At 71.7% G+C, this 114,114-nt stretch carries 99 protein-coding genes and 1 riboswitch (1 of these 100 running past the window's edge); of the genes, 39 read left to right on the forward strand and 60 right to left on the reverse strand.

Annotated elements, in window-relative coordinates; translation table 11 throughout:
• Nucleotides 1–143: 143 nt before the first annotated feature.
• A complete protein-coding gene (locus AMK26_RS15685; protein ID WP_073755237.1) occupies nucleotides 144–347 on the forward strand; it encodes a hypothetical protein in 204 nt (67 codons plus the stop codon).
• A gap of 284 nt (nucleotides 348–631) precedes the next feature.
• Here the strand turns inward: AMK26_RS15685 and AMK26_RS15690 are convergent, their stop codons facing one another.
• From AMK26_RS15690 to AMK26_RS15705, 4 genes are all read right to left on the reverse strand, one after another.
• Nucleotides 632–1,102, reverse strand: coding sequence for a DUF6099 family protein (locus AMK26_RS15690; protein ID WP_073755238.1), 471 nt, complete (start codon nucleotides 1,100–1,102; stop codon nucleotides 632–634).
• Nucleotides 1,103–1,227: 125 nt separating this feature from the next.
• Complete coding sequence (locus AMK26_RS15695; protein ID WP_073755239.1) at nucleotides 1,228–1,608, reverse strand: nucleotide pyrophosphohydrolase; 381 nt, start codon at nucleotides 1,606–1,608, stop codon at nucleotides 1,228–1,230.
• A complete protein-coding gene (locus AMK26_RS15700) occupies nucleotides 1,605–2,771 on the reverse strand; it encodes an AAA family ATPase (protein ID WP_073755240.1) in 1,167 nt (388 codons plus the stop codon). The genes AMK26_RS15695 and AMK26_RS15700 overlap by 4 nt, the downstream gene beginning before the upstream one ends.
• 73 nt (nucleotides 2,772–2,844) lie before the next feature.
• On the reverse strand, nucleotides 2,845–3,243 hold the full coding sequence (locus tag AMK26_RS15705) for a cell division protein SepF (RefSeq protein ID WP_073755241.1): 399 nt from the start codon (nucleotides 3,241–3,243) through the stop codon (nucleotides 2,845–2,847).
• A 250-nt stretch (nucleotides 3,244–3,493) separates the two neighbouring features.
• Between AMK26_RS15705 and AMK26_RS15710 the strand changes: the two genes are divergently transcribed.
• The 6 genes from AMK26_RS15710 (at nucleotide 3,494) to AMK26_RS15735 (ending at nucleotide 9,338) form a co-directional block, all read left to right on the forward strand.
• The gene (locus AMK26_RS15710; protein ID WP_073755242.1) at nucleotides 3,494–4,762 is read left to right on the forward strand and encodes an ABC transporter substrate-binding protein; all 1,269 of its coding nucleotides are present in this window, start codon (nucleotides 3,494–3,496) and stop codon (nucleotides 4,760–4,762) included.
• A 113-nt stretch (nucleotides 4,763–4,875) separates the two neighbouring features.
• Nucleotides 4,876–5,922, forward strand: a complete 1,047-nt coding sequence (locus AMK26_RS15715; RefSeq protein WP_079277604.1) for a carbohydrate ABC transporter permease — start codon at nucleotides 4,876–4,878, stop codon at nucleotides 5,920–5,922.
• A complete protein-coding gene (locus AMK26_RS15720; protein WP_073755244.1) occupies nucleotides 5,922–6,725 on the forward strand; it encodes a carbohydrate ABC transporter permease in 804 nt (267 codons plus the stop codon). The genes AMK26_RS15715 and AMK26_RS15720 overlap by 1 nt, the downstream gene beginning before the upstream one ends.
• On the forward strand, nucleotides 6,722–7,429 hold the full coding sequence (locus AMK26_RS36180; RefSeq protein ID WP_073755245.1) for an amidohydrolase family protein: 708 nt from the start codon (nucleotides 6,722–6,724) through the stop codon (nucleotides 7,427–7,429). Before AMK26_RS15720 ends, AMK26_RS36180 begins: the two co-directional genes overlap by 4 nt.
• Nucleotides 7,426–8,202, forward strand: a complete 777-nt coding sequence (locus AMK26_RS15730; protein WP_198944075.1) for an amidohydrolase family protein — start codon at nucleotides 7,426–7,428, stop codon at nucleotides 8,200–8,202. Before AMK26_RS36180 ends, AMK26_RS15730 begins: the two co-directional genes overlap by 4 nt.
• Complete coding sequence (locus AMK26_RS15735) at nucleotides 8,199–9,338, forward strand: DegT/DnrJ/EryC1/StrS family aminotransferase (protein ID WP_073755246.1); 1,140 nt, start codon at nucleotides 8,199–8,201, stop codon at nucleotides 9,336–9,338. The genes AMK26_RS15730 and AMK26_RS15735 overlap by 4 nt, the downstream gene beginning before the upstream one ends.
• Here AMK26_RS15735 and AMK26_RS15740 read toward each other — a convergent pair.
• A complete protein-coding gene (locus tag AMK26_RS15740; RefSeq protein WP_073755247.1) occupies nucleotides 9,328–10,296 on the reverse strand; it encodes an LLM class flavin-dependent oxidoreductase in 969 nt (322 codons plus the stop codon). The genes AMK26_RS15735 and AMK26_RS15740 overlap by 11 nt on opposite strands.
• A gap of 94 nt (nucleotides 10,297–10,390) precedes the next feature.
• Here AMK26_RS15740 and AMK26_RS15745 point away from each other — a divergent pair, with 94 nt between their 5' ends.
• A complete protein-coding gene (locus AMK26_RS15745) occupies nucleotides 10,391–11,362 on the forward strand; it encodes a dihydrodipicolinate synthase family protein (RefSeq protein WP_073755248.1) in 972 nt (323 codons plus the stop codon).
• Nucleotides 11,363–11,973: 611 nt separating this feature from the next.
• Here the strand turns inward: AMK26_RS15745 and AMK26_RS15750 are convergent.
• Genes AMK26_RS15750 through AMK26_RS15765 form a run of 4 tightly spaced genes read right to left on the reverse strand, consistent with a single transcriptional unit; the run spans nucleotide 11,974 to nucleotide 16,730 of the window.
• Nucleotides 11,974–14,058 (reverse strand): PQQ-binding-like beta-propeller repeat protein, encoded by a 2,085-nt coding sequence (locus AMK26_RS15750; RefSeq protein WP_073755249.1) that lies wholly within the window; start codon nucleotides 14,056–14,058, stop codon nucleotides 11,974–11,976.
• Nucleotides 14,059–14,092: 34 nt separating this feature from the next.
• Nucleotides 14,093–14,851: an amidohydrolase family protein gene (locus AMK26_RS15755; protein ID WP_073755250.1), complete on the reverse strand. Its 759-nt coding sequence runs from the start codon at nucleotides 14,849–14,851 to the stop codon at nucleotides 14,093–14,095.
• Entirely contained in the window at nucleotides 14,851–15,609 is a 759-nt protein-coding gene (locus AMK26_RS15760; RefSeq protein ID WP_073755251.1) for a hypothetical protein, read from the reverse strand. The genes AMK26_RS15755 and AMK26_RS15760 overlap by 1 nt, the downstream gene beginning before the upstream one ends.
• Complete coding sequence (locus tag AMK26_RS15765) at nucleotides 15,606–16,730, reverse strand: DegT/DnrJ/EryC1/StrS family aminotransferase (RefSeq protein ID WP_241837911.1); 1,125 nt, start codon at nucleotides 16,728–16,730, stop codon at nucleotides 15,606–15,608. Before AMK26_RS15765 ends, AMK26_RS15760 begins: the two co-directional genes overlap by 4 nt.
• A 141-nt stretch (nucleotides 16,731–16,871) precedes the next feature.
• On the opposite strand from AMK26_RS15765, the gene AMK26_RS37720 reads away from it, so the two are divergent.
• The 4 genes from AMK26_RS37720 (at nucleotide 16,872) to AMK26_RS15785 (ending at nucleotide 23,681) form a co-directional block, all read left to right on the forward strand.
• Nucleotides 16,872–18,485: a hypothetical protein gene (locus tag AMK26_RS37720; RefSeq protein WP_241837912.1), complete on the forward strand. Its 1,614-nt coding sequence runs from the start codon at nucleotides 16,872–16,874 to the stop codon at nucleotides 18,483–18,485.
• Nucleotides 18,486–18,580: 95 nt separating this feature from the next.
• Nucleotides 18,581–19,666 (forward strand): mandelate racemase/muconate lactonizing enzyme family protein, encoded by a 1,086-nt coding sequence (locus tag AMK26_RS15775; protein WP_073755253.1) that lies wholly within the window; start codon nucleotides 18,581–18,583, stop codon nucleotides 19,664–19,666.
• 64 nt (nucleotides 19,667–19,730) lie between these two features.
• Nucleotides 19,731–19,954: riboswitch (cobalamin riboswitch) on the forward strand.
• Nucleotides 19,955–20,086: 132 nt separating this feature from the next.
• Nucleotides 20,087–22,399, forward strand: a complete 2,313-nt coding sequence (gene metE, locus AMK26_RS15780; protein ID WP_073755254.1) for a 5-methyltetrahydropteroyltriglutamate--homocysteine S-methyltransferase — start codon at nucleotides 20,087–20,089, stop codon at nucleotides 22,397–22,399.
• 67 nt (nucleotides 22,400–22,466) lie between these two features.
• Nucleotides 22,467–23,681, forward strand: a complete 1,215-nt coding sequence (locus AMK26_RS15785; RefSeq protein ID WP_073755255.1) for a heparan-alpha-glucosaminide N-acetyltransferase domain-containing protein — start codon at nucleotides 22,467–22,469, stop codon at nucleotides 23,679–23,681.
• A gap of 10 nt (nucleotides 23,682–23,691) precedes the next feature.
• Here the strand turns inward: AMK26_RS15785 and AMK26_RS36990 are convergent, their stop codons facing one another.
• A complete protein-coding gene (locus tag AMK26_RS36990) occupies nucleotides 23,692–23,856 on the reverse strand; it encodes a hypothetical protein (RefSeq protein WP_158071120.1) in 165 nt (54 codons plus the stop codon).
• Nucleotides 23,857–24,243: 387 nt separating this feature from the next.
• Here AMK26_RS36990 and AMK26_RS15790 point away from each other — a divergent pair, with 387 nt between their 5' ends.
• Complete coding sequence (locus AMK26_RS15790) at nucleotides 24,244–25,563, forward strand: hypothetical protein (RefSeq protein WP_241837913.1); 1,320 nt, start codon at nucleotides 24,244–24,246, stop codon at nucleotides 25,561–25,563.
• A 67-nt stretch (nucleotides 25,564–25,630) separates the two neighbouring features.
• Here AMK26_RS15790 and AMK26_RS37725 read toward each other — a convergent pair whose 3' ends face one another.
• Complete coding sequence (locus AMK26_RS37725) at nucleotides 25,631–26,305, reverse strand: hypothetical protein (RefSeq protein WP_158071121.1); 675 nt, start codon at nucleotides 26,303–26,305, stop codon at nucleotides 25,631–25,633.
• Between the two features lie 308 nt (nucleotides 26,306–26,613).
• Nucleotides 26,614–27,102 (reverse strand): ATP-binding protein, encoded by a 489-nt coding sequence (locus AMK26_RS15805; protein ID WP_073755259.1) that lies wholly within the window; start codon nucleotides 27,100–27,102, stop codon nucleotides 26,614–26,616.
• Nucleotides 27,103–27,212: 110 nt separating this feature from the next.
• Between AMK26_RS15805 and AMK26_RS15810 the strand changes: the two genes are divergently transcribed.
• Nucleotides 27,213–28,070, forward strand: a complete 858-nt coding sequence (locus AMK26_RS15810; protein ID WP_073755533.1) for a helix-turn-helix domain-containing protein — start codon at nucleotides 27,213–27,215, stop codon at nucleotides 28,068–28,070.
• A complete protein-coding gene (locus tag AMK26_RS15815; protein ID WP_073755260.1) occupies nucleotides 28,067–28,279 on the forward strand; it encodes a DUF397 domain-containing protein in 213 nt (70 codons plus the stop codon). The genes AMK26_RS15810 and AMK26_RS15815 overlap by 4 nt, the downstream gene beginning before the upstream one ends.
• Before the next feature lie 51 nt (nucleotides 28,280–28,330).
• On the opposite strand, the gene AMK26_RS15820 is transcribed toward AMK26_RS15815, so the two are convergent.
• From AMK26_RS15820 to AMK26_RS15840, 5 genes are all read right to left on the reverse strand, one after another.
• On the reverse strand, nucleotides 28,331–31,525 hold the full coding sequence (locus AMK26_RS15820) for a type I restriction endonuclease subunit R (protein WP_073755261.1): 3,195 nt from the start codon (nucleotides 31,523–31,525) through the stop codon (nucleotides 28,331–28,333).
• Nucleotides 31,522–32,787 carry a restriction endonuclease subunit S gene (locus AMK26_RS15825; protein WP_143608535.1) on the reverse strand — a complete coding sequence of 422 codons (1,266 nt, stop codon included), beginning with the start codon at nucleotides 32,785–32,787 and terminating at the stop codon, nucleotides 31,522–31,524. The genes AMK26_RS15820 and AMK26_RS15825 overlap by 4 nt, the downstream gene beginning before the upstream one ends.
• Nucleotides 32,784–34,775, reverse strand: a complete 1,992-nt coding sequence (locus AMK26_RS15830; RefSeq protein WP_073755263.1) for a type I restriction-modification system subunit M — start codon at nucleotides 34,773–34,775, stop codon at nucleotides 32,784–32,786. The genes AMK26_RS15825 and AMK26_RS15830 overlap by 4 nt, the downstream gene beginning before the upstream one ends.
• Before the next feature lie 88 nt (nucleotides 34,776–34,863).
• The gene (locus AMK26_RS15835; RefSeq protein WP_241837914.1) at nucleotides 34,864–37,038 is read right to left on the reverse strand and encodes an N-6 DNA methylase; all 2,175 of its coding nucleotides are present in this window, start codon (nucleotides 37,036–37,038) and stop codon (nucleotides 34,864–34,866) included.
• An 86-nt stretch (nucleotides 37,039–37,124) separates the two neighbouring features.
• A complete protein-coding gene (locus tag AMK26_RS15840) occupies nucleotides 37,125–37,859 on the reverse strand; it encodes a TioE family transcriptional regulator (RefSeq protein ID WP_073755264.1) in 735 nt (244 codons plus the stop codon).
• 58 nt (nucleotides 37,860–37,917) lie between these two features.
• Between AMK26_RS15840 and AMK26_RS15845 the strand changes: the two genes are divergently transcribed.
• On the forward strand, nucleotides 37,918–39,120 hold the full coding sequence (locus AMK26_RS15845; protein ID WP_073755265.1) for an erythromycin esterase family protein: 1,203 nt from the start codon (nucleotides 37,918–37,920) through the stop codon (nucleotides 39,118–39,120).
• A gap of 32 nt (nucleotides 39,121–39,152) precedes the next feature.
• Here the strand turns inward: AMK26_RS15845 and AMK26_RS15850 are convergent, their stop codons facing one another.
• The 16 genes from AMK26_RS15850 to AMK26_RS15925 all read right to left on the reverse strand — a co-directional run bounded on the left by AMK26_RS15850 (nucleotide 39,153) and on the right by AMK26_RS15925 (nucleotide 57,274).
• Entirely contained in the window at nucleotides 39,153–40,097 is a 945-nt protein-coding gene (locus tag AMK26_RS15850) for a diiron oxygenase (RefSeq protein WP_073755266.1), read from the reverse strand.
• Nucleotides 40,084–41,820 (reverse strand): carbamoyltransferase N-terminal domain-containing protein, encoded by a 1,737-nt coding sequence (locus AMK26_RS15855; RefSeq protein WP_073755267.1) that lies wholly within the window; start codon nucleotides 41,818–41,820, stop codon nucleotides 40,084–40,086. Before AMK26_RS15855 ends, AMK26_RS15850 begins: the two co-directional genes overlap by 14 nt.
• A 15-nt stretch (nucleotides 41,821–41,835) precedes the next feature.
• Entirely contained in the window at nucleotides 41,836–43,107 is a 1,272-nt protein-coding gene (locus tag AMK26_RS15860) for a GNAT family N-acetyltransferase (protein ID WP_073755268.1), read from the reverse strand.
• Nucleotides 43,104–44,411 carry an MFS transporter gene (locus tag AMK26_RS15865; RefSeq protein ID WP_073755269.1) on the reverse strand — a complete coding sequence of 436 codons (1,308 nt, stop codon included), beginning with the start codon at nucleotides 44,409–44,411 and terminating at the stop codon, nucleotides 43,104–43,106. The genes AMK26_RS15860 and AMK26_RS15865 overlap by 4 nt, the downstream gene beginning before the upstream one ends.
• A 6-nt stretch (nucleotides 44,412–44,417) precedes the next feature.
• Complete coding sequence (locus tag AMK26_RS15870) at nucleotides 44,418–45,779, reverse strand: ATP-grasp domain-containing protein (RefSeq protein WP_073755270.1); 1,362 nt, start codon at nucleotides 45,777–45,779, stop codon at nucleotides 44,418–44,420.
• The gene (locus AMK26_RS15875) at nucleotides 45,772–46,740 is read right to left on the reverse strand and encodes a hypothetical protein (protein WP_073755271.1); all 969 of its coding nucleotides are present in this window, start codon (nucleotides 46,738–46,740) and stop codon (nucleotides 45,772–45,774) included. Before AMK26_RS15875 ends, AMK26_RS15870 begins: the two co-directional genes overlap by 8 nt.
• A gap of 66 nt (nucleotides 46,741–46,806) precedes the next feature.
• Nucleotides 46,807–47,370 (reverse strand): YbaK/EbsC family protein, encoded by a 564-nt coding sequence (locus tag AMK26_RS15880; protein WP_073755272.1) that lies wholly within the window; start codon nucleotides 47,368–47,370, stop codon nucleotides 46,807–46,809.
• On the reverse strand, nucleotides 47,370–48,596 hold the full coding sequence (locus AMK26_RS15885; RefSeq protein ID WP_241837915.1) for an APC family permease: 1,227 nt from the start codon (nucleotides 48,594–48,596) through the stop codon (nucleotides 47,370–47,372). Before AMK26_RS15885 ends, AMK26_RS15880 begins: the two co-directional genes overlap by 1 nt.
• A gap of 223 nt (nucleotides 48,597–48,819) precedes the next feature.
• Complete coding sequence (metK, locus tag AMK26_RS15890) at nucleotides 48,820–50,028, reverse strand: methionine adenosyltransferase (protein WP_073755274.1); 1,209 nt, start codon at nucleotides 50,026–50,028, stop codon at nucleotides 48,820–48,822.
• Nucleotides 50,029–50,118: 90 nt separating this feature from the next.
• Nucleotides 50,119–50,898, reverse strand: a complete 780-nt coding sequence (locus tag AMK26_RS15895; RefSeq protein WP_079277608.1) for a class I SAM-dependent methyltransferase — start codon at nucleotides 50,896–50,898, stop codon at nucleotides 50,119–50,121.
• A 325-nt stretch (nucleotides 50,899–51,223) separates the two neighbouring features.
• A complete protein-coding gene (locus AMK26_RS15900) occupies nucleotides 51,224–52,666 on the reverse strand; it encodes an MFS transporter (protein ID WP_073755276.1) in 1,443 nt (480 codons plus the stop codon).
• Nucleotides 52,663–53,376 carry an HAD family hydrolase gene (locus AMK26_RS15905; RefSeq protein ID WP_073755277.1) on the reverse strand — a complete coding sequence of 238 codons (714 nt, stop codon included), beginning with the start codon at nucleotides 53,374–53,376 and terminating at the stop codon, nucleotides 52,663–52,665. Before AMK26_RS15905 ends, AMK26_RS15900 begins: the two co-directional genes overlap by 4 nt.
• Nucleotides 53,373–53,864, reverse strand: a complete 492-nt coding sequence (locus AMK26_RS15910; protein ID WP_073755278.1) for an NUDIX domain-containing protein — start codon at nucleotides 53,862–53,864, stop codon at nucleotides 53,373–53,375. Before AMK26_RS15910 ends, AMK26_RS15905 begins: the two co-directional genes overlap by 4 nt.
• Complete coding sequence (locus AMK26_RS15915) at nucleotides 53,861–55,126, reverse strand: FAD-dependent oxidoreductase (protein ID WP_073755279.1); 1,266 nt, start codon at nucleotides 55,124–55,126, stop codon at nucleotides 53,861–53,863. The genes AMK26_RS15910 and AMK26_RS15915 overlap by 4 nt, the downstream gene beginning before the upstream one ends.
• A 75-nt stretch (nucleotides 55,127–55,201) precedes the next feature.
• Nucleotides 55,202–55,765, reverse strand: coding sequence for a hypoxanthine phosphoribosyltransferase (gene hpt / locus AMK26_RS15920; RefSeq protein WP_073755280.1), 564 nt, complete (start codon nucleotides 55,763–55,765; stop codon nucleotides 55,202–55,204).
• Between the two features lie 204 nt (nucleotides 55,766–55,969).
• Nucleotides 55,970–57,274 carry an ATP-grasp domain-containing protein gene (locus AMK26_RS15925; RefSeq protein WP_073755281.1) on the reverse strand — a complete coding sequence of 435 codons (1,305 nt, stop codon included), beginning with the start codon at nucleotides 57,272–57,274 and terminating at the stop codon, nucleotides 55,970–55,972.
• Nucleotides 57,275–57,350: 76 nt separating this feature from the next.
• On the opposite strand from AMK26_RS15925, the gene AMK26_RS15930 reads away from it, so the two are divergent.
• Both AMK26_RS15930 and AMK26_RS15935 read left to right on the forward strand, forming a co-directional pair.
• Entirely contained in the window at nucleotides 57,351–58,511 is a 1,161-nt protein-coding gene (locus AMK26_RS15930; RefSeq protein WP_073755282.1) for a GNAT family N-acetyltransferase, read from the forward strand.
• A gap of 49 nt (nucleotides 58,512–58,560) precedes the next feature.
• Nucleotides 58,561–59,790: an MFS transporter gene (locus AMK26_RS15935; protein ID WP_073755283.1), complete on the forward strand. Its 1,230-nt coding sequence runs from the start codon at nucleotides 58,561–58,563 to the stop codon at nucleotides 59,788–59,790.
• Nucleotides 59,791–59,867: 77 nt separating this feature from the next.
• On the opposite strand, the gene AMK26_RS15940 is transcribed toward AMK26_RS15935, so the two are convergent.
• Nucleotides 59,868–61,088 (reverse strand): cytochrome P450 family protein, encoded by a 1,221-nt coding sequence (locus AMK26_RS15940; protein WP_241837916.1) that lies wholly within the window; start codon nucleotides 61,086–61,088, stop codon nucleotides 59,868–59,870.
• Between the two features lie 324 nt (nucleotides 61,089–61,412).
• Here AMK26_RS15940 and AMK26_RS15945 point away from each other — a divergent pair, with 324 nt between their 5' ends.
• From AMK26_RS15945 to AMK26_RS15960, 4 genes are read left to right on the forward strand one after another with little or no spacing between them, the layout of a single operon-like run.
• Nucleotides 61,413–62,456, forward strand: a complete 1,044-nt coding sequence (locus tag AMK26_RS15945; RefSeq protein WP_158071122.1) for a radical SAM protein — start codon at nucleotides 61,413–61,415, stop codon at nucleotides 62,454–62,456.
• A gap of 22 nt (nucleotides 62,457–62,478) precedes the next feature.
• Nucleotides 62,479–62,943 carry a methylaspartate mutase subunit S gene (gene glmS, locus AMK26_RS15950; RefSeq protein WP_073755536.1) on the forward strand — a complete coding sequence of 155 codons (465 nt, stop codon included), beginning with the start codon at nucleotides 62,479–62,481 and terminating at the stop codon, nucleotides 62,941–62,943.
• A complete protein-coding gene (locus tag AMK26_RS15955; RefSeq protein ID WP_073755285.1) occupies nucleotides 62,897–64,303 on the forward strand; it encodes a hypothetical protein in 1,407 nt (468 codons plus the stop codon). Before glmS ends, AMK26_RS15955 begins: the two co-directional genes overlap by 47 nt.
• On the forward strand, nucleotides 64,300–65,535 hold the full coding sequence (locus tag AMK26_RS15960; protein ID WP_073755286.1) for a glutamate mutase L: 1,236 nt from the start codon (nucleotides 64,300–64,302) through the stop codon (nucleotides 65,533–65,535). The genes AMK26_RS15955 and AMK26_RS15960 overlap by 4 nt, the downstream gene beginning before the upstream one ends.
• Before the next feature lie 163 nt (nucleotides 65,536–65,698).
• Here the strand turns inward: AMK26_RS15960 and AMK26_RS15965 are convergent, their stop codons facing one another.
• Nucleotides 65,699–67,282 (reverse strand): AMP-binding protein, encoded by a 1,584-nt coding sequence (locus AMK26_RS15965; RefSeq protein ID WP_073755537.1) that lies wholly within the window; start codon nucleotides 67,280–67,282, stop codon nucleotides 65,699–65,701.
• A gap of 199 nt (nucleotides 67,283–67,481) precedes the next feature.
• Between AMK26_RS15965 and AMK26_RS15970 the strand changes: the two genes are divergently transcribed.
• Entirely contained in the window at nucleotides 67,482–68,285 is an 804-nt protein-coding gene (locus AMK26_RS15970) for a formylglycine-generating enzyme family protein (protein WP_073755287.1), read from the forward strand.
• The gene (locus AMK26_RS15975; protein ID WP_073755288.1) at nucleotides 68,282–69,019 is read left to right on the forward strand and encodes a formylglycine-generating enzyme family protein; all 738 of its coding nucleotides are present in this window, start codon (nucleotides 68,282–68,284) and stop codon (nucleotides 69,017–69,019) included. Before AMK26_RS15970 ends, AMK26_RS15975 begins: the two co-directional genes overlap by 4 nt.
• A gap of 357 nt (nucleotides 69,020–69,376) precedes the next feature.
• Here the strand turns inward: AMK26_RS15975 and AMK26_RS36195 are convergent, their stop codons facing one another.
• The 6 genes from AMK26_RS36195 to AMK26_RS36995 all read right to left on the reverse strand — a co-directional run bounded on the left by AMK26_RS36195 (nucleotide 69,377) and on the right by AMK26_RS36995 (nucleotide 74,566).
• Entirely contained in the window at nucleotides 69,377–70,321 is a 945-nt protein-coding gene (locus AMK26_RS36195) for a hypothetical protein (RefSeq protein WP_073755289.1), read from the reverse strand.
• A 126-nt stretch (nucleotides 70,322–70,447) separates the two neighbouring features.
• Nucleotides 70,448–71,416, reverse strand: coding sequence for an LLM class flavin-dependent oxidoreductase (locus tag AMK26_RS15985; protein WP_073755290.1), 969 nt, complete (start codon nucleotides 71,414–71,416; stop codon nucleotides 70,448–70,450).
• Between the two features lie 32 nt (nucleotides 71,417–71,448).
• On the reverse strand, nucleotides 71,449–72,828 hold the full coding sequence (locus AMK26_RS15990; RefSeq protein ID WP_079277613.1) for a cytochrome P450: 1,380 nt from the start codon (nucleotides 72,826–72,828) through the stop codon (nucleotides 71,449–71,451).
• Nucleotides 72,829–72,836: 8 nt separating this feature from the next.
• On the reverse strand, nucleotides 72,837–73,982 hold the full coding sequence (locus AMK26_RS15995) for a serine hydrolase domain-containing protein (protein ID WP_073755291.1): 1,146 nt from the start codon (nucleotides 73,980–73,982) through the stop codon (nucleotides 72,837–72,839).
• Nucleotides 73,979–74,233: a hypothetical protein gene (locus AMK26_RS16000; RefSeq protein ID WP_143608537.1), complete on the reverse strand. Its 255-nt coding sequence runs from the start codon at nucleotides 74,231–74,233 to the stop codon at nucleotides 73,979–73,981. The genes AMK26_RS15995 and AMK26_RS16000 overlap by 4 nt, the downstream gene beginning before the upstream one ends.
• A 60-nt stretch (nucleotides 74,234–74,293) precedes the next feature.
• Complete coding sequence (locus AMK26_RS36995) at nucleotides 74,294–74,566, reverse strand: phosphopantetheine-binding protein (protein WP_073755293.1); 273 nt, start codon at nucleotides 74,564–74,566, stop codon at nucleotides 74,294–74,296.
• 248 nt (nucleotides 74,567–74,814) lie between these two features.
• Between AMK26_RS36995 and AMK26_RS16010 the strand changes: the two genes are divergently transcribed.
• Entirely contained in the window at nucleotides 74,815–76,026 is a 1,212-nt protein-coding gene (locus AMK26_RS16010; RefSeq protein WP_073755294.1) for a hypothetical protein, read from the forward strand.
• Nucleotides 76,027–76,086: 60 nt separating this feature from the next.
• Nucleotides 76,087–77,226, forward strand: a complete 1,140-nt coding sequence (locus tag AMK26_RS16015; protein WP_073755295.1) for an alpha/beta hydrolase family protein — start codon at nucleotides 76,087–76,089, stop codon at nucleotides 77,224–77,226.
• Nucleotides 77,227–77,289: 63 nt separating this feature from the next.
• Here the strand turns inward: AMK26_RS16015 and AMK26_RS16020 are convergent, their stop codons facing one another.
• The 5 genes from AMK26_RS16020 to AMK26_RS16040 form a co-directional block, all read right to left on the reverse strand.
• Complete coding sequence (locus AMK26_RS16020) at nucleotides 77,290–78,111, reverse strand: SAM-dependent methyltransferase (RefSeq protein ID WP_073755296.1); 822 nt, start codon at nucleotides 78,109–78,111, stop codon at nucleotides 77,290–77,292.
• Between the two features lie 4 nt (nucleotides 78,112–78,115).
• Nucleotides 78,116–79,111: an NAD-dependent epimerase/dehydratase family protein gene (locus AMK26_RS16025; protein ID WP_073755297.1), complete on the reverse strand. Its 996-nt coding sequence runs from the start codon at nucleotides 79,109–79,111 to the stop codon at nucleotides 78,116–78,118.
• A gap of 58 nt (nucleotides 79,112–79,169) precedes the next feature.
• On the reverse strand, nucleotides 79,170–79,979 hold the full coding sequence (locus tag AMK26_RS16030; RefSeq protein WP_073755298.1) for a class I SAM-dependent methyltransferase: 810 nt from the start codon (nucleotides 79,977–79,979) through the stop codon (nucleotides 79,170–79,172).
• Between the two features lie 114 nt (nucleotides 79,980–80,093).
• A complete protein-coding gene (locus tag AMK26_RS16035) occupies nucleotides 80,094–80,984 on the reverse strand; it encodes an SAM-dependent methyltransferase (protein ID WP_073755299.1) in 891 nt (296 codons plus the stop codon).
• Between the two features lie 55 nt (nucleotides 80,985–81,039).
• Entirely contained in the window at nucleotides 81,040–82,254 is a 1,215-nt protein-coding gene (locus tag AMK26_RS16040; protein ID WP_158071123.1) for a cytochrome P450, read from the reverse strand.
• 90 nt (nucleotides 82,255–82,344) lie between these two features.
• On the opposite strand from AMK26_RS16040, the gene AMK26_RS16045 reads away from it, so the two are divergent.
• Complete coding sequence (locus AMK26_RS16045; RefSeq protein WP_073755301.1) at nucleotides 82,345–82,938, forward strand: TetR/AcrR family transcriptional regulator; 594 nt, start codon at nucleotides 82,345–82,347, stop codon at nucleotides 82,936–82,938.
• 47 nt (nucleotides 82,939–82,985) lie between these two features.
• On the opposite strand, the gene AMK26_RS16050 is transcribed toward AMK26_RS16045, so the two are convergent.
• The 6 genes from AMK26_RS16050 to AMK26_RS16075 form a co-directional block, all read right to left on the reverse strand.
• Nucleotides 82,986–84,500, reverse strand: coding sequence for a tryptophan halogenase family protein (locus AMK26_RS16050; RefSeq protein WP_073755302.1), 1,515 nt, complete (start codon nucleotides 84,498–84,500; stop codon nucleotides 82,986–82,988).
• A gap of 11 nt (nucleotides 84,501–84,511) precedes the next feature.
• Nucleotides 84,512–85,336 (reverse strand): tryptophan 2,3-dioxygenase family protein, encoded by an 825-nt coding sequence (locus tag AMK26_RS16055; RefSeq protein WP_274536117.1) that lies wholly within the window; start codon nucleotides 85,334–85,336, stop codon nucleotides 84,512–84,514.
• A complete protein-coding gene (locus AMK26_RS37735) occupies nucleotides 85,260–86,108 on the reverse strand; it encodes an alpha/beta fold hydrolase (protein ID WP_073755304.1) in 849 nt (282 codons plus the stop codon). Before AMK26_RS37735 ends, AMK26_RS16055 begins: the two co-directional genes overlap by 77 nt.
• A gap of 32 nt (nucleotides 86,109–86,140) precedes the next feature.
• Nucleotides 86,141–87,352 carry a cytochrome P450 gene (locus tag AMK26_RS16065; protein WP_073755305.1) on the reverse strand — a complete coding sequence of 404 codons (1,212 nt, stop codon included), beginning with the start codon at nucleotides 87,350–87,352 and terminating at the stop codon, nucleotides 86,141–86,143.
• Between the two features lie 111 nt (nucleotides 87,353–87,463).
• Nucleotides 87,464–87,739, reverse strand: coding sequence for an acyl carrier protein (locus AMK26_RS16070; RefSeq protein WP_073755306.1), 276 nt, complete (start codon nucleotides 87,737–87,739; stop codon nucleotides 87,464–87,466).
• On the reverse strand, nucleotides 87,726–89,225 hold the full coding sequence (locus tag AMK26_RS16075; RefSeq protein WP_073755307.1) for a class I adenylate-forming enzyme family protein: 1,500 nt from the start codon (nucleotides 89,223–89,225) through the stop codon (nucleotides 87,726–87,728). Before AMK26_RS16075 ends, AMK26_RS16070 begins: the two co-directional genes overlap by 14 nt.
• 507 nt (nucleotides 89,226–89,732) lie before the next feature.
• Between AMK26_RS16075 and AMK26_RS16080 the strand changes: the two genes are divergently transcribed.
• Genes AMK26_RS16080 through AMK26_RS16110 form a run of 7 tightly spaced genes read left to right on the forward strand, consistent with a single transcriptional unit; the run spans nucleotide 89,733 to nucleotide 97,891 of the window.
• Nucleotides 89,733–90,923 (forward strand): cytochrome P450, encoded by a 1,191-nt coding sequence (locus AMK26_RS16080; protein WP_079277617.1) that lies wholly within the window; start codon nucleotides 89,733–89,735, stop codon nucleotides 90,921–90,923.
• Nucleotides 90,924–90,968: 45 nt separating this feature from the next.
• Nucleotides 90,969–91,820, forward strand: coding sequence for a fumarylacetoacetate hydrolase family protein (locus AMK26_RS16085; RefSeq protein ID WP_073755308.1), 852 nt, complete (start codon nucleotides 90,969–90,971; stop codon nucleotides 91,818–91,820).
• 30 nt (nucleotides 91,821–91,850) lie between these two features.
• Nucleotides 91,851–92,855, forward strand: a complete 1,005-nt coding sequence (locus AMK26_RS16090; RefSeq protein ID WP_073755309.1) for a polyprenyl synthetase family protein — start codon at nucleotides 91,851–91,853, stop codon at nucleotides 92,853–92,855.
• A 1-nt stretch (nucleotide 92,856) separates the two neighbouring features.
• Nucleotides 92,857–93,876 (forward strand): UbiA family prenyltransferase, encoded by a 1,020-nt coding sequence (locus AMK26_RS16095; protein ID WP_073755310.1) that lies wholly within the window; start codon nucleotides 92,857–92,859, stop codon nucleotides 93,874–93,876.
• A gap of 19 nt (nucleotides 93,877–93,895) precedes the next feature.
• Nucleotides 93,896–95,710, forward strand: coding sequence for a prenyltransferase/squalene oxidase repeat-containing protein (locus AMK26_RS16100; RefSeq protein ID WP_073755311.1), 1,815 nt, complete (start codon nucleotides 93,896–93,898; stop codon nucleotides 95,708–95,710).
• On the forward strand, nucleotides 95,707–96,999 hold the full coding sequence (locus AMK26_RS16105; RefSeq protein ID WP_079277619.1) for an FAD-dependent oxidoreductase: 1,293 nt from the start codon (nucleotides 95,707–95,709) through the stop codon (nucleotides 96,997–96,999). The genes AMK26_RS16100 and AMK26_RS16105 overlap by 4 nt, the downstream gene beginning before the upstream one ends.
• Nucleotides 97,000–97,024: 25 nt before the next feature.
• Complete coding sequence (locus tag AMK26_RS16110) at nucleotides 97,025–97,891, forward strand: TauD/TfdA dioxygenase family protein (RefSeq protein ID WP_073755312.1); 867 nt, start codon at nucleotides 97,025–97,027, stop codon at nucleotides 97,889–97,891.
• Between the two features lie 70 nt (nucleotides 97,892–97,961).
• Here AMK26_RS16110 and AMK26_RS16115 read toward each other — a convergent pair whose 3' ends face one another.
• From AMK26_RS16115 to AMK26_RS16130, 4 genes are all read right to left on the reverse strand, one after another.
• The gene (locus AMK26_RS16115) at nucleotides 97,962–98,180 is read right to left on the reverse strand and encodes a helix-turn-helix domain-containing protein (RefSeq protein ID WP_073755313.1); all 219 of its coding nucleotides are present in this window, start codon (nucleotides 98,178–98,180) and stop codon (nucleotides 97,962–97,964) included.
• Nucleotides 98,181–98,270: 90 nt separating this feature from the next.
• Nucleotides 98,271–99,566, reverse strand: coding sequence for a cation:proton antiporter (locus AMK26_RS16120; protein ID WP_073755314.1), 1,296 nt, complete (start codon nucleotides 99,564–99,566; stop codon nucleotides 98,271–98,273).
• Nucleotides 99,567–100,079: 513 nt separating this feature from the next.
• Nucleotides 100,080–101,456 carry a vanadium-dependent haloperoxidase gene (locus AMK26_RS16125; protein ID WP_241837918.1) on the reverse strand — a complete coding sequence of 459 codons (1,377 nt, stop codon included), beginning with the start codon at nucleotides 101,454–101,456 and terminating at the stop codon, nucleotides 100,080–100,082.
• A gap of 324 nt (nucleotides 101,457–101,780) precedes the next feature.
• On the reverse strand, nucleotides 101,781–103,271 hold the full coding sequence (locus tag AMK26_RS16130; RefSeq protein WP_073755316.1) for a SulP family inorganic anion transporter: 1,491 nt from the start codon (nucleotides 103,269–103,271) through the stop codon (nucleotides 101,781–101,783).
• 421 nt (nucleotides 103,272–103,692) lie between these two features.
• Here AMK26_RS16130 and AMK26_RS16135 point away from each other — a divergent pair, with 421 nt between their 5' ends.
• Nucleotides 103,693–104,103 carry a MerR family transcriptional regulator gene (locus AMK26_RS16135; RefSeq protein ID WP_198944077.1) on the forward strand — a complete coding sequence of 137 codons (411 nt, stop codon included), beginning with the start codon at nucleotides 103,693–103,695 and terminating at the stop codon, nucleotides 104,101–104,103.
• 77 nt (nucleotides 104,104–104,180) lie between these two features.
• Here the strand turns inward: AMK26_RS16135 and AMK26_RS16140 are convergent, their stop codons facing one another.
• The gene (locus AMK26_RS16140; protein ID WP_073755317.1) at nucleotides 104,181–104,852 is read right to left on the reverse strand and encodes a CDP-alcohol phosphatidyltransferase family protein; all 672 of its coding nucleotides are present in this window, start codon (nucleotides 104,850–104,852) and stop codon (nucleotides 104,181–104,183) included.
• Nucleotides 104,853–104,998: 146 nt separating this feature from the next.
• Between AMK26_RS16140 and AMK26_RS16145 the strand changes: the two genes are divergently transcribed.
• Nucleotides 104,999–105,574, forward strand: a complete 576-nt coding sequence (locus AMK26_RS16145) for an SRPBCC family protein (RefSeq protein WP_073755318.1) — start codon at nucleotides 104,999–105,001, stop codon at nucleotides 105,572–105,574.
• Between the two features lie 129 nt (nucleotides 105,575–105,703).
• On the opposite strand, the gene AMK26_RS16150 is transcribed toward AMK26_RS16145, so the two are convergent.
• A complete protein-coding gene (locus AMK26_RS16150) occupies nucleotides 105,704–107,077 on the reverse strand; it encodes a dihydrolipoyl dehydrogenase family protein (RefSeq protein ID WP_073755319.1) in 1,374 nt (457 codons plus the stop codon).
• A gap of 394 nt (nucleotides 107,078–107,471) precedes the next feature.
• Between AMK26_RS16150 and AMK26_RS16155 the strand changes: the two genes are divergently transcribed.
• The 3 genes from AMK26_RS16155 (at nucleotide 107,472) to AMK26_RS16165 (ending at nucleotide 110,444) form a co-directional block, all read left to right on the forward strand.
• Entirely contained in the window at nucleotides 107,472–109,046 is a 1,575-nt protein-coding gene (locus AMK26_RS16155; RefSeq protein ID WP_073755320.1) for a radical SAM protein, read from the forward strand.
• A complete protein-coding gene (locus AMK26_RS16160) occupies nucleotides 109,043–109,906 on the forward strand; it encodes a class I SAM-dependent methyltransferase (protein ID WP_073755321.1) in 864 nt (287 codons plus the stop codon). Before AMK26_RS16155 ends, AMK26_RS16160 begins: the two co-directional genes overlap by 4 nt.
• Before the next feature lie 277 nt (nucleotides 109,907–110,183).
• Nucleotides 110,184–110,444 carry a helix-turn-helix domain-containing protein gene (locus AMK26_RS16165; protein ID WP_241837919.1) on the forward strand — a complete coding sequence of 87 codons (261 nt, stop codon included), beginning with the start codon at nucleotides 110,184–110,186 and terminating at the stop codon, nucleotides 110,442–110,444.
• Nucleotides 110,445–110,540: 96 nt separating this feature from the next.
• Here the strand turns inward: AMK26_RS16165 and AMK26_RS16170 are convergent, their stop codons facing one another.
• Nucleotides 110,541–112,295 carry a glycoside hydrolase family 3 protein gene (locus AMK26_RS16170; protein WP_073755322.1) on the reverse strand — a complete coding sequence of 585 codons (1,755 nt, stop codon included), beginning with the start codon at nucleotides 112,293–112,295 and terminating at the stop codon, nucleotides 110,541–110,543.
• On the reverse strand, nucleotides 112,292–114,114 hold the 3' portion of the coding sequence (locus AMK26_RS16175) for a glycoside hydrolase family 78 protein (protein ID WP_073755323.1). The gene runs 484 nt beyond the window's last position; the window shows 1,823 of its 2,307 coding nt (coding positions 485–2,307); its start codon lies off the right edge, out of view; the stop codon is at nucleotides 112,292–112,294. The genes AMK26_RS16170 and AMK26_RS16175 overlap by 4 nt, the downstream gene beginning before the upstream one ends.

The raw sequence follows: 114,114 nt of genomic DNA on the forward strand, positions 1-114,114 counted from the left end.
CCGCCAGTGACCCGCGGCCCGTACGCGTCGTTGGCTCGGGCGGAGCCGGACCGCCCGGCCCGCGCGCCGGCGGCGGATGTCGGCGCGTCGTTCTCTCTTGCCGCCCTCCTTCGTCGGGGAGGGCCTGGGCCGAGGAGGCCGCCATGTCCCAGGAAGCCGTGCCCGAGCGGACCGCGCCGGAGCACCCCAAGGGCCTGCTGCAGCAGATGGAGGAGTTGATGGCGGCGCTGACCGCCGACCTGTCCCAGCTCGACGCCGACCTGCAGTCCTCGGCCGACCGCCTCCCCTCCCCCGACTGCTCTTCCGGGACGCCCCCGACCCCGGACACCGGCCCCACCAACCTCTGACCTGTACCGGGGCCCCTGTCTGCCGCCGGGCCACCCCCGGCGGCGGTCCCACGGCCCGGGCGGCTCGGCGCCCGAGGGCCCGCACCGGCGCCGGCCCGGCGCCTACACCATTCCGCACCAGCCCGCGTACGAGGACACCCGCCCGGCACCATCGCGCTCAGCAACCCGCCCCGCACCGCCGTCGGCTGGGCGCCGAGACCCTGGGGCTCGGCGGCCGCGCCTGGCACGGGGCGCAGCGCAACAGGCCCTGGCGCGACCGTCGGCGGGCGTGGCCGGGCCGGGGGTCAGGAGGAGCCCGCCGCCGAGTCGGCGGGGTCGGGGGGTCTGGCGCGCTCGCGGACGGCGAGGCGGCGGAGCATGACGCGCACCCGGTCGCCGGCCTCGTCCGCCGCGTCGATCGCCTCGATGCACTGCCAGTACAGCCCCTCCTCGTCCGTGGCGCACGCGACACCGACGAGCGCGATGCCCACCTCGCCGAGCAGCGCGCCCAGGCCCAGTAACGCGCCCCGTACATTCGCTATCTCCGTGAGCCGCAGTGCCCGCGCGGGGTGGTCCGGCCCCGATCCGCCGCGGCTGCCGATCTCGCTGAGGCCTCGCGCCTCGCCCCTCAGCTCCGGCGGGCCGGACAGCGCCAGGTGGTTGCCGATCGCCTGCGCGAGCATTTGTGCCTGCCAGGCCTCCGCCACGATGTCCAGCGCCACCCGGCTGTCCGCCAGGGCGCGCCGGCCGGTCAGGATGAGCCGCTCCGCATCCATGTACGCCGCCCCCGTTCGTACGACTGTCCGCCCATCTGTTCACTACCCAGAGTGAAGCTGGATGGACCCAAAAGCCAGGGGAATTCGGAAATCTGTGGACAGGAAGCTCAGTGTGAATAAGTTGATCACTCCGTAGAGTGACGATCGGGCTGTCGCGTCGCCCGTGCGGCGCGCCCCGGCGGCCGTCCGGCGGGGAACCGCACCTCGTTCCGGTCGATCTTCGCGGAGAGCGCGGCCAGCGGATCGACGCCCAGCACACCGCAGAACTGGAGCAGGTAGGCGAGGACGTCGGCCACCTCGTCCGCCACTCGGTGCGCCGTCTCCGGATCGTCCATCACCCGGTCGGCTTCCTCGGGTGTCAACCACTGGAAGATCTCCAGCAGTTCGGCGGCCTCGACGCTCAGCGCCGCCGCGAGGTTCTTCGGCGTGTGGTACGGCTGCCACTCCCGCGAGGCCGCGAACTCGGCCAGCCTGCGCTGCAATCCCTGCAGATCCAGTTCTGTCACGGATTCAGGTCTACCACCGTCACTCCGGCCCGCCCCCGCGCGGCCCTCGCCCCCGCCTCGCCGACCGTCCCGACCAGCCGGATGTGTCCATCCGCGCAGATCTGCGCCGCCAGCGCCGCGAGTTCGCGGGTCTGGCGCCGGTCCAGGCCACGGTCGAGGCCGTCGGCGAGCACGGTGAGCGTCTGCATCGCGTGGGGCACCTCGGCGGCCGGGTCCATGGCCAGCACGCCCGGCCCGGTGAGGAGCACCAGCGCGAGCGCGAGGTAGCGCAGTTCGCCCTCGCCGAGCCGCCCGACCGGCATACCACCGTCCGCGCCGCGGCCCAGCACCGCACGTACCGTTCCGTCGGCGAGCTCCTCGACGTCCAGGTCGCGCACCGGGCCGGCGCAGCCCGCCCGGGCGACCGCCGCCAGCCGTGCGTGCCTGCGCGGGCAGGCGGTACGGGTGCGGTGGAGGACCTCGGCGAGGTTGTCGCAGCCGCGCCGCAGCCGCCCCTCGCCCGCCGCCACGGGCTGCCGCATCCGCTGCGGCTGCGGGTCGCACGGGAAGACCGAGCGGAGTGCCACGACGACCTGCTCGGCGGCGGCCAGCACGCGCCGCTGCCCCTCGGTCTTGCCCGCCACCCGCAGCGGAAGCAGCGCCGTTCCGAGCCGGTCGCCGGGGAGCGGGGCACGTGTGACCGGCACCGAGCCGGCGGTGTGCCACTCGGCCTGCACGGTGCGCCGGCCCGGGTCGCGGAGCGCCGTCGTGAGCAGCGTCCGCCCGTCACCGCCCGTCAGCCGCTCCCCCACGACCCGCAGTTCCGGCTCGGCCTGGACCGCCAGGTCGAGACGCACGGGCCCGGCCGGGCCGTCGACGGTGCAGCCGATCCGGAAACCCCGCCGCCCCTCCGCGTCCGGCTCCGCGCGTTCGGGCACGCATCCGACGGGGTCCGGGAAGGCGGCGGCGAGCGTGGCGCCCCCGCCGAGCAGGGCGAGCGCTTCGTACGCCTGTAACGCGCTCGATTTGCCGGTGCCGCTCGCCCCCGCGAAGAGCGTCACCGGCGCGAGCCGGAAGGCGGCACCGCGGTGCGATTTGAAGGCGGACAGCCGCAGTTCCGTGACGGCGGGGCGGGCGGGCGCGGCGGAGGACGGCAAGGAGGGGGCGGGGCGGGTTGCGTGCATGCTCGGACCGTATGAGGACGCGTCATGCTGAACCGTTCCGCCCGAACAGCCTTCCTACGAACGAGGGAACCGCCTAGGAATGCGGAACCGCCGCGGCGGCGACGCCCTCGACCTCGGTACCCGCCGGCGCCAGCAGGAAGACGTTCCGGTCGACGCGGTGCATCCCGCTTCCGAGCCCGAAGACCACGCCGCTGCTGAAGTCCAGGATCCGCTTGGCGACGTCCGAGTCGGCCGCGGTCAGGTCCAGCAGGACGGGGATCTGCGCGATGAGGTATTCGGCGACCTCACGCGCGTCCGCGAAGACCTGCACCCGAAGGACGACCATGCGGCGCTGCTCGGCGGCCTCGTAGTCCTGCGGGATCGTGCTGTGGTCGACCCTCGAAGGCCACTCGTTGCGCCCCCGCAGCGGAACGACCTGCGCCAGGCCCTCCCACTGTTCGTCGGTGACGTCGTACCTCTCGTACCTACTCATCCTCCTATCCTCACCCCCCTCACCCGTTCGGCCCAACTGCGACACCCGTGTCCGGCGGACGTACCGTCCACGGGCCGGAAAGTGACGTGTCATCCGAAAGAGTGGGGGGCTTGCTCCAGGGCCATCGCGGTGGCCTGCCGGGTGGCCTCGTACGGCGCGGCCGCGCAGCATTGACAGTGCAAAACAGCCCAGCTACTTTCGGCCCAGGCCGAAACTGTCCAGGTTTTGACAGGCCTTCCGGAGGCCCAGCATGAAGACAGGGTTCAAGCGCGCCACCGTTCCTCTCGCACTTCTCACCTTGACCGCGCTCACCGCGGCCGGTTGCAACGGCGGTGACAGCGGCTCGGGGTCGAACAAGGTCACCGTCTGGATGTACCCGGTGATCATGGATCCGAAGGCCAACGCCGCGTACTGGGACGGCATCGAAAAGGGCTTCGAAGCCGCCCAGAAGGACCTCGACCTCACCATCGAGCAACTGCCCTGGGAGAACCGGGACCAGAAGCTCGCCACCGCCTTCGGCAGCGGCAAGGGCCCCGATGTGGTGCTGCTCGGCCCCGACCAGATCCCCCAGTACCAGGCGAACGGCGCCCTACAGCCCGTGGACCGGGCGATCGAGAAGTCCCGTGACGCCTTCCGGCCGACCGCCCTGGAGGCCATGACGCAGGACGGCAAGGTCTACGCGGCACCGATCTACCACACCGTCACCAGCACGCTCTACAACAAGAAACTGCTGGACAAGGCGGGAATAAAGGAACCACCCGCGACCTGGGACGCCCTGAAGGCCGCCGCGCCGAAGCTGAAGCAGGCGGCCGGGGTCGCCACCCTCGACTACTCCGCGAGCAATGAGGCCTCGCTCAACATGAGCTTCTACCCGCTGCTGTGGCAGGCGGGCGGCAAGGTGTTCGACGAGAGCGGCAAGAAGACGGCCTTCAACAGCCCCGAGGGCGTCGAGGCGCTCACCTTCCTCGTCGGCCTCTACAAGAGCGGCGCCGTGCCCCGGTCCGCGCTGACCAACGCCAACCTCTTCACCGACCATGCCCTGGGCAAGGAACAGGTGGCGATGGGCTACACCAACACGCCGTCCGACGCCGCGCTCGCCGTGAAGACCTGGGGGAAGGGGAACGTGATCGTCGGTCCCGCCCTCGCCGGGCCGAAGAAGCAGGTGTGCTTCGGCATGCCGGGCGGCCTCGGCATCAACGCCAGGACAAAGAACCTGGCCGGCGCGGAGAAGTTCATCGCCTATATGACCGAGCCCGCGCAGATCGCGTCCATGGGCAAGGCCGGCGGGTTCTTCTCCCCGCGCACGGACGTCACCGTCCCCAACGACAGCCCCTTCGCCAAGGAGTACGAAGCGGCCCTCGCGCACACGTTCCCCGGCGAGCCGCACCCCGCCGCCCGCCAGCTGATGGCACTCATCACGCCGGAGATCCAGGCGGCGCTGACCGGCAAGAAGACACCTGAGCAGGCGCTGGCCGCGGCTGCCGAGGAAGGCGACGACCTGCTGGCGCGGCAGCGTTGAGCAAAGTCGAGCCCCGCGAGGCGTCCCCCGACGAGCCTGAGGCCAACGGTCCGGGGCCCACGACCGGGCCCGGACCCGGCACAGCCACGGACCCCGCCGGACGGCACTCCTCCATGGGCGACGCGCCCCGAGACGCCACGCCCGGGGACGGCACGCCCCTGGACGGCACGCCCCGGGACGGCACGCCCCGGGACGGCACGCCCCTGGGCGGCGCCCCCGGGGGCGGGCCGCCGGGCAGAAAGGGCGGCACGCCCGCCGGGACGGCGGCGGGGCGCACAGCTCGGCGGCGGAGTCCCGTGCGGCGGCGGGAGGCGCTGGTGGGGCTGGCGTTCGTGGCGCCGATGCTCGTGCTGTTCCTCGTCTTCCGCTTCGGGCCCACCCTCGGTGCCGCGTTCCTGTCGCTCACCGACTACCGGCTCAGCGGCGAGTGGGACTTCATCGGCGCCGCCAACTACACCCGGCTCCTCCAGGACGACCTGTTCTGGGAGAGCCTCGGCGTCACCGCCGTCTACACCGCCCTGTACGTGCCCATGACCGTGCTGCTCGCGCTGGGAACCGCCGTCCTGCTGCACCGCACACTCTGGCTGCGCGGCTTCTTCCGTGGCCTGTTCTTCCTTCCGTACGTGACGAGCATCGTGCTCGCCGCCGTCATCTGGAAGTGGATCTACGAGGTGGAGGACGGGCTGCTCAACACGGCCCTCGGAGCCCTAGGCACCGGCCCCGTCGACTTCCTCGGCGACGAGTCCCTCGTCCTGCCCTCCATCGCCGCCGCCTCCGCCTGGAAGGGCTTCGGCTACTCGATGCTGATCCTCCTCGCCGGGCTCCAGTCCATCCCGCGCGAGGTCGCCGAAGCGGCCACCATCGACGGCGCGAGCGCCTGGCAGCGCTTCCGCTGGGTGACGCTGCCGCTCCTCCGGCCGGTGCTGTTCTTCGTCCTCGTCATCGAGGCCATCCAGGCCTTCCAGGTCTTCGACGCGATGTACGTGATGACCGCCGGCGGCCCCGTCCGGGCCAGCTACTCGCTCGTGTACTTCCTCTACGACTCGGGCTTCAAGTTCTTCGACTTCGGCTACGCGAGCGCGGTGGGACTGGTCCTCTTCCTCGTCGTCCTCGTCTTCTCGCTCATTCAGCGCCGGCTCATCGGAAGGGAGGAGGACTGATGGCGCGGCTGAGGCTGCCGGTCCTGCTGGTCCTGGTCGCGTTCGTGACCGTCACCCCCTTCGTCATCATGGTGCTGGTGGCGTTCGCGCCACCCGGCGGCCGCACCCTGCCGGGCGCCTTCGACCTCACCCGCGCGACTCTGCGGAACTTCACCGAGGTCCTCCAGAGCGCCGACATCACCCGTTGGGCCCTCAACTCGCTCATCTACTCCCTCGTGTCGGTGCTGCTCATCCTGCTGTTCGCCTCGATGGCCGGGTACGCGTTCGCCAAGAAGCGCTTCCCCGGGCGGGAGATCCTGTTCTGGTCGTTCCTGGCGACCCTGATGGTGCCGTTCCAGGCGACGCTCATCCCGTACTACATCCTCGTCTCCGAGATGGGCGGCGTGGACACGTACTGGGGCCTGATCGTGCCGACCCTGGCCAACTCGCAGGCGGTCTTCCTGATGCGGCAGTTCATCGTGCAGCTGCCCGACGAGCTGTTCGAGGCGGCGAAGATCGACGGGGCCTCGGAGTGGCGGGTCTTCACGACCGTCGTCCTGCCGCTGATCCGGCCGGTCCTCGCCACCCTCGGCGTGTTCGTCTTCCTCTGGCACTGGAACGACTTCCTGTGGCCGCTCGTCATCGGCCAGTCGGAGGCCATGCGGACGCTCACCGTCGGCCTCGCCACCCTGGAGGGCGAGAACGTCACGATCAACCAGATCATGGCCGGCGCCACCATCACCGTCATCCCCTGCCTGCTGGTCTTCGGCCTGCTCCAGCGGTACCTGACCGACTCCATCGCCACCAGCGGCCTCAAATCATGACCCCGGTCGTCGACATCAACCGCGCCCTCGGCCCCCTCCCCCACGACGACGTACCCAGCAGGGACGAGACCGGTCTCGTCGCCGAGCTGGAGCGGCTGCGCATCGACACGGCGTACGTCATCCACTCGTACGCCGTCCATGGCGACCCCCGCGACGGCAACGAGCGGCTAACCCTCATCGGCGACCGTCGGCTGTGCCCCGTACCGGTCCTCGTACCGGGGCCGCTCGGCACCGGCCCGTGGACGGGCGGCACGCCCCTGGTGCGCCTGAGCCCCCGGCAGCACGGGTGGTCCCTCACCGGCCCGCACGCGCGCGTGCTGGTCGCCGAGCTGGCGGAGAGCGGCACGACCGTGCTGCTCTCCCGGGACGAGGTGACGGCCGGTGAGGTGCACCGGCTGGCCGCCGCCACGCCCGCACCGCGCGTCGTCCTGACCGGTACGGGCTACCGGGCGCTGCGCGAGCTCGCCGAGCTGCTGGAGGCCCACCCGTCGTTGTACGTCGACACGTCCACGCTCTGCGGCCACCGCCAGGTCGAGTGGATCGCCGAACGGTACGGCGCCCACCGGGTGCTGTTCGGCACGGGCGCGCCGGTCACGGACGACGCCGGGCCGCGCTACCTGCTGGACACCCTGGACCTGCCGGAAGCGGACGCGGCGCTCATCGCGGGCGGCAACGCGCTCAGGCTCATGGGGCGTGAGCCATGACCACGGCCGGGCGCACGGCCATGGACGTCATCGACGCGCACGGGCACATCGGGCGGTGGCCGGCGTTCGCCATTCCGGACGGTTCGGCGGAGAGTCTGGTCGCCATGATGGACCGGTGCGGTGTCGCCACCGCGTGCGTCTCGCACCTGCTGGCGGTGGGCTCCGACGCCCGCGCCGGGAACGCCCTGCTGGTCGAGGCCCTCCAGGCGCACCCGGGCCGGCTGCTCGGCTGGGCCGTGTACCAGCCGCACGACCCACAAGCGCCCGAGCGGCTGCGCGACCTGCTGGACGTGCCGGGCGTCATCGGCGTCAAGCTCCACCCCGAGGTGCACGAGACGGCGCTCGACGACCGCGCGTACACGCCCGCGTTCGAGGCGGCCGCCGAGCGGAGACGGCTCGTGCTGGCGCACAGCCAGCACGGCAGCGCCTGGGCCGACACGCGCCACTTCGCGGCCGTCTCGCCCCGCCATCCCGGCGTACCGCTGCTGATGGGCCACGCGGGGCTGTTCCCGCAGGGCTTCCGCCCCGCCGTGGAGGCCGCGGCGCGCTGCCCCGACCTGGTGCTGGAGACCTGCGGGTCCCGGATGACGGCACGTCACCTCACCCGGATGGTCGCCGAGGCCGGGGCCGGCCGGGTGGCGTTCGGGTCGGACGCCGTCTTCCTGGACCTGCGGACCGGACTGGGCCGGGTACTGCTCGCCGACCTGGCGGAGGCGGACCGGGAGCAGGTTCTGCACGGCACCATGGACCGGCTCCTCAAGGGCGTCGCATGACGCCGCGATGGCCCGCATGGCCGCCGCCCCCGACCGACGAGCAGCGCCGGGCCCTGCTGCGGGTGCTGGACAGCGGCCGGTGGGGGGCCACGAGCGGCACCGCGACCGGGAAGTCCGCGACGGAGGAGTTCGCGGCGGCGTTCGCGCGGCAGGTCGCCGGGACCGCCCACGGGGTGTGCACGGTCAACGGCACGGTGGCCCTATTCCTGGCGCTGCGCGCGCTGGGCGTCGGCCCCGGGGACGAGGTGATCGTGCCCGCGTACACGTTCGTGGCGAGCGCGACGGCCGTGGTGCTGGCCGGGGCCGTCCCGGTCGCCGCCGACGTCACCGAGGACACCCTGCACCTCGATCCGGTTGCCGTACGGGCGCTCATCGGGCCGCGTACGAAGGCGGTCATGGCGGTGCATCTGGCGGGCGCACCCGCCGACACGGAGGCGCTGCGCGCCCTGGGCCTCCCCGTGGTGGAGGACGCGGCCCAGGCGCACGGGGCCGCGCGGCACGGCCGGCCGGCGGGCTCGCTCGGCGACGTGGCGTGCTTCAGCTTCCAGTCGAGCAAGGCGATGACGGCCGGGGAGGGCGGCATCGTGGTGACCAGTAACCGGGCACTGTACGAGCGCGTGTGGGCGCTGCACAACGTGGGCCGGCGGCCGGACGGCGGCTGGTACGACCACCCGGAGGTGGGCTGGAACCTCCGGATGACCGAGTTCCAGGCGGCGCTCCTGCACCCGCAGCTCCCTCTGCTGGACGGCTGGATCGACCGTCGTACGCGCGGTGCCGCCGCGCTCGCCGAGGCCCTCGGCGACGTACCGGGCCTGGACCTCCTCCCGGCGCCGTCCGGCACCACGCGTCACACCTGGCACCTGGCGATGCTGCGGTACGACTCCGGGGCGTTCGGCGGCCGGCCCAAGGCGGAGTTCCTCGCCGCGATGGCCGCCGAAGGGGTGCCGCTGGACGCCGGTTACCGGTCGCTGAGCCGGCTGCCGTACGTCACCTCGCCGGTGCCCTGCCCGGTCGCGGAGGCGGCGGAGGAGAGCGTGGTGTGGGTGCGGCAGCCGATGCTCATGGCGGAGGCGGAGGCGGTGACGTACATCGGGCACGCGGCCCGGGCGGTGCGGCGCCGCCGGTTCAGGAGGTGAGCGCGCCGAACGCTTCGATCGCCCGCAGAGCGTCCGCCTGCGGCATGCCGGGCGGCTGGACGCGCAGGACGATCCCGTCGGCGCCCATCTCCTCGTACCGGCCGATCCGTTCCGCGCACTCGGCGGTCGAACCGATGACCGAGCGGGCGGCGATGTCCTCCCACGGCTGGGCGTAGCGGGCGGCGTCGGCGGAGGTGCGCTTCCAGTCGCCGTACGCGTCGTACAGCCCCCGCAGCGGGCCCTCCAGGGCGGTGCGGGCCTCGGCGCTCGTGCGTGAGGCGTACCCCTCGCGGCAGACGATGACCTCGGCGCCCAGTGAGCGGGGGCCGCGCGGGAAGGAACGGTAGAGGGCGATCTTCTTGGGCAGTTCCTCGTCGGTCTCGTTGAAGGACGTCGTCCAGCCGTCGCACATCCAGGCGGTGCGCTCCAGGGCGGCGGACACGCGTCCGCCGTTCCAGATGCGGGGCCTGGGGGTCTGGACGGGCCGGGGCGACAGGAAGGCGTCCTCGACGGCGTACCTGCGGCCCTGGTGGGTGACCTTGTCCTCGGTCCACAGCCGGGTGAGCAGCTCCAGGCACTCCTCGAAACGCGACACGCGCTCCTGGGGCCGGGTGCCGTACAGCGCGAACTCCTCCGGGCGGTAGCCCAGCACGAAACCGGCGGTGAGCCGGCCGCCGGAGAGGACGTCGATGTGGGCGAGCGTCTCCGCCAGCATCACCGGATGGTGCACGGGCGCGATGAGCCCGGCGGTGGCCAGGCCGATCCGGTCGGTGTGCGCGGCGAGGTACGCCAGGGAGGTGACGGCCTCGTGGTAACCGGGCCGGTGCAGGTGCCTTTCACCGAGCACGGCCCAGGCGAAGCCGGCCTGTTCGGCGAGGCGTACCTGCTCGACGGCGTCGGCGAGGCGCGGCCGGTCGGCCCGGTCGGCGTAGAGGTTGACGTACAGGCCGAGTCGCATGGGAGCGCCGCCCCTTCCGTTACGGACTTCCTTTACGGTCCGGACCGTAAAGGCTAGCGTGTCGACGACGACCGCGACAGACGGGAGCGCACCCATGTCGGCTGCTGATGACCTGGTACCGCGGTTGCGCGGGACCGTCCTGCCGGCGGTCGCAACCCCGATGGACGCGGCCGGGGTTGTGGACTTCGTGGCGCTGCGCGGGTACGCGGAAAGGATCGCCCTGGAGCGGATCGGCGGGGTCGCGGTGTGGGCCCATACGGGGCGCGGGCTGTACCTGTCGGAGGACGACCGGCGGCGGGTCCTCGCCGTGTGGCGGGCGGCCGTCCGGGGGCCGGTGGTGGCGGGGGTGGGCGTGCCGCGTGCGGCCGGGGCGGTGAATCCCGGCGCCGCGGTGGACGCGACGGTGGGGATGGCGGTGGCGGCCGCGGAGGGCGGCGCGGACGCGGTGATGGTGTATCCGCTGGCGCAGTTGGACGGGGACGACGACGCGGCGGTGGCGCTGCACGAACGGGTGGCGTCGGAGAGCGGGCTGCCGGTGGTCGGGTTCTTCCTGCACGGGGAGGCGGGGGGTTATCCGTACCCGCCGGGGCTGGTGAGCCGGCTGCTGGAGTTGCCGTCGGCCGTGGGCATCAAGCTGGCCACGCTGGACCGGGCGATGGCCTGTCAGGACGCGATCGCCGCCGCGCGGCGGAGCGGCCGCCTTGTCATCACCGGTGAGGACCGGATGTTCGGACCGTCCCTGATGTGGGGCGCGGACACGGCGCTGGTGGGCATCGCGGCGGCCCGTGTGCCGTTGACGGTGGCCGTCCTGGAGGCCTGGCGCGAGGGTGACCACGGGCGGTTCGTACGGGCCTCGGCGCGGCTGGACCGGTTCGCGGAGGCGACGTTCCTCGCGCCCATCGAGGGCTACGTGCAGCGGATGCTGTGGGCGGCGGTGTGGGAGGGCCTGATCCCGGAGGAGGCCGCGCACGACCCGTACGGGCCGGTTCTGCCGGCGTCGGAGCGGCGGGCGGTCGTCGACTGCCTGGAAGCGCTCGCGAAGGAGGCCGCGCCCGAGTCGGCCTAGGCCCCGCCCGAGGGGGCCCGCCCTGCCGGGGGCCCGGCCGGCGGAGGGGGCCCGCCCGCGTGGGCGGCCTCGCCCGGTGGGCGGGGGGCGTGGCCCCTCCGGGCTCACCCTCCTCGAGGCCGGCGGCCTTGGGTACGCCGGAAAGGGAGCCCCTCTGACGCCGCCAACCTCTGCGGGGGCGACCCTGCACGGCCCCGCCCCGGTCGTACGCCGTCTGCGGCCCGGTGAGGCGAGGGAGCCGGGTGGCCGAGGCCGCGTGCACACGAGATCGGGCGCGCTGGCTCCGACCACGGCGAGAAGGGGCCGTGCAGGGTCGCCCCCGCAGCGGTTGGCGGCGAGAAACGGTCACAAAGTCCGGGAGGGCACCCCGCCGACCGCGAGGAGGTGAGCCCGGAGGGGCCCCGACCTTGGCACACCGGCCGCAACCGACCCCGCCGCGCCGCACCGGCCGCCGCAGCCGACTCCGCCCACGCGCCGCACGACACCCCGCCCCGGCCCACCGGCCGCAACCGATCCCGCGCGCCGCACGGCACCCCGCCCCGACCCGGGCCCACCGGGGGAGGCGAGGCTCCAGCGGGGTGCCCGGGCGGAGGCCCACGGCCGAACCGGGGTCAGTTGGCCAGGAGGCCCTTCAGGATGGCCTCGTACTGGGCGGTGATCTCCGACGGGGTGCCCGAGGGGCACAGGGGGTCCAGGCGGAGGCGGGCCAAGGCGCGGGTGGAGACGCCCCAGGCGTGCCAGGTGGCGCGTTCCCAGGCCAGTTGCGGAGGGTTGTACCAGCCGTCGCCCAGGCCGCCGAGGACGAGTTCGGCTTCGCCGTCCGCGCCTTCGAGCGGGCCGAGGCGGTAGACGGAGCCGCCGAAGACCGAGGCGTACACCTGCCCGAAGTGGACGCTGAGCTCGCCGTAGCTGGGGAGCTTGCCGGTCCTGAGGACGGTCCGGCTCTCGATGTCCATGGCGAACCAGTTGCCCGACTGCCGCTTGTAGACGCCGTAGAGGATGCCGTTGTGGACCTCGATGTGCTGGAGGCTGGCGTTGCCCGGGACGGGGGTGGCCTCCCACAGCACGGTGCGGCGGCGCAGGTCGTAGGCGACGACGGTGGCGTTGGGCCGGGTGGGGGTGATGCTGCCACCGCCCCAGGTGTCCCCGGCGAGGTACGCGGTGCGGTGGCCGATGCGGTCGTCGAGGGCGACGGACATCACGCTCTGGTCGGTGATGACGTCCTTGTGGACGGTGAGCCTGCCGCGGGAGCGTTCCACCAGGGTGAGGGCTCCCTTGAGGCCGCCTGCCGGGGGCGCGCTCGCGACCAGCAGGAGGTCCTGTTCGGGGACGTACGCCATGTCGGTGGGGCGCTGCTGGTCGTTCTCGATGAAGCCCATCGAGCGGATCCTGCCGCGGCGGGGGTCGATCTCCAGGAACTCGGTGCTCGGGTACATCGCCGCGTACACCTTGCCCCCGATGGCGCGGAGCTGTTTGGGCTCGCCGGGGATCCTGATGCGTGAGGAGGTGCCGTGCGTGGGCCGGTGGGTCGTCAGGGAGTAGTGCCCGCCGACGTGGACGGTGCCGCCGGACTCGTACGCGATGGACTGGACGGGGTCGGGGCCGGACAGGCCGATGTCGATCAGTTCGACGAGTTCCGCCTTGGCGGTGGGCAGGTCGAGCCACCACAGCCGGCCGCTGCCCACGGCGCCGAGCATGGTGCGGTCGCTGAGGGGGATGAGGGCGCGGTGTTCGTCGCCGGTGGCGGGGGCGGCGACCTTGACGAGGGTGTCGCCCTCGCGCCGGTAGACGGTGCCGCTCGGGCGGCCGACGCAGTAGAGGGTGCCGTCGGACGTGACCGTCATGGCGTCGGCGATGCGCTCCGGGGCGGGGATGGGGATCACATGGGCGTCGCTGCCGTCGGGCGCCAGGTCGATGATGGACTTGCCGAAGGAGCCGAAGACCCGGCCGCCACGGGCGAGGAGGGCGGAAGCGCCGCCGTACGGGGTGGGGGTGATGTTCCGTTTGACGCCGGTGGTGCGGTGGTACGCGACGATGAACCCGCGCGGCAGGGTGCCGGCGTAGACGTACGTGTCGTCGGCGGCGATGGCGCGGACGTACTGTTCGCCGGCCATGGCGGCGCCGAGGTTGCGCAGGGTGCCGGTCTGGGGCTTGTACTCCCAGACTTCGCCGCGCGGGCTGGTGCCCGCGTACACCGTGCCGTCGGGGGCGGTGGTGAGGCACCAGACGAAGCCGCCGGCGGGTCCGATGGTGCCGATGCGGGTGGCGGTGCCGGTGGTGGGGTCGATGCGGTGGATGTCGGGGAACGGGTAGGTGCCGATGTACACCTGGCCGCCGGAGACGGTGGCGGCCCAGCCGCCGTCGCCTCTGTCCAGCCGGAAGGTTCTGGTGAGCTTTCTCGTCGTCAGGTCGATCTCGCCGACGAGAGTGGGGTTCTGGCCCCGGGCGACGAGGTAGGCGTGGTTGCCGAGGACGGTGGTGCCGACGATCGCCGCCGTCAGGGACGCGACGCCGTACGTGGAGACCGGGGCGCCGGAGCAGCGGTGCCCGGCGGTCGTGCTCTCGGTGTCCGTCGGTGTGGTGGTGGCCGCTGGTGTCGTCGTGGCGGCGTACGCCGCGCTGGGGGTGATGGTCTGTCCCGCCACTGCCGCCAGGGTGACCCCGGCTCCGGCGTTGAGCAGTCGCCTGCGTTCCATGCGTCCCTCTCCTGTTCCGGTGGTTCGGATCGCCTCACACGACCGGTGGCAGTGCTGTGCCGACCTTCAGGCCGAACAGCTCCGCCGCGTTGCGCCACAGCACTCGCTCCAGCTCTTCCTCCGTGAACCGCGCGTCCCGGATCACGCCCAGGGACACGCAGGGGTCGATCAGTGTCGCGTCGGTGCCGAACAGCATCTGTTCGATCGGGACTCCGGCCTCGCGGGCGTACGCGATACGGCCCGCGTCCGTGGCCGTACGGCAGTGCTCCAGGTAGAGGCGGTCGCAGGCGGCCGCGGCGTGGGCCGCCTCGCGCCAGGCGTCGCCGCCCGCGTGGCCCATGATCACGCGCAGCCCGGGCCGGGCCTCGACGAGTTCGGGGAGGAGGGTGACCTCACGGCCCCAGGTGTGCAGGAGGAGCGGTACGCCGGCCTCGGCGACCACGTCGAAGGCCTCGGCCATCTCGCGGCAGCCGGGCAGCCGCCCCGGGTAGTGGGTGTGGATCTTCGCGCCGACGAACCGGCCGGTGTCGAGGCAGCGGCGGAGGTCGGTGGCGCTGTCCTCGATGCGGTTGGGGTTGACGACGGCGTACCCGTACAGCCGTGGCCGGGTCTCCAGGGCTTCGCGGAGGGCGGCGTTGCCCGCAACCGCGTCGTACACGACGGCTTCGGAGGCCGAGACGATCTGGAGGTCGATGCCGTAGCGGTCCATCTGGGCGAGGTTGGTGTCGGCGTCGCCGGTCGTCAGGTGGAACTGCCAGCGGCCCACGTGGGCGTGCACATCGATGATCGGCATCAGGCGAGCAGCTCCTCGACGTTCTTGGTGGCGATGGCGGCGCGGTCGTCGGGCGAGATGTCGGCGTACCGCAGCTTCAGCGTCTGCGGCGAGATGTCCATGAAGGGGGTGCGGGAGCCGAAGACGAGGTGGCGCGGGCCGACGGCGTCGATGGCCCGTTCGATGGAGTCGGGGCCGGACAGCATGCGGGTGGTGGCCTTGAAGCCGGGTTCGTCGCGGGCCATGAGGAGGAAGTCGGCCAGCAGGTAGGCGTGCAGGTCGAGGAAGACGACGTCGGCGCCGCGGTCCATCAGGGGCGGTCCGAAGCGGCGCGGGTCGCCGTCGTGGAGGAGCACCATGCCGCGGTCAATGGCCAGCTTCACCACGCGCCGGTAGCCGGGGAAGCCGGGCTCGGCGGCCTGTTCGAGGGTGAAGAGGCGCAGGAAGCGGACCTCGGCGGCGGCCAGTTCGTCGAGGCGGTCCTCGGCGGTCAGCGCGTCGCGTACGTCGACGGTGCCGACGGGGAGGAGTTCGGGGCAGTGGGCGAGGTCGCGGAGGGTCTCGGCGTTGCCGGCCTCGTCGTCGAAGAGCGGGCCCCGGGTGGACAGGGCGAGGGCGCCCGCGACGGGGGAACCGGCCAGGTGGGCGCGGACCTCGGCGAGGCCGGTGTCGCGGTGGTGGCGGGGCCAGGGCCCGTACAGCACGTCGACGTCCCAGCCGATGTGCTCCTCGGGTGACGGCCTGAGCCATTCGTACGTCCGTTGCGGTGACTCGCTCATGATGCGGCGACCTTCCCCAGCGCCTGCGCGATCCGGTCCACGTCGTCCTCGCTGTAGGCCTCGTTCCACGGCAGAACCAGCAACGTACGGTCGATGAGCCGCTCGGCGCGAGGACACAGGCCCGGCGGATACCCGGACAGTGCCGGATTGGCGTACAGCGGCCGCTCCAGATAGCCGGGGAGGGCGGGGATGCCCAGCTCGTCCAGTGCCCGGGCCCAGCGCGTGTTGTCGTCGACGAGGAGTGGGACGACCCACCAGGCGTGGCCTGTCCTCCGTTGAGGGACCGTCACCCCGGGCAGGGCGGCGACGGCCTCGATCAGGCGCCGGGCGCTCGCGCGGCGGCGGGCGACGACGCCGGCGACGCGGGTGAGCTGGACACGGGCGACGGCGGCGACGAGTTCGGTCATCCGGTAGTTCAGGCCCATGGTGCGGTGGATGCGGCCCTCGGCGCGGTCCCAGCCCTTGTCCATGAACAGCCGCATCCGGGTGGCGAGGGCGGGGTCGTCGGTGATGGCGAGGCCGCCGTCGCCGGCGGTGATGTGCTTGTACTGCTGGAGGCTGAAGCAGGCGATGTCTCCGAGCGTGCCGAGCAGCCGGCCGTCGTCGTCCTCGCCGAGCCAGGCCTGGGCGCAGTCCTCGATGAGCAGCAGCCCGTGCCGGTCGCAGATCTCCTTGAGCCGTACGGTGTCGGCGGCGCCGCCGAAGAGGTGAACGGCGATGACGGCCTTGGTGCGCGGGGTGAGCGCCGCCTCGACGGCGTCGGGGTCGAGGTTCCCGTCGTCCTCCGTCACGTCGGCGAAGACGGCCCGCCCGCCCTGGGCGAGGACCGGGGCGACCGTGCCGAAGTCGGAGATCGGTGTGGTGACGACCTCGTCGCCGGGGCCGACTCCGGCGGCGGCGACGGCCAGGTGCAGGGCCGCGGTGCCGGAACTGCACGACACGGCCTCGGCGCGTCCGTACAGCCGGGCCATCTCGGTCTCCAGCGCCCGGGCCTCCTGGCCGAACGCCCCGCACAGGACGGCCGAGTCGAGGACCCGGAGCACCGCTGCGCGTTCCTCCTCGCCGAACGTCCTTCCCCGGGGGTCCAGAACTGTGGGCAGCGGCATTTCCCGTTGCGGCATCGGGGGATTATCCTCTCGGCAGCACACGATTATGGCCTGGGCCGAAAGTAGAACCCCTGCCGACGGCCGTCAATCAGGCGTAACGCAGGCTTCGCAAGAATCGCCCTCGACGCGAAACGTCCAGCAGAACGGAGACCGGCCATGCCGCTCACTGTCGGCGTGATAGGTCCCGAGGACCTGGTCCAGAAGGTGGTCGCGGTCGGAGGGCGCGCGCCCGGGTCCGCCCGGTTGCTGCCGCTGCCGTACCGTCACGAGGACGAGACGACCGCGGTGGTGACGGGCGCACGGTCGAGGGCGGACGCGCTGCTGTTCACCGGGGTCGTGCCGCACGCGCTGGCCGACGCGGCGGGGGTGCTGGACCGGCCTGCGATGTACGTGCCGTACAACGGCGCCACGCTGCTGCGGGCGCTCGTCGAACTGCTGCGGCTCGGGCACGACGTGTCGCGGGTGTCGATCGACACCCTGCGCCGCGACGATGTGCTGGAGACGATGACGGAGGCCAAGCTGCCCACCGACCGGGTGCGGGTGCTGCCGTACCGGCCGGGTCTGACCTCGGAGGACGTCGTCGACTTCCACCTGGACGCCCGGGACACGAAGAAGACCCGGGTGGCCATCACCTGTCTCGGCTCGGCGTTCCATGTGCTGGAGCAGCACACGCACGCCGTACGCCTGGCCCCGTCCCGGCACTCGATACTGGCGACCCTTCAGGCGCTCGTCCTGGCCACGGCCGGGCAGCACAGCGGGGACGCGCAGGTGGTGCTGGGCATCGTCGACCTGCCGGGTGCGGGCCCGGACGCGCGGCTGCCGGAGGACATACGGGTGCTCGGCGGCAGTCTGGCCGAGCTGCCGGACGGGCGGCGGCTGGTGGTGACGACGCGCGGGGTGCTGGAGACGGTGACGGAGCGGTTCACTCGTCTCCCGTTCCTCGACGGCCTGGCGGCCCGGCACGGCACCGCGCACGTGGGCTTCGGTGTGGGCCGTACGGCGGCGGAGGCGGAGGCGCTGGCCCGACGGGCCGTCAACCGGGCACGGTGGGTGGGCATGGCGGCGGGTGCGGCGGCTGGTGTGGTGTCGATGGCGGACGACGTCGACATCGTCATCGCGGCGGGGGCGGTGGATGCGGCGGGGGCGGCGGGTGTCGCGGTGGGCTCGGTGGGCTCGGTGGGTGCGGCCGGGGCGGTGGGTGCGGCCGGGGCGGTAGGTGCGGCCGGGTCGGTCAGCTCGGCGGGTGGGTCCGGGGCGGCGGACTCGGTCAGCTCGGCAGGCTCGGCGGGGCCGGTCGGTTCGGCGGGCGCGGCAGTGGCGGGCGGCGCGACGGGCGCGTTGGACTCGGCCGGTTCAGCCGGTTCGCCGAACTCCCTCGGCTCACCCGGCGCGGGCGGATCCGCCGGCACCCCGGGCGCGCCAGGCCCACGTGGCTCAAGCGGCCCCGCGGGCTCACCGGGCTCCCCGGACTCACCAAGCTCACCCGTGAGCGCACCGCAGACGCACGCCGGGCCGTCGGAGGGGCCCGCGCTGCTGGCCCGGCGGGTCGGGCTGCACCCGCAGACGCTGGACCGGCTCCGGGAGCTGACCGCGGCGGACGGGGGCGCGGGGGTCACCGCCCATCGGGTCGCCGAGCACCTGTCCGTACAGCAGCGCACGGCCCGCCGGATCCTCAAGCGGCTGGAGCGGGCCGGCATAGCCGTACCCACCGGCAGTCGTCAGGAAGGGCAGACCGGCCGTCCCCCGATCGTCTACCAGGTCCGTCTGTAGCCCGTGGCTCGCGGATTGCGGCCCGGGCCGAAACCCCCCACATCGCAGGCCGCCGCGGTGGGAACGCCGTACGGCGGAGACGAAGGAGCTCGCGCGTGAAAATCGCCTCGTTCCACACCCGTGTCGTCCGTGCCCGCTATCGCCGCCCGTTCGCCATCAGCAGCGGCAGCAGCACCGATCTTGTCAGTCTCGTCGTGGAGGTCCGGACGGCCGACGGGGCGTCGGGTTTCGGCGAGGCGTCGCCGATGACCGCGTACACCGGCGAGACGCTCGCGGGGCTCAGCGCGGCGGTGACCGACCATGTCGCGCCCGCGCTCGTCGGCCGTGACCCGCGCGACCTGGCGGGCGCGCATGCCGCGATGGACGCCGCCATCCGGGGTCAGCACCTGGCCAAGGCGGCGCTGGACCTGGCGCTGCACGACCTCGCGGCGCGTGCCGCCGGGTGGCCGGCGCACCTGCTGCTGGGCGGCGGGCGGGTGGGCGAACCGGTGCCGACGACGTGGGTCGTGGGGCTGGGTACGGTCGACGAGATGGTGGAGGAGGCGGCCCGGTACGCGGCGGCCGGGTTCGGGCACATCAAGCTCAAGGGCGGGGACGATCCGGCGCTCGACGTGGAGCTGGTGGCCGCCGTGCGCAAGGCGGTGCCGGAGTCGGTGGAGCTGTCGCTGGACGCCAACGAGGGGTACGCGCCGGGCGAGGCGGCCCGCACGGTGGCCCGGCTCGCGGACGCCGGGCTGGACCTGGTGGAGCAGCCGCTGCCGCGCTGGGACGTGGACGGGCTCGCGGCGCTGCGTGCGCGGGGCGGGGTGCGGGTGATGGCGGACGAGTCGGTGCAGTCGGCGCACGACGCGCTGGAGGTGGTGCGCCGGGGCGCCGCCGACGTACTGAACATCAAGATCCTGAAGGTCGGCGGGCTGTACCGGGCGCGGCAGATCGCGGCGCTGGCCGAGACGGCGGGGCTCGCGGTGAAGGTCGGCACGATGCCGGAGCTGGGCGTGGCGACTCTGGCGGCGGCGCATCTGTCGGCGGCGCTGCCGCACGCCACGGTTCCGCCGGACCTGGTCGGCCCGCTGCTGGTGGATGAGGAGCCGCTGGCGCCGGCGGCGTTCGCGGGGACGCCGGGGTCGGGGCTGGTGGAGCTGCCGGTGACGCCGGGGCTGGGGCATGGCCTGGGCGGCTGACGAACGGTCCGCTCCACGGCGCGGGGTTGGCGTGATTCGTGCGCTGTGGAGCGCGGGCAGCGCTTAGGGTGAGGGGTGCAGCTGGTTCGCCCTGTCAGCCGGACAGGCGCGTCGCAAGAGGGAATCCGGTGCGAATCCGGAACTGCCCCGCAGCGGTGAGCGGGAACGACCGCCGTCATCAGCACTGGGTCCACCACACGGGTCCGGGAAGCGACGGCCAGTAGGTGCCTCCTCGACACACGAGGCGTGCTCGCGAGTCCGAAGACCTGCCACTGCCCGTGCGTGAGACACGCGTACGGAGATCTCGGTGACCTCGTGGGCGGGTCGGCGGTGGCAGCGGGCCGAGGCGTGCCCGCCGTTCCTTCGCGTGTCCGCGACCGGTCTCCGGGTCGCCCCACACGACTCGCGAAGGAGAGTGCCGTGACCGCCACCGTGTACGGATACCCGCGCCAGGGCCCGAACCGGGAACTGAAGAAGGCCGTCGAAGGCTATTGGAAGGGCCGTATTCCGGCCGATGAGCTGCGGGCCACGGCGGCCGGGCTGCGCCGGGCCACTTGGCGGCGGCTCGCCGACGCCGGGGTCCGTGAGGTGCCGACCGGCGATTTCTCGTACTACGACCATGTCCTGGACACCAGCGTGATGGTGGGCGCCGTTCCCGCGCGTCACCGGGAGGCGGTGGCCGCCGACGCGCTGGACGGGTACTTCGCCATGGCCAGGGGCACCGAGGACGTGGCGCCGCTGGAGATGACCAAGTGGTTCGACACCAACTACCACTATCTGGTGCCCGAACTCGGTCCGGACACCGTGTTCGCCGCCGACTCGGCCAAGCAGGTCGCCGAGCTGACGGAGGCGCTGGCCCTCGGGCACACCGCCCGGCCGGTCCTCGTGGGGCCCGTCACGTACCTGCTGCTCGCCAAGCCCGCCCCGGACGCGCCGGCCGGCTTCGTACCCCTCACGCTGCTTGACCGGCTGCTGCCCGTGTACGCCGAGGTGCTGGCCGATCTGCGGGCCGCCGGTGCCGGGTGGGTGCAGCTCGACGAGCCGGCCCTCGTACAGGACCGCACCGCGGCGGAACTGAACGCCGCCGCCCGGGCCTACCGTGACCTCGGTGCCCTCACCGACCGGCCGCGGCTGCTGGTCGCGACGTACTTCGACCGGCTCGGCGAGGCGCTCCCGGTGCTGGCGAAGGCGCCCGTGGACGGGCTGGCACTGGACTTCACCGGCCCGGCTGCCGCGAACCTGGAGGATCTGGCCGCCGTCGGTGGCCTGCCGGGCAAGCGGCTCGTCGCGGGCGTCGTCGACGGCCGCAACGTCTGGATCAACGACCTGGAACGGTCCCTCGCCACCCTGGGAACGCTGCTCGGTCTCGCCGGGCGGGTCGACGTGGCCGCCTCCTGCTCCCTGCTGCACGTCCCGCTGGACGTGGCGGCCGAGCGTGACCTGGATCCGCAGGTCACCCGCTGGCTGGCGTTCGCCCGCCAGAAGACCGACGAGATCGTCACCCTGGCCCGCGGGCTGGCCGAGGGTCCCGACACCATCGCCGCCCAACTGGCCGCCAACCGCGCCGTCCTGGGCGCCCGCGCCGGCTCGGCGCTGACCCGTGACCCCGCCGTACGGGCCCGTACCGCGGCCGTCACCGCCGCCGGGACGCGCCGCTCGCAGCCGTACGCCCGGCGTGCCGCAGCGCAGGCCGCGCACCTCCGCCTGCCGCTGCTGCCCACGACGACCATCGGTTCGTTCCCGCAGACCACTCAGTTGCGGACCGCCCGCGCCGATCTGCGGGCGGGGCGCATCGGCCCGGCCGCGTACGAGGAGCGCGTCGAGAAGGAGATCCGGGAGGTTGTCTCCTTCCAGGAGAAGGCCGGCATCGACGTCCTGGTGCACGGCGAGCCCGAACGCGACGACATGGTCCAGTACTTCGCCGAACGGCTCACCGGGTTCCTCGCCACCCGGCACGGCTGGGTCCAGTCGTACGGCACCCGCTACGTGCGCCCGCCGATCCTCGCCGGTGACGTCTCGCGCCCCGAGCCGATGACCGTGCGCTGGACGCGGTACGCCCAGTCCCTGACCGACCGGCCGGTCAAGGGCATGCTCACCGGTCCGGTCACCATGCTGGCCTGGTCCTTCGTCCGCGACGACCAGCCACCGGCCGAGACCGCCCGCCAGGTCGCGCTCGCCCTGCGCGACGAGGTGAACGACCTGGAGGCGGCGGGTGTTTCGGTCATCCAGGTCGACGAGCCCGCCCTCCGCGAGACGCTGCCGCTCCGTGCCGGCGGCCGTCCCGCCTACCTGGCGTGGGCGACCGAGGCGTTCCGGCTCGCCACCGGCGGCGTGCGTCCGGACACCCAGATCCATACGCACATGTGCTACGCCGAGTTCGGTGACGTGCTCGCCGCGATCGACGACCTCGACGCCGACGTGATCAGTCTGGAGGCGGCCCGCTCCCACATGCGGGTGGCGGCGGAGCTGCGCGCGGCGGGGTATCCGCGCGAGATCGGGCCGGGGGTGTACGACATCCACTCGCCCCGCGTCCCGGGCACCGACGAGCTGGTCGCCCTGCTGCGGGAGGGTCTGCGGGCGGTTCCGGCGGAGCGGCTGTGGGTGAATCCCGACTGCGGCCTGAAGACCCGTGGGTGGCCGGAGACGCGCGCGTCGCTGGAGAACCTGGTCGCGGCGGCGCGCTCGCTGCGCGCGGAGCTGGGCGGCACCCCCGGCGGCACCCCCGGCCGATGACGTCGCCACCCATGCGTATACAAATAAACCGAGAATAGGACGAAGAGCGCGGGGGCGGATCAGCACGGTGACACAGACATCCACGGCAAGCACGGCCACCACGACAGCGCCGCCCACCGGGCGACTGGTCAGCGTGGACGTGGCCCGCGCCATCGCCGTGTTCGCCATGTTCGCCGCACACATCGGCCCGCCCGCGAAGCCCGAAGGCGCGGGTCATCTGCTGGTGGCCTTCGACGGGCGCGCCCCCGCCGTCTTCACCCTCATCGCGGGACTGTCCCTGACGCTCTCCCGTGGCGGCACCCGGCCCCGGCCGACGCCGGCCGGGGTGCTGCGCTCCACGCTCGTCCGGTGTGCCGTGCTCGCGGCGCTCGGGCTCGCGCTGACGGAGCTGCGGTCGGGGATCGCCGTGATCCTCACGTTCTTCGCGCTGTACTTCCTGGCCGCCGAGCCGCTCGCCCGGCTCGGCACCCGCGCCCTCACCGCGGTCGCGGCGGTGTCGGTGGTCCTCGGCCCCGTGCTGTCGTACGTCCTCGGGCCGTACTTCGGCTACCGCGTCATCGGCCGCGGGCGCTACCCGGGCTTCGAGGCCGTCACCAGCTGGTCCGGGTTCACCGACGCGCTGGACACGCTGCTGCTGTCGGGCGCGTACCCGTGGCTGACGTACTTCCCGTACGTCGTCGTCGGCATGACCCTGGGGCGGATCGCCGACCTGCGCCGGCCGGGTGCCGGCCGCCGTCTCATCGGCTGGGGGGCGCTCGTCACGCTTGCCGGGCACGGCCTGTCCGCGCTGGCACTGGGGCCGGGCGGCGGGCGCGAGGCGCTGCTGCGGGCGATCGCCGAGAGCCACGCGTACGCGGTGAACGCCCCCGACCCGGTGCAGGCCGTGCTCGCCCGGCAGGCGGGCGCGATCCCCAGCACGTCGTGGGCCTGGCTGCTGGTCGACGGGCCCTACAGCCAGACGCCGTTCGAGACCGTCGCCAACATCGGGGTGAGCCTGCTCCTCCTCGGCCTCGTGGTCGCCGCCTGCCGCAGCAGGGCACTGGAGACGCTGCTGCGCCCGCTGGCCGTGGTGGGCACGATGGGCCTGTCGGTGTACGCGGTCCACGTCGTCGCGCGCGCCGAACTGCACCCGCACCACGGCTGGCCGGCGCTCGGCGCGTTCTGCGGGGTCTCACTCGTGGCGTGCGCCGTCTGGGCGTCCGTCTTCCACCGGACGCCGCTCCGGCGCGGTCCGCTCGAGTGGGCCCTGCATGCGCTCATGCCGAAGGCCAGGACCACCTGACGGCCGCCGTTCAGGCCCGGCGGCGCGTGTCAACGCGGGGGGCCGCCGGGGCCGCGCGTTCGGCACGGCGGCCGACCGCGGCCAGCAGGTCGCGGCGGATCAGACCGCTGAAGGGCTCGATGAAGAGCCAGTAGGGCGTGAACCGGCGGGCCGCGCCCGGGTCCGTGGCGTACACGCGGGTCTCGGTGCGCAGCCGCGCTCCGGCGCCGTCGGGTTCGGCCCACAGGCCGAACGCCCCTCCAGCACGATGAAGCCCATCCGCTTCATGCCCTCGATCGCGTCGGCGTCGCCCGCGAACGGCTCCGGGGCGCTGTGGCCGCGCCGCCGGAACGGGAGCGTGCGCAGCGTCATCAGTGCGCGCATCACTCTCATCTCATGGAATGTCACCTCTTTGAGCGCCCTGGCCACTTCCGGCACGGGTGCCGCGAAGCGCGCGGGTTCGCGGAATCTGGCAGGAGTCTGACGGGAACCCGTCCCCTCGCCTGTGTTTCCGGCGTAGAACGAGTGGGTTCCGGCAGTTGGTCGATGAGGCCTGTCAGTAGTCGCCCGTACGCTCAGGCCCGTGAACATTGACGATCTTGAATGGCAATCACGGACACTCGGCGGAATATCTCCTCGTCTGGTCACCATGCTCGTGGAGCGGGGTGAGGTGGAGCTGCTGGTTCAGGCCGCATCGGAGCGGGGGGAGTGGTTCTGCGCCCAGGCGGCGGCTCGCGAGCTGTCCCGGGCGGGCGAGGTCGAGCGGGCCCTGGGCGTGCTGGAGCCGTTCATCGAGGCTGGGTGGAACCGGGCGCGCTGGGAGAAGGCCGAGGTCCTGCTCGAGGCGGAAAGGGTGCAGCAGGCACTGGACGCCGTCCGTCCAGACAAGGAAGGCCTTGCCTCGGAGTGGGTGTGCCACGACTTCGCAGAACTGCTGGCGAAAGCGGGCAGGCTGAACGAGGCGATCACCGTACTCACGCCGCATCTGGACAGGGAGTGGATTCTGTCCACCCTCGTCGAACTGGCAGAGGGCCAGGGCCGTGATGAACAGGTCCTGGAGCTGATCGCCCCGCACGCTGAGCGGGCCCGCAGCGCCCGCGGCGAGGAGCGCTGGGGCTTTCATCCCAGCAACGCGCAAGATCTCCAAGCCCAGGTCCTGGAGCGTGCGGGCCGGGTCGATGAAGCCGTACGGATGCTTGGGGCAGACATCGCAGCCGGGCATTTCTTGGTCCAGAACACACTGATCGCCTACGCCGAGCTCCTGCGGCGCCACGGGCGCCTGGAGGAACTGCGCGTACTGGGCACCGGCGAGCGTGCGGGTGAGACGCTCGCGTACTACGCGCGGGCGCTCGAAGACAACGGACAGGCAGGTGAGGCCGAGGCTGTGCTGCGGCGTTTCATCGCAGCCGCCGAGTATCCGGACCGGTTCCGCTGGCCTCTGATCGAACTGCTGGGCCGCCAAGGTCGGATCGAGGAAGCCATCGAGGTGGGTCGCCCGACGTTCGATTACCACGATGCCTGCCTTTTCGAGGGCGTCATTCTCCTGCTGCATGAGGCAGGCCGACTGGACGATGCTCTGGCGCTCCTCGACGAGCGCAGTGCTGAGTTCGTCGAGGAGCACTCGTCCTGGTTCATCTCGAACCGGATCTGGCTGCTGGGCGAGGCCGGCCGGCACGAGGAGGCCCTCGCCTACGCGGGGACGCTGCCACGGGACGTGTACGGCCTGACGGTCAGCAAGGCGTGGATCCTCGATGAGATGGGGCGCGTTGAGGAGGCCCTTGCCCTGCTACGAGCGGACACCGAAGTGCGGCCGTCGGAAGTGGCCGAGCTGCTCATCCGGCATGGCCGCGCCGCTGAAGCCATCGCCGGAATGCCCTCCCTCGCCGAACAGCATGCGGCGTGATGCGGCCGCGCAGGCCGACCAGGGCCCCAACGATCCTCCCTTCTAGCGGGGCGGACTCTGCTGAGCGTCACCGGGGCAGCTTCGCCGTGCGCTCGGGATGGGCCGCGGTGACATAGTGCATGGCGGTCTTTTCCGTGATCCCGAAGAGCCTCATCAGCCGGAGGGGGTCCGCTGTTTCTGCTGCTTCGTTGAGAATGCGGTCCTGGCGCAGGCGGACCAGGGTGAGGCCTGGCGGCACGTCGGCACGGAGCAGGGTCTTACCGACGGCGGGGTGGTCGGGGTCGAGCGCCGATCTCTGGCTGACGAGCAGGCGGGGGTTGGTCGAGGCGGGCCAGCGGCAGTGTCTGTAGTCAAGCCAGTCGGCGGCGATCTGGTGGGTGAGTTCCTCCAGGTAGAGGGTGTGCCGTCGGAGGCCGCGGCGGATGATGAGGGTGCCGCGTGCGAGGTCCAGGTCGCAGGTCGCAGGTCGCAGGTCGCAGGTCAGGATCGTGCGTCGTTCGTGGACGGGCACGGCGTGGACAGCGGCCAGGACGAGGACCAGACGCCCGAGCGGGGTCTTCGTCTGCCGGAACGCGTTGGCCAGCAGGTCGCTGGGGACCGGTTTGGGGATTCCTGTCGGGCTGCCGACGCGAAGGTGCTGGGCGGGGTCGCGGAAGACCACCCGTTCCCGTTTCAGCGTCCTGAACAGGCTGCGCAGGGCGAGGGAGAGCTGCCTGCGGGCACGTCCGGAATGGCCGTCCACGGCCGCGTCGACGTGACCGCCGCCGGCCTCATCGCCCGAGCGACCGACCCCGGGGCGGGTTGAGGAGGGGCGGGGCGCACGCCCTCGCTCGCGCGTTTCCAGGAAGCCGATCCGTCCAGGTCGAGCCGGATCAGCTTCACGGCGACGGGCCGGTCCAGCACGGCGTCATAGCCGCGCCACACGTCCCCCATGCCGCCGTGGCTGGGCCTCTCCAGGAGTTCGTGACGTCCGGCGATCACCTGCTGCGGCACCCTGCCCCCGTCGCGTCCGTGCGCCGGCGCGCGTGTGAAGTGGGCCGGATCCGGCGGTCACCGCCGGGGATCGGCCACGGTGGCGCGGGCGGGCGTGTCGTACTCCGCCCACACGGTCTTCCCGGGCGCGCCACTGCTGCGGGGATACCAGCCCCACCGTTCGGCGAGGCATTCCACCAGGAGCAGCCCGCGCCCGCCGGTGCGGTCGGGCCCGGGAACGCCGCCCGGGGGCGCCGGGAGCCGCTCGCCGCGGGTGTCGGTGACCTCGATGCGTACGGTCGCCTCGTGGGCGGTCAGCCGCAGCAGGAAGTCCCGCCCGGGAACGCGCCCATGACGTACGGCGTTCGCGGCGAGCTCGGCCACGAGCAGGGTGAGCGTGTCGTGGACGTCGGTGTCGTACGGGATGCCCCAGGCGTCCAGCCGCTCGGCGGAGAGCCTGCGCGCCAGGCGGGCTCCGCGAGGCGTGGAGCTGAACCTCATCTCGAAATGGTGGGTGGGGTGGCTGAGTTGGCTGGTCCGGGTGGTGCTCACGGGGTTCCTCGTCATGACTCCACGGTGGGCCGTGGGTGGCGTAGCGTGACCATGGGTGACGCGCCGTCGCGGTGTTCCTGTACGCGGCGACGGGCGCGCTGTACGTGGCGGGAAAGGCGGCGGCGATGCGGGACCAGGACGAGCGGGACGAGCGGGAACCCGAGGGCCGGCGCCCGGAGGACGAGCCCAGCTCGGGTGTGGTGACGGCGTTCGGGCGCCAGCTGAAGTTGTTGCGGCTGCGGGCGGGGCTGGACCGGCACGAGTTCGGGAGGCTGGTGGGGTACGCGGCCCAGTCGGTCGCCTCGTTCGAGCAGGGGCGGCGCATTCCGCCACCGCGGTTCATCGACCGGGCGGATGAGGTGCTGGACGCGGGGGGTGTGCTGGTCGCGATGAAGGAGGAGGTTGCGCGGGCGCGTTATCCCGCGTTCTTCCGGGACGCTGCGCGGCTGGAGGCGACAGCACAGGCCCTGTGCGTGTACGCGGCACTTGCCATCCCCGGCCTCCTCCAGACGGAGGACTACGCACGGGCGGTCTTCCGGATGCAACGGCCCCTGCTCGACGATGCCGTGATCGAGCAGCGCCTGGAGTCGCGGCTGGCCCGGCAGGAGATCTTCGAGCGGCGCCCGGCACCACTTCTGAGCTTCATCATCGAGGAGGTGGTTCTGCGCAAACCGATCGGTGGCACAGCCGTGCTGCGGGGCCAGTTGGAACACGTGCTCCTGGTCGGACAGCACCGGAACGTCGAGATCCAGGTGATGCCGACGGACCGGGAGGACCACGCCGCGCTGGACGGGCCCTTCAACCTGATCGACGCCGCGACCGGGCAGCGGATCGCCTACACCGAGGTCCAGAACGACAGTCGCCTGCACACCGAGGTGACAAAGATCCGTGAGCTGGAATCCCGCTATGGCATCCTGCGCTCACAGGCCCTCACTCCGAGCGAGTCGCTGGCCTTCGTAGAGAAACTGCTGGGAGAGGGATGAGCGTGCAGCACCGCGTACCCATAGTGCCGGAATCGGCATGGTTCAAGAGCAGCTACAGCGGCGGGGGCGGCGGCGAGTGCGTCGAGGTGGCCGCCGCACCCGGCACCGTGCACGTCCGGGACTCCAAGCGGCTCGGCGGGCCCGTGGTCACCGTTGGGCGCGAGGCGTGGGCCGGGTTCGTCGGCCTGGCCTCCGGGTCGCAGGCGTAAGGAACGAGGCCCCGTTCGTGTGGCACGGACGGGGCCCCGCCGGGCAGGGCCTCAGCCCTGGTCGTCCACGTTCGCCTCGCGGCGGATCATCCGCCACGCGGCGCGGCGTGCGCTGCGGTCCAGGCTGGACTTGAAGCTCCGGTCGGCGCCGAAGTACTGGCGGCCCATGCCGGCGATGGTGTCGATGTGGTCGGCCATCTTGTCGGCGAAGACCTTGTCGAAGACCTTGCCGAAGTTGTCCTCGTCGTTGACCAGGGCCGCGGCCTGTACCTTCGCGTCGGCCTTGGCCTCGTTGAACGGCTTGGCGAGGTCCTCCTCGGTGAATTCCGTGCCGAACTTGGCGTTGAAGTCCTCGATCAGCTTCGACAGGAGGGACTTCTCCGGCTCCTTCGCGCCGCCCTTGCCTTCGCCGAACCCCCGCATCACCGCCGGGCCCCCGGCCGTCAGCGAGACGTCGTGCTCGCCGGTCTTCTCGACCCGCAGGTGGCTGAGGTCCACGTCACCTATGTCGACGCCTCCGTCGGCGCGGCCCCTGAGCCGGGTGAGGAGGTAGCGGCCGTACAGGTGGAGCCGTTCCAGTTCGGCGTCGCGGTAGGGGACGATCTGGGCGAGGAAGCCGTACTTGCGTACGTAGTCGTGCAGGTCGGCCCGGAAGTCCTCGGCCGTCTGGACGTCGTCCTCGTCGTCGTCGTCGTTGTCGCGCAGCGCTTCGTACCGGGTGACGGCCGGGGAGAGGAGCCGGTACAGCTCGGCGTGCAGCTTCTCCCAGGTGGCCGGCGATCCGGCGGCCTTCTCCTTCGCCGCGAAGAAGGCGGCGGCGAACTCGTCCATCTCCGATTCCGAGATGATCGGGGCGGACATGACGCGGCTCTGCGCGGTGTAGAGGAGGTTGGGGTCCGAGGGGAGGGTCATCGCCTCCTCGAAGTACGGGCGGAAGGCCTCCTTGATGTCCTCGGCCTCGTTGGCGAAGTCGAGGACGGCGAGGTCGGCCTGCGTCTTGCGCTCGGCGGTACGGTTCAGCCGGGAGAGGGTCTGGACGGCGGAGATGCCGGTCAGCTTCTTGTTGACGTACATCGTCGTCAGCAACGGCTGGTCGAACCCGGTCTGGTACTTCTCGGCGACGACCAGGATCCTGTACTCCTGCCGGCCCTTCGCCCCGGCCTTCACGGCCTTGTCGTCGGCGCGGGTGTAGCCGAACGCCTTCGGGAGCGCGCTCTCGGCGAGCCCGCCGTTCTCCTTCGGCTCGGTGGTCTCCTCGCCGTCGATGGTGAGCGAGCCGGAGAAGGCGATCAGGACGCCCAGGTCGGGGTAGGTGGTGTCGTAGTCCCGGTCCTTGATGTAGCTCTTGATGGCCCGCGCCATCTGGACGGCGGACTGGCGGGAGCCCGTCACGACCATCGCCTTGGCGCGCCCGCCGAGCCGGCCGCGGGTGTGGCTCACGAAGTGCTCGACCACGACCTGGGCGTGCTGGGAGACGGTCGAGTCGTGGGTGAGCGCGTACCGGGCGAGGAGGGAGTTCGCCTTGGAGGCGTCGACTTCCTTCTCGTCGGGGTTCTGGTTCACCAGCTTCCAGTACGTGTTGTACGTGGCGTAGTTGCGCAGCGGGTCGAGGATGAAGCCCTCCTCGATGGCCTGGCGCATGGAGTACGTGTGGAAGGGGCGGTAGGTGGTCCTGCCGTCGATCTGCTCGGGTGTGCCGAAGAGTTCGAGGGTCTTGGCCTTGGGGGTCGCGGTGAAGGCGAAGTAGGAGAGGTTGGCCGCCTTGGACCGGTCTTCCGCCTTCTTCATGAGCTGCTCGGTGACGGTGAGCGTGGTCGCGCCGGGGTCGTCCGAATCCGGGTCCAGACCGAGGTCGCGCAGGGCCGCGCGTACGGCGGTGGCGGCGTCGCCGGACTGGGAGGAGTGCGCCTCGTCGAGGATGATCGCGAAGGTCGTGCCCTTGATCTCGGTCGGGTGGCGCTGGATGTGGTCGAGCAGCGCCGGGAACGAGTGCAGGGTGACGGTGACAATCTTGCCGGTGTCGCGGGACAGGGCGCGGGCGAGCTGCTCGCTCTTGGCGCCGCTCTTCTCGTCGATCTTGACGACCAGGCCGTCGGTCTGCGAGAAGCCGCCGACGGTCTCGCGGAGCTGGGCGTCCAGGTTCCGGCGGTCGGTGATGACGATGACCTTGTCGAAGACGGGTTCGCCGGGCTTGATGCGGCCGGCGGTCAGGGCCTCGGCGTCGAGGGTGCGGGGGTCGGTGTCCGCGTGCAGGTCGGAGAGGCGGTGGGCCAGCCAGCCGATGGTGTTCGACTTGCCGGAGCCGGCCGAGGCCATGACCAGGTAGTCCTGCCCCGCGCCATGGGTGGCGGCGTGGGCGGTGAGCTTCTTGACCACGTCCCACTGGTGGAAGCGCGGGAAGATGGTGGTGCGGGTGGTGCGGGTGGTGCCGCCGGGGGCCTTCGTCTTCTCCTGGTGGACGAAACGCTGGAGGAGGTCGAGCCAGTTGTCCCGCGCCCAGACCTGCTCCCAGAGGTAGGACGTCGCGTACGTGCCGTAGGCGGGGGGAGCGGGGTTCCCGGCGCCGCCGGGGCGGCCGGGGCCTTCGGAGCCGGTGTTGAAGGGGAGGAAGCGGGTGTTCTTCCCCTTGAGCCGGGTGGCGACGAAGACGAGGTCCGGGTCGACGGCGAAGTTCGCGATGACGCGGCGGGCGAAGATCAGCTCGGTGGGGTCGCGGTCGGTGCGGTACTGCTCCTTGGCGTGCTCGACGCCCTGGCCGGTGAGCGGGTTCTTCAGCTCGGCGGTGGCGACGGGGATGCCGTTGAGGAACAGGGTGAGGTCGAGTTCGTTGCCCCAGTCGGCCTGCTTGGTGGCGTAGCGCAGTTCGCGTACGACGGTGAGGCGGTTGGCGCGGTAGCCGTCGAGGACGGAGGCGTCGACGACGAGGTTCGGCTTGAAGTGGGCGACGCGGATGCGGACACCGCGGTCCTTGACGCCGTTGCGGAGGACATGGAGCAGGCCGTCGTCGCTGATCGCCTTGTCCAGGCGCCGGGCGAAGCCCCGCTGGGCCTCGTTGGCGTCACCGTAGACGGTGCGCAGCTCGTGCCACTCGTCGGGCTGGGTCTCCCTGATGAACGTGAACAGCTCGCCGGTGTCCAGGCCGAGGTCGGCCGTGTAGTCCTCGGGGCGCGCCTCCCGCCACCCCCGCTCCGTCATGGCGGCGACGATGGCGGAGCCGAACGCGGACTCGTCGTGGACGGGGCTCATACGGTGACTCCGTCCGTCACGTTGCGGCCGCCGGCGGTGGAGACGTCGAACCGGCCGGTTACGGCGGCGGTGATGAGGGCTTGGCGGCGCTCGGTGATCAGGTCCAGCTGCCTACGGCACCTGTCGGTCACCGCGCGGGTCGCTGAACGCGCTTCCGTGAGGATGGCGATCGTCCTTCGTTGCCGGGCCAACGACGGCACAGGCAGCGGGATATCGCGTACGACCTCAAGGTTGATCCGTGCTCGGGTGGAGCCCCTGGCGAGGAGGGTGACTTGGTCCGCGACGGGCGGCGAGCTGAGTGCCCATGCGGCATAGTCGTGCAGCAGTCGCGTCCGGTCCAGCCGGAGGCGGAAACAGTCGGCCTTGACCATGGCGGGCCCCATTCCCTCGGGCACGACGCACGCACGACCGAGTGGGTGGTTCTGGTCCCCCAGGCCTGCCACGATCAGATCACCGGCACGGGCGGTGTGCCGCGTGAGCTGGGCGAAGTACTCCATGGGGATGTACGCGGCATCCCGGTCACGGAACTCGGCGCGCCCCACGTTCCCGAGCCGGATGACTCGGGCTCCGTGGTCGGCATAGTGGCTGCTGGTCAGAGAACTGCCGAAGGGGCCGTCCGTGATCGCGGTGATGAATCGGCGCAGCGGCACCCAGGACGCTTCGCCACCGTCCTCGTCGACGGCAGCGGACCAGGCGCTGGAAAGCCGCTCCTCCAACAGGGCCACCTGCTTCTCACGGCTTGCCCGCAACGCATCGAGGCGGCCCGTCTCCACGTCGAGGAAGTCGGCGATGCGGCGCTGCGTACGGAGGTCGGGAGCTTCGAAGGCCATATTCGCGTAGCGTTCAGCATTGAAGTTCTGAATCGTCGACGCAACCGATTCGGCTCGGATCTTGTGCTGAAATGCCGCGCTGCGAGCCACGTACCCGAGAAACCTGGGCTCCACGTCGGGGCGCGGACGGAACCGCACCAGATAACCGGCGAACGTCGCCCCCGCGTCAGCTTCACCCACCAGGTACGACTGGCCCGGCGGGGTGCCGCTACGGGACAGGAGCAGGTCTCCCGGCCGCAGCGCGAATCGCCCTTCGACCGGCCCCGCCACATGAACGCCCTCCTCCGGGGGCGTCAGCGTCCCGTTGCTGATATCCGTTGTGCGCAGGAGGCGCGTACCGGAACCGACATAGTTCTCCGCCGAGATGTTGAGTCCGTACTGACCGGCATCGACACACATGTGCTTCAGGCGGACCGGCTTCCATGGAGTCACTGCGTCACCTCGCCCAGCAGCGCCTGGATCTCCGTCTCCAGGGTCTTCAGCTCCAGGTCGATCTCCGCCAGCGGCCGTGGCGGCTCGTACACGTAGAAGTGCCGGGTGAACGGGATCTCGTACCCGATCTTCGTCTTGCCGTGGTCGATCCAGGCGTCCGGCACGTGCGGGTGCACCTCGCGCTTCAGGTACTCCTCGACGTCCTCGCCCAGCGGCACGTTCTCGTAGTCGCGCAGTTCCCCGTCCGGTTCCGGCTCGCCCTTGATGAACTGGACCTCGCCCTCCGGGTCGCGGACGCCCACCGCGTCGCGTACGGCCTTGGCGAACGGCGCGCCCGTCGGCCACAGGAGGCCGGCGCCCACCACCGCGTCCTTGAGGGCGATCAGCGCCTCGGACTTGGTGGCCCACGAGGAGCCGAGCAGCGTCCGTACCGCCGCCACGAAAGCGTCCGGGTCCGCCAGCTTTTGGACCGGCTTGGCCGCCGCCAGGGCCGCCAGCGTTTCGTCCGTGACCTCGAAGCGGTACTTCAGCGGGCGCTCCACCGTGATGCGCTGGTAGCCGAAGTCCTCGTTGTCGAAGACCTTGACCTTCCCGTGGAGCGGGTGTTCCGGGTCTGCCGCCGCCTCGGTGGCATCCGCGTACAGGCGCGTCAGGTCCGCGATGTGCTGCTTGCCCAGCTCCTTGCGCTTGTCGCCCAGCGACTTGCGCATCTTCTGCCACTGGTCGCGCGCGTCCAGGAGTACGACCTTGCCCTTGTGCTCCGGGGCCTTCCGGTTGGTGAGGATCCAGAAGTACGTGGAGATGCCGGTGTTGTAGAAGAGCTGGTCCGGGAGGGCGACGATCGCCTCCAGCCAGTCGTTCTCCAGGATCCAGCGGCGGATCTCCGACTCGCCCGAGCCGGCCGCGCCCGTGAACAGGGGCGAGCCGTTGAAGACGATCGCGATACGCGAGCCTCCGCCCCCGTTCACGTCCACCGGCTTCATCTTCGAGATCATGTGCTGGAGGAAGAGCAGCGAGCCGTCATTGATGCGCGGCAGGCCCGCGGCGAAGCGGCCCGCCTCGCCCAGGTGCTGGTGCTCGTACTCGACGTCCTCCTTGACCTTCTTCCACTCCACACCGAACGGCGGGTTGGCCAGGAGGTAGTCGAACTTCTCCCGCTGGTGGCCGTCGTCGGAGAAGGAGTTGCCGAAGGCGATGTTCTCCGGGTCCTGGCCCTTGATCATGAGGTCCGACCGGCAGATCGCCCAGGACTCGGGGTTGAGCTCCTGTCCGTACACCTCCACCGTGGCGTCCGGGTTCAGGGAGCGGATGTGTTCCTCGGCGGCCGACAGCATGCCGCCCGTGCCGCACGCCGGGTCCATGACCGTACGCACCACACCCGGCAGGCTGAGCGCGTCCCCGTCGGGCGCGATCAGCAGGTTGACCATCAGTCTGATGACCTCGCGGGGGGTGAAGTGCTCACCGGCCGTCTCGTTCGACTGTTCCGCGAAACGGCGGATCAGCTCCTCGAAGATGTAACCCATGTTGTGGTTGGGCACGTTGTCCGGGTGCAGGTCCAGGTCGGTGAACCTGCCGATGACCTTGTAGAGCAGGTTGGCGCCGTCGAGCTTCTTGATCTGCTGCGCGAACTCGTACTTGTCCAGGACCTCGCGGGCGTTGTCGGAGAAGGCGCCCACGTAGATCTGGAGGTTCCTGGCCGCGTTCCGCGGGTCGGCTGCGATCTTCTTCAGCGTCAGATCGCTCTTGTTGTAGAAGGAGTGCCCCGAGGCGCGGCGCAGGAAGTGGTCCGTGTCGAGGTCCTGGCCCTCGAAGCGAGCGACCGTCTCCGCGACCTTCTCGCGGGTCGGCTCCAGGACGCACTCCAGGCGGCGCAGCACCGTGAACGGCAGGATGACCTTGCCGTAGTCGGACTGCCTGTAGTCGCCGCGCAGGAGGTCGGCGACGGACCACGCGTGGTTCGCCAACTCTGTGTGCTTACTGCTGTTCAAGGGATTCCCCGGTTTCGTTCCGTACCGTTCCGCGCAGCCAGTGCGGGTGCGGACAAGTGTGGTGCATGGGTGGGAGCTCAGGTGTGTATCAGGCCGAATCGGCGGCCTGGGCACCGACGCGAGGCGGAGCGCCGCCCGGCGGCGGGAGCAGCGCGCCGCCCGTGAGGCCGCCGGCCAGGAGACCGGCCGTCTCCTCCGCGAGGTGTGCCGCCTTCCGCGCCTGGGCACGCAGGGCGCGTACGTGCCGGAACGCCTCGCCGTAGCGGCGTTGTTCGTCGAGGGCCATGAGGGGCACGCGGAGGCGCCCCGGGGCGACGTGCAGGACCGTGCTGCCGGTCGACGCGCCCGCGATGTTGTCCTCCGAGTCCACGAATCCGGCCAGGAACCAGGGGTCGAGGCGTGCGGGATCCGGGCGGAGGAGGTGGACGTGGGGGCCGAGCAGCGCGCCCGCGTCCCGTTCGTCCGCGACTCGGGCCATCGGGCCGGCGCCGCCCGCGACCGCCCGTACGAGGACATCGCCCGCGGCGACGACCGGCGCGGCCTCGGCACGCAGCTCGGCCGGGTCGCCCGACGGGGCCGTGCCCCTCGCGATGTCGGCACCCGTGAGGACCGGGGGGAGGGTGGAGGACGGGGCTTCGGTACGCGGGGCCTTCGGGTCCGGCACCGTACGCAGCAGGGTCAGGGCGCCGCCTCGCGCGAGGTCGGACGCGGTCGCCGTCCGCCACTCCCGGGCCGAGGCTCCCGCCGCGCTCCAGCCGGGCCCTCCCGCTGCCCGGGCGAGGGACTCGGCGGCTTCGGTCAGCTCCCGGCGCCCGGTGTCCGCCCGTGCGGCCAGTTCGGCCGGGTCGACGTCCGTGCGCGAGAGGCGGACCCTGCGGGCGGGGGTCAGGTCGACGAGGTCGTCGAGGAGGTCGACGACGGGCACCGCGCGTGCCGTGCCGGGTTCGCCGGTGAACGTGTCCGGGGCGGTGGTGAAGGCTTCCCAGTGGGTGAGCGTCCGCGCTGTCAGTCCGGGCCAGTTCAGGGGGGTACGGGTGGAGCCCGTGCGCGTCGTGGCCGGCCGGTCGGCCTCGCCGTTCCCGGTCGCTCCCGCGCCGGCGGTGTCGATGAACAGGACGGACTTCCGTTCCGCGCCGCCCGGCTCGGGTCGTCGCAGTACCCAGATCTGCAGCCCCACATGGAGCGGCGGCGCCGCCCCGGGCGGCAGGGCCACCACCGCGCGCACGGCGCCGCTGCGCACCAGCTCCGCCCTCACCCTGCGCCCGGAGGCACGGGAAGCGGTGGCGGGCGGGAGGACCAGCACGGCCCAGCCGCCCGGGGTGAGATGGGCGAGCGCATGCTGGACCCAGGCCAGTTCCGACTCGGCGCGCGGGGGGACGCCGTACGCCCATCGAGGGTCGTAGGCCAGCTCGTCGTGGCCCCAGTCGCGGTCGCCGTAGGGCGGATTGCACAGCACCGCGTCGACGGTGAGAGCGGGGAACGCGTCGGCGCGGAGGCTGTCGCCGCTCCGGACGGTGATCTCCGCTTCGGGCGCGGACAGCAGCAGGCCGACCGCGCTGCGCTGGGCCTGTACGGGCAGGACGTCCTGGCCGTGGAGCCCGGTCGCTCCGTGCCGGGCGGCGGCCGCGAGCAGGGTGCCGCTTCCGCACGCCGGGTCCAGGACCTCCTCGACGGTACGGGGCAGCAGTGCGGCGACCAGATCCGCCAGCGGGGCGGGCGTCCGGTAGGCGCCGCTCGCGGCACAGTCCTCCAGTGCCCGTTCCGCGAGTACGCCGAGCGCGGCCTGGCCTCCTTCGTCCCGTACGCACCGCAGCAGGGCGCGCAGGGCCGTACCGTCCGTGGGCGCGAAGCGGACGGCCTCCGCGCCCGGGACCGTGCCGGCGAGGGCTGCCGTCTCCGCCTGTGCGCGGGCCGCGAGGTCGGCGTCCGGGAGCTCCGTGAGTGCGGTCAGGTCGTCGGGGGTGCGGTGGGAGGCGGCGAGGACCATCGGGAGCAGCCCGGTTCCACCGGCCGCGCCGGCCTGTGCGTGCAGGCGCAGGGCCGTGCGGAACGCTTCCCGGGGGTTCGCGGTCGCCGTGTGCCCCCGGGAGGCCAGCCATGCCTGTACCGCCTCCAGGTCGTACAGCGGGCTGCTCTCGGTGCCGCCGGAGGGGGAGGGGAAGTCGTCGTGCCGCCGACGCCAGTTGCTGACGGTGGCGCGTGTGACCCCGGCGATGCGTGAGATCTCGGCGGCCGTCACATGGGCGACGGAGGGCTGCGGCATGGCGGGGGTACGGGCCTCTCGGTAAGCGGCGAACTGTTCACACCATAGGGCGGTCGTCAAATCCGCGAGACCGTTTGACGGCGCTTTCACTCACCACGTCGGCGGAGGTACGCCTCCAGCTCCGCGGCCCCGGTCAGCATCGCCCGCCCGCGCGCGCACAGCCGGTCGTGCCAGTCGCGCAGTGCGGCCTCCAGCGGCTCCAGCCCGCCGGCCGCGCGCACCTGGGCGATCAGCGGGGCGATCTGGTCCAGGAGGTAGCCGCCCCGTCTGAGCTGGTGGGCCAGCCGGGCGTCCCGTACGTCGGCCTCGTCGTAGACGCGGTACCCGGTCCGCGGGTCGCGGCGCGGGCGCACCAGCCCGGCGCGCTCCCATTTACGCAGCGTCGCGGGCCGGATTCCGAGCTTTCCCGCCAGCGGGCCGATGAACGTGCCGCCGGGCCCGGACACGGCGGCCGGCCCGGACCCCGTGGTGGGCTCCAGGTCGCGCAGGGCGCTCTCCACGGCCTGGAGGGTGCGGCGGTCGTCGAGGAGCTGGGCATGGCTCTCGTCGATGAGGCGGAACGCCGCATCGGTCGCGCCCTGGTTCACGGCCCGCATGATCGAGGTGGCCGTCTGGTGGCCGTGGCCGGGCAGCAGGGCGAGAAACGCGCGCAGGGCACCCGCGTGGAGCGGGGTGTAGGTGCGGTAGCCGTGGGGTGTGCGAGCGGCGGCCGGGAGGATGCCGGCCTCCTCGTAGTTCCTGACCGCCTGCGTGGACAGCCCGTGAGCGCGCGCCAGGTCGACCGGCCTGAGCCGATCACCCCTTTGAAGGTTTTGCCCCATGGGGCGGACGATATCGCGGGAAAGTTTCCACCGAAGGTTCAACGATAGCGTTGACGGCATGGCTACTGACATCAAGGACGCCGTCCATGCCGTCGAGGCTGCCGCCGTCATGCGGCTGCTCCCCGCGCGGCCCCGGCTGCTCGCCCTGGGCGAGCCCACCCACGGCGAGGACACGCTGCTCGACCTGCGCAACGAGCTCTTCCGCCGGCTCGTCGAGCAGGAGGGCTACCGGACGATCGCGATCGAGAGCGACTGCATGAGGGCCCTGGTCGTGGACGACCACGTCAGCTCGGGGACCGGCACCCTCGGCGAGGTCATGGAGCACGGGTTCAGCCACGGGTGGGGCGCCCTCGCGGGCAACCGCGAGCTCGTGCGCTGGATACGGGCGTACAACGAGGGCCGGCCCGCGTCCGAGCGGCTCCGCTTCGCCGGCTTCGACGGCCCGCTGGAGATCACCCACGCCGCGAGCCCCCGGCAGGCCCTCATCGCACTCCACCGCTACCTCGCGGCCCGGGTGGACGCGGACCTCCTCCCCTGCACCGGGGAAACACTCGACCGCCTGCTCGGCACCGACGACCGGTGGACCGATCCCGCCGCGATGACGGACCCGGCCCGGTCCGTGGGGCAGTCGGCCGAGGCGAAGGAGCTGCGGCTGCTCGCCGACGATCTGGTGGCGCTGCTCGACGCGCAGACGCCACACCTGATCACGGCGACCTCGCGGGACGACTGGGACCGGGCGCGCCTGTACGGGCGCACCGCGACCGGCCTGCTGCGCTACCACTACTGGATGGCCGACACCTCACCGGCCCGCATGACCCGGCTGGTGAGTGTGCGGGACCAGATGATGGCCCACAACCTCCTCGCCGTCGCGGCCCGGGGCCCGGCGCTCGTCCACGCCCACAACTCTCATCTCCAGCGCGAGAAGAGCACGATGCGGATGGGCGGGATGCCGCTGGAGTGGTGGAGCGCCGGTGCGCTGGTGAGCGCCCAACTCGGCGAGGAGTACGCCTTCGTGGCCACGGCCCTGGGCACGATCCGGCACCAGGGGGTGGACACGCCGCCGCCGGACACCGTCGAAGGCCTCCTGTACGCGCTCCCGGAGGACCGCTGCGTCATCGACGCCCCGCGGCTGGCCACCGCCCTCGGCGACACGCGGCCCGCCCCCCGCGTATCCCCGTGGTTCGGCTACGCCCCGCTCGACCCGGCCCATCTGGCGGACAGCGACGCGATCGTGTTCGTCAAGGACGTCCGGCAGAGCTAGCGCGGCCATCAGCGGTGGGGCAGGGCACGACGCTACGTCGGCGGTTCCTCCAGGAGGCCCGCCTCGACGAAGCCCTCGCGGGCTCCCGGGATGTCCAGGACGCCGCAGTCCTCGAAGAGGGCCACCGTCTTGGCGGACGCGAACCGGATGCCGCGGAGCACCGCGTCACGGTGGTAGGACTCCGCGACGATCAGCCGGGCCCGGTCCTCGGAGAACCCGGCCTGGCGCAGCGCGGCGTGCGCCGGCGCGGTGGCCGGGTGCAGGGACCGTACGATCACGTCCGGTAGGAACCGCGCGACCAGGCGCCGTTCACCCGGGTCGAGTTGGCCCCACAGGTACCGGAAGAAGGCGGAGAAGTAGGCGTGGTGCCTGCCTTCGTCGATGGCGTGGTCGCTCACGGTGTCCCGGACCACCGTGATCACGTCGGGGTCCTTGGGGATGTCGACCAGGATCGAGGTGATCAGTGTCTCGAACACCACCACCTGGAGGAGCTGGACCAGCCGGCGGTGCTGCGGGTAGCCGTGGCCGATGGCGTCGAGGTTGCGGATGAACGGGCCGAAGTCGTAGGGCAGCGCGCCGATACCGGACCGTTTCTCCAGTTGGTCGACGACATCCAGGCTGTACAGCGAGTGGTACCCCTCGTCCACCATGATCTTGAATGCGTTCTTCCGCGCCGTGTTGGACACCTCCAGCCCGCACCTGTTCTCGGCGATCCGCTGCGTGGCCCGGCAGACCACGGCCACTTCGAAGTGCGAGGTGAAGTTGAGCCACTGGTAGAGGTGCTGGGCCGAGAGGTAGCGCTGCAGCGGCTGCTCCCGCTCGGCCACCAGCGGATGTCCGAGGTGGGGGACGAGGCGCCGGGGGAAGAATTCCTTGAGGATGTCCGTGTCGTCCTCGTCGACGGTGCGCCGCGCGGTGGCGCGTACACCGGCCTTCTCGTACCAGGCGTCGAACGCCCTGATGTCATCGAGTTCCATCGGCGGCCTCCGGTGCGGCGGGCCCGAGTTCCCGGGTGTGCAGGACGTTGTCGCTCCAGATGCGGTCGAGCCTCCCCCAGCGCATGGCCGAGGCCACGTCCGGGAAGAAGCCGGAGCCGTTGAAGTTGGCGCTGGTGTTGCACAGGACCGGGATTCCACTGAGCCGGTGGTACTCCCGCAGTACGGCACGGAGGGTCGGGTCGTCCTCGGCACCGACGGTCTGGAGCCGGGCCGAGCCGTCGAGGTGGACGACGGCGGGGATGCGGGCGGCCCACTCCGGGCGGACGTCGTGGTCGAAGAGCATGTGCGGATCCGGCGTCCCCGGCGAGAAGACGGCCGGCGCCTCCTCGGTGAGGCAGATGGGCGCCACCGGACGGTAGTGCTCCCGGTTCTTGACCTTGTTGAGGAGTTCCTTCATCGCCGGGTCGGTGGCCGCGGCGAGGATGGACCGGCCGCCCAGCGCGCGCGGGCCCAGCTCCGCCCGGCCGTCGATCACGACCACCGGCTCGCCCGTCTCGTGCAGCACCCGGGCGAGTTCCTCGGGCGTGCACGGCGTCGGCGTCCAGCCGGCGAGCGGGGCGGAGTCCTTCACGGCAGGTCCCAGCCGGGGGTTCCAGTCGATCGCCCCGATGCCCTCCGTGGCGATCAGGTGGGCCGCCGCGGTGCCGATGGCGGAACCGGAGTCGTTGGGGAAGGGGGGCACCCAGACCGAGGCGAAGGCGGGGTGGGCACGCAGCGCGCTGTTCCACTTGATGTTGAGGGCGCAGCCACCGACGAAGCAGAGGTTCCAGGGCCCTTCGCCCTTCCACTCCCGCACCCGCGCCGCCACCCGCTCCACCAGCAGTTCCTCCAGGAACTGGTGGACCGAGGCGAGCACGTCCTCGTCCTGGACGGCATCGCCCGCCAGCCGCCGGCGTACCGAGGAGAAGTAGTCGTGGACGTGGCTCAGCGAGGGCTCCGCGTTGCTGCCCCATCCGCCGATGGCGGCCCGGTAGGCGGTGGCCTTGGGCCCCGGTCCCTCGAAGTGTTCCGAGAACTCCTCCCTCAGCACGTCCATGACGTCGGCGCGTACGGTGCCCAGCGCGATGTACGCCATGAGCTTGCCCGCCACCGAGAGGTCGTCGACGGTCCTGGACTCGTCGGCGCGGCGGAACGGACCGAAGTGGTGGGCCGCCGTCGCATAGGCGTGGCCTATCAGGGGGAAGAGGGCGCCGCCGTTCTCCACCCCGCGTTCCGGGTCGGCGAAGTACAGCCGGGGGAACATGCCGCCGTCCCAGACCAGGACGAACGACGGCTCGCCGGCCGGGGCGAAGGGGCTGGAGCAGTAGGCGCTCGCCAGGTGGCCGGTGACATGGAGGTAGCTGCTGTACGTCAGGGGGCGCCCCGCTATGGTGAACCGGCCCGTACGGCCGGTCCGGAGCAGGTCGGTGATCCGCTCGTTCTCCCGGTACGGGGCGAGCGCCAAGGTGGCGGGAGTGCCTTGGTCGGACAGGGTGGCGGTGCCCTGGTCACGGCCGTCCCAGCCGTCCACCACCCAGTGGTCGACGTCCTCGACGCGGTAGCCGAAGTCGGCCAGGACCTCCGCGACGATTCCGGCGTCGGTGACCTCGCTGTACCTCGGATTGTTTCCGATCTTCTCCATCTCGACGCTGAAGACGAGCCGGTCGTCCTCCAGCAGGGCGACCGCGCCGTCGTGGGTGAGCTTGAGACCACAGATGATCAAGGAAGTTCGCTCCAATCACGCGGGAGAACGATGGTGGGAGGCGAGAGCGGCGAGGTACGGGCCGCACCGCTCACCGAGGAAGCGCAGGAGGCGGCCGAGGGCCTCGAGACGGCGCCGGTCCGGGACCCAGAGCCAGGTCTCGCGCGGTACGAGCCGGGCGCCTCGCAGCAGTTTCGGGGCGAACGCCTCGAAGCCCATGCGCACCCGGTGGATCCCGTTGTCCAGCGCGTACCGCAGCGGGTCGTAGAAGTTGACGCACTGGTAGGAGGTGCTGCGCTCGGGGTCGCCGTAGTCGCACCCGTACGCGAGGGCGTAGTAGGCCTGTCCGTCGGTCAGGTGCACGCCGCAGGCGATGATCGTCCCGTCCGGTCGCCGCACCGCCGGCACCCGGATCGCGTGGCCCAGCAGGCCGGCCATGGCGCGCCGGGTGGCCAGCAGGGCGTCGGGGCGTGGCGTGCCGCCGTACTTGCGCGCGGTGGCCACCTCCAGTTCGGTGACCCGCTCGACGGTGTCGTCCAGGCGGACCGTCTCCAGCCGCAGCCCGGCGGTCTCCAGCGCCCGGGGCTCGGAGCGGAACCGGTACCGGCGGTCGCGCGGCATCGAGGCGAGGAAGGCGTCGTACGAGGAGTGGCGGGAGAGGTCGAAGAGGCTGATCGCGGTGAGCGCGGCCTGCTGGAAGCCCCGGGCCGCGAGCACCTGCCGCAGTTCCTGGTCCCCGGGGGCGACGAAGGGCAGGACGACCGCGCCGGCCAGGCCGTCCCGTATCGCGTCCTGGGCCGCGGCGATCAGGTCGGTGGTCGCGCGCAGGCGTGCGGCCGGCGGCAGGTCGGGGCGGCGGATCACTTCGCTGCTGTCGAATCCCCGGATCACCAGTGCCTCGCCGAGCGCCCCGGACAGCGCGAGATGCGGGGCCGGGGTCTCCCCGCCGCCGGGCGCCGTGACCGGGCCGGCGACGGCCTCGATGAGCGCCGTGTGCTCCGCCCGCAGCGCCGCCGCTTCGGCCGGCCGCTCGTCGGCGCGGAGGAACTGCGGGCTGGTCAGCATCTTCCAGGGGTGGCTGAACAGCGCGGTGGAGGGGGTGGTCAGCGCACCGTGCACGGCGACGGCCGGACCGTGCCGGTCGGCGAGGGTGAGGGCGACGGGCCGGCCGGGCTCGACGTGCTCACGGAAGGCGAGGTAGGGGTGAGCGCGGTCGAGACGGTCGTCGCCTGCCACGATCCGCCAGTCCTCGGGCGAGATGCGCGCCAGCCCGTCGTCGTGCAGCCGCGCGGAGGTCACCGACGTCACGATGCCGCCTCCCTCTCGGATCGGCCGGGTGCCGGGGGCTGGGGTTCGGTCCGTTGCCCGGTCCGGGCGTCGCGGACCGTACGGAACCGTTTGACCGGCGAAGGGAGGATGAACAGCGAGCAGACGAGCATGGACAGGGCCACCACGCGCAGTGCCCCTCCGGCCCCGAGCAGGTCGGCCAGCGCCCCGCCGAGCAGCGCGCCGAGGGGCATCGGCCCGAAGGAGACGAGCCGGTAGCTCGCGGTCACCGCACCGAGGTACTCCTGTGGCGGGATCGCCTGGCGCAGACTGACGACGAAGACGTTGTACAGCGACTGCGCGAAACCGTTCAGGAAGAACCCCGCCAGGAAGACCGCGACGACCACGAGACGCGACTGCGCGGCGAACAGGGTGGGCACCAGCAGGGCCAGCGCCGCCGCGAACAGCCCCACCAGGACCGACCGGCCGGCATGGAGCCGTTCCGACCTGTGCCCGGTGACCAGCGCCCCCGTCAGGGCGCCCACGGCGGCCGCCCCGATGACCAGGCCCACCTCACCGCCGGACATGCCCGCGGACCTGACCCCGTAGATGAGGAACACGGTGAGGAACGCCTGCTCGTGCAGGTTGAACAGGCCCGACTGCACACACAGGTCGCGGATCGGGCGGCACCTCCAGGAGAACTTCAGGCCCTCGGCGAGCGGAAGCGCGCGGGCCTTCGTCAGGTCCCGCCCGCGGTCCTGGGCGTCGAGCGTCCAGAAGCTCACCACCGCGGCGACGAACAGCAGCGCGGTGACGGCCAGGGCGGTCGGCAGCCCGGCGGACTGGACGAGGAAGCCCGCGAGCGCCGGCCCGGCCATCTGCGTGGCGGAGACACCGGCCTGAAGGAACCCGTTCCCCGCGGCCAGTTGCTCGACGGTGAGGACCCTGGGCACGGTCGCCTGGTAGCCCACGTCGTAGAAGACGGTCGCCGAGCCGATCAGTACGGCGGTGGCGATCAGCAGCCACAGCTCGAGGCCGGACAGCGCGTACACCAGGCCCAGCAGCCCGAACCCGGTGGCGCGCAGCGCGTTGCAGGCCACCACCAGGGTCCGGGTGGGCACCCGGTCCGCCGCGACACCGGCCACCAACGACAGGGCGATCACCGGGACGGTCTGGGACGCCGACACCAGTCCGACGTCCGAGGCGCCGGCCTGCAGTGCGGTGAGCGCGGTCAGCGGCAGCATGAACTGGGCGATCTGATGACCGAGCCTGGCCACCAGATCGCCGGTCCACAGCCGGCGGAAGGCGGCGGCACGCAGCAGCTCCGCCGTCCGAGTGTCCGTCATGGTGCGTCACCCGGGAGTGACGCGGACATGGAGCGACGTGCGGACCTGCTGCTCCAGCGCGTCGAGTTCCTCCGGGGCGGCCGCGTCGATGAAGAAGGTCACGGCGCGGTCGTCGGAGTCCCGCAGCGGGCCGAGGACGCTGCCGCGCTCGCGCAGCACCAGCACTCCGCGCAGCGTCGGCGGATCGTCCGCCCGTCCGGGTGCGATCGGTGGCCACATGCCGTTCTCACCGACCCACACGGGTTCCACCCCCGGCCAGTGCAGTTCGACACCGGACAGGACGCCGGGCTCGTGGTCGAGGTACACCTGGCGGGTGTAGCGGCGCGGCCGGGGGTAGGTGGTCGGCTCGCCCAGCGCCACCTTGAGGATGTGCTTCTCCAGGGGTTCGCCGGTGGCCAGGTGGTAGAGGACCAGAAGTCCGTCGCCGGGGGTACGGGCGGCGACCTCCATCAGCCGGACGCGGCCGTCCGCCGTCAGGCGCCACTCGGAGTGGGCGATCCCGTCCTGGAAGCCCAGCGCTTCCAGCATCCTGCTGTTGGCGTCCAGCAGGGATGTGACGGCGGAGGGCAGCGGGCAGGGCACGCTGTGGGACAGCTCCACGAAGGAGCTGGAGACCGACTCGGTGGTCTCCTTGGTGGTGACGGAGGCGAACACCGGCTTGCCGTCCTGCACCAGGGCCTCCACCGAGAACTCCTGCCCCGCCACCTTCTCCTCGACCAGGGCGTTCTCCCCCGGCCCGAACCGGGCGAGCGCCGCCCGCAGTTCGTCGGGACCGGTCACCGCGGTCACCCCGGAGCTGGAGTGGCGGGCGGCGGGTTTCACGACCGCCGGGAAGCGCACGCCGGCCGGGTCGAACGCGTCCCGTTCGCTCGCCGGTACGACGGTCGAGGCCGGGCTCCATTCGTCCAGGTACCACCGCTGCAGGTACTTGCTGCGGCAGACCCGGCCGGCCCGCAGACCGGGCGAGCGCAGCCCGAGGGCGTCGGCGACCAGTCCGGCCTGTTCGACCAGGATCTCCCCCACCGCGTACACGCCGGCGATGTCGTACCGCTCACGCCACCGCCGGGCGTGGGCGATCACCTCGGCGGTGAACGTCCCCTCGGACTCCATCGACCCCGCGACGAACGCCACGTCATCGATGGCCGAGGCCGGGTGCGTGGGGTCGGCGGTCCTGGCGAGCGTCTCGTCGCGCCACTTCGCCGGGGTGACGAGGAGGATCCGCAACCCCCGGTCGCGCAAGTCCTCCAGGTACTCGGGGTTGCGGCAGATGACGCCGAAACCGCCCAGCAGGACGAACGCCCGGAGGCGGCCGGCATCCGCGGAGTCCTCGGTCACGCCGTCCGCCGCGACGGCCACGGGCTCACTCATAGCCGTACTGTTCGAGGACGTGCCCGTAACGCTCGTCGAAGAGCGCGACGTTCTCCTTGGAGAACACCTCCCGCCACGTACCGGTCCGGCCCTGGTAGAAGGACCAGGCATCGGTGTTGTAGATGCGGTCGGCGATGGCCTCGGCATCCCGGTCCGAGGCGTTGACGTGCTCCAGCACCCGCTGCACGGCGGTCACCTGCGCGTCCCTGGAGCCCCCGCCCTTGGGGCCGACGAGGTCCTCGTACCGGACCTTGCACACACCCGGGTGGTGCAGGAGCCAGATGGCCTTCTCGTACTCGGTGTTTGCCAGGAAATACGGGTCACGCAGCGCGTAGTCGATTTTCTCGGCCATCGTGGACTTGCTGCTCAGGATCGCGTGGAAAACGCGGCGCTCGTAGAAGTTCCCGAATCCCTTCGGGGTCTTGCCGTCCACGAAGTTGATGAGGGAGACAAGGGCGTCGCGCGGGTCGCGGTAATTGAGCACGACCGGCGGCTCTCCGGTGTCGCACCACTCGCCGATGAAACTTCCGTCGACGGCCGATATATCGAGGTCGTGCCATATCCAGCACAATCCGGGAGGGGTCTGGGAAAAGCGGGTGCTCGCCAGCCTGGGATTCGTGGCGGTGACGTCGACCAGGTCGTACTTCTCCTGGCCGTAGCGGTTGGCCACGGGCTGCCCGAAGCGCCGGTACCAGCTCCAGCACAGCGCCTGCCACGCCTCGTCGGTCCTGGTGACGAACTCCGGTGAGCCCGCCAGGCCGGCGATCTCCTCGTACACCGCGTCGTTGTGCACCAGCCGGGCGATGCGCCGGCGCTCCTCGTCCCCGAAGACCGGCGTGTTCCTGGGAGAAGGCCGGGTCGCACCCACGATCTTGAAGTCCAGTTCGAGCATGAGCTCCTGGATCAGATGGGTGCCGGTCTTCTGGGGGGAAACGATCAGGACGCGTTCAGAAAGTGACATCGACCATCCCGGTATCTGTGTCAGCGCGGTGAGCGGTGAGCGTGAGCCGTGAGCGGTGTGGCGGATCTACGGGGCCAGGTCCTGGGCGAGGCCTTCCACGACCTGCGCTCCGGGCAGTTCCGCCAAGGCCTTGCCAGGAGCCAGCAGTTTGCCGCGTCGCCGCCCGCTGCCGAGGAGCACGTACGGCACCTCCACCACGGCGGCGTCGATGAGGACCGGCCAGGACGACGGCAGGCCGAGCGGTGTGATGCCGCCGTACTCCATGCCCGTTTCCTCCACCGTGACGTCCATGGGCGCGAAGGAGGCCTTACGAGCCCCGAGGTGGCGCCGGACGGCGCCGTTGACGTCGAGTCGCCGGTGGGCGAGGGTCATGCAGGCCGCCAGATGGTAATCGGCGCCCTTCTTCGCCCTGACGACCACGCAGTTCGCCGATTCCTCCATGTGCGCCCCGTACCGCTCGCAGAAGGCGGCGGTGTCCGCGACGGCGGGGTCGCTGTCGACGACGAAGAAGGAGTCGGAGGCAGTCGGCCCCGACCAGCCGGCCAGCGCCGCCGCGACCGGAGCGGCCAGCAGATCGGTCCGGTCGAGGGCCTTGTACACGGTCTCGAAACGCTCGGGAAGTTCGGTCATCACGCATCTCTATTACGGTGGAAGTGGGTGAACACGGCGGCGACGACGGCCAGGAACGCCGGCCACAGCAGGAACCAGCCGGTGAGTCCGAGCACGCATATGAGCATCACCAGGGCCAGCCCCGCCATCAGCCTGGCCCCGCCGCCGCCGTCACGCAGCAGACGGATGCCCGCCGCCGTGCCCACCACGTACACGGCGATCAGGCAGGCCGTGCACCCCAGCATCAGCACCTCCACGCCGACCCCCGCCCAGGTGGCGAGGGCCAGTGCCGCCCCGGAGACGAGGGAGACGACGAACAGGCTGCGCCGTGGGACTCCCCCGGTCTCGGCGCCGGGCGCGAGGTACTTCGGCAGGGCCCCGTCGCGGGCGAGCGCGGCCCCGAGCTTGGCGGTGCTGCCGACGTACGCGTTGATGGTGCCGAGCGTGACGAGCACCGCGACCAGGGTGGCGAGTGCCGGTCCGGCGGATCCGAAGCCGTAGGTGAGCAACGAGGCCAGCGGTGTCTCGGCCGCCTCCTGCGAGCTGCCCAGGACGAGCACGGTCGTCGTGGCCAGCAGCAGGTAGAGCACCCCTATGAGGACGAGCGCTCCCGTCGTCGCCCGCTTGATGTCCCGCTCCGGCCGCGCGAACTCCCCCGCCAGATGGGTCATCGTCTCCCACCCGGTGAAGCACCACACCAGCAGTGCCGCCGCCGAACCCACGGCGGACCAGCCGTGCGGGGCGAAGGGCTGCATGGCGTCCAGCCGGGCGTGGGGGGCCGCGACCAGCACGGCGACCACCAGCATCAGGGCGAGGCCGCCGGAGAGGAACAGCTGGACCCGGCCGGAGACGCGCACGCCGAAGGCGTTGGAGAACAGGCCGATGCCCAGGAGCAGCGCCGCGTAGACGGCGGTCGCGTCCTGGTTGCCGTGTGAGAGGGCCGAGAGGTAGGAGCCGCCGAAGATCGCCAGGGCCGGGACGCCCACCGGAGCCCCGATGTAGAACCACCAGCCGACCACCGCCGCGGGCCTGCGGCCGAACGCCTGCCGGACGTACGTGGAGACACCGCCGGAGTCCGGGAGCCGGGAGCCCAGCGCGGCGAAGGTGATGGCGAGGGGGACCGACAGGGCGACCATCCCGACCCAGGCGACCAGCGACGCTGGTCCGGCCAGCCGTGCCGCGTATCCCGGGAGGGTCAGGACTCCGGTGCCGAGGACGGCCCCGATGTAGAGGGCCGTGCCCTGCACCGCCGTCACGCTGCCGCGCACCGGTGGTGCCGGACGCGCCGACGCGTGCTGCCGTTGATCCTCGGGGGCCAACCGGGTCCCGGCCATTCCCCTCCCCTTCCTGACGTGCGGTTGGGCTACGCCTTGTCGGTCCGTACGGCGGGGAATCGGCGGCCCAGGGGTTCCCCAGCCGCAACTCCCGCCACTGACAGACCAGTTGAAGCCGAAATTACCAGAGCTGTTCTCAGGCCGACGCGATGGCGGACAGCGCGTCGACCCGGTCGGTGCGCTCCCAGGTGAAGTCCGGCAGCTCGCGGCCGAAGTGGCCGTAGCTGGCGGTCTGCGCGTAGATCGGGCGCAGCAGGTCGAGGTCGCGGACGATGGCGGCCGGCCGCAGGTCGAAGACCTCGGTGATGGCGCGCTCGATCCGGGCGGGGTCGACCTTGGCGGTACCGAAGGTCTCCACGAACAGCCCCACGGGCTCGGCCTTGCCGATGGCGTACGCGACCTGGACCTCGCACCGGGTGGCGAGTCCCGCGGCGACCACGTTCTTGGCGACCCAGCGCATGGCGTACGCCGCCGAACGGTCGACCTTGGAGGGGTCCTTGCCGGAGAAGGCGCCGCCGCCGTGGCGGGCGTAGCCGCCGTACGTATCGATGATGATCTTGCGGCCGGTCAGCCCCGCGTCGCCCATGGGGCCGCCGATCTCGAACCTGCCGGTCGGGTTGACCAGGAGCCGGTAGCCGTCGACGTCCAGCTTGATGCCCTGGTCCTGCAGCGCCGCGAGCACCGGATCGACCACGTGCTGCCGGATGTCGGGGATCAGGGTCGCGTCGAGCTCGATGTCGGCCGCGTGCTGCGAGGAGACCACCACGGTGTCCAGCCGTACCGCCCGGTCACCGTCGTACTCGATGGTCACCTGCGTCTTGCCGTCCGGGCGCAGGTAGGGGACCGTGCCGTCCTTGCGGACGCCGGTGAGGCGCTGGGCCAACGAGTGGGCCAGGCTGATCGGCAGCGGCATCAGCTCGGGCGTCTCGTCGCACGCGTAGCCGAACATCAGTCCCTGATCGCCGGCGCCCTGCCGGTCCAGCTCGTCGCCCTCCCCCTCGACCCGCTTCTCGTAGGCGGTGTCGACGCCCTGCGCGATGTCCGGCGACTGCGCGCCGATCGACACGGACACACCGCAGGAGGCGCCGTCGAAGCCCTTGCTGGAGCTGTCGTATCCGATGCGGAGAACGGTCTCGCGGACCAGGGGCGCCAGGTCCACGTAGGCGGTGGTGGTGACCTCTCCGGCGATGTGCACCTGACCTGTGGTGATCAGCGTCTCGACCGCCACGCGTGCGGCGGGGTCCGCCCGCAGCAGCGCGTCGAGGACGGTGTCGCTGATCTGGTCGGCGATCTTGTCGGGGTGCCCCTCGGTGACCGATTCCGAGGTGAACAGGCGACGAGGCATCGAGGCTTCCTTGAACGGCGTGAACGGCGTGAACGGCGTGAACGGGCGTGGACGGGCCGGGGACCGGGGGCGGGGCTGCCGGGCCGGGCCTCAGTGGCCGGCTCTGCGCGCCAGGAAGAGGTACGTGCGCCAAGGGACGGTCAGCTCACCGTCGAAACAGCGCTCGATCGTCGACTCGACGCCGGCCGTGAGGGCCTCTCGGACGTCGGCGGGCAGGATCCGGACCTGGGACGTCGTACTGCGGTACGCCGCGAAGTCGGCCGCGGTCCACTTCTGTTCCCAGTCGTAGGTGAGGACCTCGAGCCCGTGGAACGCGGGGTGCCGTTCGATCGCGTCGCCCGGCCAGTCGGCGAGGTCGAGGCCTCCGTCGTCCTCCGCCTCCTGGCCGTAGGCGGAGAAGACCTCTTCCAGTGATTCACGCCCGGGTACGCGGTCCCACTGCTCCACGTTCCAGAACAGCGCGAGCAGTCCGCCGGGAGCGATCACCTCGGCGGCCTTGTCCCAGCGGCGGACCGGGTCGAGCCAGTGCCAGGCCTGGGCGCACACCAGGCCGTCCATCCTCCGCCGCGGACTCCAGTCCTCGAAGGACCGTACGGTGACGTCGATGTTCGGGTGCTGGGAGCACAGCCGCACCAGGACCTCCGCCATTCCCGGGTCCGGTTCGACGCAGGTGATCCGCAGGCCGCGTGCGGCCAGGAGCCGCGTGGCCTTCCCCGTGCCGGCTCCGATCTCGACCACGCGGCCGTCGGGGACGCCCTGGGCGATCCGGTCGATCAGTTCCTCGGGGTATGTGGGCCGGGAATCCTCGTAGAGCTGCGCCGCTTCACCATAACTACGGGCACGGAGCAATCTCGCGGACTCAAGCATCATAAGAATCTCACTCCAACCGGAGGGGATGGATGAAATGCCGCGACGACTTCACCCAAGACCTAGCGAATGAAAGCCGAACGAAAGGGAGCGCGCCACCGTGGGGCGAACTCGCGGGAAACCGCGAGTACTCTGTCAATTCGCCTCGGCTTGCGGCCGAAAACAGCACATCACACGGCCGTTTGAAGCAGCAACCAGCTGTCCAGCATATGGACACTGACGGTCTATCAACTTATGGCGTGAACGCGGGAGTTGTGGCTCAGGGCGGCCGCGGGCGCTATGTGGAGACGCGGAAAAAGCCCCCTTCGTAAAGGAGGTGCAAAAAGCCTCAGCCGGCCCTCTGGGGAGTCGTGGCCTCACCCCGGGGCTCGCCCGCGGGACGCTTTTCGCCGCCGCTCCGCGGCAGGAGGAGCGCAAGGCAGCCGAGCAGCGCGACGGCGGCGAAGCCGAAGCAGCCCCACAGGCTGTACGAGCCGGTCCAGAGGCTGCCCGGAGCGACGCTCTGGATTCCGGTCACCGCCGCGACACCCAGCGCCCCGCCGGCCTGCTGGAAGGTGACCAGCGCCCCCGACGCGGTGCCCTGGTCGTGCATGGCGGCGGCGGCGCTGGCCAGCATGACCGCCGCCGGGTAGGCCACGGCGATTCCCGCGCCCACCATCAGCGCCGCGGGCAGCATGTGCGTGACGTAGCCGCCCCCCTCCACCGTGGTGTAGAGCAGCTGGCCCACGGTGATGACGGCGAGCCCGGCGAGCAGGAGCCGTGTGGTGGGTCTGCGGTCGGCCAGCCGGGCCGCCGGTGTGGACAGCAGGCCCACCGCGAGTCCCTGGGGCAGGAAGGCGAGCCCGGCCACCAGCGCCGAGTGGCCCTGGCGTTCCTGCAGATCGGTCGCGACGAGGAACATGGCACCGGTGATGCCGGCGAACGCGCCGCCCAGTGCGACGCATGCCGCCGCCATACGGCGGTCGGCCATCAGGGACAGCGGCAGGAGCGGCACCCGGGCCCGCGCCTGGGCCACCAGGAACGCCAGGATCAGTACGAGGCCGACGCCCGCGACCACCGTGACCTCGGCCGCGGAACCGGTACCGACCCGTCCGACCGCGTACACCACGGCGATCAGCCCACCGGTGATCATCAGGGCGGGCAGCCACGGCATCGAGCCCTGGCGCTGTGCCCCCTCGCTCTCGGGGTCGAGGACGCGGGGCCCCAGGGCCACCACCGCCAGGGCCAGGGGTACGTAGAGGAAGAACGCGCCGCGCCAGCCGAAGCCCTGGGTCAGCAGTCCGCCGATGACCACACCGAGCGAGAAGCCCGCCGCGCCCATGGCGCTGAACACGCCGAGTGCGCGGTTGCGCGCGGCTCCTTCGGGGAATCCCGCGACGATCAGCGCCACGGCGGCGGGCGCGGTGATGGCGGCTCCCACTCCCTGGGCGGCCCGTGCCACGATGAGCAGGACGGCCTCCTGGGCCAGCGTCGCCCCGAGCGAGCCGGCGCCGAACACCGCCACGCCGCTCAGGAACATCCGCCGGCGTCCCCACCGGTCCGCGAACGAGCCGCCGGCGAGCAGCAGACCGGCGTACGTGGTGAGGAAGGCGCTCGCCACCAGTTGCAGTTGGTCGGGGCGCAGCGCCAGGTCGCGCTGGATGCCCGCCAGTTGCACATTGATGCTCGACAGGCTCATGCCCTCGAAGAGCACGGCGGTGCACAGGACCAGCAGCTTCGCCCACGCGCGCCGGTCGAACCGGAAGACGTCCGCGTGTATCTGGGAACTCATGCCGGCCGGCGCTCCTTGTCGTGAGGGGAATTCCGAGGGGAATACGGTGTGCCGCTCACCACTCGTCCGCCGTCCTCCGCCATACGGGTCCTGGCGATGCCATAGGCCTCGCGCAGGTCGTCGCCGTCGTACTGGTAGCGGGCGAGGGCGCGCAGGGTGCTGTCCGCGTTGACCGCCACGGTGTGACGGAGCGCGCGGAAGAGGGGGACGTCCGAGCGGGAGTCCCCGTACGCGACGCATCTCTCATGGCTGAGACCGAGAGCTGTCCGGATCCGCTCCATGATGACGACCTTGTCCGACGGCGTGAGGATGCCGGCCGGGTCGGGTGCGGTGCGCATCGGCAGCGGGGGAAAGCGGGAGGCGACCACCTCGTCGGCGCCCACGTCCCCCAGGAGGCCGGCGAAGAAGTCCGGGGACATCGTGACGACGACCGAGTGCTCACCGCGCCGCCGGATGTCCGCGAGGACCTCCGGCAGCCCGGCGATCCACGGGGCCCCGGCGAACACATCCGCGACGATGTCGTGGGTCAAGTGCCCCCACAGCACGCCGAGCTCGGCGGCGAAGCCACGGGTGTCCACGGCCCCGGCCGCGAAGGCGGCCTCCAGCCGGAGCAGGTCGGGCAGGCAGCCCAGGCTGCGGGCGATCTCCAGGCTCGCCGTGGTGCCGCGCAGCAGGGTGCCGTCCATGTCGAAGATGTGCAGGCGGCTCATCGGTCCACGTGCGGTTGTGACCCGGTCACGGCTGCCGGATACAGGGCCCAGCCCTCGGGGGCCGGCTCGTCCAGCCAGGCGGCGAGCAGCGCCGCGCTCGCCGGGAAGAGCGGGGCGGGGAGTTCCGTGGGCCGGGCCCAGATCCACCGGTCGAAGACCTCGGGCTCCGGGAGGCTCACCGAGGTCTCGTCCGACCCCACCCGTGCCAGCACACCGGCGGTGACATGGGTACGGTCACCGCCGACACGCAGCCCGAGCGTGAACACCCGGGCGTCCAGCACCTGGTGGATGCCGGTCTCCTCGGCGATCTCCCGGGCGGCGGCCGCCTCGAAGGTCTCCCCCGCCTCCACATGGCCGCCGGGCAGGCACCAGGACTCCGGCTCCCCCGGTTTGATCCGGTGCCCGATCAGTACGGCGCCGTCGGAGCGCAGCAGCAGGGCGCCGACCCCCACGACGGGGGCGGGGCGCCGGGTGGACGGGTCTGTCACCGCAGTGCCTCCAGTTCCCTGCGCGCCGAGTCCGCCGCGTAGTGGCCGCTGATCATCGCCGCCACGATGCCACGGAACAGCCCGCACGCGTCACCGGCCACCCATGCGGGAGTGTCCAGGAGACGCAGGTCACCGTCCACCTTGGGGTACCAGCCGACACCTTCGAGCGTCGGCCCTATCAGCCGGGTGTCGGTGTCGCGTATCACGGGGTAGGTGGCGGCGAGGCGGGTCAGGCCGCGCACCATGATCTCGCGCAGTTCCGGACCGTAGACGCCCTCGAAGGTGGCGACCGCCGCCGGCTCGCCCGCCATGAGCGCCTCCATGGACAGGGTGAAGTAGGACTCCTCGTCCGCCATCGCGGCAAGCGCCGGGGCCATGGCCCGCTTCGCCACGGCCTCGTCGAGGATGCGGGTGTTGAAGCCCACGTTGGAACGCCCGGTCGCCGGGCAGTCGGAGCGTCCCGACACCGTCCACAGGCCCTGCGTCTCGGTGAGGGCGGCCTCGCCGTCACGGCAGGCGCAGAAGGTCCGCCACTCCACGCTGCCGTCCTGCTCGCGGAAGCGCAGCTTCGGGTCCAGCTGCTTCATGTCCTTGAAGAACGCCTTGTCGGCGGGCTGCTCGATGCGGAAGCCCACCTCCAGCCGGCGGAAGGAGCGCTCCTCGGTCAGGGTACGCAGGCCCAGCGGACCGAACCTGCCGCTGGCGACGACCAGGCGGCGGGCGGTCAGCTCGGACGTCTGGCCCTTGGCGTCGGACAGGGTCAGCCGGAACAGGTCGCCGTCGGGTTCGTGGACCGCCTTCTCGACCTCGGTCTCGGTGATGACGGTGGCGTCCGTGGCGGCGACCATGTCGGCGGTCAGCCGCAGGCGCGCCTCCAGCGAGAGGTAGTCGGAGGGGTATTCCTTGAGGATCCACTCACCGGCTCCCACGGAGTACGCGGTGGGGTCGGAGGGGAACGGCGGGGTGTCCAGGCCGTAGGAGCCGAGCAGGTCGCAGGTCCAGGTGTACGCGTCCTGGAGATCGGCCGTGCGGGGCAGCGTCCACAGCTCGCTGGCCGAGGGAAAGAACGAGAACTTTCCGTCGGAGAACAGCCCCGCGCCCCCGTGCCCGCGCGTCATGTCGACCGCGGCGTAGCGGTCCCGCTCGGTGACGGGCTTGCCCCCGTCGATCAGTGCGACGCTGTACGGCGCTCCCGCCAGCCGCGCGGCGGCGGCGAGTCCGGCCGGGCCGGAGCCGATGATGACAAGGTCGTAGTTCTCCACAACTCTCCAAACAGGCAGGCTTGACGGCCGCCGGGCCGCTGCGGACCGACGGCGGTGGGGAAAGGTTCTCGAGGATCAGGCGGACGTCGCGGGTGCCGCCGCGGGAAGGCGCACCTCGTGGATGTCTTCGATGTTCCGGTGCCGTTCGGCGTAGTCGATGCCGTAGCCGGCGACCCAGTGTTCCGTGATGTCGAAGCCCACGTACCGCGGCTCCACCGGTTTGGCGACGGCGTGCGGCTTGCGCAGCAGCACGCAGCAGTGCAGCGAGGCGGGGGACTGCTCACGGAAGCGGGCCAGCAGCCACGCGAGGGTGGTGCCGGTGTCGAGGATGTCCTCCACGACCAGCACGTCACGCCCGGTCAGGTCCTCACCGACGTCTTTGAGGAGCCGGGGCTCGCCGGCCGTGCTGCCCCGCCCGTAGGTGGACACCGCGGCCCAGTCCATGGCGAGTGGCAGGTCGATCGCCCGCGCCAGGTCGACGGTGAAGGCGGCCGCTCCCTTGAGGACGCCGATGACCACGAGATCCCGGCCTCTGTAGTCACGGGTGATCTCGGCGCCGAGCCCCCGGACCCGGTCCCTTATCTGCTCCCGAGTGAACAGCACGCGGGCCAGCTCGCCGCGTGCGGAATCCGTCCCCATCGCTCCCCCATGTTTTCGGCCGTTCGTGACCGCCTTGGGGGTGCTGGAGCCGCGGCACACGGCTCGCCCTGGTCACACCCCCGCGGTCGCAGAGCACAAGTGTTCGCCAACTTACAGGAGTTGCGTGGTTGTCGCACGAACTTTTGATTAAGCCACGGTGGCGATGAGGGTGCTCCGGCGGGGCGACGGTTTCCCGCCGCCCGCTCAGCGCTCGCCGTCCGCCTCTTCCCTCTCTTCCATCCCGAAGATCTGCGCCGCCAGATCGGCCGCGATGTCGAGGTGCGCGTCGCGCGGCACCGATTCCGGGGTGGCGCCGGGCCAGTAGCACTCGACATAGCCCTCGCGGTGCAGGTAGTTGGCCTGCTGCGCGCTGGAGACGGAACCGGGGGCGGCGAAGACCTCGTACGCGCAGACCGCCGCGTCCACCTCGCGGGCGGGGCGGATCTCGGCGATCCGGCCGGGCGGTGCCTTCAGGACGGCGATGGCGGCCAGGCCTCGGGGCTCGTGCGGCGGCACGGCGACGCCGTCGAGCCGGTCCAGATAGGAACGGACGTGGAGTTCGTACGAGGAGAAGCCCAGCGCGCGCTCCGCCAGGTCCAGGATGCCGTCACCCGCGGTCCTCGCGCCGACCTCCATGACCTGGGGGGCGCGGTCGCCCTCCAGCCGGATCTCCACGTGCGCCACGCCACGGTCGAGGCCGATGGCCTCACAGGCCCGGACCGCGAGGTCGAGGACGTCCGTACGCGTCGAGTGGACGCTGGGGACGCGGTGGCCGACCTCCGCGAAGTAGGGCTTGGGGCCGTGGGACTTGTCGGTCACGGCCAGCACCCTGGGCCGGTCCCCGTGGGTGAGCACCTCGACGGACACCTCTTCGGTGAGGGTGCAGAACTCCTCGACCTGAATGCCCTTGTTCTTCACCGTGAAGGTCGCGGCGTTGGAATCGATGATTCCTCTCACCGTGGCGTACGCCTCGGCGATCTCGGACTCCTCGGTGATCAGCCGTACGCCGAGACTGCCGCCGAACGCCGACGGCTTGATGACGCACGGCAGCCCCAGCTCGGCGACGGCCGCCCACACCTCGTCGAGGTCGTCCGCCCGCACATGGCGCGGGGTGGCGACCCCCGCCGCCAGGAGACGGTCCTTCATCCGGTCCTTGTTGATGCCCGAGTCCTCGATGGCCCGGTGGCTGAGGAAGGGCAGCCCGTAGTGGTCGGCGATCAGCCGGCCCGGCAGCAGCCCGGGGTCGAAGAACGGCACGACACCCGCCGGTGTCATCCCCGTCTCCTTCTCGAAGTCCAGGACCGCCCGCAGTGACGCCTCCGGATCGCTGAAGTCACCGATGAGCACGTGGTCGAAAAACTTGGCCGCGCGGGCGTCGACGGAACGGGCGATGGTGACGACCGGACCGTCGAACACACGCAGAGCGGCCACAACCGCCCGTTCCCGCAGGGCCATTGTCGCCCCGAACACGAGCAGGTACTGGTCTTTTCCGGCAGCAGGTGATCCCATGGCCGCTAGGGTAGGACACCCGGAGAAGCGTTTAGTAGAGGACCGTTCGAACGCCGAGCGCAGGGGGCAACAGGCAATGGGGGCCGATTACTTCACCGATCCGCTGGGCGGACTGACCGACGCCGAGTGGGACGGAATGGCCGACGGCCGTTTCTACTCCTCGGCGTTCTGGTTGCGTCTGGTGGCTCTGGAAGCCGGAGCGGTCTCCGGCGGCCTCCATGTGGACCTGCCGGGCGGCGGTCGCGCGGCCGTCCCCGTCGCGGCGACCGAGCCGGACGGCATGTCCAACCCGCACCTGCGCTGGCACGACGTGCTGACCGAGCGGGGCCTGCCGAGCCCGCCGGCGGGTGGCGTGCTGGTGGCGCAGCGCCGGGGCTATCTGGCGCACCTGCTGGCCACGCCGGGCGTGGACAGCGTCGACGCGGCGGGTGCGCTGCTCGAGGCCGTACGGTCCCTGCCCGACCCCGTGGGCCCGTCCGGATCGACGGCGGGGCCGGCCCGCGTCGCCATGTACCTCACCACGGCCGATGTGCTGGCCCTGCGGGCGGCGGGCGTGCGGTCGATGCCGGTGGCCCTGACCGCGGACGCCTGGCTCGGGATCCCGCCGGGCGGCTGGGAGGAATGGCTGGAGACCATGGGGTCCAGCCATCGACGGCGGCGGGTGCGCAGCGAGGTCCGCAAGTTCGAACAGGCCGGGTACCGCGTCGAGCACCGTGTGCTGCGGGACGCGTACACCCACGTGGGCCGGCTCGCCGCCAGGACGGAGCAGCGGTACGGCATCGAGGGCAGCGCCGACGCTTACATCGAGGCCTTCCGCAAGCACGCCGAGCTGGCGGGGGACCGGGCCGAGGTGCTGCTGTGCTCGGTCGGCGACGAGCCGCCGGTGGGATGCTGCCTGTACGTACGGGACGGGGACACGGTCTATCTGCGGGCGGTCGGTTTCGACTACGAGCGTCTGCGGGGCGCCGCGGAGTACTTCAACCTCGCCTATTACATCCCCGCCCGCATGCCCGGTGTGCGGTGGCTGCACGCGGGCATCGCCACCCCGGGCGGAAAGGCGCTGCGCGGGGCGGAACTGCGGCCGCTGTGGCTGCTCGATCTGACTCCCGGCAGCCCGCTGGAGGGCCGGGAGAACGACGTACGGGCACATAATGCGGCGTTCCTGGACCGGCTGACCGCCGAATCGCCCGCCGTGACCAAGGCATTGCTCGCCGACGAGTGGAAGTCCTTTTGCTGATAAGGCAGTTGGCTTCGCACCGGATCGGCACCGCCACTAGCGTGGTTCCATGAGGATCACCAAGACGGAGGTTCCGGCGGGAAGCCGGTTCGGGCCACTCGCGCACCGCAATTTCCGCCGCTTCTACATCGGCCACAGTGTCTCCCTCCTCGGCACCGGAATGGAAAGGGTGGCGGTCGCCTTCGCCGTACTCGGCGTCGGTGGCTCGCCCTCCGACCTGGGGCTGGTGATCGCCGGCGGGGTCACCGTCAACATCCTGTGCCTGCTGGCGGGCGGGGTCGTCGCCGACCGCTTCGGCCGGCGCTGGGTGATGCTCATCAGCGACACGACGCGTTTCCTGGCGCAGGGCACCTTCGCGACCCTGGTGCTGATCGGACACGCGCCTGTGTGGGCGATGTTCCTCCTGCACGCGGTCCAGAACATAGGCACCGGGTTCTTCACACCCGCGATGGCCGGGCTCACGCCCAGCATCGTCCCCGCCGCCCAGCTGCAGCGGGCCAACGTCCTCATCGGTGTGGCCAAGGACATCGGTGTCGTGGCGGGCCCGGCGCTCGCCGGGCTCATCGTGGTGGCGACCAGTCCGGGCATCGCACTCGCCCTCGACGCGGCCACCTACCTGGTGAGCGTCGTCGCGATCGCGCTCGTCAAGATCCCGCCCTACGTCAAGCGGGCCACCAGGTCGCCGCTGGGCGACCTGCGGGAGGGGTTCACCGCATGGCGCTCGCAGACCTGGATCTGGCTGATCAGCGTCACCTTCGCCCTGTTCAACGGGCTGCTGTACGCCCCCTTCCTGGTGCTCGGTCCGATCGTCTCGGAGAAGGACCTCGGCGGGGGCGACAGCTGGGGCCTGATCCTCGCGGCCCTGGGCGCCGGTTCCATCCTGGTGGCACCGGTGCTGCTGCGCTGGTCCCCCAGCCGGCCGGTGGTCGTGATCGTCCTGGCCCAGGGGGTGTGGGCACTGCCCGTGCTGTGTCTCGCCGTACCGATGCCGTTGCCGGTCACGGCGGCGGCCGCCGCGGCCGGAGGGGCCAGCCTCGCCGTCTTCAACGCGATCTGGACCACGCTGCTCCAGAGCAGGGTCGACAACGAGCTGATCGCCCGCGTCTCGTCGTTCGACGCGGTCTGCTCCTATTCGCTCTCCCCGGTCGGACTCGTCGCCGCGGCGGCGGTCGCCGAGGTGACGGGAGCGAGCGCCGTGCTGTGGGCGGCCACGGTGTGGCAGGCCGTGAGCGCGGCGCTGCTCCTGGTCCTGCCTGCGGTACGCCGGGTGAAGGCCTGACCGGTTCGCACGTACGGCGGCCCGGCGACGGGTGCACGACCCCGCCGCCGGGCCGGGCCGTCAGCGCAGCCGGGCCGTCAACGGAGCCGGACCGGGAGGGTCTCCAGCCCGCGTATGAGCGTGCTGGGCCGCCAGCGCAGCGTCTCCGGGTCCTCGGCGAGCGCCAGGGCGGGGAAGCGCCGCAGCAGCTTGCCGATCGCGATCTCGGCCTCCATCCTGGCGAGCGGAGCGCCCACGCAGTAGTGGATTCCGTACCCGAACGCCATGTGGCCCGACGCGTCGCGGGTGATGTCGAGCCGGTCGGCGTCGGGGAACCTGGTGCCGTCCCGGTTCGCCGACGACAGCGAGACCATGACGAACTCCCCCTCGGGGATCACCACGTCACCGAGCCGGAGCGGCTGTGTGGTGTAGCGGTACGTCGCGATGTTGAGCGGGCCCTCGTGCCGCAGGAACTCCTCGACCGCGCCGGGCAGCAACGCCGGGTCGGCGCGCAGGGCGGCCAGCTGGTCCGGGTCTCGCAGCAGCATCATCACGCTGTTGCCGATCAGGTTCACCGTGGTCTCGTGTCCGGCGACCAGCAGCAGGAACGCCATCGACCGCAACTCGGGGTCCGTGAGCCGGTCTTCGTCGTTGCGGGCGTGCACCAGCGCGGACAGCAGATCGTCCAGCGGGTGGTCCCGCTTCGACTCCACCAGCCTCATCAGGTAGTCGGCCATGCCCAGGGCGGCCGCCGCCATCTCCTCGTGCCGGGCGGCCGAGGTCATGGTGATGGACAGGTCGCGGAACTCGTCCTTGTCGCTGTCGGGAACGCCGAGCAGCTCGCAGATCACCGTGGTCGGCAGCGGGAAGGCGTAGGCGGACAACAGGTCGACCTCGTCGTGCCCGGCCATCGCGTCCAGCAACTCGTCGGCGGCCTGCTCGACCCGGCCCCGCAGCCGCTCCACCCTGCGGGTGGTGAACGCCTTGTTCACCAGAGCGCGCAGCCGGGTGTGGTCCGGCGGGTCGGTGTTGAGCATGTGCCCGGCCAGGGCCAGTTCGGCCTCGAACGACTGGGGCTGGTCCGAGATGGAGTGGCGTTCCAGCAGCGGCACGGCGCTCAGCATGTCCTTGCTCACGGCCGGGCTTGTCAGCACGGTCCGCACATCGGCGTAGCTCGTCACCAGCCACACCTTGATCCCGCGCGGCAGGATCACCTCCTGCACGGGCTGCTCACCTCGCATGTACCCGAAGAGCTCGTGCGGGTTTTGCAGGAATTTCTCGTCCAGCCTCGTCAACGCCGTAATTCGTGCGTCAGACACGGTGTCCTCCCCCTGATCGATGCGGCCATACCCGCCACGTGCCGCACGTTGTGCTGCGGGCTGAACCTGCGGTTCGTTTGAAAGGTAACGGTGTGGGCCATGCGACTCCGCCGGTGATCGGCGCGGGAGGCCGGCCGGGGCGGCCGCCCGGCGATGGACGAGCCCCCGAAGGCGCCGCTCACCTGCGACAACTGACCATATCCCGGCCGGAGTTGCGGGGCCGGGACGGCCAATGGGCCTTGTGGGCCGACGTACACCGTATCTATGCTGCAGCAGGTACGTGATCGCAGATGTTCATCCTTCAAACGATCAGGCGGGGGAGTCTTGTCTTTCAAGTCACTGGAGATGAGCAAGACCGGTTTCGGCAAGTTGCGCGCGATCGAGATAGGGGTCACCTCTCGATGCAACTTCCGGTGTTCCTACTGTGGCGCCTATGACCTCCAGGAGCGCCGCATCCTGTCCCTCGACGAGGTGAAGCAGACGGTCGAGACGCTGCCCGACCTGGAACGGGTCAAGCTGTCCGGCGGCGAGGTCCTCCTCGAGTTCGACCTCTGCGAAAGCATCGTCGCCTACTGCACCGAAAAAGGCATCCACACCCAGATCAACTCCAACGGAACGCTGCTGACGGACGAGAAGTTCGAGCGTCTGGAAGCGGCCGGCCTCGGGGTGCTGCACTTCTCCCTGAACCACACCGACGCCCAGAGCCACTCGGCGTTCTACAAGGTCACCGAGAAGATGTTCCCGAAGATCGTCAAGGCGATCAGCCGCTCGGTGGCGTCCCCCACGATCGACACGGTCGTCGAGACGATCCTGTTCGACGAGACGCACACGCGCATGGCGGAGGTGCACCGGTTCGCCGCGGATCTCGGGGTGCGCAAGCACGAGGTCCAGATGGAGATCCCGGGCGTGCACCAGGGGTACGAGAACACCCTCTCGCCCGAGGTCATCTGTGACGCCATCTCGGACATGATCAGCGCCCGCGACCCGCGGACGTCGATCTTCTTCAGCTGCCTGTCCGCCTACTTCCGCCCCGGCACGGACTCCTGGAAGCGCCTCCAGCCGCTGCTGCGCGACCCGGGGGTCGTCTACGCCAGCTGCATCGAGGGCAAGGCGCAGCTCCACCTGCACTCCAACGGTGATGTGCTGATCTGTGAGCTCGGCGCGCCCGAGGTGATCGGCAACGTCTTCGACACCAACCTCCTGCGCATCTACGAGGAGAGCCCGAAGCTCCAGGAGTTCGTGCAGAGCAAGCACGAGGAAGAAACGTTCTCGTGCTTCCGTCACTTCGACACCCAGGGGCAGAAGCCGGCCAAGTCGTCGGTCACCATGCTCCCGATGCCCCAGCTGGCGACGCGTCCGCAGAGTTGATGTGACCGACGGATCCTCCCCCGTGTCCGAGGGGCGGGCCGCACCAGGTGTCGTACTCGGTGTGATCGGCCACGACATCCACGTCGTGGCCAACCGCGTCCTGGCCCTCGGACTGGCGGAGAACGGCTTCCAGCCGTTCAACATCGGGACGAACACCGAGGTCGACGACTTCGTCGAGGCGGCCCTGGAGACCGGAAGCCGTGCCGTGCTGGTCTCCTCGATCAACGGCGAGGGCGAGACGTCGTGCGTGGACATCGGCCGGACCTTCGCCGAGCGCGGTCTGGCCGATGTCCTGCTGTACATCGGTGGCAACCTCGTCGTGGGTGACCGGCCGACACGGGAAGTCCACCGGCTCTTCACCGGCTACGGCTTCCATCGGGTGTTCCACCGCCCGCCCGACTTCCACGAGGTCTTCCACGCACTCCGACAGGACTTGAACCATGGCAACGCCCAGCAGGGACGCCCGCCTGGACGAGTTGGACAGTGAGCGTTCCGCCCTGCTCGAACTCAGTGGTGAGATCCGGTTGGGCACCGGCACCGCGCGCGACCACCTGGCCACCCTTCCCAGGAGCCGTTTCGCGTCACACGCCTACCGGACCCCTCACCACCGCCCCTACCTCCAGCCACGGGGCGGCTTCCCCACCACCGGCCGGCAGCGGGAGCTGACGCTGGCCTTCCACGAGGCCGGGGCCGACTTCATCCCGCTGACCGTCGACAGCCACACCCGGCACAACGACTACGCGGCCGCCGCCCGCCACCTGAAGACCGGCGTCGCCGAGGGGCGCGACCTGCTGAACGGCTACCCGCTGATCGCGCACGGGCACCTGGCCACCCGCGAGCTGTACCAGGGCGTGGACCGGCCGGTCAGCCTCCGCCACGGCACGCCCGACGCCCGGTTGCTGGTCGAGACGGCACTGGCCGCGGGGATCACCGACATCGAGGGCGGGGGGCTGTGCTACACCCTGCCGTACTCGCGGGACCATCCGCTGGACCAGGCGCTCATGCACTGGCAGTACGTCGACCGGCTGTGCGCCGTGAGCGGCCCTCCCGGCCTGCCCGTGCACCGGGAGTCCTTCGGTCCGCTGACGGCCACACTGGTACCGCCCGCCATCGTCGTCGCCGTACAGCTCTGCGAACTGCTGCTCGCCGCGGAGCAGGGGGTGACCTCCTTCTCGGTCGGCTTCGGGCACACCGGCAGTCTGGAGCAGGACCTCGCCACGGCGCGTGTGCTGCGCGACCGGGCGGGCGCGCTGCTGGCCCGGTTCGGTTTCGAGGACGTGCACGTCAGCCTGGTCTACCACCAGTGGATGGGCGCCTTCCCCGTGGAGGCCTCGCTGGCCTGGCAGTTGATCGCCGTGTGCGCCACCGCCGCCGCGCTGATGCGGGCCGACAAGGTGGTGGTGAAGACGCCCGAGGAGGCGCTCGGCATCCCCTCGGTGGAGGCCAACAGCGCGGCGGTACGCGCGGTGCGCTACGTCCTCGACATGTTCCCCGAGGGCGGCTCCCTCAGCGGGGAGACGGTGGACGAGGAGGCCGCGCTGATCGGCAGTGAGGTCGACCGGGTGCTGGAGCACGTCTTCGACGATCCGTCCCCGGCCTTCGCGCAGTCGGTGTTCCGTGCCGTACTGGCCGGAGTGATCGACGTGCCGTTCGCTCCGCACGAGCAGAACGCGTCACGGCTGGTGACCGAGCGCGGCGCCGGCCGGCGGATCCGGATCCTGGACCCCGGATCGGTGCCCGTCTCGGCGGCCGACCTGCGCCGGGAACGGCAGCTCGCGGGCTCCGGCCGGCCACAGGAGGGACCGCTCTGGGAGCGCCTGCTCAACGATCTGCGCGTCCTGGCGTGAGAAAGGGCTCCCTGACGGTGACGGACTCCTCGGCAGCGCCCGTCTGGCTGCTGGACGTCGGCAGTACGGTGATCACGTTGTGCCGCGCCCGGCCGTCGGGGCCGGCGGACGCGGTGGTACGCGTCGCCCGGCAGCCCGGTACGGCACCGGGCGACCAGGCGGTGGAACTGCTGGCCCGGCACGGCTTCGACCCGTCCACGGACCGGCTGAGGGCCTGCAGTTCGGCCAACGGCGGCCCCACGGTCGGGGTGGCGGGCATGACCGGCCGGTACAGCATCGCGGCCGCGGTCCGCGCCGCGGTGTTCGCCGGCGCCGACATCGCCTACACCCGCGCGCTGGACACACCGGTCGACGGCCCGCTGCCGCCGGTCGACGTCCTGGTGCTGGTCGGCGGGGTGGACGGTACGGACCACCGGCGCGTCGACGCCGCCGTACGCGCGGTACGCCTGGCGGAGCACCCTCACCGCGTCGCGGTGTGGGCCGGTGCGCGGGACGCGGCGGCCGTCACGGCGCTGCGGCCGCGCTACCGGGTGGACAACGTGCTCGACGTACACCTGCGTGCCCAGTGCGGCCCGCTGTCCGAAGCGCTGCGCCGGATCCACCTGGACGACCTCGTCGACCGCGCGGGACTTCGGGCGTTGGCCGAGCTCACCGAGGTACCGGTGCTGCCCACCCCCGAGGTGGTCGCCACGGCGGCTCGCCGGCTGGCCGCCGAGGCGGACGCCGAGGGTGCTGGGCCGTTCGCCGTCCTCGACGTGGGCGGGACGACCACCGACGTCCACTACCGCGCCGCCGGCGGCGGGGACCAGGTGGAGAGCCATGTCTTCACCGGCCTCGGTGTCGGCGGGGCGCACCGCTCACTGCTCGCCCGGCTCGCGGACGCCCCGTACCTCGGCGACTTCGTCCACGCGGTGTCCCCCACGGGCCACCGGGCGCGCTACCAGCGGCTCCGCGACGGTGACGCGACCGCGCTGCCCACCCGTGACGCCGTCCTGGGGTGCGTCTTCCTGGCCCTGCGTGACCTTCACGAGCGCCATGGCGTCGAGCTGGGACGGGCGGCCGCCCGCCTCGTCGTCACGGGGGGCGCCGTCGGTGGCCTCGAACCGGCCCTGCTGGGCAGGGTCGCCGAGGCCGCCTGCGGCCTCAGGTCGGCGTCCTCGGGATGTGCCGTGGACGAGGCGCCGCTCCTGTGGACGCGTGGACTGCTGGACCCGCGTCCGGTCGGGGCGTGACGGTACCCGGCCGGGCCGGTGCGGGGTCCGGTGGTTGCCGGGGAAGGCAGAGGGCCGGTCCTGCCGCACGCGCGGCGGGACCGGCCTTCGTCGTAGCGGCCGGCGCGCGGGCACGGCAGCCCCGCGGCGCCCCAGGTGCGGGGCGTGCGCCCGCGCACCCGTATCAGCGGCTCTCGCCCGTCCCGGCGTCCACCAGAGCGGCGGCTTCGGTCGCGAGCGCCTGCCGGTCGATCTTGCCGTCGTTGCCGGTGGAGGGGAGGGTGTCGCGCTGCCACAGGTGCCGGGGCACCATGTGGGAGGGCAGGCTGTCCTTGAGGAAGCCGCGGAATTCCGTCTCGTCCACCGGCTCGGTGTCCGAGGAGGAGTAGAACAGCGCGATGTCCTCGCCGATCTCGATGTTGCGGACCCCGACGGCGGCGCATGCCCCGATGCCGGGATACCGGGCCGCGATCTCCTCGACCTCCGTCGGGCTGACCCGGAAGCCGGACGTCTTGATCATGGCGTCGCGCCGCCCCACGAAGTAGAGGTAGCCCTCCTCGTCCTTCGTCACGATGTCCCCGCTGAAGACCACCCGCTCACCCGGGTACCGCGGCAGTGTGCGGAACCTCGCGGCCGTCTCCTCGGGCGCGTTCCAGTAGCCCTTGCTCACGCAGCCGCCGCGGTGCACCAGCTCGCCCCGCTCGCCGGGACCGACCTCGCGCAACTCCTCGTCGAGGACCAGGATCTCCACGTCCGGGATCGCCCTGCCGATCGAGTTCGGCCGCTTGGCGAGCTGCTCCGGATCCAGGTACGTCGAGCGGAACGCCTCCGTGAGCCCGTACATCAGGAAGACCCGGGCCGCCGGGAAGGTCTGCGCCAGGTCGTCGAGCATCCGCTGCGAGACCGCTCCGCCGGAGGTCGACACGTACCGCACCGAGGACAGGTCGTACGAGGGCCGCCGGCGCAGCAGCCGGGGGTCGAACAGCCGCGTGATGATCACCGGCATGACGGGCAGCACCGTGATCCGCCGCTCGTGCAGGAAGCGGAAGGCGTCGGCGGGGAAGACCAGTTCGTGCAGGCAGAGGCACGCGCCCGTGAGGAGGGCCTGCCACAGCTGGTTCAGCCCGTAGTCGAAGTTGAGCGACAGCAGGCTCCCGATCCGGTCGTCGGTACGGGTCCCCAGGTACGCGGCGGTGATCCGCGCGCCGTCCGTGATGTTGCGGTGGGTGACCATGATGCCCTTGGGGCGTCCGGTGGATCCCGACGAGTAGATGATCGCGGCCACGTCGGATCCGATCGACGCCCCGGCGGCGGCCGTCCCGCTCTCCCCGGCGCGCAGCCGCGGCAGGATCAGTGCCGGATCGACGTCGCCCTCCTGCCCGTACAGCAGGGGTACGCCGGGCACCGCGTCGGTGATCTCCCGGGCACGTACCTCGTCGGTGATCACCAGGCGCATCCCTGCGTCGCGGACGATGTGGGCGACACCCTCACGCTTCAGCTTCGGCAGGACGGGGACCACGATCGCGTCCGCGAGCAGGATGCCCAGGATGGCGATCGCCTGGTCGGCGCTCTTCGCCATGCAGACGCCCACCCGGTCACCGCGTCGCACACCGGCCCGGCCGAGCGCGGCGGCGGTCGCGGCCGCCGCGTCGCGCAGTTCCCGGAAGGTGAGTGACTGGTCGGCGTCCTCCAGCGCGGGACGTGAACCGAACTCCTCGGCGGCGGAGTTGACGAGAGCTTCGACGGTCGTTATGCAAGGGGTCCTCATTTCGGCGATCATAATCAGCCCTCATCCGGTCGTCGGCCGCTTCCCGGGAATCCTCCGCACCCGCCCTCCCGTACCCTGCGGGGCTTGCTCCCCCGTGGGCCGCCTGACACGATGTTGGTTCTGCCGGACTGCGAAGTAACCGCACTCAACGGGCACTTGGGGGTATGGAGTGCAGGGCGTCATACATCGGACCTTCACCATGGTGGACTTTCCCGGCCGCCGGTTCACGGTCGGGTCGCCGGACCCGGCCCACCACGCGGAGCCGATGCACGAGGTGGAGATCGCGTCCTTCCGCCTCGCCGACCGTTGTGTCAGCGCCGCCGACTTCCACGCGTTCCTGCGCGACGCGCCCCAGGACATCGACCACACACTGATCGACTGCATCGATCCGGCCTTCATCGTGAACCGGGCGGGCGCATTCGAGCTCCGCCCGGGCTGCGGCGACTTCCCCATGATCCAGATCAGTTACTGGGGCGCGGCGGCCTACTGCAACTGGCTGTCACGGCTGGAAGGGCTCCGGCCCGTGTACGACCTCGGGGCACGCACCGCCGACCTCGGACGTGACGGGTACCGCCTGCCCACCGAGGCCGAGTGGGAGGCCGCCTGCCGAGACGGGCGGCCGGACGGGTCACCACCGGGGCCCGAGGAGTGCAACTCGGCCGACGCGGGCCCTTCGTGCCGGGCCCTGCGGGCGGGCGAGACGCAGGCCGGCAACTTCCTGCCGGGCGCGCCCGCCCCCGTGCCGGTGGCGAGCCTGGCGCCGGACGCCGCGGGCCTGCACCAGATGCTCGGCAATGTGCGCGAGTGGTGCCACGACCGCTTCGGCGGGTACGCCCCCGGATACCGGCGTCATCCCGTCGGAGCCTCCCGCGGTGCCTTCCGCGTGGTGCGCGGCGGGTCGTTCGCCGACCCGGCGGAGGCCATCGGGCCGGCGAGCCGCATGGCCGCCCATGAGGACACACGGTGCGAGGTCTACGGCTTCCGGGTGGTGTGCCAGGGATGACGACGTACGGCGAATCCCTCCTGGAAGGCGGCTCCGGACGGGCCGCGACGGACGGCGTGCCGGCCTTCGCCGAGGTCCCGGCGGGCGAACTGCCGGCCTCCGCCGGGGCTGCCGCGCGCACGCCCGGGTTCGGCCTCTCCGTGTTCCCGGTCACCGTCGGACAGTACTGGCGCTTCCTGCTCGACCAGGGCCGGTACGAGGCGTCCCTGCCGGAGCTGCACGCGTTCCCCGCGCGGTACGGCACCGGGCTGCGCACCGGCCCGGCCGGCGCCGTCGAGATCGACGAGGACCTCGGTGACCTGCCGGTGACCGGTGTGACCTGGCGCGGGGCGGTCGCGTACTGCGAGTGGCTCGGAGCCCGGGTGGGAGGCCACTGCCGGCTGCCCTCGGCGGCGGAGTGGCAGTACGCGGCCGCCGGCCCGCGGCGGCTGCGCTGGTCCCTCGGCGACGTGTTCGACCGCGCGACGTACGCGCCCCAGGCGGACGGGCCGCGCCCGGTCGGGACCACCGAGGCCAATGCCTTCGGCCTGCGGGACATGACCGGGAACGTCTTCGAGTGGTGCGCGGACGAGCTGACCGGCCCGTCCGGTGAGCGGCTCGGCTCGCGCGTCATCAAGGGCGGGGCGTACACCGTGCGCAATCCGGAGAGCTTCGAGAACGCGACGGTCTTCACCGCGGACGAGCTCAGCACCCTGCCGTACATCGGCTTCCGGGTGCTGCGCACCACCGGCTAGCGCGCGCCGGGGCCCCCGAAGGGGGCGCGGTGGTCCGGGCGGGCCCACGGTCGCCCGAGCCGGCCCGGAGCCGCCGAAGGGGGCCGGGGCGGCCCAAGGGGCCACGGTGGCCCAAGCCGGACCGGAACCGCCCGCGCGGGCCCGCGGTTGCCCGAAGGGGGCCCGGAGCCGCCCGAAGGGGCACGGGGCCACCGAAGGAACGCAGGGGCCACCCCAAAGCGGGCCTGGGCCGCCCGCGCGCGCCCACGGTGGCCCGAGCAGGCCCGGGGCCGTCCGAAGGGGCGCGGGGACGGCGAAGGGGACCCAGGGGCTGCCCAAAGCGGGTTGGGGTGGCCCGGAGGGGGCGGGCGGGCGTCCTTACCGCGCGGTGGTGACCCAGTCGTCCAGGGCGCGCAGCACCCGCTGCGTGCCCTGGACGTCGTCCGCCGCCATGGCGACGTGCAGGGCGCGGCGCAGCAGGGCGGCGCCCTGGGCGGTGGGCCCGAGGCGGCGGCGCAGGACGGCGGCGAGTCCCAGGCACAGGGTCACTTCGGCCCCGGGGGCCTCCGACAGGTCGAGGTCCGCCAGCCCGCGGCGGTACACCCGCTCGGCGTCCGCCCATCGCCCCGCCGCCGCCAGGCCCTCCCCGTTCAGCAGGCAGGCCCACGCGAGCGTGGGGGCCGCCAGGGGGCGCAGCCGCTCGTCGACGGGCTCCTCGAAGAGGGTGGCGAGCCGCTCCAGGTACGGCCGGGCCTCCTCGTGCCGGCCGGCGCCGCTGAGGGTGCGCGCCGCGGTCGCCACGGCCCGGAGCGTGCCCTCGGCGTGGTGCAGCAGCTCGAACTCGGCCGCCGCCCGGGCGGCCTCCTCGGCGGCGAGTTCGCCGTCCACCGGGGAGACGGCCAGGGCCGAGTGGAGCAGGGCCCAGGCGGCCTGCAGCGGGTCCCCCGCTCGGCGGGCGCAGGAACGTGCCGCTACCGCGCAGGCGCGGGCCTTCTGCCGGTGCCCGAGGACGCACGAGTAGTGCCAGGACGCGTGGTTGAGGAAGGCCGCTTCGGCTCCGGTCTCGCCGAGCGCGCGTGCGGCGTCCCGGCCCCGGGCGAACACCTCCTCCCACGGGCCGTCGCCGGCCCAGTGACCGGAGAACCAGTACACGGCCCCGGCCACCTCCATGACCCGGCGGTGGTCGCCGGCCGCCGCCACGGCCCGCAGCGCGGCCAGCCAGTGCGGCGCCTCCCGGCGCAGCCACTGGGCCGCCTCGGCCCGGCCGTCCCCGGCCGCGCCCGGCGCGAACCGGTACCCGGCGGAGCTCGCGTGATCCAGCACCCGGTGGTGCCGTGCGAGCGCCCCGTGGGGCGGCCCTCCGTCCGGCCGTCCCGTCGCGCCGAAGTGTGCGTCAGGAACCGACGACGCCGGTATGCGGGGTGTCCCCGACACCTGCTCCCCTTACGTTCAGGAGTGTCCGCCGGCCTGCAACACCCGTCCTATGAAGGCGTATTCACCGGCGTCGTTGGGCAGGTCGATGATCACGTCCGTGACTCCCAGCTCCTGGCAGGAGCGCAGCCACGCGGCCACCTGCTCCACCGAGCCGACCAGCTTGGGCGCGTCGATCCCCCGCGCCGGCGCCCCGTACCAGAGGCGCTCGTCGTGCACCTCCCGCTCCTCGGCGAGGGCATAGCTCTGGGTGTGCTCACTGGAGACGACCTGGGACATGAACATCCGGCCCGCCACCTGCTGGCGCCTGTCCGGCCCGCTCAGGGCACGGGCGGCCTCCCACGCCTCTTCCTCGGTGTCCCGCGCCACCACCCCGACCAGCATGGAGATCCGGTCCACCTGCTGTTCCTTGCGGGCCCGCGCGATGCTCTCGGAGAGGATCTCGCGTGGCCTCGCCATCATCAGTACGCAGTCGGCGGGCACCAGGCCGGGTGTCGTCGAGGACGGCGTGACGACCTGCGAGAAACCCACGCCGGGGTCGCACCGCGCGTCCAGCTCGGCCCGCAACCGCTCCGCGTACCGGCCCAGTTCGGCGCGTGCCGCGATCTTGTCCTTCCGTTCGTCGTCCGTGGCTCGGGAGGAGCGGGTGGCCCCGGCGACCACATTGACGTGGGTGGGACGCCGGAACCGGTAGCCGAGGTCGGCCACCCTGCGCGCCACCGACTCGACGCTCTCCTGGTGCGGGCGCACGGCGACGATCGGTTCGAGGGCGGTGGAGCCCGCCAGCACGTCGAAGGCGGCCAGCCACGGGTCGAGGGCGACGGGGAAGTCGTAGACGAACGCCCCCGTCACACCGATGCGTTCGGCGGCCGTCATGAAGGCGCCCAGCCGCTCCAGATAGTCCTCGGGCTCCAGCTTGCCGCCGAAGCCGAACTTCGCGGAGTGCGGGGGGACGATGAAGTTCAGCGACAACGGCCAGGTGGACACGGGTGGTTCCTTCCCTTCCGACTCTGTGGGCGTCACCGGGAAGCTCCGACCGGTGGCCTGACCGCCCGCACCGACACCGGGACCCCGCCGTCCGGCCACATCGTGGCGACACCCGTGGGCGGGACGGTGTCCGTGGCCAGGGTGAGGTCGGCCCGCCGGGCCAGCTCGGCGATGAGCACCTTCAGCTCCAGTTCGGCGAAGGCGTACCCGATGCACCGCCGGTAGCCCCCGCCGAACGGGACGAAGCTGTACGGCACGGGCTCGCGGTAGTCCGGTGCCTCGCGGTTCCAGCGCTCCGGGCGGAACTCCAGGGGCGCGTCCCACAGTTCGGGCATCCGGTGCGTGACGTACTGCGAGTAGAGCACCTTGGCGCCGGCGGGTATGACGTGCCCGGCGAACTCGAAGTCCTCCACCGACGTCCGGCCGGTGAGCACACCGGGCGTGTAGAGGCGCAGGATCTCCGAGACCGTCCAGCCGATGTAGTCCATGCGGCCGACCAGTTCCGCCGTGAGCGGCTCGTCCCCCGCGACCTCTGCCACTTCCTCCCGTACGCGCCGCAGCGCTTCGGGGTGCTTCAGCAGGGCGTACACGGCCCATCCCGCCGCCGAGCTGCTGGAGTCGTAGCCCGAGGCGATGAGGCTGATGACCTGGTCGCGCACTTCCAGGTCGGCGAGGTGGTCGCCCTCGAAGTACGACTCCAGCAGGGCGTCCAGGACGTCGCCCTGGTCGTTGGGCTCGGCCCGCCGCTTGGCGATCTCGGCCCGTACGTAGCGGTCGACCCGCTCGCGCGCGGCCATGGCCCGGCGGTAGGCGGTGCCCGGCAGGTCGTGGTCGAAGCGCAGGAAGGGCGAGCGGTTGATGTAGTTCAGCGCGGTCTGGAGTTCCCGGCCGATCTCGTCGGTGTGGGCCTTCAGCCGGTCACCGAAGAGCGACCGGATCGCGATCCTCCTGATGCAGGAGCGCACGTCGGCGAAGGCGTCGACGTCATGGCCGGGCCGCCAGCCACTGATCATGCGGTGGATCTCGTCCACCATGACCGGGACGTAGCCCTCGATGCGCCTGCGGGTGAAGGCGGGGCGGACCAGCGCGCGGCGCCGGCGGTGGTCCTCTCCGTCGCTGACGACCATCGCGTTGGCACCGACGACCGGGATGAGCAGGGTGAGGACGTCGCGCGAGAGGAACTTGGGGTTGCGCGGTGCGTCCGTCAGCAGCAGTTCGTTGGCCTCGGCGCCGAAGAGCAGGACGTACTTCTGGCTGCCGACGCCGAACCTGCAGACGGGCCCGTAGGCGCGGTGCAGTTCGAGCAGCGCCTCGTAGGGCTTGCCCAGCAGGCCCCTGACATAGCGGCGGTGGCCGAACGTGGTGGGGCCGGGCAGTCGGTTGACCATGGCCCTGGTACGGGAGTCTCCCATGTCCGTCCCTACTCCGGCTGGTGCGGCGACGCGGGCTGCCGGCCGGCGCGGGGCAGGCGCGGCAGTCCGAGGTCGTCGTAGAGGGCGCGTACGAGTGCGTAGCGGCGGGCGAAGGTCTTGACGTCGTCCAGCCTGCCGTTCCAGTAGACCGCCACGACCAGGTCGAACAGCGGGTCCACCAGCAGCGTGGAGGTGTTGCCGCCGGCGTGGCCGAAGGTCCGTACGGAGGTGCGGCGCCCGAAGATGGCCGGCTGCGTCATCACCCCGAGCCCGTAGGGGAAGTCGGTGTCGCAGATGGACCGGTCCGGGGAGCCGGGCCAGTGCGTGGCCGTCAGCGCCTCCACCGTCGCGGGCCCCACGAGGGGGACGCCCTGGTGGACGCCCTTGTTCAGCAGGACCTCGCCGACCACACGGAGGTCCCGTACGGCTCCCCATACGCCCACGCCGGGCAACGGCAGGGCGCTGGCGAGCTGCATGTACCGCAGGCCCTCCTCCTGGTCCGCCGACGCGGTGACCGTGACCTGCTGGTCCGCGGGCAGGGCGGGGTCGATGCCGAGGGTGGCGGTGAGGCCGAGGCGGCGGAGCATCGAGCGGTAGCTGTCCCCGGACTGCCCGCCGTCGAGGGCGCCCAGCAGCCGGTCCAGTACGTACCAGGTGGTCACCGGGTTGTAGACCATCCTGCTTCCGGGCAGTGGCCCGGCGGGGGCGTCGCAGATGACCGCCCAGATCAGTGCGTCGATGTCCGACCAGGCGAAGTCCCCGAGGTCGGTGCCACCGGTGTCGACGGCCAGTACCGGGTCCGCCATGCCCACCGTGTGGGTGAGGACGTCGCGCACCCGGACCCGTTCCTTGCCGCCGCCGGTGAACTCGGGCAGCACCTTCGACACCGGTGTGTCGAGGTCCACGGCGCCCGACTCCCAGGCGAGGGCGAAGGCGAGCGCGCCGAGCGGCTTGGAGGAGCAGGTCCAGGGGACGAAGGTGCCGGTGGTCATCGGGTGGCCGGCGCCGTTCTCGCCGACGGCGAGGTCGACGACCTGCCCCCGGTAGGAGACGGAGAGCTGCACCCCCGTCTCGATGCCGCGCTCGATCTCGGCGTCGAACAGCCGCCGTACCGCGTCGAGACGGAGTTCCGTGGTGGTGGTGGTCGTGGTCATGAGGACGCGGCTCCCGGGGCGGTGGAGTAGACCAGCTCGTACACGTCGCGGAGCGTCGCGGTGTCCCATCGGGCGACGAGGTCCGCCTCCACGTCGGCGGGCAGGTCGGTCCCGATGTCGTCGAGCCAGGCCAGTACCGCGTAGTCCCCGGCGGCCAGCCGGCTCAGCGGCACGGTGTCGTGGTCCGGTGCCTCGGCCGTCACCAGAAGTGGACGGACGAATTCCTCAAAGGTGGGTATGCAAGAACTCATCTCGGTGCTTTCTTCCGTCTGTTCGGAAATGGCGGAGCCGGGCCGGACGCCGCGTGGCGTTCAGGTCCGCTCGCCGAGCATGGACCGGACCGCGGCCTCGAGCGAGGACAGGTACTCGAAGGTCTCGCGCACCAGCAGCTCGTCCGGGAACTGCACGCCGAAGCGCTCCTCGATGGTGAGGACCAGTTCGATCGCGGACATCGAGTCGAGGCCGAGGTCGGGAAGCCGGACCGTGCTCCAGTCCACATCGGGCGGCACGCTCCGCAGATGGCCGCTGAGTGTGTCCACCAACCGGTCCGTCATGGCCGGGTCGATCGCGCCTGTGCCGCTCAAGAGCCCCCCTCTCCTTGCGGTCCGCCCGGGTGACAATGCGCCTTTCGAGGCTGAACAACCCGCCTGTGCACGGGTTTTGGGCCGGACGCCCCGCGTCTTCCGAACGCAAGTACAGTAAGCGCGCGATCTAGCCGCCGCAAGCGCGGCCGAGCGCGTGCCATACCTGCTTCGGCCGTGAAAACAGCACATCCGCCGCGGAATTGACCCGATGCCGCCGTAGGCGACGAACCAGGAACGGACGCTGCGACATGACCGAACGCACTCTCCGGGAGGCCGCCGACCGGTTCGGCACCCCGCTCTACGTCTACGACCTCGCGGAACTGCGGCGCCGGGCCGCGGAGCTGTGGTCGGTCCTGCCCGAGGCGGCGAGCCTGCTCTACTCGCTGAAGGCGAACCCCCACCCCTCGGTCGTGGCCGAACTCCGCCGGGCCGGGTGCCGGGCCGAGGTCTCCTCGCCCGGGGAGCTGGCCGTGGCCCTGGAGGCGGGGCACGCCGCGGAGGAGATCCTCTACACCGGCCCCGGCAAGTCGGCCGCCGAGATCGAGGAGGCGCTGGCGCGGGGGGTGACGTCGTTCTCCTGCGAGTCGGCCGCCGAACTGCGCCGTCTCGGCCGGGCGACCGCCGCGACCGGGACGCGGGCTGGGGCACTGCTGCGGCTGCAGCCGCCGACCGGTTCCAAGGCGGGCCTGTCCATGGGCGACGGCCGCCAGTTCGGGTTTACGCCCGAGGACGCCGTACGGGCCTGCGCCGAGGTGCCGAGCGGGGTCGAGGTCCGCGGCTGCCACGTGTACCTCGGGTCGCAGTTCCCCGACGTCGAGGCCTTGCGGGACGGTTTCGCCACGGCCAGGAGCACCATGGAACTGGTCGCCCGGGAGGCGGGGATCCCGCTCGGCGTCGTCGACCTGGGCGGCGGCTTCCCCTGGCCGTACGCCACACCCGGCGCGGGCGCGGTGCTGACCGGGCTGCGGGAGGAGCTGGACAAGCTGCTGTCCACGTGGGCGACGGGGCCGGCGCCCCAGGTGTACTTCGAGTCCGGCCGGCGCCTGGTCGCCTCGGCCGGCCATCTGCTCACCAGGGTGCTGGACGTCAAGGAGCGCCCGGAGGGCACGATCGTCGTGCTGGACGCCGGGATCAACGTCCTCGGCGGAATGAGCGGCCTCGGCAGGGTCCTCCGCCCCGCCACCGGTTTCGTCAACCTCTCCGCCGGCGACGACCGCGAGCCCGTCACGGCCGACGTGGTGGGGCCCCTGTGCACGCCCCTGGACCGCCTCGCGGTCAGGACCACCCTGCCGCGACCGCGCGAGGGCGACCTGCTGTGCGTACCCAACGTCGGCGCCTACGGGCCGACCGCGAGCCTGACGCGCTTCCTGAGCCGCCCCCCGGCCGTCGAGGCCGTCTACGACGGAGACCAACTGGTCTCGGCGTCGCGGCCGGTCGTCTCGTACGAGGCGGTCGAGTAGGGGCGTACGGCGTGGGCGGGATCCGTGACCCGGCGATCACGGGTCCCGTAGCGTGGGGCCATGTCCCCACGATTCTTACGACTCGCCGCCGTCTCGCTCGCTCTCCTGGGGGCCCTCGTGGTCCCCGGAGTTCCGAGCGCGGCCGCGGCCTCCGCCGAATCCTCCGTACGGACCACCTCGGGACCCGAACTGCCCGCGCCGACGGGCGCACTTCGGATCGGCAGCAGATCCCTGCACCTGAAGGACACGTCACGGCCCGACCCGTGGAAGCCCGGCAAGGACTTCCGGGAGCTGATGGCCACCGTGTGGTATCCGGCCGTGCGGCCCTCCGGCCGTGCGGCGCCGTTCATGTCCGCGCAGCTGTCCTCCGCCGCCTTCGGCACCGATGCCCTCAGCACCGTGCGTACGCACTCGACCGTGGACGCGGCCGCGCTGCCCGGGGCGCGGCCGCTCGTGGTGCTGTCCCCCGGTTACGGTATGACGCGCGTGTCGCTGACGTCGCTGGGCGAGGAGCTCGCCTCCCGGGGGTATGTCGTGGCCGCGCTGGACCACACCTACGAGGCGTTCGTGGAGTTCCCCGGCGGGCGCCTGGAGCCCTGTTCGATGTGTACGGGCCAGGGCAACGCCGATGTGGTGCGCAGCCGGGTCAAGGACATCCACTTCCTCCTGGACCAGCTGACCGGGCCGGGTTCGGGGCTTCCCGTCGACGGTTCCCGGATCGCCGTGGTGGGTCACTCCATAGGCGGAGCGAGTGCTGTCGAGACCCTGAGCGAGGATCCTCGCGTCGACGCCGCCGTCAACATGGAGGGCACGTTCTTCACGGAGCGGCCCCAGGAGCCGGTGTCCCGGCCGGTGCTGTTGCTGGGTGCCCAGTGGCCCACGGCCGGTGGGACTCCCGCCGCCAATTGGGTGGACCGCTGGGGTGGCCTGGCCGGTTGGAAGCGGTGGCTCAGTGTGCCCACCGCGGGTCACCTGTCCTTCAGCGACGCCCACTGGCTGTACGAGCACTTCGACCTGAGCGGGGTGATTCCACCCGAGCTGGAGCCGCAGCTGTTCGGCACCCTCTCCGGTGACCGGGCCACGGTGATCACCCGGGCCTATGTCGGCGCCTTCGTCGACCGCCATCTGCGGGGCGTACCGCGCCCGTTGCTCGACGGGCCGTGCGCGGCGTTCCCCGAAGTCGCCTTCGTACGTCCGTAGCGTCCTGGTCGCGGCCGCGGGGCCGGTGCCGGCCGGACGGCCGGGGCCGGCCCCGCGGTGTGGTCACCGCACGGGGCGGGTCGCGACGACGAGGCCGTATCCGAGGCCGACCGCCCGCAGGCGCGCGACGATGGCGTCGAACTGGTCGACGACCGGGGCCCCGAACCTCCGGACCAGGTCCTCGCGGTCCTCCGTCAGCTTCTGCCGCATGCAGGTGAGGGTGCGCTCCACCGTGTGGTCGGTGATGTCGGTCGTCTCGACGGGGACCAGGCCCGCCTGTTCGAGGAGTGAGTCGTAGTCGGCCAGCGGTATCAGCTTGGTCATCAGCGTCGACCCCTCGTGCTCACCCGGCGTTCTCCGCCCGGTGGCCGGCGCCGGAGCGCGGTCCAGGAAGTCGGTGAGGGCCAGCCGGCCGCCCGGTACGAGCACGCGCGCCGCCTGCCGCAGCGCTCCGAGCCGGTCCGGCATGGCCATCAGCGACTCCAGGAGCCACACCACGTCGAACGACTGCGCCGGGAAGGGAAGATCCATGGCGTCCTCGCGCCGGAACGTCACCCGGTCGCCGATTCCGGCGTCCTCCGCGCTCCGTACGGCCAGTCGCGCCTGTACGGGGCTGTCGGTGATCCCGACGACCTGTGCGCCCGTGGTCCGCGCGAGCCGGATCGCGGGAGCGCCGGTCCCGCAACCGATGTCGAGCACCCTGTCCGCCGGCCCGGCCTTCGTCTTCTCCGTCATCAGGTCGGTGAGCCGCTGGGACGCCTCCGCCATCGTCGACCGGTCCGACGGGGATTCCCAGTAGCCCATGTGCAGGCTGCCGCCGGACAGTTCGGCGAGGAACTCGCTCGTGTCGTTGTAGAACCCGGCTTCGTCCGTCTGCTGTCGCATGCGGTCAGCCGACCTTGTCCAGTACGCGCTGTTCGGTGGCGGGGTCCAGTCCGCGGCGCGTGTCGGTCTGCTGCCAGGGCGGCTCGCCCTCGCGCCGCAGCCAGGACCAGGTGTCGGCGAGGGTGTCCTCCAGCGGGCGGCCGGTGTCGAGTCCGGCGTCGTGGGCGGCGGTGACGTCGACGTCATGGATGCCGCCCCGCATGGCCGCCGGGAGCCACAGCGGGATGTCGAGGTACGGGCGGACGCCCTCCGCCATGAGGATGTCGTCGCCGGCCCAGACCAGTTCCGCGTCGGACCCGGTCACCCGGCACATCGTCTCCAGCAGCTCCCCCATGGTGTGACGCCCGCGGGGGCACACGGTGTTGAACGTGCCGCCGATGCCCCGTTCCGCGGCGTCCAGCATCCACACCGCGTGGTCCCGGACGTCGACGTACTGCAAGGGGTCGTCCGGCGCACCGGGGGCCAGGACCCGTCCGCCGCGCTCGATGCGGCGCAGCCACCAGGTCAGCGAGCCGACGTCCTCGTACGGGCCCAGCATCGGCCCGGGGCGGGCGATCAGGGCGCGGTCCCCGAAGGCGCGGAGCACGCCGAGCTCGGCGCCGCGCTTGGCCGTGGGGTAGAACCCGTCGGCGCTGTCGTCCGGGTCGCCGTCGATCACGGCGGCGGACTCGTCGGCGCCGTGCGGTACCGGTGGCCGGTACACCACCCAGCTGGAGACGTATCCGAAGTGCCGGACCCGGTCGGCCAGGAGCGCGCTGCTGTCGGCGATGACACGCGGCGCCCCGTTCCAGGTGTCGACGACGGCGTCCCACTTCTGGTCGCCGATCGCCCGGCGCAGCGCCCGGGGATCGGTCCGGTCGGCGATCAGGGTCTCGACGCCTTTCGCGGCGGGTGCGCTGAGGCCGCGGTTGAGGGTGCTGACGTCATCACCGCGCGCCAACGCCGCCTCGACGAGGGCGCGTCCCACGTAATGGGTACCGCCCAGCACCAGAACTCGCATGATGTTCCTCTCCTCGCGCCGGGGACGCCGGCGCACCGGATGTCGCGGACGAGCGGGATCAGGGGGCGTCGGTGCGCCGCGCGGTAACGGCCACCGTGGCATACCCCATGGTGAAGCTGCCGCCCATGGCGTCGATGGCGTCCCCGACGCCCCGCAGCACCTCGGCCATCTTGTCCTCCGGGAGCCGGGTGAAGGCGCCGAGCGTGGGCATCTGGTCCAGCCAGGCGTCCTTGGTGTACGTCCACTCCCAGTCGTACCGCCACTGCTCCGGCTCGCCGAACCCGCCCGCGGTGCGGATGCCGTCGGCGGACTTGGCGAAGAACTCCTGGTACCCGTCCATGGCCCCCTTCGTCATCGCCGTGAAGCTGAACGGCGCGTTGGGCATCACCCGCTCGCAGACCTCGGCGACGACGTCCGCCACGTCCGGCGGGAACTGGAAGACGTTCCAGAACACCGCCAGCCGGCCGGCGGGGCGCAGCACCCGCGCGGCCTTGGCCGCGCCCGCCACCGGGTCGACCCAGTGCCACGCCTGGGCGGCGACGACGGCGTCGAACTCCCGCCCGGCCGGCTCCCAGGCTTCGAACGTGGCCACGTCGGTCTCGACGCCGAGCTGCCTGGCCAGCTCGGCCAGCCGTTCGTCGGGCTCGACCGCGAGGACCGTGCAGTCGTGGGCCTGGAACTGCCGTGCGGCGATGCCGGTGCCGGAGCCGACGTCGAGGACCGTGACGCCGGGGCTGTCGGCGACGATCCGCTCCACCAGGGCTTCGGGGTAGCGGGGCCGCGCCCGGTCGTAGCGCTCGGCGTCCGTGCCGAACGACTCCGCGACCTGGCGCTGCCGGTGAGGCTGGTTCTCGGGAAGAGTGGGCATGCGCCCACTTTAATGGGCGCATGCCCACTCGTCAAACGGCGGGAAACGAAGCGGAGCCGGGACCGCACCGGTCCCGGCTCCACCGCACGGCCACGAGGCGGCCGGCTCATCGGTTCACCCTCCAGGAACCTCCGCGACGACGACGGCGTACCCGAAACCGGCCGACTCCAGAAGCGGCAGAACCGTCTCGTACTGCTTCACGACCTGGCTGCCGAACGTCTCGACGAGCCGGTCGTGGTCCTCGTCGAGCTTCTTGCGGATGCAGGCGAGCGTGGGGGCCACCGTGTGTTCGGTGACGTCCGTCAGCTCGACGGGAACCAGGCCGGCCTCTTCGAGGAGCGTCTCGTACCGCCGCAGCGGTATCGGCCTGGCCACCAGGGGCGCGTGCCCGTGCTCATGCCCGTGCTCGGCCAGGTCGCCCATGGCCTCCGCCATGCCGTGCCGCACCGGCGTCAGGTCCAGCAGGTCCGTCAGGGCCAGCCGTCCGCCCGGCTTGAGCACCTTCGCCGCCTCCCGCAGCGCGCCGAGCCGGTCCGGGAGGTGGAAGATCGACTCGATCATCAGCACCCCGTCGAACGACCCCGCCGGGAAGTCCAGGACCGTGGCGTCCTCGCACCGGAACGTCACCTGCTCGCCCATACCGGCGTCCTGGGCGTTGCGTACGGCCGCCTGGATCTGTACGTCACTGTTGGTGATCCCGACCACCCGCGCGCCCGTCACCCGCGCGAGCCGGATCGCCGGAGCGCCCGATCCGCACCCGACGTCGAGGACCGTGTCCCCCGGCCCGGCCTTCAGCTTCTCCGTCAGCAGGTCGGTGAGCCGCTGCGACGCCTCGGCCATCGTGGAGCGGTCGGAGGGGGATTCCCAGTACCCCTCGTGCAGGCTCCCGCCGAACAGCTCGGTGAGGAGGCCGCTGATGTCGTTGTAGAAGCCGGCCACCTCCCTCTCCGGCGGCGCGTCCTCGGCTGCCGCCCGGGCACCGCCTTCGACTGCGTGCTCGTTCACAAGTCATCTCTTTCTCGTAGGCCTGAACGGTGTGCCAGGTACGCCCGGCCGGCACTCACCAGGTGACGGGCAGCTCCAGAAGCCCGGTCATGAGCCTGCCCTCGGCGTGGGAGAGTTCTTCGACGGGCACCGCCGGCCGCAGTCGGGGGAAGGCGGCGAGCAGGCTGCCGAACGCCACCTCCAGCTCCATACGGGCGAGTTGGGCGCCCAGGCAGCGGTGCGGGCCGTAGCCGAACGTGACGTGTTCGGCGGCGCCCTCACGGGTGATGTCGAAGCGGACGGGATCGGGGAACGTCCCCGGATCGAGGTTGGCGGCCGGCACGGCGGCGAAGACCACGCTGTGCGCGGGGATGGTCACACCGCCCAGCTCGACGTCGCACGTGGTGGCCCGTACCTGACCGCCGTACGGGCGGGCGGCCAGCGGCGCGTACCGCAGCACCTCCTCCACGGCGGACGGCAGGAGCGACGGGTCGGCGCGCAGCGCCGCGAGCTGGTCCGGGTTGTCCAGCAGGGCCAGCAGTCCCTTGCCGAGCATGGTCGCGGTGGATTCGTTGCCGGCCATGAGCAGACCGCAGCCGAGGTGGACCAACTCCTGCTCGCTCAGCCGGTCGTGCTCGTCGCGGGCCGCGATCAGGTCCTGGAGCAGGCTGTCGTCGGGGGCGCGACGCTTGGCGTCGACGAGCTCGGTCATGTAGTCCACCACCGCGTGGAGCGCCTTCAGGGACTCCTCCGGCGAGTAGGCGCCGGCGGCCATGACGCGGTCGGCCCAGCCGCTGAAGCGCGCCCTGTCCTGCTGCGGGACGCCGAGGATCTCGAAGATCACGGTGAGCGGGAGCGGGCGGCACAGCCCGGCGACGAGGTCGGCGGGCGGACCGGCGGCGGCCAGGGCGGTGATCAGCTCATCGGTGATGCGCTGGACGCGGGGCCGGAGGGCGCGGATGCGGCGTGCGCTGAACGCCCCCGCCACGAGGCGGCGCAGCCGGGTGTGCTCGGCTCCGTCGAGGTCGTTGATCCCCGGCTTCTCGAAGACCGCCGAGGGCATGACCACCGCGCCGATCCGCCGGGCCTCGGCCCGGCTGAACCGGGGGTCGGACAGGGCGACCCGTACCTCCTCCATACCGGTGACCAGCCAGCCCTTCATGCCGGTCTCCGTGGTGATCTCCCGTACCGGTGCCTGGCGCCACAGCTCGCGGACCGGGTCCGCAACCCCGTACAACTCGCGGCCGGCCGCCGTGGCCGGCACTGCTTCCCGGGAACCTCCTGTGGACACGACTGGGGGTATAGTGGGCATGCGCCCACCCTAGTGGGCAGGTGCCCACTGGTCAACGACTGGTCCCAGCAAGCGAAGGAGGGCCGCACGATGCCGACAGGGGTAGCCATCCGCGACGTACGCCGGCAGCTGTTCGGTGCCGCCGAGCGCGTTCTGCTCCGGGGCGGGCCGAACGCGCTGACCAGCCGGGAGGTCACCACGGAGGCGGGCTGCGCCAAGGGCGTACTGCACCGGCACTTCGCCGACTTCGACACCTTCCTCGCCGAGCTCGTACGGGACCGCATGGGCCGGATCGACGACCAGGCCGCCGCCCTGCGCGACCGCGCCGGGAGCGGCACCGTCGTGGACAACCTCGCCGGTGCGCTGACGGACCTGTTCGGCCCCGTCACCGTCGGGATCGTCAACCTCGTCGTCTCCCGGGACGAACTGCGCGGCCGGCTGCGCCGGACCACGCCGACCGGCATCCCGGTGCTGACGGAGGCCACGGCCATGATCGCCTCGTACCTCGTCGCCGAGCGCGACCTGGGGCGCATCGCCGCCGACGCCGACATCGACACGCTCTCCCCCATGCTGATCGGCTCCGGGCACCTGCTGTTCGCCGACCGGCAGGCCACCGCGCCGGAGCCCACGGCCGTACGCAAGACGGTGAGCGCGGTGGTCTCCGGCGTCCTGCGGCAGCCGTAGGCCGTACCGCCCGCCCGGCGCCCCCGCCCGGGCAGGGGGCCGGAGTCTCAGGCGCCGCCGCGCAGCTGCGCGAGGTAGTCGTACTGGCTCGGCAGCCGGTCGACCAGGCTGTCCGCCTGCTGCCGTATCCGGTGGAACTCCTTCACCGCATCGGTCCCGTCGAGCCGGGCGAGCACCGGCAGCGGCCGGGTCCGGATCCCGCCGAGCCCCAGCAGCATGGCGGTGTACGAGTACGGCTCGAAGCCGTGGAAGTACGGGTAGACCGAGTCGGCGTCGGGCAGCGAGGTGTGCCACTGTTCGATGCGCTCGGCCAGGGCGTCGGGCATCGGGCGCGTCTTGGCGTCCCGCCAGTACTGGTTGTCGTCGCGGGCCGCGGCGTAGTAGTGCAGCACGAGGAACTCCCGTACGCCGTCCATGACATGGCCGACCTGCCGGTTGTACGCCTGCCGGAGCCGCTCGTCGTCCCGGCCGTCAGGGAAGTACCGCACCAGCTGCTCGATGCCGTTCTGGATGAAGAAGATCCCGGTCGACTCCAGCGGCTCGACGAACCCGCTGGACAGGCCGATCGCCACGCAGTTGCCGGCCCAGGATTGGGCGCTGCGCCCGATCCTCATCCGGATGTGGTTCGCCGTCACGTCGTCCGCCTCCGGGCCGACGAACTCCCGCAGCGTCCGCTCCGCCTCCTCCGGTGAGCAGTAGTCGCTCGCGTACACGTACCCGGTGCCGAGCCGGTCGAGCAGCGGGATCGTCCAGATCCACCCGGCGGCCTGGGCGGTGGCCGTCGTACACGGCCTCATGCCCCTCCTGGCGACGTCCACCGGCACCCGCAACGCGACCGCACTGTCGTTGGGCAGGCTGTCCTGGTACGACAGGAACGGCACCCCAAGGGCCTTGTTCAGCAGCATCCCGCGGAAGCCGGTGCAGTCGACGAACAGGTCACCCGCGAGCTCGCCGTGTTCCTTGGTGAGGACGTTCCGGATGTGGCCGCGTTCGTCGAGGCGGACGTCGAGGACGTCGTCGACGACGTGCCGGACGCCGCGCCGGGTGCCGTACCCGCGGAGGAAGCGGGCCAGCAGCGTGGCGTCGAAGTGGTAGGCGTACGGGAACTGTGTGGGGTCCTCCCCCGCCATCTCGAACAGGGTGCCGTCGAGGTACTTGGGTGAGCTCCGCGCGTCGCACAGCGCGGCCAGTACGGAGGCGTCCCGGTCGAACCGGTCGCCGGGCCGCAGGTGCTGCCACCACTCCGCGAGCGAGAAGCCGTTCACCGTCCGCGGGCGCTCGAAGGGGTGGTAGAAGTAGTGACCCTCGGCCCGCCAGTCCTCGAACCGGATGGCGAGCTTGTACGAGGCGTGGCATTCCGGCATCCACTCGTGCTCGGCCAGTCCCAGGAACCGGAAGAAGTGCCGCACGGTGCTGAACGTGGCCTCGCCCACGCCGATCGTCGACACCTGCTCGGATTCGACGAGCGTCACCTGGATCCGCTCACCGAACGCCGCCTTGAGGTAGGTGGCGGTCATCCATCCCGCGGTTCCGCCACCGACGATTACCACATGTGACATCATTTTCCCTCTTCTCAACCCGCGCTCTGCGCGAGGGGGGCGTGCACCTGCTCGCGGTGCGTGCGCAGTTCGGAGAACGGCTGGGTGATCCGGCGCAGCAGGTGGTCGACCCCGTCGGTGGCACCCGTGCCGGGCCGGCCGCCCAGCATCTTGGACGTGAGACCGAGATGGGCCACCTTCCATCGCCAGTACCCGTTGCCGATGTCGAGCAGCCCCTCGGCGACCCGGTGGAGGGCTCCCGCACCGGTCCCGCGCCGGCACACCTCGGCGACGGTGGTGCCGAGGCGCGTCACCGCGGTCGCGAAGGCCTCGTACAGCGTGCCCGTCCGCCGCTCGTCGCCGATCAGCCGGGCGAGCGTCCTGAACTGCTCGGACTGGGCTCCGCTCGCGGTGCCGAGGTAGGGCCGGAACGCGGCGAAGTGGCGCAGTGGCAGCCGCTCCAGCACGATCACCTGGTCGTGCAGCACCCGCAGCACCTCGCTCGCCCGCTGCAGGTACTCCGCGCTCAGCTCCAGGTCCTCGGCGCCGCTCGCCGAGGACAGCGTGCCGGCCACCGCCTCCAGGTCGGCGACCACCTGCTTGAGCCACAGCTCGCACGACTGGTGCGCGACGATGAAGAAGTGTTCCGCCAGCAGCACCGCACGATCGGCCGTGGGCGGCGTACGGGTGCGCTGCAGGGAGAGCAGGGTGTCCGTGCGCAGGTAGTCGGAGTAGCTGAAGGCGGTCATGAGTCTCTCCACGTCGCGGTTCCCTGGGCGTCGTTCATGCCGTTCCGGTGAGCACTCGGCGCAGGGTGGCGGCGAACGCCTCGGGTTCGCCCTGGAAGCCGGTGTGGTCACCGGGGAAGTCGACGACGTGCGTGCCGAGCTGACCGGCCAGTGCGACCGCGGCCCGGTGGGACAGCTGCCCCTTGGACGTGGTGCCGCCGCCCACCACGACAGGCGCGGAGGCGGCCCGCAGCGCCGCGATGTCCGGGGCATAGCGGGCGGTGGGGCGGAAGATGTGCAGGAAGAAGCGGTCGAGGATGGCCCGGACGTCGTCCGGCGGGGTGAAGGAGTCGAGGTCGGTGACCTCGTGCCGCCCGCCGCCGGGCGGACGGGAGAACCGCTCGACGCCGGTCAGGGCCGCGTACTTCTTCAGCGCCTCGTTGCGGCCCACGCCGACGTAGGTGTCGTACACCTCGTCGGCCGCGGCACGCAACTGCGCGCTGTCGGGCAGCAGTTCCATCAGCGGGGGTTCGTGGGCCACCAGGGCGCGGACCTGTCCGGGGTGCCGGGTGAGCAGGTCGAGGCCGATGGCGGCGCCTCCGCTGTTGCCGAACACATAGGCCGGTTCGGGGCCGAGGGCGGACAGCAGGCGGTGGACGTCGTCGGTGAGCACCTCCAGTGTCCCTTCCCGCGCCGGGTCCTCGACGGTGCTGCGCAGGATGCCGCGCGGGTCGTACGTCACGACGGTGTGGTCCTCGGCGAGCAGGGGCGTGATCGTCGCGAACCCTCTGCTGCCCATGGGGGCGCCGACCAGCAGGAGCAGCGGGCCGGAGCCGTGGGTCTCGTAGCACAGGCGCGCGCCCGGGACGTCCAGCGTGTGGGTGGTCGAGTCGGTGTTCGCCATGGTCGGCTCTTCCTTTCCTTCCGTCTCCAAGGTCAGGCCCAGCGCAGGTGGAGGGGGAGCCGCCTGGGGCCGAAGATCCCTCGTGGATCGTGGAACTCGACTCCGGGGCCGGCCGTGAAGTCGCTCCAGCGGCCGAGCATCGCCTCCAGGGCGATCCGGGCTTCCAGCCGGGCCAGGGGGGCGCCGAGGCAGAAGTGGATGCCCTGCCCGAAGCTCAGGTGCGGATTGGGCCGGCGGCGGAAGTCGAAGCGGTCCGGCTCGTGGAACTGCCGCTCGTCCCGGTTGGCCGAGGCGAGCCAGGTGACCACCACCTGGCCCGCCGGGACGGTGTGCTCACCGATCCGGGCCTCCCGGGTGGTCCTGCGCGTGGTCGGGGCCAGCGGTGCGCGGTAGCGCAGCACTTCCTCGATCATGGTGGGCAGGCCGCTCGGGTCGGCGCGCAGCGCCGCGGCGGCCTCCGGGTGGTCGGCCAGGCACAGCACGGAGTTGCCCAGCAGCACCGTGGTCGTGATGTGGCCGGCGAGCAGCAGCAGGCTCACGAACCCGACCATCTCCGCGTCGTCCAGGCGCTCCCCGTCCACCTCCGCGGTCACGAGCTTGCTGATCAGATCGTCCTTGGGCGCGGCACGGCGGGAGCGGATGTGGTCCAGGGAGTAGGGGTTCATCTCGCGCATGACGGCCGCCATGGACCGCACCCGCTGCTCGTTGGGTACGAGGCCCGACTGCCCCTCCGGTGACACCAGGGCCTCGGCCCAGCGCCGGAACGTGGCGCGGTCCTCGGCCGGGATGCCCAGGAGCTCGGTGATGACGATCACCGGCAGGGGGTAGGCCAGGGCGGAGATCAGCTCTGTCCGGTCCGACCCCTTCATGGCGTCCAGCAACTCGCCGGTGACAGCGGCGATACGGGGCTCCAGCCGGGCCACCACGCGGGGGGTGAACGCCTTGCCGACCAGGGTGCGCAGCTTGCGGTGCTGGGGCGGGTCCATCCGGACGATGTTGCCCCGGGAGAAGAGGTCGACGTCCTCCTGGGCGGAGGTGAGGCCGCTGAAGTCGGACGAGAAGGTGTCGGGATCACCGAGGACCTGAACGGCCTCGGCGTACCGGAAGACATGCCAGACGCCGGTCTCCTCGTCGTGGCTGACCGGGGCCTCCTCCCGCATCCGCCTGAACCAGGCCAGTGTCGTCCCGGTCTCATCGAGCTGCTGGACGGCGGCCGGCCCGACGGCACGTTCGGTCCCGGTCATGGCGGCACCTCTCTTCCTGGTCGTTGGTGATGTGGCCGGCCGGTTCGCGGGGGTCGGCCCGCCACGCCGGGAAGGGACCGGTGATCGTCCGCCTCCGCCGGAGCATGGCGGTTACGGTTTCCCCGCGGTGTCCGGGCTTCCCGCCGCCACCAGTTCCGCGAGCGAGCGCAGTGAACTGAAAGCGCCGGGAGGATTGCCGGGATCCCATGCGACACGGAATTCTCTTTCGACTCGGTCGAGCAGAATCACCAGGGTGAGCGAGTCGACTCCGAGGCTGAGGAGCGATGCGTCCCTGTCCACCGGCTCACCGGCGGGATACTCGTCCCAGACTTCCCTCAGCAGGGTTTCCAGACGGGCCAGGACGTGAACCGCTTCAGCGTTCTCCATGCTCATTCCCCCTGTCACTGCCGGCTGCCCGGTTGCGGAGATTTTTCCGGTCGACCTTTCCGGCGGCATTGCGCGGCAGACTCGCGACGACCTCGAAATGAACGGGGCGTTTGTACCGGGCGAGATGCCGGCGTGTCAGTTCCCGCAGGGACGCGTCGAGCGCCGCGGTGTCGTCGTCCGCCGCGACCACATAGGCGAACGGAAGCTCGCCCCACTCCTCGCTCGGTGTCCCGACGACGCAGGCCTCGCGCACCGCGGGATGGCCGAGGAGGACGTGCTCGACCTCCGTGGGGAAGATTTTCTGGCCGCCACGGACGATGACGTCCTTCACGCGCCCGGTGAGGTGGACGTACCCCTGCTCGTCGACCGTCCCGAGGTCGCCCGTACGCACCCAGCCGTCCTGGAGGGTTTCCTCCGTGGCGCCGGGATCGTTCCAGTACCCGCTCATGACGCCGGGGCCGCGCACCCACAGTTCGCCGTCGCGGCTCCGGATGACGGTGCCCAGGAGGGCCCGGCCCACGGACGCGGCAGGGCCCCGGGCTTCTCCGGTCGTGTAGTCCTGGTCGGCGGGCGGGAGCGTCGCGACGACGCCCCCGGCTTCCGTCAGGCCGTACGCCTGGCGGAAGGCGCAGCCCCACGCCGCCCGCGCTTCCAGGAGCAGCGGCCGGGGCATCGGCGCCGCGCCGTAGATGACCTCCCGGAGGCGGCCGAGGCCGGTTCGCGAGGACCCTTGGGCCTTCAGGACGAACCTGAGCATGTCCGGTACGAGGAAGAGGTGCGTGACCTGTGCGCGGCGGATCGTGGCGAGGCACTCCAGCGGGGAGAACATCCGCATGAGCGCCACCGTCGCACCGGCGGCCATGTACATGAGCGGGAACACCATCGCCCCGTGGGACAGCGGGCCGCAGTGCAGGAAGACGATGTCCGTCTCCGGCATGACCTCGGCCAGGTATCCCAGGGTCACCGAGCGCAGCGAGCGGTGGTCGACGCGGACGCCCTTGGGCCGGCCCGTGGTCGCCGAGGTCTGGAGGACGAACAGCAGCTCGTCGTCGGGGACCTCACGCGCCGGGAGGCGGGGCCGGCACGAGACGGCCTCCGCGTAGGCGCTGCTTCCGTACAGCAGGACGGGGCAGTCGAAGGGGTGGTCCGCCGTCCCCGGGAGTCCCTCTTCCCCGACGACGGCGGAAACGCCGTACTCCTTGACGACGGCGGCGACTTCGTCCGCGACGGCCCCGTAGTGGACGGGTACCGCCGCCGCTCCGATCTTGCCGAGGGCGAAGTAGGTCTCGAGCACCTCGAGGCGGTTGTGCGAGACGACCGCGACCCGGTGGCCGCGCTCGATGCCCATGGCCAGGAAGGTGGTGGCCAGGCTGTCGGTCCGGCGGTCCAACTCGGCGTAGGTGACCTGTCGTTCCCCGTCGAGGACCGCGACCCGGTCGCCGTGGCGCTGCCGGCCTCTCTCCAGAAGCTGTGCCATCCAGGACATGACGAGATCTCCCCCCTGACTCGGCCTGATTCCCGGCGCAACACCTCTGGGAAGATATTTCGCCAGTTGATCGCGAAAGGCACGTTGCCGGACAGCTCCCCGCGCCAACAACCCTCATTTTGCGGGGGTACCTCAGCAGCGGGACATCTGCTAAAGGGATCGCCTGCCGGTGGGGGGCGATCGAGGGGGCGGGACCCTAACATACGTGCGGACCCATAGGTACCCCCGCAAAATCAGGGTTGTTGTGGCCAACGCTGTCCGGCAACGTGCCTTTGGTACACAAGCGATTGGTACAAAGCGATCCAAGCGTGAGTCGATTCCGGCGTGGCCGCATCGCAACCGGGCGATGCGGCCACGCCATCATCACGCTTGTCCATTCGTCACGGGGGAAACTGATGACGTCGCGCAGGTCCGTGCTGCTCTTCCGGCCGGCCTCGGGTGTGACCTCCTCCCGATCGCCTTTCTTCATTCCGTCACAGGCCACACCGCACAGATCGGAATGACGCCATGGACCACATACTCGACTACCCACACGCGGCGGACCACGCGGGCGACCTGCCACCGGAGCTGGACGAGCTGCGGGCGCGCGAGCCCGTCTCCCGCGTCCGCCTCCCGGACGGCAGGACCGCCTGGCTCGTGACCCGTCACGACGACGTGCGCACCGTGCTCTCCGGTGAGAAGTTCACCCGCGACATGTCGGCGGGGAGCGGCGCGGCGGCCACCGAGCCGGGTCGCGGCACGACGCGTACCGTCAACATGGACGGCCGTGCGCACCTCGAACTGCGGGGACTGGTGTCGAAGGCGTTCGGCGTACGGCGGATCGACGGCATGCGGCCGCGTGTCCAGGAACTGACGGACCGGCTGTTCGACTCCTTGGAGGAGGCGGGGCCGCCCGCGGACCTGGTCCGGCACGTCGCCGCTCCGCTGCCGGCCCTCGTCATCTGCGAGCTGCTCGGATTCCCCACCGAGGACCACGCCGCGCTCAGCCGGTTGTGCGACCGCATCACCACCGTGGGCGGCGGCCCCGACCAGTCGGCGTGGCGGGAGCTCAGCGCCTTCGTCGACCGCACCGTCCGGGCCAGGCGCGCGGGGCCCGGAGAGGGCCGCGCGTCGGATCCCGATGTGCTGAGCGTGCTGATCCGCGCCCACGACGAGGCACGCCTCACCGAGGAGGAGCTGGTCTCCCTCACCGTCGTCATCCTGGCGGGCGGGCTGGAGACGACGCAGACCGCGATCAGCGCCGGGCTGCTCAGGCTCTTCCGCAACCCCGACCAGTGGAAGAGGCTGCGCGACGACCCGGGACTCCTCGATCCGGCGATCGAGGAGATACTCCGCTACCAGCCGGTCGTCGACCTCAACCGCCTCCAGATGGCGACCGAGGACGTATGGCTGGGTGGCCGGCTTGTGCCGGCGGGCGACCTCGTGCAGATATCCATCAACTCCGCCAACCGCGACGACGGGATCTTCCCCGAGGCGGCACGCTTCGACATCGCGCGGCAGCCGAACCCGCACCTCGCGTTCGGCCACGGAGCGCACCACTGTCTCGGCGCGGCCCTGGCGCGGCTCGAACTGAGGACGGTGTTCTCGACGATCCTCCGGCGCTTCCCGGGGCTCCGCCTGGCGGCGGCGCCGGAGAGCCTGCGCTGGCGGGGCGGCCACGTGACGCTGGGCCTGGAGGAACTGCCCGTGACCTGGTGAGGCCCTCCTCGCGCCCCCTCCACGGCCAGGAAGGAACGTTCCATCATGCTTGTCTGCAGATACGGCGACGGCGGTGGACGCGGATACGGCCGCGTCGACCGTGATCACGACGGTGACCGCGTGGTCCCCGTCGCGTACGACGGCGCGACCGGGCGCTGGGTGCCGCGCGCGGGCCGCGCGCGCCCGGTCGGTGAGGTCACGCTCCTGCCGCCCGCCGAGCCGACCAAGATCGCGTGCATCGCCCTCAACCACACCTCCGGCGGCGGACCGGCTGCCGGGGGCGGGCGCCCGGCGGGCGCCGCCTCCTCCCCCGTGCTGCTGAAGCCGCCGTCGTCACTGGCCGGGCCCGGGGACGCCGTCGGCCACCCGGGAGCCGCCTGGGAGCTGAAGCACGAGGCCGAGCTGGCGGTCGTGATCGGGGTGCGCTGCAAGCGGGTTCGCCCCGAGTACGCGGCGGAGGTCGTGGCGGGCTACACGTGCGCGAACGACCTGACGGCGTACGCGAAAGCCCCACCGGACGCGGGCAACGGTTCCGCGCCGGCGGCGTACCCGCCCCTCTGGGCGAAACACTTCGACCGCTTCACGCCCCTGGGTCCCTGGCTGGCGACGGACCTGGATCCGGCGGGCGTCGAGATCACCTGCCAGGTGGACGGCGAGACCAGGCAGCGTGGCAGCACCCGCGACCTCATCACCCCGGTCCACGAGGTCATCGCCGTGGTCAGCGAGCACATGACGCTGGAGCCCGGTGACGTGATCCTCACCGGGACGCCCGCGGGCTCCGGGCCGCTGTCGCCCGGCGACCGGGTCGAGGTGTCGATCGGCGGCATCGGCACGCTCCGCAACACCATCGCCGTGGTCGCCGCGGATCACGCAGCGAGTGAAGAAAGGCCGTGTTGAACGATGACGACGACTGACTACGAACCCCCCATGGGCCGGACACATCTGCCGGACTTCCCCGCGTCGCCCGCCGGGCACGACCTCCTGCACCGGGATCTGCTGAGGATCTGGGGCGGACAGGACGACCAGTTGGGCCGCATCGCCGAGTACGCCCTGGTCCCGCCCGGGAAGATGCTCCGCCCGCTGCTGGTACTCGAATCGGCACGGTGTGCCGGAGGCCGTCCGGAGGACCTCACCGAACTGGCCCTGGCCGTCGAGTACCTGCATGTGGCCACCCTCATCCACGACGACATCATCGACGGCGACGACATGCGCCGTGGCCGTCCTTCCGTCCAGGCCGCCTTCGGTGTTCCCTCCGCCATCGTCGCCGGCGACGGGCTGATCCTGGAGACCTTCGCCACCCTGACCGGCGCGCGGCCCGAGGGTGTCACGGACGCCGCCGTCGTGGCGGTGGTTTCCGTGCTGGCCAGGGCCGGAGTGAGCCTGTGCCGCGGCCAGTTGCTGGAGTCGGAGTACGTCGGCGACCTGAACTGCACCGTGGACCAGTACCTGGTGATGGCCCGGCTGAAGACCGGTGTGCTCTTCGAGTCGGCCTGCCGCATCGGGGCGATCCTCGCCACCGACCGGCCGGAGTGGATCGACGCCCTGGGCGTGTTCGGGGAGCAGCTGGGCACCGCGTTCCAGGTCCGGGACGACCTGCTGGCGTTCGACGACTCCCCCGCGCTCCTCGGCAAACCGCGCGAGAGCGACCTGCACAACCGCCGCCCCACCCTGCCGGTGCTGCTGGCGTACGAGCGGGCCGGCGACGACGACCGCAAGGAGCTGGAGCGCGTCTTCCGCGACGAACGCCCCCATGACGACGCCTACGCGCTGGTGCGCGACGTCGTGGAGCGGACCGGCGCCCGTGAGGCGGCCGGGGACCACGCCGCGCGGATGATCGGACGGGCCAAGGACAGCCTCACGAGGCTGCCCGCGGGGAAGGGCGCCGACACCCTGGGGACCATCGCGGACTACGCGTCCGGGAGAAGGTTCTGACATGCGACGCGGCAGCCGGTTCGGGAACGTCCTCGCCGCGCACGTGCGGACGTGGCGCCCGTACACCCTCTGGTACGTCGGTCTGGTCGGCCTGGCCGGCGCGGCCCTGGCCGCCGACCGGCACACGCCCGGGCGCCTGGCCGCGGCATGGCTCGTGCCCACCCTGGTGTGGCTGGCGGCGCACTATCTGGGCGACTACCTCGATCGCGACCTCGACGCGATCAGCAAGCCCCAACGCCCCATACCGTCGGGGCAGCTGCGGCCCTCCACCGCGGTCGTCTGCGGTGTGGTCCTGACCTGCGGCGGGCTGGCCGTCGGCCTGAGCGTCAACGGGCTCACGGTGTTCCTGCTGGCCGGCGGGGTCGGCGGGGCGATGGCGTACAACGGCTTCTTCAAGGCGCGGGGGCTGTGGGGAAACGTTGTCCGCGGCGCGCTCACCGGCGCGGCCTTCGTGTTCGGCGCGATGATGGCCGTACGGACCCCACCGCTCGAACTGCTGCTGTTCGTGGTGGTGTTCTGGGCCCACGACGCCGCGTCCAACCTCGTCGGGACGCTGCGGGACGTCGCCGGGGACCGCGAGGGCGGTTACGTCACCTTCGCGGTGCGCCACGGGCCGCGGCGGGCGGCGGGCGCCGCGGCGGCCCTCTACGCCCTGGCCGTCGCGACGGCGGTGGCGGGGACGTTCCTCGTGCCGCGCGACCGGGCGGCGTACCTCCTCGGGATCCTGCTCGCCGCGGTGCTCGGGGCGTACGCCTTCCGGATGCTGTACGCCGCGGGGCGTGCCCTGACCTCGCGCACCGCCCTCCGCTCCCACGAAGTGCTCGTCGTCGAGCGGCTCGTGCTGGCCGCCGCCCTGCTGGTGCCGGGCCTCGGACTGCCGACGGCGCTCGGGCTCCTCGTACCCGTACTCGTCGTCACTCTCACCACTCAGCGTGTGATGCGCTCCCGGCACGAGTTCTCGCCGGACGGCCGCGCACACTCCGCAGACGGCCCCGCGGCTCCGCCCGCCTTCCAGCGCTAGAGAAGGAGGACAGTCCCCCATGTGCTCAGCTGTGGACGGTCGCGTCGAGAAGTCGGTCGCGAGGTCGGTCGCGAAGGCCGCCGAGGCCTTGTTCGAGGTGCAGCGGCCCGACGGCTCCTGGCCCAACAGGCGGCCCACCGCCGTGCTCGGTACGGCCGGCGCGCTGGCCGCGCTGCACGTCGCCGACCGCGAGCGCTCGAACGACCTCATCGAACGGGGAGCCGCCTGGCTGGCGGGCGCCCAGAACGCCGACGGCGGCTGGGGCGGGGTCGCCGGTGCCTCCACCCAGCTCGTACCCACCGTGATCGCGGCGGCGTCGCTGCACCTGGTGTCCCCGCACACCTCCCGGGAACCCGTACAGCGGGCCCTGGACCTGGTGAAGTCGTACGGCGGGACCGAGGCGCTCACCGATCCCGGCATGGCCCACATGGCCGCGACGTTCCTCGCGCTCGCCGGGCTCCAGGACCAGCAGGCCTCCCGGCGCATCCCGCTCGAACTGCTCCTGCTGCCCCAGCGGCTGTGGCGACGCCGCCTGTCCTTCCGCGTCGCGCCCTTCGTCGCGATGGCCTTCATCCAGGCGCGCCACAGCCCGCCGGAAGCGCGGCTTCAGCGGCTGCTGGACCGGCTGGCCAGGCCCGCCGGGCTGCGCACGCTCGCGCGGGTGGAACGAGGCGAGAACGCCCGCGGCGGCTACGGCGGGGACAACTGGCTGGCCGCGGTGGTGTGCCTGGGCCTCACCTGTGCCGGGGCGCCGCGCCGCGCGGTCCTCGACGCCGTCGGCTACCTGCGGGCGAACGCGCACCCCGACGGGTCCTGGCACATCATGCAGGGCCTCGACCTGATCGGCGGGTCGTACGTGGCACGCGGCCTGGCGGACGCCGGCTACCGCGCCGACCCCCGGCTGGTGCGGGCGAGGCAGTGGCTGCGCGGCTGTCAGCAGGAGGAGGCGTTCGAGGTCTACGGCGCTCCTCCCGGCGGCTGGGGCTGGGAGGGGCCGCGAGGTTGGCCGAACTTCCTCGACAGCGCCAACGTGCTGGCCGCGCTCGCGGCGGGCGGCGGCGAGGCGGGCACCGGCGACGGCGACGGCGACGTGGACACCGGCGAGGCGGGCACCGGCGACGGCGACGGCGACGTGGACACCGGCGAGGCGGGCGACGCGCACCTGCGCCGCGGGCTGCGCTGGCTGGTCTCGCGGCAGGACCGCAAGGGTTCCTGGGGGACCTTCGTCCCCGACACCACGCTCCCCAACGACGGCCCCTGCCCCTACGTCACCGCGCAGTCCGTCGAGGTCCTGCTCGACAGCGGCGTTTCCCGTCGGCACCCCGCGGTACGCAAGGCACTCGACTGGCTGCTCGCCCACCAGCGTGCCGACGGCACCTATGAGGCGCTGTGGTACCGGGGGCTCACCCCGGGTACCGCCATGGTGCTCGTGGCCCTCGGCCGCGCCGGACTCGCCGGCCACCCCGTCGCCCGGCGCGCCCGTGACGCCCTGCTGCGCAACCAACTCGCGGACGGTTCCTGGGGCCCTGGCGAGACGGGTACGCCGGGCGACGATCCTTCGCCGGGGACGGTGGAGGAGACGGCGTGGGCGCTGCGGGCGCTGCTGGCCTGCGGGGTGCCGGCCGACGACCCGCGCCTGCGCCGCGCGGCCGAATGGATCATGACCGCGCAACGGCCGGACGGCCGGTGGGACGCCAGTGCGGTGTGCGTGCACATCCGCGGCTTCGCCTATTACGTGGACGGCCTGATCGTCGACGGACTCGCCCTGAAGGCGCTCGGGGACTACCGCGGCGCGGTGGCCGCACTCCCGTACGAGGGGCAGGAGGCGTCATGACGACAGGGAACGCGCCTGCGGGCACCGTGGACGCGGACGTGGTGGTCTGCGGGGCGGGAGTGGCAGGCCTGGCGGCGGCCTGTGCGCTGGGCCGGCTGGGGCTGGACGTCGCCCTGCTGGAGAAGAACCGGCGGCAGCCACCGGTCTGGAAGGGCGAGGTCCTCCAGCCCGGCTCCCTGAACACCCTGCACTCGTGGGGCGCGCTCCCCGCCCTGGAGGCCAGGGGGGCGGTCCGCCTCAACCGGCTCGTCACCAGGAGGGCCGACGGCGCCGAACTGCTGACGATGGACTTCGGGGTGCTCGGCGGCGAGCGGCCCTGGATGCTGTCCCACGACTACACGACGATCCTGGAGTGTCTCGGGGAGTCGCTCGGCACGACCGTCCACTGGCAGCGCGGGGTGCTGGTGAAGGACGTCGTCAAGGACGGCGACGGCCGCGTCGTCGGCGTACGGGCGGTGCGCGACGGGAGCGAGTACGACGTCCGTGCCCGGCTCGTGGTGGCCGCCGACGGCATGTCCTCGCGCGTGCGCCGCCTGTCGGGACTGAGCGCGAGCCCCGTCGCGTACGGCCACAAGCTCCTGTCGTTCGAACTGGCGGGTACGCCGGACCTGGACGACGAGGTGTCCGCGTACGTCACGGACCGCGGGCTGGTCATGGTCTATCCGCTGCCGGACCGACGGACACGGGTCTACGTCCAGGTGGCGCCGGACGAGATCAGGGGCGCGGACCGGGCGCGACTGCAGCAGTGGTGCGACGAGCTGATCGCCGGCGTACCCGCGCTCGGGCCGTTGAGCCCGGCGTTCAAGGAGGGACTGGACCGCAGGCAGTTGCTGCCGGTGTGGCAGTACCGGGCCCCGTCCCTGGTACGGCCGGGCATCGCCCTGATCGGCGAGGCCGCACACGGCGTGCACCCGTTGGCGGCGCAGGGGATGAACACGGCCATCGGAGACGCCCAGGTCCTCGCGGACCGGCTCGCCGGCGTCGACGTCACCGGGCGGGAGGCGGTCGACCGGGCGCTGCGGGCGTACGAGGCCGGGCGCCGCGACAGGATCCGGGACATCCACGTCATGAGTCACCGTGCCGCGCGCATGATGACGAGCACCTCCGGCCTGGGCAGGGCGCTGGGCCTGCGGCTGCTGACCGGGACGGCCAGGAGCGCCCGCTTGCGCCGGCTGACCACCTACAACATGTCGGGCCTCGGTATGCGCCCTCTCGGCACCGTGGACCGGCTCGTTCAGCTGGGGGTGCTCCCCGACCGCAAGGTGCCCCGGCTGCCGGCGCCGAAGTGATCCACGAGGGAAGAAGGGTGGGAAGATGTCAGAGTCACTCAGGACGGCCTTCGATGTCCGTCCGCTGTCCGGTGCTCTGGGAGCCGAGGTGCTCGGCGTACGCCTGGAGGACATCACCGACGAGGAGTTCGCCGAACTGCGCCGGCTGCTGCTGCGGTATCTGGTGCTCTTCCTGCCGGAGCAGGAGGGGTGGTCGTCCGAGTCGCGCATCGCCTTCGGCCGCCGGTTCGGGGAGCTCGAGGTCCATCCGTATCTGCCGCACCTCGACGGGCATCCGGAGATACAGATCATCGACTCGGAGCAGGACGGCAAGATCCCGATCTGGCACACCGACATGACGTACTCGCCGAATCCGCCGATCGGGTCCGTCCTGCAGATCGTCCGCAGCCCCGGGAGGGGAGGCGACACGATGTGGTCCAACCAGTATCTGGCCTACGAGTCCCTGTCCGCCCCGATGCGCGAGCTGCTCGACGGCCTCACGGCGATTCACGCCATCCACATCCCGGGGCTGGACAGCCGGGCGGAGCACCCCGTGGTGCGGGTCCACCCGGAGACGGGCCGCCGGGCGCTGTTCGTCAACCGCGCCCACACCTCGCACATCGTGCAGCTCAGCCGGAACGAGAGTGACGCGCTGCTGCAGTTCCTCACCGAGTTCTCCACCTCACCGCAGTTCACCTGCCGGTACCAGTGGCGGCCGGGCGACGTGGCGATCTGGGACAACCGGGTCACGCAGCACTACGCCGTCGACGACTACGAGGAACGCCGTACGGGCCTGCGGGTGGTGGTGCTCGGGGACGACCCGACCGGGAATAAGCCCCGGTGGTCCCCGTACCGGCCGAAGCCGGGTGAGCGCTACGCGCCGGCCCGGGTGAACGCGAAGGAGCCCTACTGAGAGCACATCGAGCGGCGGCCGGCCGGCCGTTCGTCAGGCCGGCCGCCGCTCGATGAAGTCCCTCTTGCCTCTAGAACGGGACGATCCCGGAGGCGACGGCCCAGCCGATGAGCCGGGATTTGGTGGCCGCCCCGACGCGGTGTCTGGCCTCGCGCAGGTGCTCGTCCACCGTGTTCTTCGATATGCCCAGTCGACGGGCGGTCTCCTTCGCGGTGAGGCCCAGAACGGCGAGCCTCACCACTTCCGTCTGCCTCGGGGTGAGTGATGGTTCGCTGGCTAGCCTGGTCACTGAACACCTCGCATTCGCATGTACGTGAGACTGGCTGTCGTTGTTCCGGCAGGCTGCGGCCCCGGACCAGTTCTCCGAGGCCCTGCCGGCTCACCCCGGTGGGGGTGAAGTCCGGGTGGGGGCGTCCGGTCGCACGTCGGTGGAGTCGGCGGGGACGGATTCCCTGGCGGCTTCCGCCTCGATGAGCCGCCGGGGCAGGAGCCACCGCAACAGCGGTCCGGCCATCGCGGTCGTCACGACCGCCATGACCACCATGAGCGAGTACAGGTCCTGCTGGATGATCCCCAGGTTCAGCCCCACGCTCAGGGCGATGAGCTCGGTCAGGCCACGGGTGTTCATCAGGGTGGCCAGTGCCGCGGACTGCCGCGACGGCATCCCGTGCGCGCGGGCCGCGAGGAACGCGCCGGCGAACTTCCCCCCGATGGCCACCAGGAGGATCAGGCCCAGGTCGCCGAGTCCGCCCACGCTCAGCCCGGACAGGTCGACGTTGAGCCCGGCGACCACGAAGAAGACCGGCAGGAGCAGCACGTCGCTGAGCCGGCCGAGCTGGTCGCGGATCCCGGCGCGCAGCCGCGCCGTCCGCTCACGCGGGATGACGGCGCCGAACAGGAACGCCCCGAAGATGAAGTGCAGCCCCACCCACTCCGTCGTGGCGGCGGACGCCAGCATCCCCACGAGGGCGCACGCCGTCCACGCCGGGGTGAGCCGGACGGTGCCCCCGTGCGCCAGGACCCGGCGCAGCAGGGGCCGCAGGACGAAGAGCATGCCGAGCACGTACGGCAGGGCGAGGAGCATCCTCGCGGGGCCCGGGCCCGCCGCCCCGCTCAGGGCGGCCACCCCGGCGAGCACCGACCAGGCCAGTACGTCGTCGATGGACGCGCAGGCGAGCGCCAGCACGCCCAGCGTCGTCCGCTCCATGCCCCGGTCGGTGAGGATGCGGGCCAGCACCGGGAACGCGGTGATCGACATGGCGATGCCCATGAAGAGCACGAACGCGGCCTTGTCGGGGGTGTCGTACTCCCGCATGAGGTACACGGCCAGTGCGGCGCCCAGGCCGAACGGCAGGAGGACGGAGCTCAGGGACACGGTGACCGCGAACCCGCCGGAGCCCCTGGCCAGGGCCGGGTCCCACTCCAGGCCGACGATGAACATGAAGACGGCGACCCCGACGGCGGCCAGGACGCCCAGGCTCGGCCGGATACCGGCCGGGAAGAGGTGGTCGGAGACCGCGCCACCGAACAGTGTCGGGCCCATCAGGACGCCGGCCAGCACCTCACCGATGACCGCCGGCTGGTCGAACCGGCGCGCCACGGCGCCGAGCAGTCGCGCCAGGAGCACGACGGCCGCCAGGGCGAAGAACAGTTCCGTGAGGTGCTGGGCGTTCATGGGATCCGTTTCTGATTCCGGCGGGGAAGCAGCAGGTACGGCAACCGTGAACGATCCGGGCCATGACGGCAGGGAGGCGAGCGGGGGGCTCGCCCTGCCCGGACCAGGGGCCGGTGGAGGGGGTCAGGCGGCGGCAAGCCCTGGGGAAACGTGCCCACGTGTCCCGGGCGCCAGCCCGGCCCGGCCGTAGCGTGCGGCCGGGGAGCCCAACGGCTCCGGCGACGGCCGGTGTTGACGAGATTCGGGTGCGGAGGGTCTCGTGCGCGCTAACGGTACGATGGGCATGATCGAACACTAATGGGCGTCCGCCCACTCGTCAACGGCATTATTGCCCGGCGTGGGGTCGACACCTTCCGCGCGACGATGTCGCCACCACCGGCGTCCAGTCGCGCGGCGCCGGGGCATCGGGGGCCGGACGTCTCGTCGGAACCGGGGCCACCGGGCGGCTCCGTGGCCGAAGCAGACGCGTCCCGCGGGTGCGCTGCGCGCCCGCGGGACGCCCGGGAACGGCTGTCAGAACATGCGGAGCTTGTTCGTGAAGACGTGAGCGGCGATCCGGTCACCGAGCTTGAGGCCGTCCTCGGCATCCCAGGGGAAATGGACGCCGAGCCAGACACGGCTGTAGGCGTCCTCGCGGGCGGCGGAGCTGAAGCTGGTGAAGTGACGTGTCTTCACGGGCGACTGCGGGTCGTCGGTGGTCATGTCGAACGCGATGCCGTCGCTGCCGAAGTACCGCTGCATGATGCCGGCCCACGCCGCGCCGAACGTCGCGTGGCCCGAGGCCCACGCCGGGAAGCACGGGTTGACGTTCACCCCCGCCCGGGTCTTGAGCAGCGGCTTCCACTCGGGGTCCAGCCCGCCCTCGCGTATGGCCGAGACCGGGCGCCAAAGGTCGATGTTCGTCAGGAACTTCACGTCCCGGACGGCGATCCCCGCGTCCGCCATCGCGATCGAGACCAGCGCGAAGAGCCTGGCGTTCTCGTAGGTGTCCAGCCCGCGTGCGTCCGCCACCTCACGGGTCGCCTGCAGCAGCTGGCCCGGCGGCTTGTACGTGCCGTCCTCGTCGTTGGCCCAGAACCAGGCGGCGGCCTCCTGGTCCGCGGTGCGGTTGACGACGGGCGTCTTCGCGGTCGGCCCGTCCGCGCCCGCCGAGCGGACCGCTTCCACCTGCGCCTTGTACGCGTCGCTGGCGAGCAGCTTCGCGTACGTTCCGTACAGCCCCGGCGTCGGCGGGCGGAACTGCGATCCGGAGGTGAGGGCGAAGGGCGTGACCAGCCCCCAGTAGGGGCTGACCGCCTGGCTGTGCTGCGAGCAGGACGGGTCGGGCATGTCCGGGTAGCTCGTCGGCCGCCAGGCTCCCGGTTCGAACGAACCGGCGTACACTCGGTCGTCGCCGGAGCGGTCCCCGTTCCGCGCGTTCATCATCTGCGTCACCATCTTGTTGACGACGGTGACGTCGAGGAGGTCGAACTCCGTGGGCTCGGTCCCGAACCGCTCACGGAACTTCGCGTCCAGGAACTGGGTCTGGTTCTTGCCGTACAGCTTCAGCAGGATGTTGTACGCGGTCCGCCCGATCACCCGCTCTTCCTCGTCCGGTCCCTCGACCCAGCCGGCGTACTTCTCGGCGTGGATGTAGGCCTCGGAGGTGATCTTGCCCTTCCACTTCAACTGGTACGAACTCTCCGCGTCGTAGATCGCGGCGTTCATCATCGCGGCCGCCCGGGCCATGGGCCCTGGCCCACCGCCCTCGCGACGGATGACCTGCAGGAGAACGTCGTTCCAGTAGTGCACAGGATCGGCTATGGGGTGCGCGGGCAACGCGGCCTGCGCGGGCTGCGGGGCGACGGTGAGCACGCTCCCCGTCGCCGCCACCACCGCGGCGGCCGCCAAAGCCCGTCTCCATGTGCCTCTGCTGCGCCTGCTGGATGGAACGCGTGCGGGCATCTCTGGCTCCTCGTGACCATCCCGTTTGATCACCACCCGAGCGGTGGCGGCGAGATCATGGCGCGCACACGTGCCGCAGCGGAATGCTCCGGACCCGGGCAAGCCCGGAATGGCTCATGCCGGGGCCCATCCTGTCCGGTTCCCGCCGTGCCCGCCGTGCTTGCCGCGCTTCTCACACGACAGCCGGCATTCCGCCAGATGCCCCGGGCGCCGGTCGGACGTCGTGTTGGCGCAGCCACAGGACCAGGGGCCAGTCCTGGTCCTTCGGCGTCAGTGGCCGGCGGCGAGTTCGCCGCTGAGCTTGTCGTGGAGGTGGGCGCTGGGGGTGTTGAGGCCGGTGATCTTTACGGTCTTGCCGCGCTGGGCGTACTTGTTCTCCACCGCATCGAGGGCGGCGACGGAGGAGGCGTCCCAGATGTGGGCCGCGCTCAGGTCGATGACGACGTTCTTCGGGTCGCCGGCGTAGTCGAACTGGCCGACGAGGTCGTTGGAGGAGGCGAAGAACAGTTCACCGGTGACCCGATAGACGACGGTGCTGCCGTCGGGGTCGGTGACGGCGGTGACCTCGGCGAGGTGGGCCACCCGCCTGGCGAAGACGACCATGGCGGTGACCGAGCCTGCGACGACGCCGATGGCGAGGTTGTGGGTCGCGACGACGCAGGCGACGGTGACGAGCATGACGAGGATCTCGCCGGCCGGCATGCGCCTGAGGGTCTTCGGGGCGACGGAGTGCCAGTCGAAGGTCGCGAACGAGACCATCACCATGACGGCGACCAGGGCGGCCATGGGGATGTCGGAGACGACCGGGCCGAAGACGATGCACAGCACCATCAGGAACGCGCCCGCGAGGAAGGTCGACAGGCGGGTGCGGGCGCCGGAGACCTTCACGTTGATCATCGTCTGGCCGATCATGGCGCAGCCGCCCATGCCGCCGAAGAACCCGGTGACGATGTTGGCGATGCCCTGGCCGACGGACTCGCGGGTCTTGCTGGAGTGGGTGTCGGTGATGTCGTCGACCAGCTTCGCGGTCATCAGCGACTCCATCAGGCCGACGAGCGCCATGGCGAAGGCGTACGGCGCGATCGTCGTCAGCGTGTCCAGGGTGAACGGCACGTCCGGCAGCCCGGGCACGGGCAGGGAGGACGGCAGGGCACCCTTGTCGCCCACCGTCGGCACCGCGATCCCGGCCGCCACGGTGATGACGGTCAGGATGACGATCGAGACGAGCGGGGCCGGGATCACGGTGGTGACCTTCGGGAAGAACACCATGAGCGCCAGTCCGCCGATGATCAGCGGGTACACGGCCCACGGCACGTCCGTCATCTCCGGGACCTGGGCCATGAAGATCAGGATCGCCAGGGAGTTGACGAAGCCGACCATCACCGAACGCGGGATGAACCGCATCAGCTTCGCCACCCCGACCGCCCCCAGGACCACCTGGAAGACACCGGCGAGGATCACCGCGGCGATCAAGTAGCCCAGGCCGTGCTCACGGTTCAGCGGGGCGGTGACGAGGGCGATGGCGCCGGTGGCGGCGGAGATCATCGCCCGGCGTCCGCCGACGATCGAGATGACGACGGCCATGGTGAAGGAGGCGAACAGGCCGATCGCCGGATCGACGCCCGCGATGATCGAGAACGAGATCGCCTCGGGGATCAGCGCGAGCGCGACGACGAGGCCCGCGAGGACCTCGGTGCGCCAGACCTTCGGGTCGGACAGCCAGTCGGGCTTCATGCCGCGCAGACGCGCGGCCGGGGACACGGCGGAGGCAACGGAGGACAAGAGAGCGAACCTGTCGTGCTCGGGCACACCCCGGGCGGCAGGCCGGGGCGAGCGGGAGGGCGCGGTGGAGCCGGGTCGGCACTCCGCGGGCTGCTCCGCGAGCGGGCGCGGAGCCGGAGGAGAGGGAGGGACCGAGAGGCCGTGTGATGTGCGCCGGGCTCAGGTCCAGGGGCGCATCGTCACGGCGGGCAGGCGGCGCCGGGCGTCATGAGCTCGCGCACGCTTCTTTCCTGCAAGAATCGGGACGTCGCCGGGGGCGGCGTCGGCCCCGGCACAGCATCAGCGGGGCAGCGGCGCGCCGCCCTCACCGAGGAAACTCTACCCTAACGTTAGGGTAGAGGGAGGCGGTGCCCGCTCGGGCCCCGGCGACAGCCACGAGAAGGGCCGGAGGACCACGGGCGTGGACGGCAAGCACATGCAGATCGGCGAAGTGGCCACGCGGACCGAGCTGTCCCTGCGCACGATCCGGCACTACGAGGAGGCCGGCCTGGTCGTTCCCTCGGCCCGCTCCCAGGGAGGTTTCCGCCTCTACACCGAGCGTGACGTCGAACGGCTCATGGTCATTCGCCGTATGAAGCCCCTCGGCTTCACCTTGGAGCAGATGCGCGACCTGCTCGGCGCCACCGACCGCCTCGACGGAGAGGACCTCTCCACGGGCGAGCGGGAGGTCCTGCTGGCACGTGTTCGAGAATACGAGCAGAGCGTCGCCGAGCAGGTGGCCAAGCTGCGCGTACAGCTGGCGCGGGCCGAGGAGTTCGCGCGGACGCTGCACGAGCGAGTGGAACGCAACCAGAACACCACGGTCTCGTAGGCGTCCGGGCTCACTCCTCTGGCGGCGCGTACGCGTGGAGGTCGCGCCGGAGCCGGAGGAGACCGCGCCCGAGGGGATCAGCGGCGGGTGAGGTGCCGGAAGGCGATGACGGCCTGCAGAGCGGCCGCCGGTCGCAGCAGGACGGGGCGCGGCCGCTCGGGCATGGCGCCGCGGCGTAGCGCGAAGCCGGTGACGGTGACGACGGGGAGCGCCCAGGCCGCGACCGCCGCCATCCGTACGGTGCGGCTGGGCTCGTGGCGCAGGGTGAGCCACATCCAGTAGGCGGCGTCGGCGAAGGTGTCCGCGTAGTCCCCGAACGGGGAGGCCGTGGCCCGGCGGCGGGCGAGACGTCCGTCGGCGAGGTCGAGACCGATCGCCAGCACCCCGGAGGCGCGGCCGGCTCCGCCGGGCAGGGCGGGAAGGCCGGCCCGCAGCAGCGTCAAGACGTCCGCGACGGCCAGGCGGCCGCGGTCCTCCAGCAGCCCCAGGTGCAGGACGGACAGGGCCCAACTGCTCGCCACCCAGCGGCCCCCGGGCCGTCTGCCGGCAGCCAACGCGTACAGGGCGCCGTGCAGGACAGTGAGCTCGGCCAGGGCCCGCGGGCGGCGGGCGGCCTGGAACACGGACCGGTGGACGGCCTGCCCGAGGAAGCGTGCGAGGGCCGCCGGGGTGAGGCGCCCTTCGCGCACTTCGCTGAGCAGCGCGTTCGTGGCGGCGCGGCTGTCGGTCATCTCGGCGACGGGCTGCACGCTCTCCTCCCTTCCGGCGCTTCGTGATGACGCTCAGGCTAGGGGCTGAACGCGCGGGGAACGGTGAGCGCGCTCACTGACCGCCGGCGCTGCCCGGCCCTAGCGTCGGTGGGAAGAAGCAACGGACGTGTGGAGAGGTCTGGGCGATGGTGTGGATCGGTGCTCTGGCGACGGCTGCGGTGGCGGGTGCGGGTGCGGGTGCGGCGGCCGGGTATCTCGGCCTGGTGACCGGGGCTCTGCCCCTGGATCTGGGCGTGGGCCGGCGCACCCGGCCGCTGGGGCCGCAGACCATCGATGTCGCCGCGCCGCGCGAGGTGGTGTTCGACGTCATCGCCCAGCCGTATCTGGGCAGGGCCACGCGGGCGATGCGGGAGAAGGTCCAGGTCCTCGAGCGTGGCTCCGACATGGTGCTCGCCGCCCATCGCACGCCGGTCGCGGGCGGCAAGCTGACGGCGACGACGGTGGAGACGGTGCGCTTCACCCGCCCGGAGCGGATCGACTTCCGCCTGGTGCGCGGGCCGGTGCCCGCCGTCACCGAGTCGTTCGTCCTCACCGGGCACGGGCCGGGTACGCGGCTGGTGTACGAGGGGGAGCTGGCCACGGACCTGTGGGGAGCCGGCCAGTGGTGGGGCGGCATGGTCGCGCCCCGGTGGGAGGCAACCGTCGCCGTGTCCCTGGCGGCGACCCGTCAGGAGGCCGAGCGGCGCGCGAAGGCGTCCTGATCCGTGTACCGCGTGGGCGGAGGGGTGGTGGGGGTCACGGTCTCGGCCACGTATCCGGGCGCCAGGCCGTCACGTCGTACGAGGGTGTACAGCCTGTCATGTGCGAGGAGTCGTGAAGCGGCCTTGCCGTCAGGCGTCCTGGCGCAGGTCGGCGAGAGCGTCCTCGACGCCACGGTGGAAGGCGGGGTAGGCGTAGATCATGTGGCGGAGCCGGTCGACGGGGACCTCGTTGTGAACGGCGACGGCCAGTCCGTAGAGCACCTCCCCGCCACTCGGCCCGGCGGCGGTGGCTCCGACAAGAACGCCCCGGTCGCTGTCCTCGACGAGCTTGATCAGGCCATGGTTGCCGGCCTTGTGGATCCAGCCGCGCGCCGAGGACGGCACCCGGGCAGTGCCCGTCCGCACCCGCAGTCCCCGCTCGCGGGCTGCGTGTCCGGACAGGCCCACGGAGCCGACCTCGGGGTCGGTGAACGTGACCCGTGGCATGGCCCGGTAGTCGGCGTCCGGTCCGGGCCGGCCGAGGATGTCGCGTACGGCGATCTCGGCCTGGTACATGGCCACGTGGGTGAACAGTCCCCGTCCGGTGAGATCACCGACACCCCACACGCCGTGTGCGGCCCGCAGCCGGCCGTCCACGTCCAGCGCGCGGGCAGCGGGATCGAGACCGATGGTCTCGAGTCCGAGTCCGCCCAGCCGGGGGCGGCGGCCGGTGGCCACGAGCAGACGCTGCCCGGTGACCTCCTCCCCGCCGTCGAGCGTGAGCCGGAACGTGTCGTCCAGGTGGCGGACGCCGGTGGCACGCACCCCGGTGCGTACGGTGATGCCTTCCTCCTGGAACACCTCTTCCAGCAGCGCGCCGGCTTCGGGTTCTTCCGCGGGCAGCAGCCGCTCCACGGCCTCCACGACGGTCACGGTGGTACCGAAGCGGGCGAACGCCTGCGCCAGTTCGACGCCGATGGCGCCGCCGCCGAGCACGAGCAGTGAGTCGGGCGGCTCCTTGGCGGAGACGGCCTGCCGGTGGGTCCAGTACGGCACATCCGCGAGGCCCGGCACCGGCGGGATCTGCGGGTCACTGCCGGTGGCAAGCACCACCCCGCGCCGGACGGTGAACCCCTGGCCGTCGGCCTCCACGCGGCCGGGGCCGGCCAGGCGGGCACGGCCGCGCACGAAGCGCCCGCCCTTGCGGGTGAACCGGTCGACGGCGACCTGGTCGTCCCAGTTGTCCGTGGCCTCGTCCCTGATCCGGGCGGCCACCGGCCCGAAGTCCGCGTGGACCTGGGCCTCGCCGGCCATGCCCGGCACCCGCCGTGCCTCGGCCAGGAGGTTCCCGGCGCGGATCATCATCTTGCTCGGGATGCACGCCCAGTACGGGCACTCCCCGCCGACCAGCTCCGCCTCCACCCCGACCACGTCCAGTCCTTCCTCGGCCAGCCGCTCGGCGGCGTGCTCACCGCCCACCCCCATCCCGATCACCACGACGTCGACTTCCTGTTCCCGGGTCATTGGGCCTCCTTGGTCAGACGTGTCCAGGGCTCGTGAGTATGCGTATCCGGGATGGCGGGGATGCTGGTGCCGCCACGTCACCGGCGTCACCCGGGCGGCCGCGCGGGGGCGGCCGCCTACTCGTTCCCTTCGATCGTGCCGGTGACGAAGGAGGGGGTTCGGTGAGCGCGCTTACAGTTCTCGCCCCGCCTGGCGGCCTACGTTCGGATCATGGTGCTCAGGATGATGCCGGCCGTGGCGCTGATCGCGGACGAGCCGGCGAGCGGACCTGGGTCCTGGCCCGGCCTGGGTAGGCGTACGCGCGGGGCCTGGCCGACAGTGCTCCACGCCGCCCTGCTGTTCCGCTCCGCCCACGCCACGCCCGCACCTTCGGGATCCGACAAAGGAGTTCCGCGTGACTCAGGAAGCCGCACGCCAGTCGAAGGCCGATCGCGACGAGGTGTTCGTGGAGTTCACCAAGTCGATCTGCCCCCTGTGCAAGACGCCGGTCGACGCGCAGGTCAACATCCGCAACGACAAGGTGTACCTGCGTAAACGGTGCCGCGAGCACGGCGAGTTCGAGTCGCTGGTCTACGGGGACGCCGAGGAGTACCTGTCCTCGGCACGGTTCAACAAGCCCGGCACGATCCCGCTCACCTTCCAGACCGAGGTACGGGACGGCTGTCCGAGCGACTGCGGGCTGTGTCCGGAGCACAAGCAGCACGCCTGCCTGGGCATCATCGAGGTCAACACCGGCTGCAACCTGGACTGTCCGATCTGCTTCGCCGACTCCGGCCACCAGCCGGACGGCTACTCCCTCACCCACGAACAGTGCGAGCGGATGCTCGACGCCTTCGTCGCCTCGGAGGGCGAGGCGGAGGTGGTGATGTTCTCCGGCGGCGAGCCCACCATCCACAGGCACATCCTCGACTTCATCGACCTCGCCCACGTCCGGCCGATCAAGAACGTCAACCTCAACACCAATGGCATCCGCCTCGCCACCGACAAGAACTTCGTGGCCGAACTCGGCAGGCGCAACCAGGTGCCGGGCAGGTCGCTGAACATCTACCTCCAGTTCGACGGCCTCGACGAACGCACCCACCTGGAGATCCGGGGCCGAGACCTGCGTACGTGCAAACAGCGGGCCCTGGACAACTGCGCCGAGCACGGGCTGACCGTCACCCTCGTCGCCGCCGTCGAGCGCGGGCTGAACGAGCACGAACTCGGGGCGATCATCGAGTACGGCATCGACCACCCCGCCGTCCGCTCCGTGGCGTTCCAGCCGGTCACCCACTCCGGCCGGCACGTCGCGTTCGACCCGCTGAACCGCCTCACCAACCCCGACGTCATCCGGCTCATCAACGAACAGCGGCCCGACTGGTTCCGCAAGGGCGACTTCTTCCCCGTCCCCTGCTGCTTCCCGACCTGCCGCTCCATCACCTATGTGCTGGTGGAAGGGGAACCGGGCGACCGCACCGTCGTCCCCATCCCGCGGCTGCTCAACGTCGAGGACCACCTCGACTACGTCACCAACCGCGTCATGCCGGACGCCCGCATCCGCGAGGCCCTGGAGAAACTCTGGTCCGCCTCCGCGTTCATGGGAACGGAGACCACCGAGGAGAAGCTGCGCGCCACGGCCGAGGCCCTGGACTGCGCGGACGCCTGCGGCATCGACCTGCCCGGGGCCGTGAAGGACCTGAACGACAAGGCGTTCATGATCGTGGTCCAGGACTTCCAGGACCCGTACACCCTCAACGTCAAGCAGCTGATGAAGTGCTGCGTCGAGGAGATCACCCCCGACGGACGCCTCATCCCCTTCTGCGCGTACAACTCCGTCGGCTACCGCGAGCAGGTCCGGGCCCAGATGTCCGGCGTCCCCGTCGCCCCCGTTGCCCCCAACGCCCTGCCGCTCGCCGGTCGCCTGATGGAGACCCCGTACGGATCGAAGACCGCGGGCACCGCAGACGAGGCAGGGGGGCTTTCGTCATGACGGGGGCGCCCAGCGGCGAGGAGTTGAAGGCGTGCTGCGCCGCCGCGTACTCCTCCGACGTCGTCGCCCTGCTCCTCGGCGACTCGTACCATCCCGGCGGCACCGCCCTGACCCGCCGTCTCGCCGACGGTCTCGGCCTCACCCCGGGGGCGCGGGTCCTCGACGTCGCCTCCGGGCGCGGCACCACCGCCCTGCTCCTCGCCGACGCCTACCGCTGCGACGTCGACGGGCTGGACTACGCCCCCGCGAACACCGCCCTCGCCCAAGGCGCCGCCCGGGCGACCGGACTCGCCGACCGTGCCCGGTTCGCCACCGGAGACGCCGAGCACCTGCCGTACCCGGACGGCGTCTTCGACGCGGTGGTGTGCGAGTGCGCGCTGTGCACCTTCCCGGACAAGGCCCGGGCCGCCTCGGAGTTCGCCCGCGTGCTGAAGCCCGGCGGCCGCCTCGGCATCACTGACGTCACCGCCGACGCCGACCGCCTGCCGCCCGAGCTCACCGGTCTCGGCGCGCGCATCGCCTGCGTCGCCGACGCCAGGCCGCTCCAGCAGTACGCCGGGATCCTGACCGCCGCCGGACTGCACACCCGGCGCACCGAGCGCCACGACAACGCCATGCTCCGCATGATCGACCAGATCGAGGCACGCCTGAACCTGCTGCGCATGACCGCACCCGCCGGGCTCACCGCCACGGGTATCGACCTCGCCGCCGCCCCGGCCGTCCTGCGGGCGGCCCGGACAGCCGTGATGGACGGCGTCCTCGGATACGGCTTGCTGGTCGCCGTACGGGACGAGCCGTGTGGACCCACCCCGGGTCCGCCACCGGTGACCCGACCCGGTGAGGGATCTACCGGCCCGTAGGTAAGCACGGTCACATACCGACGTCCCCTTCCCCCCTAGCGTCGGCCGTGAAAGCGGCAGAACACTCTCTTCGGAGGGATCATCATGACCACGGCTGCACAGGTATCCCCCAAGATCGCGGAGATCCCCGTCCACGCCCTGTGGGGCGCGGCGGCAGGGTTGGTGGGCGGTGTGGGGTTCGGCATCTGGATGTCGGTGTCCCGGCCGGTCATGGACCCGCATCACCGAACTCCTCGGCCGCCGCCTCGCGGACCTCGAACAACGCCTGTCCGACAGCGTGTTCAAGAGCGTCGCCCAGCGCATCGCCACCACCCTGCTGACCCTCACCGCCGCCCAACGCCCGGCCGGACCCCTGCGCCCCGGTACCCGCCATCCGCAGATCACCCTGACCCACGAACAGCTCGCGGCCCTCGCCGGCACCTCGCGCGAGACCGCCACCAAGGTCCTCCACGAGTTCGCCGACCGCGGTCTGCTCCGACAGGCCCGGGGCCGTATCACCGTCCTCGCCCCCGACCAGCTGCGCGACGAGGCCGGGTAACCAGAAGTCGTTGTTGACGTTGCCGCCCTCGACCTGGTGGGCAGCGGTCGCGGCGCCCCGCTGTTCACAGGAGGCTCCTTGTCGTCCGGAGTGGGCTCACGCTGTGGAGTCGGCGGCATATCGCAGCCCGTGGCCGAAGTGGTAGAGCGGATCGGTGCTCTCCTGCGGGACGTCCGGACGTCCGGCCTCGACCTCGGCCATGGAGCGGGGAAGTTGGAACGGCAGCTTGCCCTGCGGGGCGGCACGGCCGAACAGGACGTCGAGCAGCGCCCGGTCGCCGGCGCCGTAGGCGGCGACCAACACGGCGGCGCGGTCGGCGATTTCGGGGAGGACGGCGGGTCGTTCGAGGTGGATGGTGACGACGGTGGGCACGGTGTCGAGCAGTGCGAGGATCTGCTTGAGGCGGTCTCGGTCGAAGTCGAGCCTGCCGGCGTGGAAGAACGACTCGAACAGGCCCGGGCGGGGCTCGTAGGGGGTGCTCAGGCGCAGCACCGCGAGGTCGGCCTGAGCCGGGTCGGTGACGATGTCGGTGTACTCGGCGGCCACGGCGGAGTCGACGCCTTCCACGTACAGCCGGGGCCGGCCGGTCAGCGGCAGTACGCCGGCACGGTTCTCGAGCAGGGTCAGTGAGCGGCGCTGGGCATCCTCCCCGGCGGTGCGGAAGTCGGCGCGGCCGACGATCTCTTCGGCGGCGTCCGGGTCGACATAGCGGCGGTCGTCGAACAGCCCGAGGCGGAATTTCTCGGCGAGCAGGCGGGTGACGGAGGCGTCGATGCGGGATTCCGCCAGCCGTCCGTCGCGGACCAGTTCCACGATCAGCTCGGGGCATGCCTCGCCGCCGATCTGGTCGGCGCCCGCGTGCAGCACCTTCAGTGTCCGCTCCTCGGGCGTGAGGTGTTCCACGCCCCAGGCGCGGGCGGTGTGCATCTCCCCCATGATCGGGCCGTCGTTGATCAGACCCCAGTCGGTGCAGACGATGCCGTCGAAGCCCAGCTCCTCACGCAACAGCCCGGTGATGATCCCCTTGTTGAAGCCGAAGCCGACCTCTTCGTGCCCGGTGCCGACCGGCATGCCGTAATACGGCATCACCTGCGTGGCACCGGCGGCGATGGCGGCCTTGAACGGCCCCAGGTGGTAGTCGAAGAAGCCGCCCGGGTAGACCTGTTCCCTGCCGTAGGGGAAGTGCGGGTCCTCGCCGTCCTTCTGCGGGCCACCGCCGGGGAAGTGCTTGACCATCGCGGCCACGCTGTCCTGGCCGAGCTGCCCGCCCGGACCCCGCAGGCCCTCGATGTACGCGGCGGCCATGCGGGAGGTCAGGTCGGCGTCTTCACCGAACGTGCCGGAGATACGGGCCCAACGCGGTTCGGTGGCCAGGTCGATCTGCGGGTGCAGGGCCACACGCAGGCCGACGGCGACGTACTCGCGCCGCACCGTGTCGCCGTACTGGCGTGCCAGTTCGACGTCGTCAATGGCAGCCAGGCCCAGAGCCTCGGGCCACTGGGAGAAGGGGCCGGCCATCATCGCGGTGCCCGGGTTGTCGGTGAACGCGTGGCGCGGATCGGTGGACAGCGTCACCGGGATGCCCAGCCGGGTGGCGGCGGCCTGCTCCTGGAGGCGGTTGTGGAGCTCGGCCATCTCGCGTGGGGTGCCCGCGCCCAGCAGGTTGAAGTGCGACATGAGCTGGTCGGACATCATCTGCTCGGCGGTGAGGCCGACGGGTGCGGGGTTCGCTCCGATGCCTATCGCGTGGTGGAAGAGCAGCCCGGCCTTCTCTTCCAGTGTCATACGGGGCAGCAGGTCCGCCACCCTCTCGTCGACGCTGCGGCTGGGGTCCTGGTACGGGTGGGTCACTGCTGCTCCTCGGTGGTGCGGTGGGGGGCGTGGAAGGTGTGGGTGCCCGGCCCTGCCCGGGTCGGTTCGGCGCCCGGCAGGTCGACGGTGGCCTCGGTGCCCTGGGGGACGGTCACGGTGACCGTCAGCCGGCCGTCGGTCAGGCGCCACGCCACCTCGGCCCGCCCGTACGGTGTCTCGTGCGCGGCCTTGGCCCAGGTGAGGCCGCCGCCGGGGCGGGGCCGGACGAGCAGGCGGCGGTAGCCGGGGGCGGCCGGGGCGAGACCGGCGACGGTGCGGTGCAGCCAGTCGGCGATCGCGCCGAGCGCGTAGTGGTTGAAGGAGGTCATCTCTCCGGGGTTGACGCTGCCGTCGGGCAGCAGGCTGTCCCAGCGCTCCCAGATCGTGGTGGCCCCCATGTCCACCTGGTAGAGCCACGACGGGCAGGAGCGCTCCAGCAGCAACCGGTACGCGGTGTCGGCGTGGCCGGTGGCGGTGAGCGCGTCACACACCAACGGGGTGCCGAGGAACCCGGTGCCGATCCGGTGCCCACGCTCGGCCACGAGAGCGGCCAACCGGTTCCCGGCCTCGGCTCGCTCGGCGCCGTCCTGGAGCAGGCCGAAGCCAAGGGCGAGGGCGTAGGCGGTCTGGGTCTCCTCCGTGAGGTGGCCGCCACGGGTGTGGAAGCGGGCGCGGAAGGCTTGCCGTACGGCATCGGAGAGTGCGTGGTAGTGCTCGGCGTCGTCCTTCTTTCCCAGGACGTCGGCGGTGCGGGCCAGCAGGCGGGACGAGTGCGCGAAGTAGGCGGTCGCGACGAGTGGGGAGGAGGTCGTCGCCCCGCCGGGGTCGTCGGGGGACGCGGTGGGATCGAGCCAGTCGCCGAACTGGAAGCCCTCGCCCCACACGTGGGTGGGGCCGGCGATCCGGTCGACGGCGTCGACCCAGGCGCGCATGGAGGGGTACTGGCTGCGCAGCACCTCGGTGTCGCCGTACCGCTCGTACAGGACCCACGGGACGATGACGGCGGCGTCGCACCAGCCGGCCATCGGGGGGTTGCCGGGAGGCATGGGTACAGGGATGTTCAAGGGGATGGCGGGGCTGATCACCGGGGGGATGCCGTCGGGGTCCTCGCTCTGGTCGGCGGCGAGGTCGCGCAGCCAGGAGCGCAGGAAGTCCTGGGTGTCGTAGAGGAACGTGGCGGTGGGGGCGAAGACCTGGATGTCGCCGCTCCAGCCGAGGCGTTCGTCGCGCTGGGGGCAGTCGGTGGGGACGTCCTGGAAGTTGCCCCGCATCCCCCACACCACGTTCTCGTGCAGCCGGTTCAGCGACGGATCGGAGGACTCGAACCAACCGGTCCGGCTCAGGTCGCTGTGCAGGACCACAGCGGTGACGTCACCGGGGGCGAGTTCGCCGGGCCAGTTGTCGATCTCGGCGTAGCGGAAGCCGTGGAAGGTGAAGCGGGGCTCCCACTGCTCGCCGTCGGCGTCGCCGCGCAACGTGTAGCGGTCGGTGGCCGTGGCGCCGCGCAGCGGACGTACGCACAGCTCGCCGTCCTCGCCCAGCACCTCGGCATGCCGCAGCGTCACGGTGCGGCCCGCCTCGCCACGGACGCGGATGCGGAGTCTGCCGACCAGGTTCTGGCCGAAGTCCACGAGGGTGCGCCCGGTGGGCGAGGTGGTGACGGCCACCGGGGCGAGGCACTCGATGCGCCGTACCGGAGGGCTGTCGGCCGGGAACAGCACCGAGGTGTCGAAGTCCACCACACGCACCGGATGCCAGTGCGTGTCGTCGAAGCCCGGTTCGCTCCAGCCGGGCAGCTCACGGCGGGCGTCGTATGCCT

Source organism: Streptomyces sp. CB03234 (genome assembly GCF_001905885.1).
GTDB lineage: Bacteria > Actinomycetota > Actinomycetes > Streptomycetales > Streptomycetaceae > Streptomyces.

Bases quoted from the DNA above. Each gene is read 5' to 3' on its own strand.
- AMK26_RS15705 (WP_073755241.1), bottom strand. From the start codon at position 3,243: ATGAGTAGGTACGAGAGGTACGACGTCACCGACGAACAGTGGGAGGGC.
- AMK26_RS15905 (WP_073755277.1), bottom strand. From the start codon at position 53,376: ATGAGCCGCCTGCACATCTTCGACATGGACGGCACCCTGCTGCGCGGC.
- AMK26_RS15955 (WP_073755285.1), top strand. From the start codon at position 62,897: ATGGCAACGCCCAGCAGGGACGCCCGCCTGGACGAGTTGGACAGTGAG.
- AMK26_RS15750 (WP_073755249.1), bottom strand. From the start codon at position 14,058: ATGGAACGCAGGCGACTGCTCAACGCCGGAGCCGGGGTCACCCTGGCG.
- AMK26_RS15815 (WP_073755260.1), top strand. From the start codon at position 28,067: ATGAGCGTGCAGCACCGCGTACCCATAGTGCCGGAATCGGCATGGTTC.
- AMK26_RS15745 (WP_073755248.1), top strand. From the start codon at position 10,391: ATGTCGGCTGCTGATGACCTGGTACCGCGGTTGCGCGGGACCGTCCTG.
- AMK26_RS15870 (WP_073755270.1), bottom strand. From the start codon at position 45,779: ATGAGTGAGCCCGTGGCCGTCGCGGCGGACGGCGTGACCGAGGACTCC.
- hpt (WP_073755280.1), bottom strand. From the start codon at position 55,765: ATGGGGACGGATTCCGCACGCGGCGAGCTGGCCCGCGTGCTGTTCACT.
- AMK26_RS15755 (WP_073755250.1), bottom strand. From the start codon at position 14,851: ATGCCGATCATCGATGTGCACGCCCACGTGGGCCGCTGGCAGTTCCAC.
- AMK26_RS15880 (WP_073755272.1), bottom strand. From the start codon at position 47,370: ATGACCGAACTTCCCGAGCGTTTCGAGACCGTGTACAAGGCCCTCGAC.
- AMK26_RS16050 (WP_073755302.1), bottom strand. From the start codon at position 84,500: ATGATGTCACATGTGGTAATCGTCGGTGGCGGAACCGCGGGATGGATG.
- AMK26_RS16105 (WP_079277619.1), top strand. From the start codon at position 95,707: ATGACGACAGGGAACGCGCCTGCGGGCACCGTGGACGCGGACGTGGTG.
- AMK26_RS15710 (WP_073755242.1), top strand. From the start codon at position 3,494: ATGAAGACAGGGTTCAAGCGCGCCACCGTTCCTCTCGCACTTCTCACC.
- AMK26_RS15735 (WP_073755246.1), top strand. From the start codon at position 8,199: ATGACGCCGCGATGGCCCGCATGGCCGCCGCCCCCGACCGACGAGCAG.
- AMK26_RS16010 (WP_073755294.1), top strand. From the start codon at position 74,815: ATGACCGAACGCACTCTCCGGGAGGCCGCCGACCGGTTCGGCACCCCG.
- AMK26_RS15765 (WP_241837911.1), bottom strand. From the start codon at position 16,730: ATGCCGCAACGGGAAATGCCGCTGCCCACAGTTCTGGACCCCCGGGGA.
- AMK26_RS16120 (WP_073755314.1), bottom strand. From the start codon at position 99,566: ATGAACGCCCAGCACCTCACGGAACTGTTCTTCGCCCTGGCGGCCGTC.
- AMK26_RS15740 (WP_073755247.1), bottom strand. From the start codon at position 10,296: ATGCGACTCGGCCTGTACGTCAACCTCTACGCCGACCGGGCCGACCGG.
- AMK26_RS15760 (WP_073755251.1), bottom strand. From the start codon at position 15,609: ATGAGCGAGTCACCGCAACGGACGTACGAATGGCTCAGGCCGTCACCC.
- AMK26_RS16080 (WP_079277617.1), top strand. From the start codon at position 89,733: ATGGACCACATACTCGACTACCCACACGCGGCGGACCACGCGGGCGAC.
- AMK26_RS15835 (WP_241837914.1), bottom strand. From the start codon at position 37,038: ATGCCGCAGCCCTCCGTCGCCCATGTGACGGCCGCCGAGATCTCACGC.
- AMK26_RS16090 (WP_073755309.1), top strand. From the start codon at position 91,851: ATGGGCCGGACACATCTGCCGGACTTCCCCGCGTCGCCCGCCGGGCAC.
- AMK26_RS16015 (WP_073755295.1), top strand. From the start codon at position 76,087: ATGTCCCCACGATTCTTACGACTCGCCGCCGTCTCGCTCGCTCTCCTG.
- AMK26_RS15990 (WP_079277613.1), bottom strand. From the start codon at position 72,828: ATGGGAGACTCCCGTACCAGGGCCATGGTCAACCGACTGCCCGGCCCC.
- AMK26_RS15995 (WP_073755291.1), bottom strand. From the start codon at position 73,982: ATGACCACGACCACCACCACCACGGAACTCCGTCTCGACGCGGTACGG.
- AMK26_RS15805 (WP_073755259.1), bottom strand. From the start codon at position 27,102: ATGACGAGGAACCCCGTGAGCACCACCCGGACCAGCCAACTCAGCCAC.
- AMK26_RS16150 (WP_073755319.1), bottom strand. From the start codon at position 107,077: ATGACCCGGGAACAGGAAGTCGACGTCGTGGTGATCGGGATGGGGGTG.
- AMK26_RS16045 (WP_073755301.1), top strand. From the start codon at position 82,345: ATGCCGACAGGGGTAGCCATCCGCGACGTACGCCGGCAGCTGTTCGGT.
- AMK26_RS15900 (WP_073755276.1), bottom strand. From the start codon at position 52,666: ATGAGTTCCCAGATACACGCGGACGTCTTCCGGTTCGACCGGCGCGCG.
- AMK26_RS36180 (WP_073755245.1), top strand. From the start codon at position 6,722: ATGACCCCGGTCGTCGACATCAACCGCGCCCTCGGCCCCCTCCCCCAC.
- AMK26_RS16075 (WP_073755307.1), bottom strand. From the start codon at position 89,225: ATGTCCTGGATGGCACAGCTTCTGGAGAGAGGCCGGCAGCGCCACGGC.
- AMK26_RS15925 (WP_073755281.1), bottom strand. From the start codon at position 57,274: ATGGGATCACCTGCTGCCGGAAAAGACCAGTACCTGCTCGTGTTCGGG.
- AMK26_RS16030 (WP_073755298.1), bottom strand. From the start codon at position 79,979: ATGCCCACTCTTCCCGAGAACCAGCCTCACCGGCAGCGCCAGGTCGCG.
- AMK26_RS15930 (WP_073755282.1), top strand. From the start codon at position 57,351: ATGGGGGCCGATTACTTCACCGATCCGCTGGGCGGACTGACCGACGCC.
- AMK26_RS15730 (WP_198944075.1), top strand. From the start codon at position 7,426: ATGACCACGGCCGGGCGCACGGCCATGGACGTCATCGACGCGCACGGG.
- AMK26_RS16000 (WP_143608537.1), bottom strand. From the start codon at position 74,233: ATGAGTTCTTGCATACCCACCTTTGAGGAATTCGTCCGTCCACTTCTG.
- AMK26_RS16145 (WP_073755318.1), top strand. From the start codon at position 104,999: ATGGTGTGGATCGGTGCTCTGGCGACGGCTGCGGTGGCGGGTGCGGGT.
- AMK26_RS16095 (WP_073755310.1), top strand. From the start codon at position 92,857: ATGCGACGCGGCAGCCGGTTCGGGAACGTCCTCGCCGCGCACGTGCGG.
- AMK26_RS15690 (WP_073755238.1), bottom strand. From the start codon at position 1,102: ATGGATGCGGAGCGGCTCATCCTGACCGGCCGGCGCGCCCTGGCGGAC.
- AMK26_RS16020 (WP_073755296.1), bottom strand. From the start codon at position 78,111: ATGCGACAGCAGACGGACGAAGCCGGGTTCTACAACGACACGAGCGAG.
- AMK26_RS16065 (WP_073755305.1), bottom strand. From the start codon at position 87,352: ATGACCGGGACCGAACGTGCCGTCGGGCCGGCCGCCGTCCAGCAGCTC.
- AMK26_RS15700 (WP_073755240.1), bottom strand. From the start codon at position 2,771: ATGCACGCAACCCGCCCCGCCCCCTCCTTGCCGTCCTCCGCCGCGCCC.
- AMK26_RS16160 (WP_073755321.1), top strand. From the start codon at position 109,043: ATGACGGGGGCGCCCAGCGGCGAGGAGTTGAAGGCGTGCTGCGCCGCC.
- AMK26_RS15875 (WP_073755271.1), bottom strand. From the start codon at position 46,740: ATGTCACTTTCTGAACGCGTCCTGATCGTTTCCCCCCAGAAGACCGGC.
- AMK26_RS15685 (WP_073755237.1), top strand. From the start codon at position 144: ATGTCCCAGGAAGCCGTGCCCGAGCGGACCGCGCCGGAGCACCCCAAG.
- AMK26_RS16070 (WP_073755306.1), bottom strand. From the start codon at position 87,739: ATGGAGAACGCTGAAGCGGTTCACGTCCTGGCCCGTCTGGAAACCCTG.
- AMK26_RS15965 (WP_073755537.1), bottom strand. From the start codon at position 67,282: ATGAGGACCCCTTGCATAACGACCGTCGAAGCTCTCGTCAACTCCGCC.
- AMK26_RS15895 (WP_079277608.1), bottom strand. From the start codon at position 50,898: ATGATGCTTGAGTCCGCGAGATTGCTCCGTGCCCGTAGTTATGGTGAA.
- AMK26_RS37735 (WP_073755304.1), bottom strand. From the start codon at position 86,108: ATGGCGAACACCGACTCGACCACCCACACGCTGGACGTCCCGGGCGCG.
- AMK26_RS15720 (WP_073755244.1), top strand. From the start codon at position 5,922: ATGGCGCGGCTGAGGCTGCCGGTCCTGCTGGTCCTGGTCGCGTTCGTG.
- AMK26_RS15840 (WP_073755264.1), bottom strand. From the start codon at position 37,859: ATGGGGCAAAACCTTCAAAGGGGTGATCGGCTCAGGCCGGTCGACCTG.
- AMK26_RS15970 (WP_073755287.1), top strand. From the start codon at position 67,482: ATGGTGGACTTTCCCGGCCGCCGGTTCACGGTCGGGTCGCCGGACCCG.
- AMK26_RS15850 (WP_073755266.1), bottom strand. From the start codon at position 40,097: ATGGAACTCGATGACATCAGGGCGTTCGACGCCTGGTACGAGAAGGCC.
- AMK26_RS15715 (WP_079277604.1), top strand. From the start codon at position 4,876: ATGGGCGACGCGCCCCGAGACGCCACGCCCGGGGACGGCACGCCCCTG.
- AMK26_RS16085 (WP_073755308.1), top strand. From the start codon at position 90,969: ATGCTTGTCTGCAGATACGGCGACGGCGGTGGACGCGGATACGGCCGC.
- AMK26_RS16100 (WP_073755311.1), top strand. From the start codon at position 93,896: ATGTGCTCAGCTGTGGACGGTCGCGTCGAGAAGTCGGTCGCGAGGTCG.
- AMK26_RS37720 (WP_241837912.1), top strand. From the start codon at position 16,872: ATGCCGCTCACTGTCGGCGTGATAGGTCCCGAGGACCTGGTCCAGAAG.
- metK (WP_073755274.1), bottom strand. From the start codon at position 50,028: ATGCCTCGTCGCCTGTTCACCTCGGAATCGGTCACCGAGGGGCACCCC.
- AMK26_RS16025 (WP_073755297.1), bottom strand. From the start codon at position 79,111: ATGCGAGTTCTGGTGCTGGGCGGTACCCATTACGTGGGACGCGCCCTC.
- AMK26_RS15935 (WP_073755283.1), top strand. From the start codon at position 58,561: ATGAGGATCACCAAGACGGAGGTTCCGGCGGGAAGCCGGTTCGGGCCA.
- AMK26_RS15865 (WP_073755269.1), bottom strand. From the start codon at position 44,411: ATGACGGACACTCGGACGGCGGAGCTGCTGCGTGCCGCCGCCTTCCGC.
- AMK26_RS15820 (WP_073755261.1), bottom strand. From the start codon at position 31,525: ATGAGCCCCGTCCACGACGAGTCCGCGTTCGGCTCCGCCATCGTCGCC.
- AMK26_RS15975 (WP_073755288.1), top strand. From the start codon at position 68,282: ATGACGACGTACGGCGAATCCCTCCTGGAAGGCGGCTCCGGACGGGCC.
- AMK26_RS15810 (WP_073755533.1), top strand. From the start codon at position 27,213: ATGCGGGACCAGGACGAGCGGGACGAGCGGGAACCCGAGGGCCGGCGC.
- AMK26_RS16110 (WP_073755312.1), top strand. From the start codon at position 97,025: ATGTCAGAGTCACTCAGGACGGCCTTCGATGTCCGTCCGCTGTCCGGT.
- AMK26_RS15845 (WP_073755265.1), top strand. From the start codon at position 37,918: ATGGCTACTGACATCAAGGACGCCGTCCATGCCGTCGAGGCTGCCGCC.